Annotated in this window: 110 protein-coding genes (2 of these 110 cut by a window edge); 54 read left to right on the forward strand and 56 right to left on the reverse strand. The window is 55.7% G+C overall.

Annotated features, from left to right (window positions below):
• The 12 genes from PH7735_RS17100 to PH7735_RS17155 all read right to left on the reverse strand — a co-directional run.
• A protein-coding gene (locus PH7735_RS17100) for an ABC transporter ATP-binding protein (protein WP_058312645.1) crosses the window boundary here: on the reverse strand, positions 1 to 30 show its 5' end (the start). 1482 nt of this gene lie to the left of the window's left edge; only the first 30 of its 1512 coding nucleotides appear in the window; its start codon is at positions 28 to 30; its stop codon lies off the left edge, out of view.
• Positions 31 to 34: 4 nt separating this feature from the next.
• Positions 35 to 1138 (reverse strand): BMP family ABC transporter substrate-binding protein, encoded by a 1104-nt coding sequence (locus PH7735_RS17105; protein ID WP_058312646.1) that lies wholly within the window; start codon positions 1136 to 1138, stop codon positions 35 to 37.
• 25 nt (positions 1139 to 1163) lie between these two features.
• Positions 1164 to 2546 (reverse strand): amidohydrolase, encoded by a 1383-nt coding sequence (locus PH7735_RS17110; protein WP_058312647.1) that lies wholly within the window; start codon positions 2544 to 2546, stop codon positions 1164 to 1166.
• 1 nt (position 2547) lies between these two features.
• On the reverse strand, positions 2548 to 3207 hold the full coding sequence (locus PH7735_RS17115; RefSeq protein ID WP_058312648.1) for a glutathione S-transferase family protein: 660 nt from the start codon (positions 3205 to 3207) through the stop codon (positions 2548 to 2550).
• Entirely contained in the window at positions 3204 to 4049 is an 846-nt protein-coding gene (locus PH7735_RS17120) for an aromatic ring-hydroxylating oxygenase subunit alpha (RefSeq protein ID WP_058312649.1), read from the reverse strand. The genes PH7735_RS17115 and PH7735_RS17120 overlap by 4 nt, the downstream gene beginning before the upstream one ends.
• Complete coding sequence (locus PH7735_RS17125) at positions 4046 to 4696, reverse strand: Rieske 2Fe-2S domain-containing protein (RefSeq protein ID WP_058312650.1); 651 nt, start codon at positions 4694 to 4696, stop codon at positions 4046 to 4048. Before PH7735_RS17125 ends, PH7735_RS17120 begins: the two co-directional genes overlap by 4 nt.
• 221 nt (positions 4697 to 4917) lie before the next feature.
• Positions 4918 to 5184 carry a hypothetical protein gene (locus PH7735_RS17130; RefSeq protein ID WP_058312651.1) on the reverse strand — a complete coding sequence of 89 codons (267 nt, stop codon included), beginning with the start codon at positions 5182 to 5184 and terminating at the stop codon, positions 4918 to 4920.
• 120 nt (positions 5185 to 5304) lie between these two features.
• Positions 5305 to 6438: a cell envelope integrity protein TolA gene (gene tolA, locus PH7735_RS17135; RefSeq protein ID WP_058312652.1), complete on the reverse strand. Its 1134-nt coding sequence runs from the start codon at positions 6436 to 6438 to the stop codon at positions 5305 to 5307.
• Entirely contained in the window at positions 6435 to 6812 is a 378-nt protein-coding gene (locus tag PH7735_RS17140; RefSeq protein ID WP_058312653.1) for an ExbD/TolR family protein, read from the reverse strand. The genes tolA and PH7735_RS17140 overlap by 4 nt, the downstream gene beginning before the upstream one ends.
• A 4-nt stretch (positions 6813 to 6816) precedes the next feature.
• Entirely contained in the window at positions 6817 to 7182 is a 366-nt protein-coding gene (locus PH7735_RS17145) for an ExbD/TolR family protein (RefSeq protein ID WP_058312818.1), read from the reverse strand.
• Positions 7175 to 7828 carry a MotA/TolQ/ExbB proton channel family protein gene (locus PH7735_RS17150; RefSeq protein ID WP_058312654.1) on the reverse strand — a complete coding sequence of 218 codons (654 nt, stop codon included), beginning with the start codon at positions 7826 to 7828 and terminating at the stop codon, positions 7175 to 7177. Before PH7735_RS17150 ends, PH7735_RS17145 begins: the two co-directional genes overlap by 8 nt.
• The gene (locus PH7735_RS17155; protein WP_082645305.1) at positions 7825 to 8256 is read right to left on the reverse strand and encodes a hypothetical protein; all 432 of its coding nucleotides are present in this window, start codon (positions 8254 to 8256) and stop codon (positions 7825 to 7827) included. The genes PH7735_RS17150 and PH7735_RS17155 overlap by 4 nt, the downstream gene beginning before the upstream one ends.
• Positions 8257 to 8782: 526 nt before the next feature.
• Here PH7735_RS17155 and PH7735_RS17160 point away from each other — a divergent pair.
• Both PH7735_RS17160 and PH7735_RS17165 read left to right on the forward strand, forming a co-directional pair.
• Positions 8783 to 9847 (forward strand): CobW family GTP-binding protein, encoded by a 1065-nt coding sequence (locus PH7735_RS17160; RefSeq protein WP_058312656.1) that lies wholly within the window; start codon positions 8783 to 8785, stop codon positions 9845 to 9847.
• A gap of 2 nt (positions 9848 to 9849) precedes the next feature.
• Positions 9850 to 11061, forward strand: a complete 1212-nt coding sequence (locus tag PH7735_RS17165; protein WP_058312657.1) for a GTP-binding protein — start codon at positions 9850 to 9852, stop codon at positions 11059 to 11061.
• A gap of 138 nt (positions 11062 to 11199) precedes the next feature.
• On the opposite strand, the gene PH7735_RS17170 is transcribed toward PH7735_RS17165, so the two are convergent.
• Positions 11200 to 12996: an IlvD/Edd family dehydratase gene (locus PH7735_RS17170; protein ID WP_058312658.1), complete on the reverse strand. Its 1797-nt coding sequence runs from the start codon at positions 12994 to 12996 to the stop codon at positions 11200 to 11202.
• 361 nt (positions 12997 to 13357) lie between these two features.
• Here PH7735_RS17170 and PH7735_RS17175 point away from each other — a divergent pair, with 361 nt between their 5' ends.
• Complete coding sequence (locus PH7735_RS17175; protein WP_058312659.1) at positions 13358 to 14254, forward strand: NAD(P)-dependent oxidoreductase; 897 nt, start codon at positions 13358 to 13360, stop codon at positions 14252 to 14254.
• A 57-nt stretch (positions 14255 to 14311) separates the two neighbouring features.
• On the opposite strand, the gene pta is transcribed toward PH7735_RS17175, so the two are convergent.
• The 3 genes from pta to PH7735_RS17190 all read right to left on the reverse strand — a co-directional run bounded on the left by pta (position 14312) and on the right by PH7735_RS17190 (position 18882).
• A complete protein-coding gene (pta, locus tag PH7735_RS17180; RefSeq protein ID WP_058312660.1) occupies positions 14312 to 15328 on the reverse strand; it encodes a phosphate acetyltransferase in 1017 nt (338 codons plus the stop codon).
• A gap of 107 nt (positions 15329 to 15435) precedes the next feature.
• Positions 15436 to 17214: a sulfoacetaldehyde acetyltransferase gene (xsc, locus tag PH7735_RS17185; RefSeq protein ID WP_058312661.1), complete on the reverse strand. Its 1779-nt coding sequence runs from the start codon at positions 17212 to 17214 to the stop codon at positions 15436 to 15438.
• A gap of 36 nt (positions 17215 to 17250) precedes the next feature.
• Entirely contained in the window at positions 17251 to 18882 is a 1632-nt protein-coding gene (locus PH7735_RS17190) for a GMC family oxidoreductase (RefSeq protein ID WP_058312662.1), read from the reverse strand.
• A gap of 117 nt (positions 18883 to 18999) precedes the next feature.
• Here PH7735_RS17190 and PH7735_RS17195 point away from each other — a divergent pair, with 117 nt between their 5' ends.
• The 4 genes from PH7735_RS17195 (at position 19000) to PH7735_RS17210 (ending at position 23164) form a co-directional block, all read left to right on the forward strand.
• The gene (locus PH7735_RS17195; protein WP_058312663.1) at positions 19000 to 20232 is read left to right on the forward strand and encodes a TRAP transporter substrate-binding protein; all 1233 of its coding nucleotides are present in this window, start codon (positions 19000 to 19002) and stop codon (positions 20230 to 20232) included.
• Between the two features lie 102 nt (positions 20233 to 20334).
• Positions 20335 to 21003, forward strand: coding sequence for a TRAP transporter small permease (locus tag PH7735_RS17200; protein WP_058312664.1), 669 nt, complete (start codon positions 20335 to 20337; stop codon positions 21001 to 21003).
• A complete protein-coding gene (locus PH7735_RS17205) occupies positions 21003 to 22361 on the forward strand; it encodes a TRAP transporter large permease (RefSeq protein ID WP_058312665.1) in 1359 nt (452 codons plus the stop codon). Before PH7735_RS17200 ends, PH7735_RS17205 begins: the two co-directional genes overlap by 1 nt.
• 11 nt (positions 22362 to 22372) lie before the next feature.
• Entirely contained in the window at positions 22373 to 23164 is a 792-nt protein-coding gene (locus tag PH7735_RS17210; RefSeq protein WP_058312666.1) for an IclR family transcriptional regulator, read from the forward strand.
• A gap of 47 nt (positions 23165 to 23211) precedes the next feature.
• Here PH7735_RS17210 and eda (PH7735_RS17215) read toward each other — a convergent pair whose 3' ends face one another.
• From eda (PH7735_RS17215) to PH7735_RS17245, 7 genes are all read right to left on the reverse strand, one after another.
• Complete coding sequence (eda, locus tag PH7735_RS17215) at positions 23212 to 23856, reverse strand: bifunctional 4-hydroxy-2-oxoglutarate aldolase/2-dehydro-3-deoxy-phosphogluconate aldolase (RefSeq protein WP_058312667.1); 645 nt, start codon at positions 23854 to 23856, stop codon at positions 23212 to 23214.
• Between the two features lies 1 nt (position 23857).
• A complete protein-coding gene (locus tag PH7735_RS17220; RefSeq protein ID WP_058312668.1) occupies positions 23858 to 24799 on the reverse strand; it encodes a sugar kinase in 942 nt (313 codons plus the stop codon).
• A complete protein-coding gene (locus tag PH7735_RS17225) occupies positions 24796 to 25530 on the reverse strand; it encodes a FadR/GntR family transcriptional regulator (RefSeq protein ID WP_058312669.1) in 735 nt (244 codons plus the stop codon). Before PH7735_RS17225 ends, PH7735_RS17220 begins: the two co-directional genes overlap by 4 nt.
• A gap of 115 nt (positions 25531 to 25645) precedes the next feature.
• The gene (locus PH7735_RS17230) at positions 25646 to 26500 is read right to left on the reverse strand and encodes an amidohydrolase family protein (RefSeq protein WP_058312670.1); all 855 of its coding nucleotides are present in this window, start codon (positions 26498 to 26500) and stop codon (positions 25646 to 25648) included.
• A gap of 20 nt (positions 26501 to 26520) precedes the next feature.
• Entirely contained in the window at positions 26521 to 27657 is a 1137-nt protein-coding gene (locus tag PH7735_RS17235; protein WP_370737392.1) for a mandelate racemase/muconate lactonizing enzyme family protein, read from the reverse strand.
• Positions 27645 to 28550 (reverse strand): 5-dehydro-4-deoxyglucarate dehydratase, encoded by a 906-nt coding sequence (gene kdgD, locus PH7735_RS17240; protein ID WP_058312671.1) that lies wholly within the window; start codon positions 28548 to 28550, stop codon positions 27645 to 27647. The genes PH7735_RS17235 and kdgD overlap by 13 nt, the downstream gene beginning before the upstream one ends.
• 111 nt (positions 28551 to 28661) lie before the next feature.
• Positions 28662 to 29402 carry a FadR/GntR family transcriptional regulator gene (locus tag PH7735_RS17245; RefSeq protein ID WP_058312672.1) on the reverse strand — a complete coding sequence of 247 codons (741 nt, stop codon included), beginning with the start codon at positions 29400 to 29402 and terminating at the stop codon, positions 28662 to 28664.
• 167 nt (positions 29403 to 29569) lie between these two features.
• On the opposite strand from PH7735_RS17245, the gene PH7735_RS17250 reads away from it, so the two are divergent.
• The 6 genes from PH7735_RS17250 (at position 29570) to PH7735_RS17275 (ending at position 35084) form a co-directional block, all read left to right on the forward strand.
• Positions 29570 to 30364, forward strand: a complete 795-nt coding sequence (locus PH7735_RS17250) for an NAD-dependent epimerase/dehydratase family protein (RefSeq protein ID WP_058312673.1) — start codon at positions 29570 to 29572, stop codon at positions 30362 to 30364.
• Positions 30365 to 30664: 300 nt separating this feature from the next.
• A complete protein-coding gene (locus PH7735_RS17255; protein WP_058312674.1) occupies positions 30665 to 31660 on the forward strand; it encodes a TRAP transporter substrate-binding protein in 996 nt (331 codons plus the stop codon).
• A 73-nt stretch (positions 31661 to 31733) separates the two neighbouring features.
• Positions 31734 to 32264, forward strand: coding sequence for a TRAP transporter small permease (locus PH7735_RS17260; protein WP_233488345.1), 531 nt, complete (start codon positions 31734 to 31736; stop codon positions 32262 to 32264).
• A gap of 2 nt (positions 32265 to 32266) precedes the next feature.
• Positions 32267 to 33550: a TRAP transporter large permease gene (locus PH7735_RS17265; RefSeq protein ID WP_058312675.1), complete on the forward strand. Its 1284-nt coding sequence runs from the start codon at positions 32267 to 32269 to the stop codon at positions 33548 to 33550.
• 92 nt (positions 33551 to 33642) lie between these two features.
• Positions 33643 to 34365: a ribonuclease activity regulator RraA gene (locus PH7735_RS17270; RefSeq protein ID WP_058312676.1), complete on the forward strand. Its 723-nt coding sequence runs from the start codon at positions 33643 to 33645 to the stop codon at positions 34363 to 34365.
• Entirely contained in the window at positions 34341 to 35084 is a 744-nt protein-coding gene (locus PH7735_RS17275) for a FadR/GntR family transcriptional regulator (protein WP_058312677.1), read from the forward strand. Before PH7735_RS17270 ends, PH7735_RS17275 begins: the two co-directional genes overlap by 25 nt.
• 12 nt (positions 35085 to 35096) lie before the next feature.
• Here PH7735_RS17275 and PH7735_RS17280 read toward each other — a convergent pair whose 3' ends face one another.
• A complete protein-coding gene (locus tag PH7735_RS17280; protein WP_099272176.1) occupies positions 35097 to 35441 on the reverse strand; it encodes a cupin domain-containing protein in 345 nt (114 codons plus the stop codon).
• A gap of 468 nt (positions 35442 to 35909) precedes the next feature.
• On the opposite strand from PH7735_RS17280, the gene PH7735_RS17285 reads away from it, so the two are divergent.
• The 5 genes from PH7735_RS17285 (at position 35910) to PH7735_RS17310 (ending at position 41260) form a co-directional block, all read left to right on the forward strand.
• Entirely contained in the window at positions 35910 to 36656 is a 747-nt protein-coding gene (locus tag PH7735_RS17285) for an SDR family NAD(P)-dependent oxidoreductase (protein WP_058312679.1), read from the forward strand.
• 74 nt (positions 36657 to 36730) lie between these two features.
• Positions 36731 to 38227, forward strand: coding sequence for an aldehyde dehydrogenase (NADP(+)) (locus PH7735_RS17290; protein WP_058312821.1), 1497 nt, complete (start codon positions 36731 to 36733; stop codon positions 38225 to 38227).
• A gap of 92 nt (positions 38228 to 38319) precedes the next feature.
• A complete protein-coding gene (locus tag PH7735_RS17295) occupies positions 38320 to 38835 on the forward strand; it encodes a redoxin domain-containing protein (protein WP_058312680.1) in 516 nt (171 codons plus the stop codon).
• 472 nt (positions 38836 to 39307) lie between these two features.
• Positions 39308 to 40852: an aldehyde dehydrogenase gene (gene adh / locus PH7735_RS17305; RefSeq protein WP_058312682.1), complete on the forward strand. Its 1545-nt coding sequence runs from the start codon at positions 39308 to 39310 to the stop codon at positions 40850 to 40852.
• Positions 40853 to 40918: 66 nt separating this feature from the next.
• On the forward strand, positions 40919 to 41260 hold the full coding sequence (locus PH7735_RS17310; RefSeq protein WP_058312683.1) for a DUF779 domain-containing protein: 342 nt from the start codon (positions 40919 to 40921) through the stop codon (positions 41258 to 41260).
• Here the strand turns inward: PH7735_RS17310 and PH7735_RS17315 are convergent.
• The 4 genes from PH7735_RS17315 to PH7735_RS17330 form a co-directional block, all read right to left on the reverse strand.
• On the reverse strand, positions 41257 to 43458 hold the full coding sequence (locus tag PH7735_RS17315; RefSeq protein WP_058312684.1) for a hybrid sensor histidine kinase/response regulator: 2202 nt from the start codon (positions 43456 to 43458) through the stop codon (positions 41257 to 41259). The genes PH7735_RS17310 and PH7735_RS17315 overlap by 4 nt on opposite strands.
• A 3-nt stretch (positions 43459 to 43461) precedes the next feature.
• Positions 43462 to 44631 (reverse strand): FIST N-terminal domain-containing protein, encoded by a 1170-nt coding sequence (locus PH7735_RS17320; RefSeq protein ID WP_058312685.1) that lies wholly within the window; start codon positions 44629 to 44631, stop codon positions 43462 to 43464.
• Positions 44632 to 44663: 32 nt separating this feature from the next.
• Positions 44664 to 45362, reverse strand: a complete 699-nt coding sequence (locus PH7735_RS17325) for a response regulator (RefSeq protein ID WP_058312822.1) — start codon at positions 45360 to 45362, stop codon at positions 44664 to 44666.
• Between the two features lie 130 nt (positions 45363 to 45492).
• Positions 45493 to 47259 (reverse strand): PQQ-dependent methanol/ethanol family dehydrogenase, encoded by a 1767-nt coding sequence (locus PH7735_RS17330; RefSeq protein ID WP_058312686.1) that lies wholly within the window; start codon positions 47257 to 47259, stop codon positions 45493 to 45495.
• Positions 47260 to 47437: 178 nt separating this feature from the next.
• On the opposite strand from PH7735_RS17330, the gene PH7735_RS17335 reads away from it, so the two are divergent.
• Complete coding sequence (locus PH7735_RS17335) at positions 47438 to 47983, forward strand: hypothetical protein (RefSeq protein WP_058312687.1); 546 nt, start codon at positions 47438 to 47440, stop codon at positions 47981 to 47983.
• A gap of 16 nt (positions 47984 to 47999) precedes the next feature.
• On the opposite strand, the gene PH7735_RS17340 is transcribed toward PH7735_RS17335, so the two are convergent.
• The 7 genes from PH7735_RS17340 to PH7735_RS17370 form a co-directional block, all read right to left on the reverse strand.
• Positions 48000 to 48416: a c-type cytochrome gene (locus PH7735_RS17340; protein ID WP_058312688.1), complete on the reverse strand. Its 417-nt coding sequence runs from the start codon at positions 48414 to 48416 to the stop codon at positions 48000 to 48002.
• A 128-nt stretch (positions 48417 to 48544) separates the two neighbouring features.
• Positions 48545 to 49084, reverse strand: a complete 540-nt coding sequence (locus PH7735_RS17345) for a tetratricopeptide repeat protein (protein ID WP_058312689.1) — start codon at positions 49082 to 49084, stop codon at positions 48545 to 48547.
• 72 nt (positions 49085 to 49156) lie between these two features.
• Positions 49157 to 49948, reverse strand: a complete 792-nt coding sequence (locus PH7735_RS17350) for a lanthanide ABC transporter permease protein PedC (RefSeq protein ID WP_058312690.1) — start codon at positions 49946 to 49948, stop codon at positions 49157 to 49159.
• Complete coding sequence (locus PH7735_RS17355; protein ID WP_058312691.1) at positions 49945 to 50670, reverse strand: lanthanide ABC transporter ATP-binding protein PedB/LutE; 726 nt, start codon at positions 50668 to 50670, stop codon at positions 49945 to 49947. The genes PH7735_RS17350 and PH7735_RS17355 overlap by 4 nt, the downstream gene beginning before the upstream one ends.
• Positions 50667 to 51122, reverse strand: a complete 456-nt coding sequence (locus PH7735_RS17360) for a hypothetical protein (RefSeq protein ID WP_058312692.1) — start codon at positions 51120 to 51122, stop codon at positions 50667 to 50669. Before PH7735_RS17360 ends, PH7735_RS17355 begins: the two co-directional genes overlap by 4 nt.
• A gap of 38 nt (positions 51123 to 51160) precedes the next feature.
• Entirely contained in the window at positions 51161 to 52120 is a 960-nt protein-coding gene (locus PH7735_RS17365) for a YVTN family beta-propeller repeat protein (protein WP_058312693.1), read from the reverse strand.
• Between the two features lie 48 nt (positions 52121 to 52168).
• Positions 52169 to 53332, reverse strand: coding sequence for a lanthanide ABC transporter ABC transporter substrate-binding protein PedA1 (locus PH7735_RS17370; RefSeq protein ID WP_058312694.1), 1164 nt, complete (start codon positions 53330 to 53332; stop codon positions 52169 to 52171).
• 175 nt (positions 53333 to 53507) lie between these two features.
• Between PH7735_RS17370 and pedF the strand changes: the two genes are divergently transcribed.
• Positions 53508 to 54185, forward strand: a complete 678-nt coding sequence (pedF, locus tag PH7735_RS17375; protein ID WP_058312695.1) for a cytochrome c-550 PedF — start codon at positions 53508 to 53510, stop codon at positions 54183 to 54185.
• 19 nt (positions 54186 to 54204) lie between these two features.
• The gene (locus PH7735_RS17380; RefSeq protein ID WP_058312696.1) at positions 54205 to 55107 is read left to right on the forward strand and encodes a substrate-binding periplasmic protein; all 903 of its coding nucleotides are present in this window, start codon (positions 54205 to 54207) and stop codon (positions 55105 to 55107) included.
• A 124-nt stretch (positions 55108 to 55231) separates the two neighbouring features.
• Here PH7735_RS17380 and PH7735_RS17385 read toward each other — a convergent pair whose 3' ends face one another.
• The gene (locus PH7735_RS17385; RefSeq protein WP_058312697.1) at positions 55232 to 57319 is read right to left on the reverse strand and encodes a 4Fe-4S binding protein; all 2088 of its coding nucleotides are present in this window, start codon (positions 57317 to 57319) and stop codon (positions 55232 to 55234) included.
• A 136-nt stretch (positions 57320 to 57455) separates the two neighbouring features.
• Here PH7735_RS17385 and pqqA point away from each other — a divergent pair, with 136 nt between their 5' ends.
• From pqqA to PH7735_RS17430, 9 genes are all read left to right on the forward strand, one after another.
• Complete coding sequence (gene pqqA, locus PH7735_RS17390; RefSeq protein WP_058312698.1) at positions 57456 to 57563, forward strand: pyrroloquinoline quinone precursor peptide PqqA; 108 nt, start codon at positions 57456 to 57458, stop codon at positions 57561 to 57563.
• A 23-nt stretch (positions 57564 to 57586) separates the two neighbouring features.
• Complete coding sequence (gene pqqB, locus PH7735_RS17395; RefSeq protein ID WP_058312699.1) at positions 57587 to 58474, forward strand: pyrroloquinoline quinone biosynthesis protein PqqB; 888 nt, start codon at positions 57587 to 57589, stop codon at positions 58472 to 58474.
• A complete protein-coding gene (gene pqqC / locus PH7735_RS17400; protein WP_058312700.1) occupies positions 58471 to 59223 on the forward strand; it encodes a pyrroloquinoline-quinone synthase PqqC in 753 nt (250 codons plus the stop codon). Before pqqB ends, pqqC begins: the two co-directional genes overlap by 4 nt.
• A complete protein-coding gene (gene pqqD, locus PH7735_RS17405; RefSeq protein WP_058312701.1) occupies positions 59220 to 59516 on the forward strand; it encodes a pyrroloquinoline quinone biosynthesis peptide chaperone PqqD in 297 nt (98 codons plus the stop codon). Before pqqC ends, pqqD begins: the two co-directional genes overlap by 4 nt.
• Positions 59513 to 60598: a pyrroloquinoline quinone biosynthesis protein PqqE gene (gene pqqE / locus PH7735_RS17410; protein WP_058312702.1), complete on the forward strand. Its 1086-nt coding sequence runs from the start codon at positions 59513 to 59515 to the stop codon at positions 60596 to 60598. Before pqqD ends, pqqE begins: the two co-directional genes overlap by 4 nt.
• Before the next feature lie 414 nt (positions 60599 to 61012).
• Positions 61013 to 62044 carry a type 2 periplasmic-binding domain-containing protein gene (locus PH7735_RS17415; protein ID WP_058312703.1) on the forward strand — a complete coding sequence of 344 codons (1032 nt, stop codon included), beginning with the start codon at positions 61013 to 61015 and terminating at the stop codon, positions 62042 to 62044.
• Positions 62045 to 62106: 62 nt separating this feature from the next.
• On the forward strand, positions 62107 to 62730 hold the full coding sequence (locus tag PH7735_RS17420) for a TRAP transporter small permease subunit (protein ID WP_233488346.1): 624 nt from the start codon (positions 62107 to 62109) through the stop codon (positions 62728 to 62730).
• Positions 62727 to 64046 (forward strand): TRAP transporter large permease, encoded by a 1320-nt coding sequence (locus PH7735_RS17425; RefSeq protein ID WP_058312705.1) that lies wholly within the window; start codon positions 62727 to 62729, stop codon positions 64044 to 64046. The genes PH7735_RS17420 and PH7735_RS17425 overlap by 4 nt, the downstream gene beginning before the upstream one ends.
• 13 nt (positions 64047 to 64059) lie before the next feature.
• Entirely contained in the window at positions 64060 to 64557 is a 498-nt protein-coding gene (locus PH7735_RS17430; RefSeq protein WP_058312706.1) for a GlcG/HbpS family heme-binding protein, read from the forward strand.
• Here PH7735_RS17430 and PH7735_RS17435 read toward each other — a convergent pair.
• Entirely contained in the window at positions 64539 to 65180 is a 642-nt protein-coding gene (locus PH7735_RS17435) for a cupin domain-containing protein (RefSeq protein WP_058312707.1), read from the reverse strand. The genes PH7735_RS17430 and PH7735_RS17435 overlap by 19 nt on opposite strands.
• A gap of 70 nt (positions 65181 to 65250) precedes the next feature.
• On the opposite strand from PH7735_RS17435, the gene PH7735_RS17440 reads away from it, so the two are divergent.
• Entirely contained in the window at positions 65251 to 66672 is a 1422-nt protein-coding gene (locus PH7735_RS17440) for a hypothetical protein (protein WP_058312708.1), read from the forward strand.
• On the opposite strand, the gene speB is transcribed toward PH7735_RS17440, so the two are convergent.
• From speB to PH7735_RS17455, 3 genes are all read right to left on the reverse strand, one after another.
• Positions 66669 to 67616, reverse strand: a complete 948-nt coding sequence (gene speB, locus PH7735_RS17445; protein WP_058312709.1) for an agmatinase — start codon at positions 67614 to 67616, stop codon at positions 66669 to 66671. The two genes, PH7735_RS17440 and speB, sit on opposite strands and share 4 nt — an antisense overlap.
• A gap of 186 nt (positions 67617 to 67802) precedes the next feature.
• Complete coding sequence (locus PH7735_RS17450) at positions 67803 to 69278, reverse strand: NAD-dependent succinate-semialdehyde dehydrogenase (protein WP_058312710.1); 1476 nt, start codon at positions 69276 to 69278, stop codon at positions 67803 to 67805.
• Positions 69279 to 70556, reverse strand: coding sequence for a 4-aminobutyrate--2-oxoglutarate transaminase (locus PH7735_RS17455; protein ID WP_058312711.1), 1278 nt, complete (start codon positions 70554 to 70556; stop codon positions 69279 to 69281).
• A gap of 150 nt (positions 70557 to 70706) precedes the next feature.
• On the opposite strand from PH7735_RS17455, the gene PH7735_RS17460 reads away from it, so the two are divergent.
• A complete protein-coding gene (locus PH7735_RS17460) occupies positions 70707 to 71273 on the forward strand; it encodes a cupin domain-containing protein (protein WP_199535003.1) in 567 nt (188 codons plus the stop codon).
• 11 nt (positions 71274 to 71284) lie between these two features.
• On the opposite strand, the gene PH7735_RS17465 is transcribed toward PH7735_RS17460, so the two are convergent.
• The 3 genes from PH7735_RS17465 to PH7735_RS17475 all read right to left on the reverse strand — a co-directional run bounded on the left by PH7735_RS17465 (position 71285) and on the right by PH7735_RS17475 (position 75719).
• Positions 71285 to 72706, reverse strand: a complete 1422-nt coding sequence (locus tag PH7735_RS17465; protein ID WP_058312713.1) for a pyridoxal phosphate-dependent decarboxylase family protein — start codon at positions 72704 to 72706, stop codon at positions 71285 to 71287.
• A gap of 19 nt (positions 72707 to 72725) precedes the next feature.
• Positions 72726 to 73862: a DUF819 family protein gene (locus tag PH7735_RS17470; protein ID WP_058312714.1), complete on the reverse strand. Its 1137-nt coding sequence runs from the start codon at positions 73860 to 73862 to the stop codon at positions 72726 to 72728.
• Positions 73863 to 74048: 186 nt separating this feature from the next.
• Positions 74049 to 75719 carry an FAD-binding dehydrogenase gene (locus tag PH7735_RS17475; protein ID WP_058312715.1) on the reverse strand — a complete coding sequence of 557 codons (1671 nt, stop codon included), beginning with the start codon at positions 75717 to 75719 and terminating at the stop codon, positions 74049 to 74051.
• A 78-nt stretch (positions 75720 to 75797) separates the two neighbouring features.
• Here PH7735_RS17475 and PH7735_RS17480 point away from each other — a divergent pair, with 78 nt between their 5' ends.
• On the forward strand, positions 75798 to 76445 hold the full coding sequence (locus PH7735_RS17480; protein ID WP_058312716.1) for a TetR/AcrR family transcriptional regulator: 648 nt from the start codon (positions 75798 to 75800) through the stop codon (positions 76443 to 76445).
• Between the two features lie 47 nt (positions 76446 to 76492).
• Here PH7735_RS17480 and PH7735_RS17485 read toward each other — a convergent pair whose 3' ends face one another.
• A complete protein-coding gene (locus PH7735_RS17485) occupies positions 76493 to 77386 on the reverse strand; it encodes a LysR family transcriptional regulator (protein WP_058312717.1) in 894 nt (297 codons plus the stop codon).
• A 99-nt stretch (positions 77387 to 77485) separates the two neighbouring features.
• Here PH7735_RS17485 and PH7735_RS17490 point away from each other — a divergent pair, with 99 nt between their 5' ends.
• Genes PH7735_RS17490 through PH7735_RS17510 form a run of 5 tightly spaced genes read left to right on the forward strand, consistent with a single transcriptional unit; the run spans position 77486 to position 83176 of the window.
• Positions 77486 to 78931 carry an aldehyde dehydrogenase family protein gene (locus PH7735_RS17490; RefSeq protein ID WP_058312823.1) on the forward strand — a complete coding sequence of 482 codons (1446 nt, stop codon included), beginning with the start codon at positions 77486 to 77488 and terminating at the stop codon, positions 78929 to 78931.
• The gene (locus tag PH7735_RS17495) at positions 78931 to 79911 is read left to right on the forward strand and encodes a membrane dipeptidase (protein WP_058312718.1); all 981 of its coding nucleotides are present in this window, start codon (positions 78931 to 78933) and stop codon (positions 79909 to 79911) included. The genes PH7735_RS17490 and PH7735_RS17495 overlap by 1 nt, the downstream gene beginning before the upstream one ends.
• Complete coding sequence (locus PH7735_RS17500; RefSeq protein WP_058312719.1) at positions 79911 to 81578, forward strand: hypothetical protein; 1668 nt, start codon at positions 79911 to 79913, stop codon at positions 81576 to 81578. The genes PH7735_RS17495 and PH7735_RS17500 overlap by 1 nt, the downstream gene beginning before the upstream one ends.
• Entirely contained in the window at positions 81575 to 82147 is a 573-nt protein-coding gene (locus PH7735_RS17505; RefSeq protein ID WP_058312720.1) for a DUF3726 domain-containing protein, read from the forward strand. Before PH7735_RS17500 ends, PH7735_RS17505 begins: the two co-directional genes overlap by 4 nt.
• Positions 82148 to 82165: 18 nt before the next feature.
• The gene (locus PH7735_RS17510; protein WP_058312721.1) at positions 82166 to 83176 is read left to right on the forward strand and encodes an Ldh family oxidoreductase; all 1011 of its coding nucleotides are present in this window, start codon (positions 82166 to 82168) and stop codon (positions 83174 to 83176) included.
• A 78-nt stretch (positions 83177 to 83254) separates the two neighbouring features.
• Here the strand turns inward: PH7735_RS17510 and PH7735_RS17515 are convergent, their stop codons facing one another.
• Both PH7735_RS17515 and PH7735_RS17520 read right to left on the reverse strand, forming a co-directional pair.
• On the reverse strand, positions 83255 to 85225 hold the full coding sequence (locus PH7735_RS17515) for an elongation factor G (protein WP_058312722.1): 1971 nt from the start codon (positions 85223 to 85225) through the stop codon (positions 83255 to 83257).
• Between the two features lie 251 nt (positions 85226 to 85476).
• Positions 85477 to 86691, reverse strand: coding sequence for a LeuA family protein (locus PH7735_RS17520; RefSeq protein ID WP_058312723.1), 1215 nt, complete (start codon positions 86689 to 86691; stop codon positions 85477 to 85479).
• Positions 86692 to 87034: 343 nt separating this feature from the next.
• Between PH7735_RS17520 and PH7735_RS17525 the strand changes: the two genes are divergently transcribed.
• Positions 87035 to 87682, forward strand: coding sequence for a GntR family transcriptional regulator (locus PH7735_RS17525; protein ID WP_233488347.1), 648 nt, complete (start codon positions 87035 to 87037; stop codon positions 87680 to 87682).
• A gap of 38 nt (positions 87683 to 87720) precedes the next feature.
• Positions 87721 to 88515, forward strand: a complete 795-nt coding sequence (locus PH7735_RS17530; protein WP_058312725.1) for a glutathione S-transferase family protein — start codon at positions 87721 to 87723, stop codon at positions 88513 to 88515.
• A 7-nt stretch (positions 88516 to 88522) separates the two neighbouring features.
• On the opposite strand, the gene PH7735_RS17535 is transcribed toward PH7735_RS17530, so the two are convergent.
• Positions 88523 to 89794: a malonyl-CoA decarboxylase gene (locus PH7735_RS17535; protein WP_058312824.1), complete on the reverse strand. Its 1272-nt coding sequence runs from the start codon at positions 89792 to 89794 to the stop codon at positions 88523 to 88525.
• 13 nt (positions 89795 to 89807) lie between these two features.
• Positions 89808 to 90194 carry a YciI family protein gene (locus PH7735_RS17540; protein ID WP_058312726.1) on the reverse strand — a complete coding sequence of 129 codons (387 nt, stop codon included), beginning with the start codon at positions 90192 to 90194 and terminating at the stop codon, positions 89808 to 89810.
• 196 nt (positions 90195 to 90390) lie between these two features.
• On the opposite strand from PH7735_RS17540, the gene PH7735_RS17545 reads away from it, so the two are divergent.
• From PH7735_RS17545 to eda (PH7735_RS17605), 13 genes are all read left to right on the forward strand, one after another.
• Positions 90391 to 91056 carry a malonic semialdehyde reductase gene (locus PH7735_RS17545; RefSeq protein WP_082645300.1) on the forward strand — a complete coding sequence of 222 codons (666 nt, stop codon included), beginning with the start codon at positions 90391 to 90393 and terminating at the stop codon, positions 91054 to 91056.
• 7 nt (positions 91057 to 91063) lie between these two features.
• A complete protein-coding gene (locus PH7735_RS17550; protein WP_058312727.1) occupies positions 91064 to 91522 on the forward strand; it encodes an OsmC family protein in 459 nt (152 codons plus the stop codon).
• Between the two features lie 33 nt (positions 91523 to 91555).
• Positions 91556 to 92629: a C4-dicarboxylate TRAP transporter substrate-binding protein gene (locus PH7735_RS17555; RefSeq protein WP_058312728.1), complete on the forward strand. Its 1074-nt coding sequence runs from the start codon at positions 91556 to 91558 to the stop codon at positions 92627 to 92629.
• A gap of 62 nt (positions 92630 to 92691) precedes the next feature.
• Complete coding sequence (locus tag PH7735_RS17560; RefSeq protein WP_058312729.1) at positions 92692 to 93222, forward strand: TRAP transporter small permease subunit; 531 nt, start codon at positions 92692 to 92694, stop codon at positions 93220 to 93222.
• Complete coding sequence (locus tag PH7735_RS17565; protein ID WP_058312730.1) at positions 93219 to 94526, forward strand: TRAP transporter large permease; 1308 nt, start codon at positions 93219 to 93221, stop codon at positions 94524 to 94526. Before PH7735_RS17560 ends, PH7735_RS17565 begins: the two co-directional genes overlap by 4 nt.
• 9 nt (positions 94527 to 94535) lie before the next feature.
• Positions 94536 to 95402, forward strand: a complete 867-nt coding sequence (locus tag PH7735_RS17570) for a dioxygenase family protein (protein WP_058312731.1) — start codon at positions 94536 to 94538, stop codon at positions 95400 to 95402.
• Positions 95403 to 95671: 269 nt separating this feature from the next.
• On the forward strand, positions 95672 to 96814 hold the full coding sequence (locus PH7735_RS17575; protein ID WP_082645307.1) for an ROK family transcriptional regulator: 1143 nt from the start codon (positions 95672 to 95674) through the stop codon (positions 96812 to 96814).
• A 2-nt stretch (positions 96815 to 96816) separates the two neighbouring features.
• Entirely contained in the window at positions 96817 to 97743 is a 927-nt protein-coding gene (locus PH7735_RS17580; RefSeq protein WP_058312732.1) for a carbohydrate kinase family protein, read from the forward strand.
• A 108-nt stretch (positions 97744 to 97851) separates the two neighbouring features.
• Positions 97852 to 98883: a type I glyceraldehyde-3-phosphate dehydrogenase gene (gene gap, locus PH7735_RS17585; protein ID WP_058312733.1), complete on the forward strand. Its 1032-nt coding sequence runs from the start codon at positions 97852 to 97854 to the stop codon at positions 98881 to 98883.
• 3 nt (positions 98884 to 98886) lie between these two features.
• Positions 98887 to 100338 carry a glucose-6-phosphate dehydrogenase gene (gene zwf / locus PH7735_RS17590; RefSeq protein WP_058312734.1) on the forward strand — a complete coding sequence of 484 codons (1452 nt, stop codon included), beginning with the start codon at positions 98887 to 98889 and terminating at the stop codon, positions 100336 to 100338.
• Between the two features lie 2 nt (positions 100339 to 100340).
• The gene (pgl, locus tag PH7735_RS17595) at positions 100341 to 101039 is read left to right on the forward strand and encodes a 6-phosphogluconolactonase (RefSeq protein ID WP_058312735.1); all 699 of its coding nucleotides are present in this window, start codon (positions 100341 to 100343) and stop codon (positions 101037 to 101039) included.
• Positions 101036 to 102847: a phosphogluconate dehydratase gene (gene edd / locus PH7735_RS17600; protein WP_058312736.1), complete on the forward strand. Its 1812-nt coding sequence runs from the start codon at positions 101036 to 101038 to the stop codon at positions 102845 to 102847. Before pgl ends, edd begins: the two co-directional genes overlap by 4 nt.
• 3 nt (positions 102848 to 102850) lie before the next feature.
• On the forward strand, positions 102851 to 103492 hold the full coding sequence (gene eda / locus PH7735_RS17605; protein ID WP_058312737.1) for a bifunctional 4-hydroxy-2-oxoglutarate aldolase/2-dehydro-3-deoxy-phosphogluconate aldolase: 642 nt from the start codon (positions 102851 to 102853) through the stop codon (positions 103490 to 103492).
• Between the two features lie 107 nt (positions 103493 to 103599).
• On the opposite strand, the gene PH7735_RS17610 is transcribed toward eda (PH7735_RS17605), so the two are convergent.
• The 8 genes from PH7735_RS17610 to PH7735_RS17645 form a co-directional block, all read right to left on the reverse strand.
• The gene (locus PH7735_RS17610) at positions 103600 to 105072 is read right to left on the reverse strand and encodes a mannitol dehydrogenase family protein (protein WP_058312738.1); all 1473 of its coding nucleotides are present in this window, start codon (positions 105070 to 105072) and stop codon (positions 103600 to 103602) included.
• Complete coding sequence (locus PH7735_RS17615; RefSeq protein WP_058312739.1) at positions 105060 to 105833, reverse strand: L-iditol 2-dehydrogenase; 774 nt, start codon at positions 105831 to 105833, stop codon at positions 105060 to 105062. The genes PH7735_RS17610 and PH7735_RS17615 overlap by 13 nt, the downstream gene beginning before the upstream one ends.
• Complete coding sequence (locus PH7735_RS17620) at positions 105830 to 106834, reverse strand: ABC transporter ATP-binding protein (protein ID WP_058312740.1); 1005 nt, start codon at positions 106832 to 106834, stop codon at positions 105830 to 105832. Before PH7735_RS17620 ends, PH7735_RS17615 begins: the two co-directional genes overlap by 4 nt.
• A gap of 12 nt (positions 106835 to 106846) precedes the next feature.
• The gene (locus PH7735_RS17625; RefSeq protein WP_058312741.1) at positions 106847 to 107677 is read right to left on the reverse strand and encodes a carbohydrate ABC transporter permease; all 831 of its coding nucleotides are present in this window, start codon (positions 107675 to 107677) and stop codon (positions 106847 to 106849) included.
• Between the two features lie 10 nt (positions 107678 to 107687).
• Positions 107688 to 108554 (reverse strand): carbohydrate ABC transporter permease, encoded by an 867-nt coding sequence (locus tag PH7735_RS17630; RefSeq protein WP_058312742.1) that lies wholly within the window; start codon positions 108552 to 108554, stop codon positions 107688 to 107690.
• A 123-nt stretch (positions 108555 to 108677) separates the two neighbouring features.
• Positions 108678 to 109982, reverse strand: a complete 1305-nt coding sequence (locus PH7735_RS17635; RefSeq protein ID WP_058312743.1) for an ABC transporter substrate-binding protein — start codon at positions 109980 to 109982, stop codon at positions 108678 to 108680.
• A gap of 118 nt (positions 109983 to 110100) precedes the next feature.
• On the reverse strand, positions 110101 to 111132 hold the full coding sequence (locus PH7735_RS17640) for a LacI family DNA-binding transcriptional regulator (protein ID WP_058312744.1): 1032 nt from the start codon (positions 111130 to 111132) through the stop codon (positions 110101 to 110103).
• Between the two features lie 267 nt (positions 111133 to 111399).
• The gene (locus PH7735_RS17645) at positions 111400 to 112179 is read right to left on the reverse strand and encodes a hypothetical protein (protein WP_058312745.1); all 780 of its coding nucleotides are present in this window, start codon (positions 112177 to 112179) and stop codon (positions 111400 to 111402) included.
• A gap of 358 nt (positions 112180 to 112537) precedes the next feature.
• Here PH7735_RS17645 and PH7735_RS17650 point away from each other — a divergent pair, with 358 nt between their 5' ends.
• Positions 112538 to 113525: the 5' portion of a V-type ATP synthase subunit B gene (locus tag PH7735_RS17650; RefSeq protein ID WP_058312746.1), read on the forward strand. The gene runs 374 nt beyond the window's last position; the window shows 988 of its 1362 coding nt (coding positions 1-988); its start codon is at positions 112538 to 112540; its stop codon lies off the right edge, out of view.

Consider the following 113525-nt stretch of genomic DNA (forward strand, 5'->3'; position numbering starts at 1 on the left):
CCCGCGCAGTGACAGCAGAGGTGTTGTCATGGCATCAGCTCGGCAGCGGGGTGGTTACACCCTTCACATGCCAGTCCATGCCGACGATCTCGTCCTTGGTCATGGTCGCGCCTGCCGCCACGCCTTCGCTGCCGTCGGCCTTCATGATCGGCCCGGCAAAGGGCGAGAAGCTTCCGTCTGCGATGCCGGCTTCGGCTTCCTTGATCTTGGCCATTACCTCGGCGGGAATATCTGCGCTCCAGTCGACCACTTTGACCACGTCGTCCGCGACGCCGAGGAAGGCGTTGCCCCCTTCGAATGTGCCCGCGATATGTGCATCGACCGAGGCCTTGAAGAAGGGCGACCAGTCGGTTTCAACACAGCCCAGATAGGTTTTGGGCGCATAGGCCTTCATCGAGGAGTTGAGGTTGAACGAGTAGATGCCAAGCTCTTCGCACTGTGCGACCACTGATGGCGTGTCCTGTGCGTTCGAGAAGATCACGTCACAATCCTGTGCCGCCAGCGCCTTGGTCGCTTCCTGTGCTTTTGCGGGGTCAAACCAAGAGTTCAGCCAGACAACCGAGCATTCGATATCCGGGTTGATCGCCTGCGCACCCAGTACGAAAGCGTTGATCGACGTGATCAGTTCGGGGATGGCAAAGGCCGAGACCGAGCCGATCTTGCCGGTTTTCGACAGGGCAGCGGCGGCCATGCCCATCAGATAGGTGCCTTGCGAATACTGCGCCGCAAAGGGCGAGAAGTTTGGCGCAACCATGAAGCCCGAGGCGTGCAGGACGGTGACGTCAGGATTGCGGCGGGCGATCTGCATCGCGCCGTTCTGATATCCGAACGAACCCGCGACAAGGAACTTGGTACCATCTGCAACGGCCTTGTTCATGATGCGGTCTGCATCCGGACCTTCATAGATGTTTTCGATGATGGTGATCGACACGGCATCGCCATAGGCCTCTTTCACAGTGTCGAGACCAGCGGCCAGCGCATGACCCCAGCCCACATCGGCAACGGGTGACGGGATCACCAGCGTAATGGTCAGCGGATCGTCGGCAGTTGCAGCAGCAGCGCGTTGTCCGATAGCGGCGACAACACCGGCCACTGCGGCCCCGGTCATAAAGCTTCTGCGATCAAGTTTATTTGTCATTTGGTCTTTCCCCTTGTTGTTCCAGTCAGTTCCCGTCGAGCGTCGCGAGCGCCTTTTCAGCGCCTTCAAAAATCTCGGCCTCATCTACGCGGGTGAACACGCCGTTTTCCCAGACGATTTCACCGTTGATCATGGTCATGTCGGTATTGGTGCCGATGCCCACCTTCGGGATCAGGCTTATCGGATCGTGGCGCGTGCCCACGTATTCCATACGTCGCGAGTCAATCGCGAAAAGATCCGCCGCCATGCCCGGTGCAAGCCGCCCGATGTCTTTTCGCCCCAGAAGCGACGCACCACCTTTGGAGGCATAGTCCAGAAAGGCCGCCGGTTCGGGCACGGGATGCGCACGCGAGGCCGCCACGAGACATTGCAGCATGTAGCCGGAATGGATGCAGTGCATCAGGTTCGAGTTGTCGTTCGACGCCGCGCCATCCGCCCCAAGGCCGATGCGTACGCCAAGCGCCTGCATGGCGGGAATATCCGTGACCTCTTCGCCGACAAGGTAAACAGGTTCGGGGCAGTGGGACACGCCCGTGCCGCTGGCCGCCATCTTGCGCAACTCGTCATGGCTCAGCTCCCAACAATGGGCATAAAACGCACCCGGCCCTGCAAACCCGATGTCTTCACAGTAATCCACGGTGCGCAGGCCGGTGCGGGCCTCGATCACAGGGCTTTCGCCTTCGCCGACATGGGTGTGCATCATCACGCCCTTGTCACGTGCCAGAGCCACGGATTCGACAAAGGTTTCCTTGTAGCAGTTCACGGGCTGGCAAGGTGCGACCACCACCTGCCGCATGCTGAAAGGGGCCGGATCGTGATAGGCATCGATCAGGCGCTCGCAATCCGAGATGAATTCATCCGTGGTTTCCCGCATCGCGTCGGGGATGGTGGACCCTTCGGATTTGGGCAGGGTGTTACATCCGCGCCCCGCATGAAACCGCATACCCAAAAGTTCGGCCGCTTCGAACTGGCGATCCACCAGACCTTTGCCCGCATGTCTTGGGAAACAGTATTGGTGATCCATCGCTGTGGTGCAGCCATGTTTGATCAGTTCGGCCATGGCAGTGACAGAGGAATGATAGAAACACTCTTCGGTCAGGCGCGAAAAGATCGGATAAATCATGTCGAGCCATTCGATGACCGACAGTTTGGTCCAGTCCAGATCGGCGCGGTTGCGCACGAAGGTCTGGAAAAAATGATGGTGCGTGTTAACCAGACCGGGATAAACGAACCAGCCGCTGGCATCCCGAACGACAGTGTTTTCGGGCAGCCCGGTGGCATCCAGATCGGGGCCGATGGCCTTGATCTCTGTACCACTCGTCAACAGATCGACATCGCGCAAACAGGTCGCCCCGTTTCCGTCATCCACGACCACAGCCGCACAGTTTTTCAGAAGGATGCCAGACACCTTAGTGGTCCTCTTTTGATGATTGGGGGTCGGGTACCAGATCGTGCAACCGGTGAATGCCGGGCATTTCGATAAAGCCCGGCAGCGACCGTATTGCGCGCATCCAAAGCCGGATCGATGGATAGGGATCAAGTGTTATGCTGCCATCGGGGGCCAGCGCGACATAGGGGAAACAGGCGATATCGGCGATGGTCGGCTGCTCGCCCACCAAAAATGATTGCCCTGCAAGCCGTTGTTCGAAAAGGGCGGCTTCCAGCTCGCGCAAGGCGGCGATTCCTGCACCCTGAAGCGCATCCAGATCACCGTTACCATGCAGCATTTCGACCAGTCGGGCACCGCCCAGCGACGCAGTTAACCGATGTGAGAACGCCAGCCATTGCTGGACTTTGGCAGACATGTCCGGTGTCTCTCTGCCTTCCCATTCAGGCGCCGTGGTGGCCGCAAGATAGGCCAGCATGGCAGAGGATTCAGTCAGCACAAACGCACCGTCCTCAAGGATCGGGATCGCACCGGCGGGGTTGAGCGTCAGCAGCGCGTCGCCCTTGTGTTCCTGTCCGGGATGAAAATCGACCGACTGGAGGTCAAGCTTGGCCCCGATCAGCGAGGCCAGCAGGCGCACCTTGTAGCAACTTGGCGAGAGGATGTAGTCGTAGAGTTTCATTTTGCCACCAGCTGAGCGCCATAAGTGTAATTGTGCCGCTTGAGCCAGCGGCGATAGGCGACCGACGTCATGTCCGCACGGGTCGGCATCTCCATTCCCGGATCAAGCGGCAGGCGCGTCGGGATCTGGTTTTCGAGGATCGAACGGTCCTGCAAAAAGATCATCTGTTGGAAATGGATCAGTTCCGTCATCGTGTTGTCTTCGTCGTACAGCGCCATCCATGGCCAGACATCGCACAGGTCCTCGGTCAGAGGTTGTACAAAAAGGCAGATCACATCCCATTCACCCGGTCGGGGGGGGCATGTTTTGTACAAAACCGAACAAGTGGGCGCGGGCACGCGATACATGTATTCCGTCGTGATCCCGCCTTCCGCAGATTTCGCGGCCTGCGGTTGGAAGAATTTGACCTTGGTGGCCCAGACTTCGTCTTCCTCGTCCCTGATCTCGACTTTGTAATCTTCCACTTCGGTATGGGGTTCGGCCCCCAGAATATCCGTGTGAACAAAGGGAAAATGCGCGATATCCAGAAAGTTCTCGACCGCACGAAGAGGTGAGCATTTGACGCGCACAACGCCAACATCCACCAGCTTTCTGCTCGGCTGATCTGCTTCCGGAATAGTGAACAGGTCTGTCTGGGGCGCACCCAGTGAGGTCCAGACATGCCCGAAACGGATAATCACCGGCAGGGGTTCGTTGTCTGCATTCAAGACTTCGGGGGCGCCAACCGGCCCTGTCTTGACTGTTATCGGCTCACCCATGAGGCGCGTTTTTCGCCCGTCCGCAGACAGATCGCTGCACAGGCCAACGGGATACCAGGCGTCTTTCATGGCGGTGTCGGTCATGTTGTTTCCCCGTGATTGCAGATGCGCTCTGCTTTTTGACGCATCACCTCGGCCCATCGCGACGCCGAAACACATGCTTCGGGGGAGGTGTTTTCGGCCAGCAAGAGGATCACAAATACCTGTTCGCCGTCGAGGTCCGAGACCAGCAAACGGATGTCCGTTCCCGCGTGGTTCACCGCGAGACCACTATCGACGTCTGTTGCCTGAGTGGCTTCTCGGACAGATGTTTCATCAGCTGCAACAACCAGAGAGCGCAGCGGTTTGTACCCCTCAAAGAAAACGGGCTCTTCATCCGGCAATTCGTCGGCAACCCAGATGACGCCACCGCTTTCCTTGGCTTGGCGGGGATTACATTTGATCGCGGACGGAGGTGTCAGATTTGGATGCGCCGGAATATGGGTGCAGGATCCGTCATCTGCAAAACGCCAGCCGTGATAGATGCAAGACAGCGTCTCGCCTCTTACAAACCCGTGTGACAGGCGCATGCCACGGTGCGGGCAGCGATCGCCATTGGCGCTCAGATGTCCGGATTGTGTGCGCCAAACAGCGATAGGTCCCGAAGACAGCTTTGCGGGAATGACCGTACCGGGCGGGACATCGGATGACAGGGCGACAGGTGTCCAGGGCAGCGAAAGTGTGTGCGTCATTGATGTGGTTCCCTTGTCTTCAGCCGGACCGAACGGGCGCACTTCAAAGATTGAAATGGTGGTCTGCCGACGCGACAGACCAGTTCCCCTGTGGGGACCAGCAGAATGACTAGAGGTCAGAAAACGCGTGTTGGAAAACAGCAGTGGGCACAAATGAGGGCCCTTGTCACAGGACTGTCGAAAGCGGTGCTTACTATTTTGGCGGTGCGATTATTTAATAGTCAGAGAGAGGGCGCTTCGTGGGCGCGATCAATCGAATCGACCCACACATCCATCGGTCCAAGCAAGCAGCCAACTTCCAAAGCATCGATAAGTTCGGCCGGACCCTGCACTTCGAGTTCGATCCTTTCAGGGCTCACAAAAGTGTGTCGGGACAACAGGCCCAACCGACGAGCGTGCCGCTCGATCCACGGAATAAAGGACGGGCCAGCCAGCTGTCCTTGGATAACCAGCACCTGATTTTCGATTTGTGTGGGTTCTGTTCGCATAGGAAAATCCTAGGATCAAATCCGCCACCATGCCAGCAAGATTTGAGAAAGAACCGATTGGGGTGTGCCAGATGGGCCGCTTGAGTGGGGCAGGATAGGCTGGCTTGTGAAAGCGGCTGCTTATTGCGCGCGGTACGCAAATGACAGTTGGCGTCGCACACCGTTCGGCGGCTTCGGGAAGGGCGCGGCGCTTTGGATCTGGATGCGCGCGGCACGGTTTACGTCAGCACTGCCGGAACTGTCGATAACCTCGACCCAATTGAGCGACCCGTCCGGGTTTATTTCAAACAATACGCGCGCAAATCCGGGTGTTTTGACGTGGACAGGACGGGTGCGGTTGAGGTGGACAAGCACGCGCCCCGCATAATTAGTGGTGTCCGCATTGCCCGGGCCGCGGGAGTTGGCGGCCGAGCCGGACTGGATGCCAAAACCGCCAACTGTGGCGAGTGAGCCTTCGCGTTTGAAGGTTTCCAGCGGCGACTCAATACTTTGAGTCGGGTTGCGCAGGTTTTCAAACCCGTCGTCCAATCCGGGAAACAAAGGCTTGGGCGCGTCTTCTGCGCTGTCCTCAAGTGGCTCTTCCGGGGCGTTTTCGGGTGGGTCGACAGGATCGGGGTCTGCGATGGTTTCCGTTTCCGGCTCGGACAACGGCGTGACGGGCGCAATCGGCAACAGGGTTTCCGGCAGGGATGCGATAACGTCTTCAACCGGCTCTGTTGGTTCGGTCGGGACCGGCGGCGTGGGGGCTTGTGACAGCACGGGATCGACCGCTTCAACTGTGTCCGTTTCCACTCCCAAAGTTGGTGGTGTGTCATTCTGCGGAGGCACCGGTTCGGCGTCGTCGGGTTGGGCTGTCGGTTCCGTGATGTCCGGTTCGGGCACAAAATCACCGTCAGTCCCCGCAAGTGGAACCGGCTCTACGAGTTGTGCCGTGCCAGTGTCCGGTGCAAAGGACTCTTGCGGGTTTTCAGACGCGACAAGCACTTCGGTTTCGGGGACGGTTGCTTCGCTTGGCGGGGGCACGGGTTCAACAGGTTGTTCCTGTTCGGGTTCGGGGGCTTGTTCCGGCTCAACAGCTTCCTCGACGATCTCTGCGATGTCTTCAAACGCGTTGCCCAGAGCCACGGCATTTCCTGTCGTTTCTGGTGGTGGCGCGGTGCGGTCAACGCCGACAGCGATGCCAATCCCGAGAAGGTGCCCACCTATCGACAGAAGCAGTGCAATGAATGCAATCAAAAGCGAGCGACGTATCACTGTAGCGCCCGTTCCGTGACCAGAATGACCGAAGTAGCGCCCGCGCGCCGAAGGTCACCGGTGATTTCCATCAGGCGCGATGCTGGGACGTTGCGGTCCGGCACAATGCGGGTGGGACCAGAGCCATGGGTTGCAACATGCGTGTCTGCTGCGGTGAGTTGACCCCGAAAACTCAGGCTGCCGTCAGCATGCAGAACCAACGCGTCTGGTGGTTCTTTCCCTTCAAGGTCACTGGTTTGAACAAGCTTCAGGTCCGGATCAAGAGGCGGTGCGACGGTTCCGGCGATGAGGAAAAAGACCAGCATCAAGAAGACGACGTTGATCAATGGAATGGTCGAATCCCGCTTTTTGCGCGGTGGGGGCTGGCTGATCATTGCGTCACTCCAACACCAACACATCCAACCCGTCGCGGGCGCGAATGCGATGCAGAAGGTCAACAAGACGCTGGGCGGTGGTGTCCGCATCAAGGCTGACCAAAACCTGCCCGGCTTCGATGCTGCTGGCGAGGTCATCCAGCGTTGTCGGCTGGCCGTTCAGGGTCAGCCGCTCTGTTCCCAGCTGTACAAAGTACCGTTCGATGGCTGTGTCTACCGTACCGCTGCCTTTTTGCGTGTTACTAAGTTCGATTTCGCCAAACGTCGAGAACGTCGAGGTCAGCATAAAGAACAGAAGCAACAGGAAAATCACGTCGATCAACGGCGTGAGTGCCAAGGGGCGCCGGACAAAGGGGGCGAGGTTACGCATGATCCCCCGACGCATAGGTGGCGGACGGCAGTGTCGTGTCATGCGGCATCAGGACAGTGCGCAGCGCTTTGTCGGCAAAAACCCTTTCACGTGCTGTGCGGCTTTCTAGCCACGACAGCACCATCGAGGTCGGCATTGCCACGGCGAGCCCTACTGCGGTGGTCACCAACGCGACCCAGATACCGCCCGCGAGCAGGGATGGGTCAACGGATGAACCCGCAGACTGGAGGCTTTGAAAGGCTTCGATCATGCCGAGAACCGTTCCGAAGAGACCCAGAAGAGGCGCCAACTGTGCAATGGTGTCCAGCAAGCGAAAGCCGCGTTCGAGACGGGCCAGTGCCAAACCGGCCTCAGCATCCAAACGGTCGCTCAATGCCTGAGAGTTTGGCATCTCTATTGCGGTTTCAATAAACGGCGCCAGATAGCTTTGGCTTTTGATGAGACGCACCCGCGCTTCGTGCGCATCACCTGCGTCCCAAGCTGTGAGAGCCTTGGACAGCTCTCTGTGCCGCCCGACGCCAGAGGCCGCGAATTGCCAGAGCTTGTACAGGGTAACGGCCACCGTCAACACGGACATCACCAACAGAATGGCCACCACCGGCCCACCCAGAGCCACCACATCACGCAAACCATTCATTGTCATCATCCCAGTAGCTTTATGGTGATACGGCTGTTCAACATCAGTCCGTCGCTGCAAATGTCACTTTCTGCACCATTTGAGATACAGGTGTTTGTCCCGTTGATTAGGGTTTGGCCAATAGTCTCGCAGGTCATTCCGGGCACATCGAACTGACGCACCCGCGGGCGTCCTTCCGGCAGTTCGCGAAAATCAAACAGAGACAGGCGCACCACGCCGCCTGTGGCATCAAAAATCACGGTTTCGAACACAGCTCTGTCGATTGCCGCGCCCGTGCCGTTGTTGGCGACAAAGGTAAACCGGCAAGCACCCTCAACATTTTGAACCGCGTTGAGTTCGAGCGACAATCCGGGTTGAGAGGTTTCGGCGGATTGTGCTTGTGCAAATACCGGGGCGGCCAGCAAAGCGATTGCAAGAAGACGAGGGATGAGAGGCATGGCAATTCCAATAAGAAGAACAGGGCGGCCCATGATCGGCTGCATCTATCCGCTGAATTTCGATTTTTATAACTTAGACATAGATTGAGCGAAAGATAGAGCCACGTCTTCGTGACGTTTCATTACAAGACACTTTGCACATGTCAGATCTGCTGCACGGAGTGGCGCTGAAAAGTGCGAAAGACGGCTGAACGGGGTGTTCAAGGCGCTCAACCCCAAGACCTGAATGATTTCTCTGACTTCATGAGCAGCTATTTATCGGGAACCTCAGGGTATGTCGCAGCATGTGATTAGCCGGAGTTTCTTTGGAAGCCACTGCCGCGCGCGCCTTCTGCCAAGTCCCAACGCAGCCTAGCAAAGAGGCACGGGCCGGTCGGTTTTCTACGTAGGGAAGTGCAAAAAGAGAATTGCATAATGTTATAACATAACATATTTGAGCTTGGAATGAATTTGAGGACCCTGTGATGAACTCCGAGAACACCATGCGCGGGCTTTACGCGGGTTGCATAAATGGAAACCAACCAACATGACCGATACACGAATACCCGTCACTTTGCTCACGGGGTTCCTTGGGGCAGGGAAGACAACCTTGTTGAATGCCTTGCTTGCGGATGCCTCGTCGGGGCGTGTTGCGGTCATCGTCAACGAATTTGGCGAGGCCGGTCTGGATCATGATCTGATTGAAACCTCATCAGACAATGTCTCTTTGATGCAATCGGGATGTTTGTGCTGTACCGTGCGCGGGGAACTTGCCGATACAATGGCCGATCTGATCGCGCGGCGGGACGCTGGTGCATTCGACTTTGATCGTGTGGTTATTGAAACCACCGGGCTCGCCGATCCGGGGCCAATTTTGCAGACATTGCTGGTTGACCGGTATCTTGCCAGATCCACCCGAATGGATGGCGTTGTCACGGTTGCGGATACCGCCATTGGCGCTGCGACCTTGGATTCCCAGTTCGAAGCGGTATCACAGGTGGCGATGGCGGACCTTGTCATCATGAGCAAAGTTGATCTGGCCAGCCCTGAACAAATGGTGATGTTCGAAGAACGTATCAGGGGGCTGAACCCCAGCGTTCGCATTCTTCACGCAATCAAGGGTAAGGGCGTCACGGATAAGCTTTGGGGATTGAGCGGTTTACGGCAAGACGCCGTTCCGTCCGATGTGCTGGCTTGGACAACCGGCAAATCGACCCCGATCGATCCGTTGGCCAATCTGTCTGGCTTTGCGTCCCCAGCACCGGCGCCTGCCGCCTTTTCTCCGCATGACGCGCGCATCGGATCGGCATCGATCATTCTGGATGAGCCTTTAGCCGACGCGGTTTTTGATAACTGGCTCAACACGCTTGTTGCGCTGCGCGGGCCGGACATCCTGCGGGTGAAAGGCATTGTTTTCCTTGAAGGCATCGAAAAGCCGTTCGCATTTCACGGTGTCCAGAACATCTTTGATCCCCCTGTTCCGGTGCAGGATTGGCCCAGTGATGATCGCCGTTCGCGCATCGTGGTGATTGCCCGCGATCTGTCGCGCCCCGAATTACAACGCAGCTTTGACATGCTGCGTTCGTTAAACCCCTCTTACAATCAGGCATAGACATGAAAGATACACCCACCGAAGATCCCCGTTTGCCCGTCACCGTTTTGTCCGGCTTTCTTGGGGCAGGCAAAACGACACTGTTGAACCGTGTTCTGAACAACCGCGATGGCCGCCGCGTTGCGGTGATCGTCAATGACATGTCCGAAGTGAACATTGACGCAGATCTGGTCCGCGAAGGCACCGAGTTGTCGCGATCAGAAGAAAAACTGGTAGAGATGTCGAACGGGTGCATTTGTTGCACGCTGCGCGATGACTTGCTCAAGGAAGTGCGCCAGCTCTCTCAAGAAGGGCGGTTTGACTATCTGTTGATCGAATCCACGGGTATTTCCGAGCCTCTTCCGGTTGCGGCGACCTTTGATTTCCGTGACGAACAGGGGCAAAGCCTGTCAGATGTGGCGCGTCTGGATACGATGGTCACCGTCGTTGATGCCGTTAACCTGCTTCGCGACTTTTCATGTCACGACTTTTTGACGGACAGGGGAGAGTCGCTGGGGGACGAGGATGACCGCAGCCTTGTAAGCCTCCTGACCGAGCAGATCGAATTTGCCGATGTTGTGATCCTCAACAAGGTCACGGATGCAGGACCCGCACCGACCGCAAGCGCGCGCCAGATCATTCGCAGCCTGAACGGCGACGCAAAGATCATCGAAACGGATCATTCCGATGTTCCGGCAGAGTCCATTCTTGATACGGGGCTGTTTGATTTTGACACCGCGCACGAGCATCCGATGTGGGCGAAAGAGCTCTATGGCTTTGCCAATCACACGCCAGAGGACGAAGAATACGGGATCACGTCCTTTGTCTTTCATGCGCAAGCTCCGTTTCACCCGCAAAAGCTGTATGAGGTGCTGAACGGTGATTTGCCCGGTGTGATCCGTGCCAAGGGGCACTTCTGGCTAGCAACGCGGCCCGAATGGGCCGCGGAGTTCAGCCTTGCCGGATCGTTGTCTTCAGTCTCGCCATTGGGACTTTGGTGGGCGTCTTTGCCAGAAGAGCGTTTGCCCACCCACCCAGAGGCACAGGCAGAGATTGCGCGAAACTGGGTTGAGCCTTGGGGTGACAGACGGCAGGAGATGGTCTTTATCGGTGTCGGTTTAGAGCGCGAAGCGATCAGTGCCCGTCTGAATGACGCTCTTATGAAAGTGAGCGAGTTCAAACCCGATGAGTGGGTCGATTTGCCAGACCCGTTCCCCCTCTGGAAACGGCGCTGATCTATGTGACGGATTTGATCCCCAAATAGATGGCCCTTGGCCTATCGGCCGTCAGGGGCATCGTAATTCATCCGGTGCCAAGTGGTCTTGGGGTGTGCTGCCCCAAGACCGTTTCAAAATCTTCTTGAACAAAAGACCTTAGTGATTGTCGCGCGGAAGACTTTTGGCTGCGATATCGCGATAGTTGTCGGCATCACGCAATGTCATTCCCTCGTCAAAGGGTCGCACCATCTCGCGGAAATATTGCTGCCACGGAGATTGGTTCTCAGGCGACGGATATCCACCCTGAGCGACAAGAGCCTCGGCCCGTTGTCGAAGGTCTGCTTCACTCACCAACATGTTTGCAGTGCAGTCATTCAGGCTGATGCGGATCACATCCCCCGTTTTCAGCAGGGCCAGCCCGCCACCATCGGCAGCTTCGGGTGAGGCATTGAGGATGGAAGGCGAACCTGACGTCCCTGACTGGCGACCATCTCCGATACAAGGAAGCGCTTCGACACCGGCCTTGAGCAAATACTCAGGCGCGCGCATGTTCACCACTTCCGCCCCGCCGGGATATCCTTTTGGGCCCGCTCCGCGCATGACAAGGATACAGTTCTCGTCGATGTTTTCCGCCGGATCATCAATGCGATGGTGGTAATCTTCAGGGCCATCAAAGACGATAGCGCGCCCTTCAAACGCGTTCGGATCGTCGGGATTTGACAGATAGCGGCTGCGGAACTCCGTTCCAATCACACTGGTCTTCATAAGGGCGCTGTTAAACAGATTACCCTTGAGGTTGATGAAACCCGCCGCATCCAGCAACGGATCGGAAACCGGGCGAATGACATCCGTGTTTGTCGAGCGCACATGACCATAGTTTTCGCCCATGGTTTTGCCGTTAACACAGATGGCCTCTGGATGCGGCAAACGCCCGGCTGCGATCAATTCACCAACCACAGCGGGAACGCCGCCTGCACGGTGATAATCTTCGCCAAGGTATTCGCCAGCGGGTTGAAGGTTGACCAAGAGCGGCACCTGATGACCGATCTCCTGCCATGCATCATTGTCCAGAGGCACGGCAAGATGACGCGCGATGCCATTCAGGTGAATGGGGGCGTTGGTCGACCCGCCGATCGCAGAGTTGATCACGATCGCGTTCTCAAATGCCTTGCGGGTCATGATCTTTGCGGGGCGCAGGTCTTCCCAAACCATATCGACAGCACGTTTGCCAACTTCATAGCTGATCTGGCCACGTTCGCGGTACGGGGCGGGAATGGCGGCCGATCCGGGCATTTGCATTCCCAAAGCCTCGGCCAGTGAATTCATCGTGGTGGCTGTGCCCATCGTGTTGCAATAGCCGACCGAAGGTGCAGATGCTGCGGCAATCTCCATGAATTCATTGTCGTCAATGTCCCCCGCGGCCAATTGTTCGCGCGCTTTCCAGATCACTGTTCCAGAGCCGGCGCGTTTGCCATCGTGCCACCCATTCAGCATTGGACCGACAGACAGAGCCAGCGCAGGAATGCCAACAGTTGCAGCCGCCATCAAAAGGGCAGGCGTGGTTTTGTCACAACCGATGGTCAGGACGACCCCGTCAATGGGATAACCATAGAGCGCTTCGACCAGACCCAAATATGCCAGATTGCGATCCAGCATGGCCGTGGGACGTTTGCCGGTTTCCTGAATGGGATGCACCGGCACTTCGAGCGGTGTTCCACCTGCTGCGATGATGCCATCACGGACCCGCTTGGCCAATTCCAGATGGTGCCGGTTGCAGGGGGACAAATCGCTGCCGGTTTGTGCAATGGCGATGATGGGCTTGCCGGATTGAAGCTCCTCGCGAGTCAGCCCGTAATTCAGATAGCGCTCCAGATAAAGCGCGGTCATCTCTGGATTGTCGGGGTTCATGAACCATTTGCGGGAACGCAGGTCTTCGGGACGAATCTTGGTCATTTTGTCTCCAGCGCGGGGCTTTGGGGTGGACGGCTTCTGGGATTGATAATACCAATTTACGAGATTGATAATATCAAACTGTATCTGGCACCAGTGCGTTTGGATGAAAGTTTTGCAGACAAGGGGGGTGTTTCGATGACCCTGTTCGGAAACAAAGAACTCTCCCGGCCTGCTGTTACCGGATGGCGTTTGGGAATTACCAACCAAGGTCAGCCTGAATTGGCTGCTGCCTTGAGGAATACAGAGTTGTGTGACGCATTTGCCTGCTTAAACCCGCGACCTAAGGGGCAGAGAGCAAGCGCAACAGGTGCGTTGTGAAAATTGGAACAATTGAAAAGTAATATGCGGACGGGAGAGTGTAATGAGCAAACCTAATATCGGATTTATCGGGCTGGGCCTGATGGGGGCAGCGATGGTGAACCGCTTGCTGGACCAAGGGTACAGCGTCACCCTGATGGCAAACCGCTCACGACCAAATGTTGATGCGGTTGTGGCGCGTGGGGCGACCGAGGTTTCCACGGCCCGTGACGTGGCGGCGGCAAGCGATATTGTCATGCTGTGTATGGACACATCAGCAAGTGTCGAGGGGCGGATGCGCGGCCAGGATGGCGTGATCGCCGGATTGCAATCCAATGCCGTGGTCATTGATTTTGGCACGTCTTTGCCAGCCAGCACGCGCGCGCTCGGGGCCGAGGTCGCGCAGGCGGGAGGGGACTATCTTGATGCACCGCTGGGCCGGACGCCTGCACATGCGCTTGATGGGCTTTTGAACATCATGGCAGCCGGTGACAAAGCCGCCTTCGATAAAGTAAAACCTGTGCTTGAGGATCTAGGGGAAAACGTGTTTCACCTTGGTGCTCTGGGCGCTGGGCATACCATCAAGCTTATCAACAACTTCTTTGGGATGACTGTGGCCAATGCCATGGCCGAAGCCTTTGCCATGGCAGATGTGGCCGAGGTGGATCGCGCCAGCCTTTATAATGTGATGTCGGCGGGCCCGCTGCATTCGGGCATGATGGATTTCGTTAAGGCTTATGGCGTCGATGGGGACCCCAGCATGTTGGCCTTTGCCATCAAAAACGCTGCCAAAGATGTCGGCTATTATAGCCAAATGGCCAAAGATGCGGGCGTGGCCTCTCAGATCGCACCGGGACCTTTGGGTGCGATGACCGCTGCCGTAGCAGAGGGACATGGCGACGACATGGTCAGCCAGATGGTTGATTTCTACGCCGGCAAGTTCTCTGGTACCGCGACATAGTTCTGTGGGGGCCCTGTCATTCAGGGCCCTCCGCACCGGTCGGGCAGGGCCTGACCGCTAGGTCGTTTCGACAGACGCGGCCTCGGCTTGCGCTGCTGTCACGGCAATCATATGCACCACGTCTTCTGCCGTACACCCGCGAGAGAGATCGTTCGCTGGTTTATCAAGGCCTTGTAAAATAGGGCCAATCGCGGTCGCGCCTCCCACGCGTTGCGCAATTTTATAGGCGATGTTGCCGCTTTCGAGGTTCGGAAAAACAAAGATATTTGCTGCCCCGCCAAGAGGCGAGTCACTTGCCTTGGATGCGGCCACGTCAGGCACAAATGCGGCGTCGAATTGCAGCTCGCCATCAATCATGAGATCCGGTGCCGCTTTCTTTGCGATTTCTGTGGCGGTGACCACTTTGGAAACCGACACGTGTTCGGCACTGCCGCGTGTCGAGAACGACAGCATCGCAACACGTGGGGATTCCTCAAGAAGTGTTGAAAAGGACTCGGCTGAAGCAAGGGCAATCTGTGCCATCTCTTCGGCATTCGGGTCGACCACAAGGCCACTGTCAGCGAAAATATGCGCCCCTTTCGTTTGGTGGTGGGCCGCGCAAAACAGCATCAGGAAAAAGCTGGAAACCAATGTGGTCTCGGGTTTTGTGCCGATCACCTGAATGGCGGTGCGCACAATTTCCGCCGTTGTCGCCACCGCGCCGCCCACGGTGCCGTCTGCAAGGCCGTGTTTGACCAAAAGTGCCGCATAAACATGTGGTTGGGTCACAATGCGCAGGGCTTGTTCAAGCGTCACGCCTTTGTGTTTGCGCAGGGTGTAATACAACAGCGCCAGTTCGTCTTTGTGCGGAGAGTTGACCGGATCATGGATTTCGATGCCTTCATCCGGTTCGGCTTGCAGAAGTGAAAACTGCAACCGCACGGCCACTTCGTCACCCACCATTATGATGCGCGAAATCCCCAATTCGCGGGCTTTGATCGCCGCTGCAACGATACGCGAATCCGTGCCTTCGCTCAGCACGATGATCTTTTGCGATCGCGCTGCGTTTCGCAGCAGTGTTTCCAACGGTTTCATGATGTCTCTCCCCCTAAGCCCCCAGATACGTGTGGACGGTTCCTTTCAAGAGAACCGAACACAAAGACGGTGGGGTTCGGGTCTGGGGACCCGAACCCTGTCTGCGGCTATGCGCGGCGCTTTGAGCGCATATCCGCAGCACTTATGCCTGCCACGCTGACAGGTTTCTTCATGGCATCCCGACGGAAGGGTTCCCCAAGTTCCTGATTGAGAAGCACCTCGATAAATGTGGTGGTTCCGTCTTGCATCTGGGCTTTGATGGCCTTGTCCAGTGCATCGGTGAGGTCTTCCATCGTGCTGACGGCAACGCCTTCAACACCACAGGCCCGCGCGATGCCGGCATAGCTCACGTCTTGGGATAGTTCCGTGCCCACAAAGTTGTCGTCAAACCAGAGTGTGGTGTTCCGCTTTTCCGCGCCCCATTGGTAGTTGCGGAAAATAACCATCGTGATGGCGGGCCAATCGTCACGTTTTACCGAGACCATTTCGTTCATCGAAATGCCAAAAGCGCCGTCACCGGCGAACCCGACAACGGGTACGTCAGGGCATGCAATCTTGGCGCCGCAAATGGACGGGAAACCGTAACCACAAGGCCCAAACAGGCCAGGTGCAAGGTATTTCCGCCCCTGTTCAAAGGCCGGGTAGGCATTGCCTATGGCGCAGTTGTTGCCGATGTCCGAGGAAATGATGGCCTCCTTGGGCAGGGCGGACTGGATCGCGCGCCATGCTTTGCGGGGGCTCATTTTTTGCGGCTCGCGATCCCGCGCGCGCGCGTTCCACGTGGTGCCCGGATCATCATCTTCATGGTCCATCGAGGTCAGTTCCTGCGCCCATGTCGATTTGATTTGCGAAATCATCGCCTTGCGCTCGGCCCGATTGGTATCACCCGCTATTTCGCCTAGTTGTGCAAGGATACCATTGGCCACCTTTTTGGCATCGCCGACAATGCCGACCGAGACGGTCTTGGTTAGGCCAATCCGGTCCGGATTGATATCGACCTGAATGATCTTGGCATTTTCGGGCCAGTAGTCGATCCCATATCCCGGCAGGGTCGAGAAGGGGTTCAAGCGGGTGCCCAAAGCCAGAACAACATCCGCCTTGGCGATCAGCTCCATTCCGGCCTTTGAGCCGTTATACCCCAATGGTCCCGCAAAAAGAGGATGTGAACCGGGAAAAGCATCGTTGTGTTGATAGCCGACGCAAACCGGCGCATCGAGGCGCTCTGCCAAAGCCATTGAGTCTCGTATAGCATCCCCGAGAACCACACCTGCACCATTCAGAATGACCGGAAATCTGGCCTCGGACAAAAGCTTGGCAGCTTCGGCAACGGCCTTTTCCCCACCGGCGGGGCGTTCGAATTCGACGACGGCGGGCAGTTCAATATCGATCACCTGGGTCCAGTAATCACGGGGGATGTTGATCTGGGCGGGCGCGCTGGCGCGTTTGGCTTGCAGTATAACCCGGTTTAGCACCTCGGCCATTCGGGACGGATCGCGGACCTCTTCCTGATAGGCGACCATATCTTCCAGCAGGGCCATTTGTTCGACTTCCTGAAAGCCCCCCTGACCCATGGTTTTGTTTGCCGCCTGCGGTGTCACAATCAAAAGGGGCGTATGGTTCCAGTAGGCGGTTTTGATTGGTGTTACGAGGCTGGTGATGCCTGGGCCGTTTTGCGCGACCATCATGGACATATCGCCAGAGGCCCGCGTGAAACCGTCGGCCATCATGCCTGCGTTGCATTCATGGGCGCAGTCGAAAAACTTGATTCCGGCCGCCGGAAACAAGTCCGAAATAGGCATCATGGCAGAGCCAATAATGCCGAATGCGTGATCAATGCCATGCATTTGCAGAACTTTTACAAAGGCTTCTTCGGTCGTCATTTTCATTGTTAGCACTCCGTTTGGGGGCATTGAGAGTTTGAATTAGGGCGCGCTGATCGCGGTTTTGCGATCTTGCAAAATCATATCGCTGGCTTTTTCGCCGATCATGATGGTGGGGGCGTTTGTGTTGCCCGAAACCAAATCCGGCATGATGGACGCATCCGCCACCCGAAGGCCGCGCAGACCGTGCACGCGCAGACGGTCATCCACCACGGCCTGCGCGTCGTGACCCATTCTGCAGGTGCTTGTCGGGTGATAGATGGTCTGGCTGATGTCTCTGGCGCATTGTAGCAGTTCGTCATCTGACTGGGGATTGTTGTCAGGGACATGTTCGCGCACGATATAGGGGCGCAGGGCTTCGGTCTGTGTCATGGCACGCGCAAATTTGACGGCCCGAATGGCACAAAGCTGATCTGCGGTGGCTGACAGGTAGTTCGGCACAATCTTTGGATAGTCCCGTGCGTTTGGTGTTGATATGTGGATGTGTCCGCGGCTTTCCGGACGCAACTGGCACACAGAGGAGGTGATCCCCGAAAACGGATGCATCTCGATGCCGGGCTTGTCGGCGCTGAGGGGTTGAAAGTGGAATTGGATGTCGGGTGTTTCGAGCCCCTGCATCGATTTGGCAAAGATACAGACTTGACTGGCGCCAAGGCTCATTGGTCCTTTTCTGAACATCGCGTAATTCAGACCAATCCCCATGCGGGGCACAAAGTGGTTGATGGCGTCATTCAGGGTCTGCGTGTTGACCTCGTAGACAAGCCTGATCTGCAAATGATCCTGCAAGCATTCTCCGACGCCGGGAAGATTGTGCCTGACTTCCACCCCTGCCTTTTTGAGCACATCGCCCTGTCCGATCCCAGAAAGTTCCAGAATTTGCGGGGACCCGATGGCACCGGCGGACAGGATTACTTCTCCGCCGTCGTTAAGGTGGGCTTCTTGCGTTTTGCCCCTGCGTGAATAGCGGACGCCAACAATGCGGCTTGGGTCATTGGGATGGAAGATCAAGGATTCCGTGTGTGCGTGTGTGATCACTTCGAGATTGGGGCGTTTTTTGGCTGGTTTAAGGAAGGCGCGTGCACTTGAGCAGCGAAAACCACCGCGCGCAGTCTGGTGGAAATAACCGGCCCCTTCCTGATCGGCGCCGTTATAGTCTTCGGTTCTGGGAACTCCCATTTCTACAGCGGCATTGATGAAGGCTTCGGAGATATCACTTTTCGCCCGAATGAGCGAAACAGACAGCCCGCCATCCCCGCCGTGAAAGTCATCTTCACCGTTTTCATGAGACTCGGAACGTTTGAACAGGGGCAAAACATCGTCATAGCTCCACCCCTTGTTGCCGCGCTGGGCCCAGCGGTCATAGTCTTCTTTTTGGCCGCGGACATAGAGCAATCCATTGATCGAACTTGACCCGCCAAGCGTCTTTCCACGGGGCCAGTCAAGCGACCGCCCGTTTAGGCCGGGATCGGGCTCGGACTTGTAACACCAGTCCGTATTCGGGTTGTGCATTGTCTTGAAATACCCGACCGGCACATGAATCCACGGGTTCACATCCTGACCGCCAGCTTCGAGAAGAATCACCCGATTCGCTGGATCGGCGCTCAATCTGTTGGCAATCACGCAGCCGGCAGATCCTGCGCCAACTATCAGAAAATCGGCTGTTTTCGGTGACATATGCTTTTCCTCCGTGGCTCGTTTTCTGGGCGGCTGCACAATTCTCTTGCGTCATTCATCAATAAGTAACTATTAATGAGACCACAAGTCTCAATAAATTCGTTAGGGAGGAATGAAATGAGCGTATCCAATAATCTGAGTAAGATTTCGAGACGTGACCTTTTTAGGGTCGCCGGACGATTTGGCATGAGTTCAACGCTTCTGGCAGCGGGGGGCTTTGGAGGAGCAATGTCCCTGGCCAATCTCGCCAGTGCTGCGGAATCGACCTACGACAAGCGGTATTCAAAACCTGCTAAACACACGCTCAAGTTCGGCGCGGCCGGCTTTAATGCGCAAAACCTGTTGATCGAGCGCGCAGGCGCGCTGGAATTCGCACGAGATCTCGAAAGCCGCACAGATGGCGAGATCCGTATTGAATTCATCGGTAACAACCAAATCTGTGGCCAGACATCCTGTGTGGAAAAAACCCAGCAGGGGATCGTCGACATTTATGCGGCGTCTACGCAAAACTCGGCGGGCGGCGCACCTTATCTGAACGTGCTGGACTATGCCTATATGTTCCCCGGTCGCGCGTCTCAGTACCATTTCCTTTATAGCCCAGAGTCACAGCGCATCCTGCGCGAACCTCTTGAAAAGCGTCACGGTCTGAAATTCCTGTTTAGCCACTGTGAGCTGCGGGGCATCCAGCTGGGTTTGGGTTGGGAAGACAAGCCGACCGTGACAAAACTTGAGCAGTTGTTTGGCACCAAAAACCGTGTGACGGGCACACAGCTTGGCCGGATTGCGATGCAGGCTTTGAACCTGAACCCTGTGCCTGTGGCTTGGGAAGAAACTCTTGATGGTCTGAAGCAGGGGCTGATTGATGGTGCGGAAACATGGGCGTCTGCTGTGGCCTATGCGAACATGTCGCCAGTGGTCAGCCAGTCCGTGGACCTCAAATTCTTCTGCGGAACCGAGCACACATCCATGAGCGCCTCTGTGTTTGATAGCCTTGAAGGATATCTGCAAGATGCCGTGATGGAATCCGCCTATTGGGCACAAACCCATGTTCAGGCCGCAAACGAGGCGGCATTGGTCAAGACGGTTGGACATTCCGATCCACAGATGCCCGGCACCATCTTTGCAGAAAACAATGTGCGCAACGCGTTCCTTGCGGATGACCAGATCAAGATGGCCGAAGAGATGTGCTCACCCGAGTTCCAACCACAGCTTTGGGAAAAGTGGCGTGACCGTTTGAACGGCTGGGCCGGTGGCATCGACACCTATCAGGAAATCTATGACATCGCGCGTCAGGTCCCCAAGGACATGAAGCCCGAAAACGTAGAGCCACGCCGGTGGTGGAAGGCCTAAGGCCAACCAACAGAACTCGAGACTGGCGTGCCACGGTGCGCCGGTTTCACTTTTTGATCCGAAAGATTGGGAACACCCAACGGATACCCAAGGGAGGGGACAATGGCACTCTGGTCTGATGTAGGCACAATTTTCAGCGCCTTCGCGTCGCTAGACAGTTATGAAATACGCAATTCTCTGAAACCTGATGCAGCATGGGTTTTTGGAACAATGGCCACCGCCGTTTTGGGTCTTGTGATGATGTGGATTTACAAAGCCGTGCCGTGGCTGGATCGACATCTCGAGCGCTCGATCATGGTCTACAGCTATCTTGCGATTGCCTTCATCATTTTCTGGGGAGTGATTGACCGGTTTGTTTTCTCCAATCAGCAACCATGGTCCACGACGATCCCGCCGTTGCTGTTCATGATTATGGCGTGGTTTGGGGCGGCCTTTAATGTCCGGTTGCGCACACACCTTAGCTTTGCCGAATTTCGCACCGCGATGCCACGCACGGGCCAACTGGCCTGTCTCACACTTGATGCGGTGTTGTGGTTCATCTTTGCGGTGATTGTCGTTGTCACGACCACGCGGGCAGCCGCCCTGTCGGCTTCCAACTTCCAGATTGTGCTGGGCACAGACAATACCATGCAATGGTGGTTTTTGATCACCGTGCCCTTTTCCGCAATTCTGATGACCGCGCGGGTTTTCGAGAATTTTGCGGATGACATACGAAATTACCGAGATGGAAACCCGATGATCAAACAAGCTGTAATCGGGGGGGATCTGTGATGGCTGATGGTACTTGGGTCACATTGATTTCATTGGGGGTGACCTTCCTGTTCATGCTCGGGGTGCCCGTTCTTCTGGTGATCGCCTATTGGGTTATCGGGTGTTCGTTTGTCTTGGGATTGACCCTTGATAATATGGGGGCCGAGTTGATGAACGTCTTCAACAAAGGCTTTGCCCTGCTCGCGATGCCCTTGTTCATTCTGACCGGCGACTTGATCAACCAATCCGGAATTGCACGAAGGCTATCCGATTTTGCCTATGCCTGTCTGGGATGGTTACGAGGGGGGCTTGCCATGGCGGCCCTTGGTGCATGCGGGCTGTTTGCTGCGATCTCGGGATCGAATTCGGCCACGACGGCGACCATTGGATCGATGTTGCATCCGGAAATGGTCAAGGGCGGGTATGATGAACGCTTCTCCGCAGCGACCGCCGCTGCTGGTGGCACCGTGGGGATCATCATTCCCCCGTCGATCATCTTTATCGTTTACGGCTTTTTACTGAACCTGCCGATTTCCGAGCTGTTCGTGGCGGGCATCATTCCCGGTGCGCTGATGGTCATCGGCATGCAGGTGGCATGTTGGGTCATTTGCCGTATCAACGGCTGGGGTCATTTGATCCCGCTCGAACTGAACCGTGTTCTGAAAACGGCCTTTGGCGCTTGGCTGGGGTTCTTTGCTATCGGGTTGGTGCTCTGGGGCATTTACACAGGCAAATTTTCCCCCACCGAAGCGGCGGGTGTTACGGTCGGGTTCTGTGTCATTGCCGGATTGGTCAGCTATCCGTTGAATGCAATCCTGGGATCAAAGAAGGACAAACCGGTTTCCGAGAAAAGCTATCTCGAGATGTTTGTTGTCGAGGGCTTTACCATTCCACAGCTTCCCTCAATCGTGGTCCGCTCGGCCCAGATCAGTGGCATTCTTGCGCCGTTGATTGCGATTTCGGTCGTGATGCAACAGATCCTGTCGTTGCTCGGGGCGCAGCAAACCATCGGGGATTTCGTGACCTCCATGGGCGGCTATCATGCGGTTCTGTTCACATCGATGGTGATTGTTTTCTTCTCGGGTATGGTACTGGAAAGCTTGCCGGTTACGATCATTCTGGCACCGATCCTTGCGCCCATTGCGGCATCGGTCGGCATTGATCCGATCCACTTTTCGGTGATTTTCCTAGTGGGGGCCTCGATTGGCTTTATCACGCCACCTTATGGGTTGAACCTCTATGTCGCATCCGGCGTGACGGGTGTTCCATACTTCAGGTTGCTTCGCTATACCGTTCCCTATCTTGCAGCATTGATCTGCGTCTGGATATTGGTCTCTTTGGTTCCAGATTTGGCGTTGATCCTTCTGCCCAACAGATAGGTCAAGACGCAATGCCAAACGGCGCAACACATTCCACCAGCGGTCAACTGCCCACCAATCTTCGGCTGCTGGTGGTATTGGAAGAAGTTGCGCGCCTTGGCGTTGCGGTGCGGCCCGTTCAGTTGATCGAGGCGCTGGGCCTGCCCAAGCCGACGGTGCATCGCCTTTTGCAAACAGCCGAAGCAGAAGGTTTTCTGCAGCGCGATCTGGACGGGGCTTCTTATGGACCGGGGCCGCGTCTGCGCGCCTTGGCCGTAAACACAGTGTCTTCCGAGCATTTGCGCACGGCGCGCCTTGCGATCCTGAAAGGGGTTGCAGAAGAGATCGGTGAAACCTGCAATCTGGCCACGCCGGACCGCGAAGGCATGACCTATCTGGATCGGGTCGAGACCAAGTGGCCCCTGCGCATTCAACTGCCTGTCGGCACACAAGTGCCCTTTCACTGTACGGCAAGCGGAAAGATGTACTTGTCGAGCCTTCGAACCCCAACCCTTGTCGGGGTTCTGAACGCCAGCCCGCTTGAGCGGAAAACCGAGAAAACGATCACTTCGCCCGAACTTTTAAGGGAAGAGCTGCGTGAAACGCGCAAACGTGGATATTCGACCGACAACGAAGAGTTTATGACCGGAATGGCAGCGCTTGCAGTGCCAATTCTGGATCAGCAAAGCCGTTTGATGGCAACCTTGTCCGTGCATGCCCCCGTTCAGCGCCAGACTCTGGACCGCATTCTGGGGTTCCTTGAACCCTTGCAGATTGCCGCCGGAAAACTGTCGCAGCTGTATGGAAACGAAACAGGTGAATGACGTGAAGGCTTGCTGCGCTTCACGTCTTTAAGACCCTGTTTGATCCCTTAGCTCGAAAGCGTTTCACTAGCCTCTCTGGCAAGCGCTTCGATGTCTGCCCAACGCCCTTGTGAAACCAATGCCTCGGGCGCGACCCAGCTGCCGCCGGCACAAATGACGTTTGGCAGGCTGAGATAGCTTTTAGCGTTTGACAGGCTGACGCCGCCGGTGGGGCAAAAGCTGATCTGGGGCAGGGGGCCGCCAATCGCCTTGAGGGCAGGGGCGCCGCCCGAGGCTTCTGCAGGGAAAAACTTTTGTACGGTAAACCCGCGTTCCAGCAACCGCATGCTTTCGCTGGCCGATGCCGTGCCGGGGATCAGGGGCAGGTCTTCTTCCAGACAGGCCTCAATCAGGCTGTCGGTCGTGCCGGGGGACACACCAAAGGTTGCTCCGGCTGCTTTTGCGTTGCGCACATCCAGAGGCGTGACAAGTGTTCCGGCACCAACCGCACAGTCCTCTAGGGAAGACATGGCCCGAATGACGTCCAGGGCAGCAGGGGTGCGCAATGTCACCTCAAGCGCAGGCAAGCCTCCGGCGATCAGAGATTTTGCCAAAGGGATGGCTTGGGCGGCGTCTTGCACGACAAGGACGGGCATAATGGGGGCCAGGCGGCAGATGTCACCGGCCAGTTTGCTTGCTTCAGCAGGAGTCATTTTAGAGTATCTCACCTTTTTGCATCCGCGATTGGATGGCGTCGTAATGCGGGATGGAAGCAACGGCTCCGACGGTTTCAACAGAGAGAGAGGCCGCGGCACACGCAAACCGCGCGGCGTCCAGAGCATTCTTCGAGCGGGAAAACTCGGCAAGAAACGCGCCGTCGAACGTGTCGCCGGCACCGGTGGCGTCCGTCAGGTTTGCGGGGAAGGCATCGATCATGTGCTGGCCATGTTCTGTGGCAACAATGGCGCCTTTTTCCGCGAGGGTCAGAACAACCATTTCAACGCCGAAAGACAGGAAGCGTTTGCAAATTTGTTCAGGGTCGCTGAGGCCGAACAGGGCTTCGGAATCTTCTATGCTTGGAAAGACTACGTCGACCAAAGGCAAAATCTGTTCCATCGCGGCGACGGCCTGTTGTGCGGTCCAAAGGTTGAGGCGCAAGTTGGTATCAAACGCAACGCGGGCCCCTGCCTTGCGCGCCAATTCGGCAGCACGGATAGATGCCGCACAGGCGGTTTCCGAAATGGCCTGTGTGATGCCGCTGATATGAAGAACGCCGACACCATCAAACATGCGCTGGTCGAGGTCATCGGGGCCGATCTGGCTGGCGGCAGAGCCTGCACGGCGATACGAGAATTGGTGCCCGTTTGGTCCGTACTCAATAAAATAGAGACCGGTTGGCGCCGCTTCAGAGCGCTGGACACGCGACGCGTCAATGCCTTCATCCGAATAGAGTTGAAGGATGTGATCGCCAAAGCCATCCGTGCCAAGATGGGTGAGCATACCCGCCTTTGCTCCGGCTCTTGTCGCGGCGACAGCCGTGTTTGAAACGTCTCCGCCAATGCCCGGGCGAATGTTGTCTTTTTCGATCCAGGAGAACTCGAACATAGGTTCACCAAAACAGAGAATGTCCAGCGCATGTGGGCGTGTAGATGTCATGGTGTTGGTCCTGTCGTCGTTTCCGTTTCGTTTCGGGTCAGCGCATCACTGGCGGAAGAGAAATGCGCCTCCATCGCGGCTGCAGCCCCCCGTGCGTCGCCATTTGCGATCGCGCGTTGAATGATCCGGTGGTCTTCTACAATGCGGTTTTGTTCGCGCTCGGAAGATTGCGCCAAACGGCCCACGGTGATGGAATGCTTCATGATTTCGCGAAGGGGTTTCACGATATAGACGTAAAGCGGGTTGTCTGTTGCCTCGGCAATGCAGAGGTGGAACCGATAGTCCAGTTCCGCAAAGGCATCGGGGTCACCAACCGCCTGTTCCATAAGTTCACACAATGAAAGAAGCTGCGCGACCTGTGCGTCAGAGCGGTTTTTGGCCGCGAGTGCTGCGGTGCTTGTCTCAACGCCGCGGCGGACTTCGAGCACCTTGTTGACCGAAAACTGTGACGTGGCCAACCCGTGGCTAAAGGTGTTTTCAAGCACATCGGGGTTCATCGCGATGACTTGTGCCTTTCGGCCATTCGACAGCTTGATGTGCCCTGCGCCCGCGAGGTGCGCCAAGGCCCCCCTGATGACAACACGGCTCACACCCGCCCGTGCGCAAAGGTCTGCCTCGGACGGAAGGTCGTCACCAGGGCGCAGGCCCGTGTCTGCAATCATTGCAGAAATGCTGTCCGCGACCCTCGCATACAGCGGACGCCGGTCCAGATTTTCGAATTCATCCGTCATATCGATCCATCAAGTGGCAGCACGGTGACTGTGCCAGATTTTTTTAAACCTATGGACCTATAATACAGGTTTGGTCCAGACGGCAAGTCTGATTTTCTGGGGCGTGTGGGCGCGATCAGCTAAAGCCGTAGAGCTGGGCGGGGGTGTCGACGAAGATTTTTTGGATATTTGCGCGGGATCCGGCCCAATCCATTGCGAGGTCGAGGAGATGGACATCGTCTGGATAGGTCTCGCGTGAATTCGACATGTTATGTGGCCAGTTGGTGCCCCAAATAATGCGGTCCGGTGCATGCTGGATCAAAGCTTTGGACAGGGCGGCAAGATCGTCAAATCCCGGGTGTCCGATCTTTGAGGTCTCGTAGCATCCCGCCAGTTTCACAAAGCAATTTCCACGATCCACAAGCCGCAACAGGGCGGCAAACTCTGCGCTGTCAGTCGTGACCGGCTCAAGAAATTTACCGGTATGGTCGATGACATAGTCGCCTTTTATGCTTTCCAGTTTTGCCATCTGCGCAAGGATATCGCGGCCGTCGAACTGTACGATCAGGGACCATCCAAAGGGATACACGCGGGCATTGACCTCGAGCATTTCATCCAGCCCCACGGCCCCTTGCAGAATGTTCATGATCCGCGCACCGCGCACGCCTTTGGCGGTCATCTGGTGCAGGTCTTCATCACTTATGTCAGCACTGACCGCGACCACACCGCGCGCCGCAGGTCCGAAATGGTCAAGCCCTTCCAGCAGGCATCTGTTGTCTTTCTGATAGGCGTTGCCCTGAACAATCACGACGCGTTCAAGACCAAGCCATTTCTGCACCTGTTCATAGTGCGAAATGAGCGCATCCGCCGGCGCCGTGGGCCCGTTGGGTTGATCGCTGTACCTGGAGCTGTCGAACAGATGGATATGACAATCCGCGGCAAGAGGCGGCAGTGCAGAGACCGGTGCGCGGCCTGTGAGTGTCCTGAACATCAAGGGTCTCCGATCCTGGATCAGACGCAGTAACGTTGAAGGGCGTCGCGGTTGATGGATATTCCGAGGCCGGGCCCGGTGGGAACCGAGACCATACCGCTTTCGTGTTCGATTGGCGTCTGGATAATTTCCTGACGGAACGGGTTGTAGGTCCGATCAAACTCGAGACGGGGCGAGCGTTGTTCATGGCTGGGTGGGGCAGGCGGCAGGATGGCGTGGAAATGAAGACCGGCGGCAAGGGCAACGGCCGTTCCCCAGACATGTGGCACAAGCCTTACGTGGTGAATGTCCGCAAGCGTGATGATTTTACGGGCTTCGCTGAGCCCTCCGGCACCACAGACATCCGGTTGCAGGATCTGCACTGTGTCTTGTTGCAGGGCCTCATCAATCGCCCAACGGCCGTGCCATGTTTCGCCAGCGGCCACCGGAATGGGCTGTTCTTGGCGCACTTGCTGATAGGCGCGCAGGGCTTCGGGCACGACGGGTTCTTCAAACCAGTGAATGTTGTATTTCGCGGCTTGGCGACCGACGGTTATGGCATCTATCGCATCATAGCCGTGATTGGCATCAATCATCAGCTCAACGTCTTCGCCAATGGCCTCTCTGACGGCCGCGATGGTGGCAAGATCACTTTCCACACCATAGCCGATTTTGATTTTAACCGCCTTGAACCCTTCTGCCACATATTGTGCCATCTCTTTGGCGCAGGCTGTGGCGTGATCGCCGCCTTCGGGGCGAAAGCCCCCAGTGGCATAGGCGGGAATGCTTGTCCGCCATGCACCACCCATAAGCTGGTGAATGGGGGCGTCAAAGTGGTGGCCGGCAATGTCCCAAAGCGCGATATCGATACCGCTTAGCGCCGTATGAATGACGCCGCGCTGCCCCTGATCGCGAAACTGGTTGTAGATATCCAGCCAGATGGGTTCGATTTCCAAGGGGGATCGGCCCAGCAGCTGTGGCGTCATCGCCCGAACCACGGCTGCGTTGATATCTGCTGGCCCCAGACATTCACCCCATCCCGTCAGGCCCGTATCGGTTTCAATTTCAACAAGCAGGTGCCTGCGGGCCCGAAATGTCGAAAAGGACGACTGGAACGGGCGTTCCAGATCATGGTGCAATATATGGGTGCGGACACTGGTAATCTTCACCAGGTGCATCCCTTGATGATGGCTGCAAGCGCTGCAATCTCGTCTTCGGTCAGGTTGGTAAGTGGGGGCCTGACGGGGCCAGAGGGGCGACCAGCCGCCGCAAGCCCGCCTTTGATGGCGGAAACGGCATAGCCCGGCACGCGGTCGCGTATCTCCAGAAACGGATAGTAGAACTCGTCCAGCAATGTGTTGAGCGTTGCATGATCCTTGGCGCGCATCGCGTCATAGAAGGAAAGGGCAAGTTCAGGCACGAAATTGAACACGGCCGAGGAATAGGTCGTCACGCCAATGGCATCGTAAGCTTCGGCAAAAACCTCGTGTGTGGGCATGCCGCCAACATAGGTGAGACGGTCTCCGCATTTCGAGACGATTTTACGAACAAGGTTGATGTCGCCGGTGCCATCCTTGAAGCCAATCAGGTTCGGGCAGGCCTCGGCGAGGCGCGCCACGCTGTCTGCATTCGCGACAGAGTTCGCGCGATTATAGATGATGACACCGATACTGACCGAGTCACACACCGCTTTGATGTGTTCGAAAAGGCCCTGCTGGCTTGCGCCGATCAGATAGTGTGGCAGCAGAAGAATGCCGTCGGCACCAGCCGATTCCACGTCACGTGCGATGTCGATCGCCATTTTCGTGCCGTATCCGCACCCCGAAATAATGGGTGTGTCACCCGCGGCGTCTTTGGCCGCCTGAACAACTTCGCGGATTTCTTGAGGTGTCAGTGAAAACAACTCGCCCGTGCCGCCAGCCGCAAAAAGGGCCGCCGCATCATATTGAGAGAGCCAGCTGACGTGTTCCTGATAGGCCTTTGTGTCGAATTCAAGCGCACTGTCGAAATGCGTTACCGGAAAGGAGAGTAGTCCAGAGCCGACTTTTTCTTTTAGATCTTGAGGGGTCATGCGCGTCTTTCCAAAGGTCGATACAAAAAGGGTGGGATCGGTGGCGTTGTCCCCAATGTATCCGCAATCACTCACCTTCTGTCAATATTTGTATGATGAATTCTGTGGCGGCTAGGAAAGCTGGGCCAACCGCGCAAGAACACGATAGCGTTCAGCTCCATTTGCAAGGTGGGCACGCATTGCCTGACCTGCGGCATCGCGGTCCCGTCTGATGATGGCATCCACGATTTCCCGATGCTCTTGCAGAATTTGAAGTTCGACTTCCGGGTCGGTTTGAAGGTTTGCCTTCTTGCGAAGTTCCGAGCGCGGGATGGTGTCGCGGCCGAGCAGATGAAGAAAGTCCACGAACTTTTGGTTGTTGGTGGCTTCTGCGATGGCAACATGCAACGCAAAGTCTTCGGACTCAGATATCTCGCCCGAGATCACGCGTTGTTTGAATTTCTGGTGGCAATCCAAAATTTTCGCTTCCTGAGCAGGAGAACAACGCAAAGCTGCAAATTCGGAAGCGCCTATTTCTACGGAAGATCGCAACTCAAGAGTTTCGATGACGCCCGCAATTGTTTGCGGGTTCTGGCTCAGAAAAGTCAGTGTTTCGTCTGTTTGCTTGGGCTCTAGGACAAACACACCGGAACCCTGTCGGGACACCAGCAAACCGTCCTGTTTAAGGCCGGATATGGCTTCGCGAATAACGGTTCTACTCACGCCGAACTCTTGCGTGAGTTTCTGTTCGGTCGGAAGTTTGGACCCCGGTGTCATATCGCCCTCAAGGATGCGCGCCTTTAATTGGGTCGCCACATATTGGGACAGGTTCAGGCCGGATTCTTTTGCCTGCTTGCGGGAGGTGCTTGCCATTGAGTGTCTTTCCGGTGCGTGTGTGTTCACTTTGCACCGGATGGCCAAGAGGGGGCAATCGTGAAAGTGGATTAGAAGAATAAATAGTCAAATTTGTATGACAAAATTGACAGGGCTCTTGCGGGCGTGTCATCAATCCGGTGAATGTAATAAAATTGGAGCAACATATGACACGTGTTTTGCTGACAGGCGCGGGTGGTAATCTGGGAAAAGTCCTTAGGGCGTCACTTGCCGGAGAATTTGACATGATCCGGCTGTCCGATGTTGCCGACATGGACCCTGCAGGCCCCAGAGAGGAGGTCGTGCAGTGTGATCTGGGTGATGCCGAGGCCGTTCTTGATCTTGTCGAAGGCTGTGATGCCATCCTACATTTTGGTGGGATGTCGGTCGAAAACACGTTTGAGACAATCCTGAACGCGAACATCCGCGGCGTCTATAATATCTACGAGGCTGCGCGAAAACACAAAGTGGGACGCGTTGTATTTGCCAGTTCGAACCACGCAATCGGATTTCACGAGCGTGAAACACGCCTTGATGCTACGGCGGAAATGAGGCCTGACAGCATGTACGGGGTGTCCAAGGGGTTTGGGGAACTGGTCGCGCGGTACTATTTTGACAAATACGGCATCGAGACGGCCTCAATTCGTATCGGATCGAGTTTTGAAAAACCCCGTAACCGCCGCATGATGGCCACCTGGCTGAGCTTTCGTGATCTTTCGGACTTGGTGAAATGCGTTCTTCGGACGGATCGGGTTGGCTATGCGGTTGTCTATGGTGCCTCTGATAATGACGAGACGTGGTGGGATAATACATTAACCGGTTATCTCGGGTGGCATCCTAAAGACAGCTCGGCACAGTTTGCTGATGACCCGGTCCTGACGTCCGAGGTGAATGACCCCAACGATCCTGCCGTGAAATTTCAGGGCGGCGCTTTTGCTTCGGCTGGTCATTTCGAGGACTAGATCAAGTCTTCGGAAAACAGCCGAATCCCGCTGGGCGTGGGTCTCTCAATTCTGAATATTTTCAATAACAAGTTCACAACTTCATTGGTGTGAACTTGTTTTTCGTTGCGCACATTTAACAAATCGAGATTAAGTGGACAAATTGGATTTTGCCGTAAAAATATGGATTTACCTCATAATTTACTGGGGTAATCGTCCATTCAGGTTTGTGAATTTTTGCAAATAATAAAAAAATAGTTGTAAAAATTTGTAACTCGTGTGAATTGTTTCGTGACAAATTGTCCATAGGAGGAGACGACAATGACGTTTAGCAACCTTATCGGTCGCGGAGCATTCGCACTTGCAGCCGCAGCAACCATGGCCATTGCGCCAATGGGCGCCGAAGCCAAAGACTGGCGCGGTTGGAACATTCACGTAGAAGACTATCCCGTGTCACACGGCATGGAAGCTTTTATGGCTGAAGTTGAAGAAAAAACCGGCGGAGAAATCAAAGGTAAAGTATTCCACGCTGGCGTTCTGGGATCTCAGCCCGACGCAATTGAGCAGTTGCGCCTTGGCGCTCTGGACTTTGCTGTATTTAGCCTTGGGCCTATGGGTCAGGCTGTTCCGGCCACCAACGTGGTTTCGCTGCCTTTCATCTTCAAAAGCATTCCACAGATGTATGAACTGATGGACGGTGCTGGTGGTGCTGCTCTTGGTGAGGCTCTGGAAGAAAAGGGCATCGTTGCTCTTGGTTACTATGATGCGGGCGCACGTTCTTTCTATAACTCGATCCAGCCTATCAACACCCCAGCGGACGTTGAAGGCATGAAGATCCGGGTTATGAACAATGACCTGTTCGTTGACATGGTGAACAACCTCGGCGGCAACGGTACACCAATGGCCTTTGCCGAAGTGTATCAGTCGATCAAGAACAACACCGTTGACGGTGCGGAAAACAACCCGCCATCGTATGAATCAACAAGCCACTTTGAAGTTGCTCAGTTCTATTCGCTGACACAGCACCTGATCATTCCAGAATGTCTGTGCATGAGCAAAAAAGCGTTTGATGCTCTGACACCAGAGCAGCAGGAAATCGTTAAAACAGCCGGCAAAAACTCGACCGATCTTCAGCGCAAGCTGTGGGGCGAGCGTGAAGCTGCTTCGATGGAAATCATCAAGGCTGGTGGCGTTCAAGTCAACGAAATCGCTGACAAATCTGCGTTCCAAGCCGCAATGGGCCCTGTCTATGACGGCTACCTGGCTGCAAACTCAGACATGACCGATCTCGTTAACCTGTTCCGCAACGCTGATTAATCTGCATTGCTAAATCAAAGTATGCCCCGGCGATAGCTGGGGCATACGACACCGGATTTGGAGGAAACAATCCGTGGAAGATGCACCCCGTTGGATGAAGCAAACTGAAAGAGTGCTGGATGGGTTGAGTTTCCTATGCATGCTGATCGCTTCAATCGCTCTTGTTGTTCTGATCGTTACATTTGGTTGGTTGGTTTTCGGGCGCTACGTCCTCAACTCTACACCGACCTGGGTTGAGCAACTCGCATTGTTGCTGATCTGCTATATCACTTACCTTGGCGCAGCAGTGGGTATCCACGACAACACCCACCTTGGCGTTACGATTTTCCGGGACATGATGCCGGCCAAAATCAACAGCTTTCTGCGTCTGCTTATCGATATCATTCTCGCCGCGTTCGGCCTGATCATGATGATCGCAAGTATTGATCTGGTTGTCTTTGGCTGGAGCACACTTCTCCCGATGCTGAGCATCCCCGAGGGCGTTCGTTCCCTGTCGGCGGCGCTGTGTGGTGGACTTGTGTTTATCTTTGCCGGCACCCGTGTCGCATTTCGAATAGCCTGCCACGTGCACGGCAAAACCTACGTTGAAAGAGGCTTGATCTAACTATGGGCTTGGCAATTCTTCTTGGAATCTTCGCGGTTGGAGTGGTGCTTGGCATCCCTGTCGCCTTCGCAATGGGGATCGCAGCATTGACGGCCTTTTGGTACGAAGGCTTCCCCTTGCTTCTAACCTTTCAAAGATCGGTTTCCGGTATTTCGGTCTTTTCACTTCTCGCCATTCCGTTCTTCATCTTTGCCGGTGAACTGATGCTTCACGGTGGTATTGCGATGCGCCTTGTGCGGTTTGCACAGACCCTCGTGGGACATGTTCGTGGCGGTCTGGCGACTGTAAACATCTTCTCGAGCATGCTGTTCGGGGGCATCTCTGGCTCGGCGATTGCTGACATCTCGGCGCTTGGATCAATCCAGATCCCGATGATGAAAGAGCGCGGATATCACCCGGACTATGCCGTGAACGTCACTGTGACGTCATCGATTGCCGGTATCGTTATTCCGCCCAGCCACAACATGATTATCTTCGCGGTTGCAGCAGGTGGAGGGATTTCGATCTCGAAGCTGTTCCTTGCGGGCGTCGTTCCGGGCATTCTAATGTGTGTTTGCTTGGCTGTGGCTGCCTATATCATTGCGATTAAACGCGAATACCCTGCCGAAGCCTTCCCTGGCTGGAAAGCTGTTTGGGTCTCGTCGTTGCATGCTGTTCCCGGCCTGATCACAGCGATCATCATCGTTGGCGGTGTATTGTCCGGCGTCTTCACAGTGACAGAATCCGGTGCATTCGGCGCGATTTACGCCTTGTTGCTGACGTTCTTTGTCTATCGCAGTCTGGATTGGGAAGGTTTCAAAACATCTGTTGTGTCGTCTGTACGGACAACGGCCATGGTCATGGTGCTAATCGGATTTGCAAGCTCGTTTGCCTATCTTCTTGCGCTGTATCAGGTTCCGGACAAGCTGAGCAGCTTTATGCTTGGTATCTCGAGCGAGAAGATCTTTGTTCTTCTGATGATCAACGTCATGTTGTTGGTTCTTGGAATGATCATGGACATGGCGGCGCTGATTTTGATCTGCACCCCAATCTTCCTGCCCATCGTCAAAGACCTCGGGATGGACCCAACACAGTTTGGCATCATGCTGCTGGTCAACCTTGGTCTCGGTCTGTGCACACCTCCGGTTGGTACATGTCTGTTCGTTGGCTGTGCTGTAGGGCGCGTCAAGATTGAGGAAACGCTGAAAACGATCTGGCCATTCTACCTCGCAATCTTGGCGGCTTTGATCCTGATCACATATGTGCCCGCCGTTTCGTTGTACTTGCCGTCACTACTGATCGACTAGGGGTGGCATCTCTCGCGACCCGAAAATGAAGTGTCGAAGTTGGCAGGTTTCGCCTTCTGGCTTCGACAACCAAAAACAAAAAATGGAAGGTAATGACCTTGCGAACCCTAGCTCCCGAGATTCATGAAAAGCTGATGAATGTCAGCACTGCAACACTTACGACGGCTTTGTTTCGTCGCGGTTTCCGCAATATTTTCATCCAGGGCCCGCTGCGGATGAATCCTGGCCCCAATATGGTCGGTCCCGCCTATACTCTGCGCTATATCCCGGCGCGTGAAGATCTTGATGGTTTGGAGTCCTTTGCGGATCGCGAAAACCCGCAACGTAAAGGTGTCGAAGAGTGTCCCGCAGGCGCGATCTTTGTGATCGACTCGCGTCAGGATGCGACAGCCGCGTCCGCAGGGTGCATTTTGGTGACGCGCCTTCAGGCACTGGGGTGTAACGGCATCGTCACCGACGGCGGCTTTCGCGATACTCCGGAAATCTCTGCGTTGGACATGCCTGCCTATCACTCACGGCCCAGTGCGCCGACCAATTTGACCAAACACCATGCTGTTGCGATCAATGACCCCATCGCATGTGGGGGAGTTTCTGTATTTCCCGGCGATATTTTGGTAGGAGACAACGAGGGAGTGGTTTGCATACCACTTCATCTGGTGGCAGAAGTTGCAGTAGAAGCAGAAGAGATGACAGTCTTTGAAGATTTCGTGTTGGAGATGGTGCAGAAAGGGGCGTCTACATTTGGCCTCTACCCACCAACCGACCCTGAAACGATGGACAGGTTTGAGGCATGGCGGAAGCAAAACAAAAGGTAAAAACCTCTTCGAAAGAGGCGGCCCCAGCTGGAAAGCTGGGGCGCGACCGGACACTTTCAGACCGGGTTTACGAGAAAATACTCTCGATGATCGTGAGAGGAGAGACGCCTGTCGGCGCCAAGCTTCCCACCGAACATGCGCTGAGTGAGCAGTTGGAAGTCTCTCGCCCTGTCTTGCGTCAGGCCCTGAAGCAACTTCGCGAAGATGGCGTGATTGTTTCTCGACAAGGGTCCGGATCTTTTGTGCAGCGGCGTCCCGAAGGGGCGGTTCTGGATTTTGCGCCGGTCGGGTCGATTGCCGATATCCAGAGAACCTTTGAATTTCGTGCAGCGGTAGAAGGTGAAGCGGCGTATCTGGCGGCGGAAAGACGCACGGATGCAGATCTGGCAAAGCTACGCGCGGTGCTGGACGAGTTGGATCGCTGTATCCAAGAGGGCGAACTCGGTGTTGATGCGGATGAAACGTTTCACGAGGTGATTTGCACAGCCTCGGGCAATCAATATTTCACTGCCGCGCGGACATCCATGAAGGCCAATATCCTGACAGGGTTGAATTTGACGCGGAACCTGTCACTGACCAAGCCACAAGAGCGTTTGGAACTGGTTCAAAGAGAGCACTATCAAATCTTTGAAGCGATCAAGAACCGCAATCAGGAAGAAGCGCGGGCCGCTATGCGGGCCCACGTCGAAAATGCGCGTAAACGGGTGTTTGAAGGGTAACCTTCGCAACCGTCATGTGGTGGGGAGACCGTGGGCTTCCATGAAGTCATCCCGTCTTGGTGTGAACGCGTCAAACAGAACGCCCTCTTCAAGACAGACGCAGGAATGCACAACATTCGTAGGGATGATCATCGCGTCACCGGGGGCAAGTGTCTTTGTGACGCCATCCACAGTGAATTCAAACAGACCGGTGGACACATAGGTTGTCTGCACATGCGGGTGGGAATGCGGCAGTCCTTCGCCGCCTTTTGCAAAGCGAAATGCGACCATCATCAGACCTTCGTCCTGACAAAGAATACGACGTTCGGCACCGGGGCCCGACACCATCCAGGCTTCGGGTGAATCAGAATTTATCATCATGGCGGGGGGAAACCTTTTGTTCGTGGGTCAAATTTCAATTGTAAGTATTTGTCATTTTTGATTTGCCATGTCAACAAATTTGGAACCCGCGCAACGGGTCTTGCTTTTCGGAAGTCGCAATTGCGGTTTAGATGCCAGATGGTCAGAAAACCCTTTTTATTTATGGAAAAAGAGACCTGACCTGCAGGGCGAAATCTACTCTGGAAAAGATTCTGTAAGCGCATCAAGGCATTGCACTGTCTCGGCGCATGCGGGGGTCACGGCAATCCTTATTTGTAAAAATTTGTATTGTTATGGTGGTGAAATTCAGATACGCCTTGTCACCAAGTGCCCCTAGGGGCCGGGTGAGCGTCTGACGTTAAGGACAAAAGACATCCGGCCAATTCGGGGCCTGCTGGGAGGCGATCAGACACTGCGAATACTCAGAGCTGAGCGCCCGTAAATAACAATGTGTTGGAGATGATGATGGACCTCAAAGGGAAAACGGCGATTGTAACCGGCGGCGGACGCGATATCGGTCGGGCATGCGTGATGGAGCTGGCTGCGCGCGGCGCAAATGTTGTGATCAACTATTTTGCAAGTTCCGAAGGTGCAGACAGTGCTGTCGCGGAAATCACGGCAGCTGGCGGTCAGGCGATTGCGCTTCAGGGTGACATGACCAAAGAAGCAGAAGTCAAAGCCCTGGTTGCAAAGACGGTCGAGACTTTCGGTCAGGTCGACACTCTTATTCACGTGACAGGCGGCATTATTGCACGCGTTCCTGTGTCCGAGATGACTTTGGACCATTGGCAGGCGGTGATGGACGTCAACCTGACATCCTTTGTATTGGCGGTACGCGAATGCCTGCCACATATGCCAGAAGGGTCTTCTATTGTTGGTCTTGCCTCTCAAGCAGGACGTGATGGCGGTGGACCGGGTGCTGCAGCCTATGGCGCATCCAAAGGCGCACTGATGACGTTGACACGTGGCTTGGCCAAAGAACTGGGCCCCAAAATTCGCGTCAACTCCCTGTGCCCCGGCATGATCGACACGGATTTCCACAACATCTTTACGAAACCCGAAGTGCGCACGCATGTTGCCAACGTCACGCCGCTTAAGCGCGAAGGCACATCCGAAGACGTTGCCAAGCTGGCTGTCTTCCTTGCATCTGATGATGCTGCGTTCCTCACTGGAACGAACGTCGACATTAACGGCGGCATGCTGTTCTCGTAAACACAACACAGTCTGCCCGTGCCTTGGAAAAAGGCTGCGGGCAGAGTGTTTTCTTTTATATGTGGGGATCCAAAATGGAATTGACCGGTAAACACCTGATTGCAGGCTCTTGGGTAGGTTCAGAACGCAGCTTTTCGTCCGATCCGGCAAAAGGGGACGCACGGGTGTTTTCTGTCGGGTCTCCTGAATTGGTTGATCAGGCTGTGCAGGCCGCGGAAGAGGCCTTTTGGTTTTTTAGCGCCACATCCGAGCAAGAGCGCGCAGATTTTCTGAACACGATTGCAGATGAAATCGAAGCACGCGCAGATGGTATCACCCAGATCGGGTGCGAGGAGACCGGTTTGCCCGAAGCCCGTCTTCAGGGGGAACGTGGCCGCACAATCGGTCAGTTGCGTATGTTTGCGTCGCATATCCTTGATGGCGCGTACCTCAACCGCCGTCATGACGACGCTCTGCCTGATCGTGCGCCTTTGCCACGTTCGGATCTACAGCTGGCACAGCGCCCCATTGGTCCGGTTGTCGTGTTTGGCGCATCGAACTTTCCACTCGCGTTCTCGACCGCTGGGGGCGATACGGCCTCTGCTTTGGCAGCCGGGTGTCCCGTTGTAGTACGCGGGCATGCCGCGCATCCCGGAACGGGCGAAATCATCGCTCAGGCGATTGATGCGGCCGTGTCTCGCTGTAAATTGCACCCCGGCGTGTTTTCCTTTCTTCAAGGGGATGGCTTTGAAGTCGGGCAGGCGCTTGTTCAGCACCCGCTGGTCAAGGCCGTCGGATTTACCGGTTCGTTGCGCGGGGGGCGTGCGCTGTATGATTTGTGTGCCCAGCGTCCTGAACCCATTCCTTTCTTTGGCGAGCTTGGATCGATCAACCCTGTCTTCCTGATGCCCGAGGCTCTGGCCGCGCGCGGTGCCGCGATCGGCACAGCATGGGCGGCGTCTTTGACCATGGGTGCAGGGCAGTTCTGTACCAACCCCGGTGTCGTGTTCGTGGTTGATGGCCCCCAAGCGGATGCCTTTCAGGCCGCCGCACAAGAGGCTCTGAGCGCGCAAGGTGCCCAGACCATGCTGACCAAGGGCATCGCATCTGCCTATACCGGTGGACGTACCGCGATTGCACAAACCGATGGTGTCGAAACGCTTGTCAGCACGCCAGAGGCGGATGAACGCTCTGCCATGCCGAGCGTATTTGTCACCAGCGGGGAAAACTGGCTGGCCAACGAAACTCTGGCCGAAGAAGTGTTTGGCCCCTTGGGCATTATCGTCCGTTTCGTAGATATGGACGCGATGACCGAAGCTGCAAAACGGCTTGATGGGCAATTGACCTGCACGGTCCATTGCGATGCCGACGATCGTGCCGCAACCAGATTGTTGCTTCCCATTCTGGAACGCAAGGCCGGCCGCATCCTCGCAAACGGGTTTCCGACGGGCGTAGAGGTCTGCGATGCGATGGTGCACGGTGGGCCATACCCTGCTTCGACCAACTTTGGTGCGACATCCGTGGGCACTATGGCCATTCAACGCTGGCTGCGGATGGTCTGCTATCAGGACATGCAGGACATTTTGTCCTGAGATGCAATGAGCGGGATCGGGGGCGAGCCACGCCCCTTGATCGCCGTTTTATGAACCGTTTTTGTTAGTCGAGACAAATCGAGGAGACAACCATGCAAAATTCCAAACCGCGTGTTGGCGCGCCTGTTGACGAAACCAGCTTTCCATCGGTCTCGGGAGAAACCGTGACTATCGGTCAGGCCAAAGACCGCTGGACCATGCTTTTTGTGTATCGTGGGCGTCATTGTCCGCGCTGCAAACGGTTCCTGAACAAACTGAATGCTGTTTTGGCGGACTGGACAGAGGTGATGGACGTCGTTGTTGTGTCTTCTGACACAAAGGAAAAAGCTTTGGCTGACAAAGCCGAATTCAATTGGGATTTCGAGCTTTGCTATGGTCTCACCGAAGCCCAGATGCGGTCTTTGGGGCTCTATGTTTCGGACCCGCTTTCAGAAGCGGAAACAACCGACCGATTTGCCGAGCCTGGTGCCTTTGGATTGCGTCCGGATGGCACTCTGATGCTTGTCGATATTTCTAACGGCCCTGCGGCGCGTCCCGATCTGGAAGAGCTGCTGGATGGTATGAAATTCAACATCACGAATGACCGTCCCGTCCGCGGACTGGCCTGATTATCCACGCCTAAAACAATAGGGTTAGCGATGCCTGTCTGGGTGATTGCTAACTCTTAAAAACGACCCGCGCAAAACGCCCAGTAATATTCATGATGGGGCATGGCGATCCAGAGAGTGCCTTTGGGATCGGCGCAATACGTCAACTTATCAATCGCTTGTCGTTTTTCCCCGTGCCACAACTTGCGAAGGTAAGTTTGGCGTTTTCGACAAGTGCCAAGAAATCCGGCGATGTGGCCTGTCGTTTGGGCGCAATTTTGCGAGCGGAGTCTGACGTCCTTGCCAGCAGAGCCGGATATCGATTCTGCAACAGGTTCAGCATCCTACCAACGTCGCACAGACCAAGGTCCAATACCCGCAATTTGGCTGCCTTTCTATGTTGAGCGCAGCACCGGACCAGGTGCCTAACAGAAGGATTAGGTCCATGGGATTCGCTGCATTTCTTGGAACTCTATTAAAGGGGAGGAATGACATGAACATTCAAAATACAATACAGGTTAGCGCCGCATTGGACACAACGCATCTGGGCGTCGAGTTTCCATTCAAAGCGCGTTATGGCAACTTTATCAACGGCGCTTTCGTAGAGCCGAAGTCAGGTCAGTATTTCGAAAACACCACACCAATTACAGGTGAAGTTATTTGCGAAATCGCGCGGTCGAACGCCGAGGACGTTGATGCAGCGCTGGACGCGGCCCATGCGGCATTCCCGGCCTGGGGGAAGACATCGACAACCGTGCGTTCCAACATGTTGCTGAAAATCGCCGACATCATGGAAGCGAACACTCAAAAACTGGCTGCCGCCGAGACTTTGGACAACGGCAAGCCAATTCGTGAATCGATCGCGGCCGATCTGGCGCTTTGTGTTGATCACTGGCGTTATTTTGCGGGCTGCATCCGCGCCGAGGAAGGTGGCATTTCCGAAATCGACGGTGACACCTATGCCTATCACATCCCCGAGCCCCTGGGTGTTGTGGGTCAGATTATCCCATGGAACTTCCCGCTGTTGATGGCTGTCTGGAAGCTGGCGCCTGCACTTGCTGCTGGTAACTGTGTTGTCATGAAGCCTGCCGAGCAGACTCCGGCCTCTATTCTGGTGCTGATGGAACTGATCGCGGACGTGCTGCCTGCCGGTGTTCTGAACATCGTCAACGGTTTCGGCCTCGAAGCAGGCAAGCCGCTGGCATCGTCTAACCGCATTGCCAAGATCGCGTTCACCGGTGAAACCACCACAGGCCGTTTGATCATGCAGTATGCGTCGCAAAACCTGATCCCGGTAACGCTGGAACTGGGTGGCAAGTCGCCAAACATCTTCTTTGAAGACGTAATGAGCCTTGATGATGAATACTTCGACAAGTGTCTCGAAGGTTTCACCATGTTTGCTCTGAACCAAGGCGAGGTTTGCACCTGCCCAAGCCGTGCCCTGATCCAAGAGTCGATCTATGACGACTTCATGGCCCGCGCGATCGAACGTGTAAAAGCGGTCAAGCAAGGCAACCCGCTGTCGATGGACACCATGATCGGTGCACAAGCATCGACCGAGCAGAAAGAGAAGATCGCGTCCTATCTGCAGCTGGGCAAAGACGAAGGCGCCGAGTTGCTGACCGGTGGTAACGTGTCGAACCTGTCGGGTCTTGAGGGTGGCAACTATATCGAGCCAACCGTGTTCAAGGGCCACAACAAGATGCGCATCTTCCAGGAAGAAATCTTTGGGCCTGTCCTTTCTGTGACAACCTTCAAGGACGAAGCAGAAGCGCTCGAGATTGCCAACGACACCCTTTATGGGCTGGGCGCTGGTGTCTGGACACGTGACACAAACCGCGCGTTCCGCTTTGGTCGTGAAATTCAGGCGGGCCGTGTCTGGACCAACTGCTATCATGCGTACCCTGCGCACGCCGCATTTGGTGGATACAAGCAATCGGGCATCGGTCGTGAAAACCACAAGATGATGCTGGATCACTATCGCCAGACCAAAAACCTGCTGGTGTCTTACAGCCCCAACGCTCTGGGCTTCTTCTAAGAAAGTCCAACCTCCGACCGGCCCCATTTCTCCCGTGGGGCCGGTTCCTCAATATAGGGACCTGTTATGACCGATAAGATGAAAGTAACCGCAACCGAGGCCGCTCTAGAGTTGATATCAGAGCTTAAAGGGCGATTTGGCGAGCATCTGTTGTTTCACCAATCCGGCGGTTGTTGCGACGGTTCTGCCCCGATGTGCTTTCAAAAGGGCGACTACATTGTTGGTGACAGTGATGTTCTGGTCGGCGAGATCGGCGGCGTTCCGTTTTACATGAATGCGGATCAATACGAACGCTGGGTCCATACGGATCTGGTGATTGATGCGATCTCGGGAATTGGCGGTATGTTTTCTTTGGAAAACGGCAGCGGCAAACGGTTCCTGACCCGCTCTGATGTCTGTATCCGCTAGGCGGGCATCACCTTTTCCATGAACCCTCTGAGTGTGTCGGGATTGATGGGTTTGTGGAACAAGGTCACGCCAAGAGTGTCGCAAACACCCTGTAAATCAGGCGAGCGATTGGCCGTGATCAAACATGCCGGTATTTGCCCATACGCCCCGCGCAGATCGGCAATGGCATCTGTGCCAAAGGCCCCGTCATCAAGCTGGTAATCGGCGACGATAACATCGGGGGCGATGTCCACCTCGTGCAAGACATTTTCGGCTTCTGATTGGCTGGCACAGGGCAAGACATCCAACCCCCAGTTTTCCAACGTGATCGTCATTGCAGAGCGCAGGCTTGCATCATTCTCGATCAGAACAGCAATGCGATGTTCAAAGGACAAACCTTTGGAGGTGGGGATCTCTGACGGGACATATCGCAGGTCAGCAAGGCTTTTGGGCAATTCTACAGTGAAACATGTACCCGTCCCCGGCGTGGATCTGAGTTGCAAAGGATGTTTCAGCAGTCGGCATGCGCGATCCACAATGGCCAAACCCAGCCCCATGCCTTCTGACGGGCTGGCGGTGGCATTCAGCCTGTGAAACTCGTCGAAAACCTTTTCCTGCTGGTCTTCGGGAATGCCGGGTCCCGTGTCCCAGATTTCAACGCGCACAGATGATTTACCCTGCCTGACCCCAATCAGAACCTTGCCACGATCCGTATACCGGATTGCGTTCGAGGCGAGGTTTTGTAAAATCCGGCGCAGATACGCCGCATCGCTTTGCACAATTGCGTCGCAACAGACCATGCGGAATTCGAGGCCTTTGCTCATCGCAAGAGGTTTGAGTTCATCGTTCAGCTGATTAAGCAGGTCTTTGAGGTGAATGGCGGAAATATCAACTGCCGCGAGGCCGGAATCCAGTTTGGAGATATCCAACAGAGCCCCAAGGATACGTTCCACGCTGACAAGCGCATTACTGGCCTTGGACAAACGGCTTTGCCATTCGGTGTTATCCAGTTCTTCTTCCAGAGACGCGACAAACAGTTTGGCAGCCGACAAGGGTTGCAAAAGGTCATGGCTGGCCGCGGCCACAAAGCGTGACTTCGAAGCATTGGCGCGCTCTGCTTCGGACAGGGCATCTTCCAGTTCCAGCGTGCGCTCAGCAACACGTTGTTCCAGAGTTTCGTTGACCTGGCTGATGGCACGAACTGCGGCCCGTTCTGCCGAAACATCCGTAAAGCTGATCACGAACCCGCGGTCAGGCATCTGCTGGGCAAAAACCGCGAGTGTCCGTTCGCGACCGATGCCGATTTCAAAGGACAGCGGGGCGCGCTTTGCTTTGCTGGCAATCCATGCCTCGACATCGCTAAGCCCTGTTTTACCGTGAAAGTGAACGTCTTCGCGGATCAAACTGTAGAGCGTGTTGAAATAGGTGCCCAATTGCTGCTTGTTTGCCTGGATCGACAAAAGTTCACCAGCGCGCCGGTTCCCCCCGACCAATCTGTTCTGGGCATCGAAGATGAAAACACCTTGGTTGAGGTGTTCCAGAGTGGCCTTGATCAGGCGACTTTGATCATCAAGAAGACGGTCGCGTTCCTGCCGTTCGAGCCGCATCATATCCGTGATATCGGTCTGGATAATGACCGTGCCCCCATCCGGCGTGCGGTGTTCGCTGACTTGCAGCCACCTGCTTCCGGCCATGCGTGCGTTGAACACCGCATGGTTGTCCTTGTGGCGGGAAATCCGATAGGCTTCCCACCCTTCCGAGGTTTCGCCTTCTGGCAGGGAAAGATACGGGCTTGTCGCGACAAGATGCACATACTCTTCAAACCGCAAACCCGGTTTGAACAGGTGATAGATGTCCAGCATATGCTTGCCAAAACGGCTGTTGCACATGACAAGTTCATCTTTGGCGTTGAACAGGGCAAACCCTTCCTGCACCGTTTCGATCGCATTGGCGAGGTTGGCACGGGCCGCTTCTGTTTCTGCGTTCGCATTTGCGAGCCGCGCATTGGATTCGTTCAGCAGATCAAGGGCATGTTCCAGCTCTTTGGTTCGACCGCGCACTTCTTCCTCGAGCATGACCGCGCGCTGGAACTGGGCATAGGCCGCGCCGGATGCCTCTGAACTTTGCTCGACACGCCGCATGAGCGTTTCAGTGATCTTGAGAAGTTTCTCGTTCTGACGTTCAAGCGTGTCTTTGGGATCGATAAGCTCATAAGCCATGTGTCAGGATACACTCGGAGGATAGATTGCAACGCCGGTCAGGGTCTGGTTCACGTGCATTGAGTTGATTTGTTCACCGTAAGTGGAAAACCCCAACACACGGTTCTTGGCCAGAATATCGGAAATCTCTCGGGTTTGCTGTTTTTGCTGGGCTTCCAGACGCCGCAAAATGCAATCACAGGCGAGAACGATATCGGGTGTTTGAGGCGATGACATTTCGTCAATTTCACGGGTCAGATGCGTCACCATGTTTTCGGCTTCTGCAAGGGTCAGTACGACGCCCTCATCAATGGCCGAGAAAAACACAAGGTCGCCATTGTCTGCAACTTGCTGGATCGCACGCACATGGTGCTGGTCGCCGATCTGGACAACAACGGGATGGGCGGCAAACGTAAACGCGGTGAGTTGCTCGGGGTCTTTGCCCAAGACACGCGCATATTCGCGCGCTGCGGGTTCTGCGTTGATCTCGTGAACAATACGGCGGGCAGGGTCGGCGCCTGTCACGACCATGCGTGTTTCGGTGGGGATCAGATGATCTGTTTTGAACACCTTGATCGGGCAAAGGGTGCGCACCTGGATCAAAACCGCCGCATTGGAATGGGCCTTGCCCCCGTGTAGGACAAAAGTCTTGCCAAAGTCCGTGCCGTCTCCCGCGGAGCCGCCAAAAAACGGAACGGGTCCCAAGCCGACAGACAATTGCGACGTCAGCTGGTCTTCTTTTGTCGACAGGCCGTCAATCAGCAAAAAGGTGAAATCGGACTCCCAGTCTGGCGTTTCTCTGGCCATATGATTGCGATTGCTGATCATCTTCTCGATCAGGGCATGGGGATCAAAAGCGTTGAGGTCTTCCACGAGAATGGTGCGGGTGTGGAAATACTCTTGCGGAAATCCGATGGCAACGATTTTGCCTTCAGTATAGCCGGTCTCAGCCAGCTCGCCCGCCGTGGTGCATCCCACAACCTGAGCCGGAGCAAAGGTTTTCTGGGCCTCATCAATCAGCCTTGAAACATCTGTCTGCGGGGAAAGGAACAAAACGACAAGGGACAGGTCGCCCGGATGCAGCGCCTCGGCCAAACGCGCGACGGCGTCTTCTGCCTGACAGTCGACAAAACCCGACCGGACAACCTGATCGGTTGCTGGCATATCTCCGGACAGACCACGCAAATGGTCCATCTCTTTCTCCTCCCTAAGTAACGTCCGCCAGATTAGACAGGGGGCGTCGTGTCGTGCAAGACATTTGCAAAGCTGGTCTGCTTTGCAATCAGAACCGCCTGTGTGCGGCTTTGCACCCCGAGTTTCCTCATGATGGCCGTTACATGTGCTTTGACTGTTGTTTCCGCGATGGACAGATCAAATGCGATCTGCTTGTTCAGTTTACCCTCGCAGATAAGCTGAAGAATGCGGGCTTGTTGGTTGGTAAGAGACGCCAGTCGTTTGACTGCGTCATCCTTGTCGGCGGTATCGACTTCCTCCAAAAGTTGATATCCGTCAGGGATAAACGTCTCTCCTGCTTGTAATTTATCAATTGCTTTGTGGAACACATCACGCTGGCTGTGCTTGGGAATAAAGCCCGCTGCCCCTGCGTGGATCACCGAGCTGATGATCCGGTTTTCCGCCATGGATGACACAACGACGATCGGGGCCGTCGTTGCGTTGCGCAACCGCACAAGCCCATCCAGCCCCTTGACGTCAGGCAGGTTCAGATCAAGCACGACCAGATCGACCTGGGCCCCTTGGTTCAACAAATCCAGCGCACTTTGAAGTGTTGGAGACGTATGCATGCTGTTGATGGACGAAACAGCCTGAAGTGTCATCGAAAGCGCATCACAAAACAAAGGGTGATCGTCAACGATCAATGCCGCATGAAATTGCCGGATGTCTGGCGTTTCGGAAGTTAGGGGCATTCGACGTCCACTCTGTTTATTCACGATCAGCATAGCAAAGCCGTCTGTTCCAGAGCTATACGCCTAAAGTCGTAGAACGACAAACGCGCGCCCAAGGGGGCGCGCGTCCAGTCGTAAAATCCGTTTTGGATTACTTGGCCATGGCCAGTTCTTTTGGAAGTTTGAATGTCCAAACCAAACCACCTTGGTTCAGGTAGTTGACCTTTTTGGCCACTTCACCACCCCAAAGAGGAACCGCGCCGCCCCAGCCGGAAACGATCGTGACATACTGGTCACCATCCTGTTCCCAGGTCACGGGCTGACCAACGATGCCGGAACCGGTCTGGAACGACCAAAGCACTTCACCGGTTTCGTCATCAAAGGCGATGAATTTGCCTTCCGGAGTACCTGTGAACACAAGGCCGCCAGCGGTCGTCATCACGCCGCCCCACAAGGGAGCATCGTTTTTGAATTCCCACTTGATTTCGCCAGTGTCAGGATCGATCGCTTTCAGGCTTCCGATGTGGTCTTCATAGTTCGGCTTGATCGTAAAGCCGGCACCCAGATACGCCGCACCCTTTTTATAGGTGATCGGCTCGTTCCAGATGTCCATGCCCCATTCGTTCGAAGGCACATAGAAGTTGCCGGTGTTCTGGCTAAACGCCATTGGCATCCAGTTTTTGCCACCAAGGAAGGACGGCGAAGCAAAGATGATCTCGCCTTTCTTGCCGTCTGCCGCAGCGGCCGGATTGCCCGGACGGTTGGCTTCGTTGAAGATCGGGCGGCCCGTGTCGTCAATGCCGTCTGCCCAGCTGATGTCTTTCACAAAAGGCGCGGCCGAAACGAATTTGCCATCTTCACGGTTCAGAACATAGAAGAAGCCGTTACGGTCTGCTGTTGCATAACGCTTGTTACCGTCACGGTCGGTATAGGCCACAACTTCGTTCACACCATCATAGTCCCAGCCTTCGCGAGGCGTGGTCTGGAAGTGCCATTTGATTTCGCCCGTTTTGGGGTCGATACCTATCCGGCTGGCGGCATAGAGGTTGTCGCCCTTGTTGCCCTCAACAGGTGTACCCGCGTTGCGCAGGTGGCTGTTCCAGGGGGCAGGGTTGCCTGCACCAAACACCAGCGTATCGGTGTCGGCATCATATGAGCCGCCAAGCCAGGTTGCGCCGCCGCCGGTCTTCCACATATCGCCAGGCCAGGTCGCGTTCAGCTCACCGGTCATTGTGGATTCTTTACCGTTGAGCGTGCCCATGTGACCTTCGATCACCGGACGGGTCCAGACCAGTTCGCCGGTTTCGGCATCGCGGGCTTGCACTTCACCAATAATGCCGAATTCACCACCCGAGTTGCCGGTGACAACCAAACCGTCCACAATCAGAGGGGCGGCAGTATAGGAATAGCCAGCTTTGTAGTCGGCAATCTTCTTGCGCCATTTGACGTCACCGGTTTTCAGGTCCAGCGCAACAATGCGGGCGTCCAGTGTGCCGAAATAGAAGTTGTCGCCATAGATGGCGCCACCACGGTTGATCACGTCACAGCAAGGCAGGATGCCTTCCGGAAGGCGGGCATCGTACTGCCACAGTTCGTCGCCGGTCATAACATCAATCGCGTAAACGCGGCTGTAGGATCCGGTGATATACATCACACCGTCATAGATCAGCGGCTGGGTTTCCTGCCCACGCTGTTTTTCACCGCCAAGCGAAAACGCCCATGCGGGTTGCAGTTTGCTGACGTTCTCTTTGTTCAGGATATCGAGAGGGCTGTAGCGCTGAAGGTGGCGCCCCATCCCGTTGGTGACCACCTGTGTGGTGATGCTCTGATCGTTCTTCAGTTCGTCTTCGGTCACGCCTGCAAAGCTGCTGCTTGCTACCATGACACCTGCGACGACCGCTGTAATAAAGCGATTCATGTGGGCTCCTCCCATCTGTCACTGTTCCATTGGCCAGAGCCCGTTCACGCGGGAACCTAGCCACGCACATTATTGGAAAGACGGACTTGAAGCGGTATTGCACAATGGTCGTAGGGGCGTGTTTTGGTGAATTCGATAGAATTATCTTTGAAACGCGCAACGAACAGGGGGGCAAGCCATGACACTGTTTTGCACATTGGCAGCGGCTTTGGGGCTGATGACGGCACCTTTGATGGCCCAAGAGGGCTTGTCGGGAACCAAGACCATTTACCTGCTAGAGAAAGACGCCAAACGTCATGAAATCGGACAGGTGGATTTTGCAGATGACGGAACGTATGCGGTGCGCCTTCACGAGCATTTGTTCGAAGATCATTTCCTGTCGATGAGACCTTTCAAGTGTCTGGAGGGCAATGAAAAACAGTGGTGCTATGTGCCATACCCCTATGCCAATAACCGGCGCATAGATTCCGCGGATCTGACCGATCTGGAGTATGATCTTCTGTTCCTGTGGAGGGGGGCGTCCGACTATGGCATCAACATGTGGAATGGCGTCTATTACAGCCTGTCGTTTGAGGAAAACCATCTGATCGGCACCCTGAACGAAGTTGACATGAATGTGTTGTCTGCCCCGCCAGAAGATGGCGAGATGCGTCCGATCAAAAGTCGGGATTTGCATGAAGCAGACCCCGACAGCCATTGGCTGCCGGGGGTGATCATCGAATAATTTTCGAAGCGCGGGCTTAGTCTGAAATGGTCGACCCGTCACGAGTCGTGATTGATTCCAGATAGGCCAGAATGAAATCTTGAACCGTGCTGTCCTTGATCCCGACGTGGCGCATTTTGGTGCCTGGCATAAAGCCCGCGTTGTCTTCCATCCACGCGCGCAAAGCGGCGGTTGTCCAGACGATGCCCGAGGCCTCTAGAGCGACGGAATAGTCATAGTCCGGATAGCTTCCGGCCGCGCGACCGACAATGTTTTCCAATGGGGGACCATAGCTTTCGTGGTCGGACCCTGTCGCATGACAGCGACGGCATTCCGAGCCAAAAAGTGTCGCGCCTGCGTCGACCTTTACCTTTTCAAATGTTGCCTCGCTGGCCAATGCCGGTGCGGTCAATGCACCAAGGGCAAGGCAAATAGCTGGGATGATTTGTTTCATAATATCCTCCGGGGTTATGCTGCCCCAAGTGTAGGAGGATGTGATGTCAAATTCATTGAAATAATAAGCGAAATCAATAAGTTCGACCTATACTTTGGTCGTAGGTTTCCCTTGATATGAGGGGTCACCTAGAACAAAGGTGCATATTTCCAATTGTCGGCGTCTGGCGTGACTTCGTCCGGGTCGTAATCCGCTCGCTTCAGACGTTGGGCAATTTTCAAGCCCTCGGCGGCGGCTTCATCGACAAGTTCACGGCCCAATTCTTCGTTTTGGGCCACGCCATGTCCGCGGATCAGATCAAGTCCATAGTTGAATTTTCCCACCGGATCGCCCGCCTCGGCTGCACGCCGGTCCCAGTTTGCCGCGGCATCGGGGTTGTAGCCTCCTCCAAGACCGTTGTTGTCCAGCTGGCTCATCCATGTCATCGCGCCGGTGTATCCGTCATTGGCACAGGTCTCGAACAATTTCCGCGCCATCTCGTGGCGGCCACTTTTGGTAATGAAATACCCCGAAGCACAGGTGGTCATATCTGTCTGCCCGCGTTGGATGTTTTCCATCACTTTGCCAAGAGTCATTTCTTCGGGGTTGAGTGTTCCATGATCATCCTCGCCGAACACCAGAGTTGGCGCAAAGGCAAGCAATGTACAAAAGGTGAGCGGCTTGAGCATGTCGGGTCCTCCGTTTCGCGAATTTAACAAAAAAAACGCAGACGATCACCGGTGTTATGGTCGTAGGAAAGGTCAGCCTTTGCGCCGTATCATGCCGCGCGCCGGATCATATCCCCAAAGGGCAATCGCCAATAAAATCAGGGCCGCGCCACAGGTCCAGAGCAGTGCCGACATGTTGAATTGCCCATAAAGGGCGAACCGGATCAGTTCGACCGCATGTGTAAAGGGGTTCGCGGCACAAATGTCATGTAACAGTTCCGAACTCTCGGCCATTTTCCACAAGGGGTACAAAGCCGAAGACAGGAAAAACATCGGGAAAATGACAAAGTTCATAACTCCCGCAAAGTTCTCTAGCTGTTTGATAAATGATGACAAAGCCAACCCCAGGGCGCCCAACATCAGACCGGCAATCAACAAGGCTGGCAGCACGCTCAAATACCCAGCGGCTTCAAAACGAATGCCATACAGGGCCGTAATCCCCAAAAACGTATAGACCTGCAGGATCGAGATAGAGGTACTGGCGAGAAGCCTGCAAAACAAAAGCCACCATCGGGGCAGGGGGCTGGTCAGCAAAAGACGCATCGACCCCATTTCGCGGTCATACACAAGAGACAGCGAGCTTTGCATCCCGTTGAACAAAAGGATCATGCCGCACAGGCCCGGCACAATATATGTCTCGTAAGTTGTGTAGGTCTCGTATGGGGGAGTGATGGACAGCCCCAGCGCGGCCCGAAAACCGGCAGCAAACACAACCAGCCACAAAAGCGGGCGTATCAGGGCGGCGATAAAACGGCTGCGCTGTCCGACAAAGCGTCTTGCTTCGCGCGCGACAATCGCAATCAGGACCACCACAAACGGCTTCATGCCACCGTGCTTTCTTCGGTTAGTGACAAAAAGTGATCGGCCAACGGCTGTGTGCCTCGTAGCGCCTGCGCTGTGCCGTCTTCCAGCAAACGCCCCTGATGAAGGATCAGCAATTGATCGGTGTCCTGAATTTCATCCGTCAAATGCGTTGCCCACAGCACGGTGAGCCCTTCGGATTGAGAAAGCGCATGAATGTGATCTGTAATGGATTTGCGGGTCGCGGCATCCAGACCGACAGTGGGCTCATCAAGAAGCAGAACGCTGGGTGTGTGGATCAGGCTTCGCGCAATCTCGAGCCTGCGCCGGTGCCCGCCGTTCAGATCGCGCACCGTTTCTTTTTGGCGTTCTCGCATATTCAGCCGATCCAACGCGGCCTCAATACGTGTATTCGCGTCACGCCCCGAAAACCCATGAAGGGCCGCAAAATAAGTGAGGTTGCGGTGTACGGTCAGATCAAGATCAAGCGTGGGCTGCTGAAACACCACCCCCATCTGCTTCAAGGCTTTTCGCGGTGCTTGGGACAGGTCATGTCCCGCGATTTCAATTGTTCCATCGCGGGATGTGAACAGACGCGTCAAAAGGGCGAAAAGGGTTGATTTACCTGCACCGTTTGGCCCGAGGAGGGCGCAAAAAGATCCTTGGGGAATGTGAAACGACACCTCCCGAAGGGCCTGTTTGCGGCCATAGGCAAAGCTTAGTTGATCAACCCTTAGTCCGCTCACTGAATCGTAATCTCGAGTCTTTGTGTTTCTCCCGTCGATCCGGGAACCTTCAGATAGTATTGCCCCGGCTTCAAGGCGACGAACCCTATTTCCATTTCGCCGGCTTCGTCAAATTCAACGCTGTCGAGGCCAAGTGGGCGTATCTCAAGCCCTTCTATCACGATTTCGTCGATCCAGATCGCGCGAAAAAATTCCGGTCCGATCAGGGCCAGTTCCTGACTGCCATCCGCCTGAATTTCGAATTCATAGTATGTGCCGGATTTGAGCGTCCAGGGCGCATCGGCCAAAGGCATCCCCGCAGACAGCGAGATCGGCGGCAAGTCTTCTTTGTTCGATGCAGACAGAATGCCGGCCAGACCGAAATTTGGTGCGTCATCATCATCATCGTCGGCTTGCGCCATCAGCGGAAGCGCGAGGCTAAAAGCGGCGGCAAGGGTGACAAGTTTGAACATGGAAAACTCCTGAGATGGTATTTGAATTGGAAACGAAGTCACGGGCGAAGGGCGGCGCCCCATGGGAACCGGCCCACCTTGATCGATTTGATCGCTTCGCGTTTGGCGACATCGATCACAGTGACATCACCGGACACGCCGTTGGTGGTGAAAAGCAGGGACTTGTCGGGGGAAAAGGCCATGTGCCAGACACGGCGCCCAACAAGGATATAGTCTTCGACCTCAAGCGTTTCAGCATTGACGGCAGCGACATGGTTCGAGGGGCCCAGTGCCACAAAAGCGGTCTTTTCATCATCGGTGAATTCAAATCCGACGGGTTGAACGCGATCGGGATGCACGCCTTTGACCTTAAAGCTGATTTTGCCTTTTTCGGCCTGTGAGGCTGTATCGAATACCGAAATCGTGCCGCCAATTTCAGAACTGACCCACAACTCGGACCCACCTGCCGTGAATTCTGCGTGGCGGGGGCGAGAGTCGACAAGTGTATTTGCAAACAGTTCGCGGGTTTCCGTGTCGATCCAATGGGCCATATTCGTCGTTTCCGACGTCGTGATTGCAATCTTGCCGTCGGGAGAAACGGCCATGCCTTCTGGTTCGATGCCGACGTTGATCTGGGCGATCACGGACCGCGTTTCTGTATCAACGACTGTTGTTACGGCATCATCTTCGTTGGCAATGTAAAGATGGCGGTCATTGGGATGCAGCACAAATTGTTCGGGGTCCTCGCCCGAAGGCAATTCATGCAAGATGTTGCCCGTCACTGGATCCATCACCTGAACCGTGTCGCTGTCCGACGCACAGATATAGACCTTGGAGAAATCCTTGGAAAAGGTAATGCCGCGCGGGCGTTCGCCGGTTTCAATGGTGCGGATGACCTCAAGTGTGGCGATGTCGATGACACTGACCGTGTCGTCCTTTTCGTTGGTAACCCATATCTCTGCCGAGATCGCCGGTGAGGCGAAAGCCAGCGCTGTCACAAAGGGGATCAGGCGTTGCATAGGTGTCTCCGTCGAAAGTCTGGTGCCAAAAGGGCGTGAATTGGGGGGTTAATCGAATGCGGTGCAGCTGCTTTCAGGTGCATCCAGCCCCAGCGTGTCGAGTTCATTTCTTTGATGCAGATACCCTTCCATCGGGGCCTGCGCGGCAAGGGCGCGGTCCGTCACCAACGGGATGGGCTGGCGCAATTGTCCGTTCCAGTCGCGATAGCTCAGCGGGCGTCCCTTGAATCCGGCAAGTTCGAAGTTTTCGGACAGAATATAGGCGCGTAGAACCTCGGGATCGTTGGAACCGGTGCGTGTCACCGCTTCACCGATCGTGCGCACGGCGGCCCAGGCGGCATAGTCCTGCGGGCGCATCGACCGCTGGGCCAGATCATTGAAACGCGATTGCAATTGTGCAGCGCCCCATTGTTCGACCACGGGGGCCCAGGCCACTGGCACCAACCCTTCCGAGCCTGCAACCGGCCGCGGCAGCCATGTGTTATAAGCGATATAGCGGCCGAAATCGCCAATCTCGTCAGCGATCAAAAGAAGATCGTGTTTGCCCAGCTCTTGCGTGAAAAGCGGGACTTCCTGAGCCGCGTTGCGACGCATGTCTGCGTCAAAGGCCCATGTTTTTTCGGCAGACATCGACATGCCGAACTTTGCCGCGCTCTTCTTGAGGGCCTCGGCAAACGCAATATCCGTGTTATGCGTTCCGGCGATCAAGGCCAGTTTGTCCCAGCGTTTCGCGCGTGCGAACTGCATCAGGGCATCGCTTCGCATGAGATCCGAGGGGAGCGTGTGCAAAACATTGCTGCGACAGGCGTCATCCCGCAATGCCATGTCCGAACTTGATGTGTTGAACAACAGAGCAGGCTGTGCGCTGTCCAGATCAGCAATGCGAAGGACGTCTGCCGCAGGTGCATTCAGGATTACAAACGAAGACGTCGCCAAAGCCTCCTCTGCCGCGCCAACCAGATCACCGCCAATTGGAACTTTGATGGTTTCCATTTGGTATTTGTGACCCATGAACGTGCCCGTCGTCAGGTTGTCTTTCAGGGCCAGCATCGCGCCGGCCTGTCCAAGATCAGACGGTCGGGTATCGAGATTCGAAAGTGTCGGCGGGTGTTCGATTTCCTGTTCGAGATACACCATCGGCACGGCGATTTCCGCCAAAGCAAAGGTGGCGTTCAGTGCCAGACAGGCGATGGCTAACGGAAGGTGTCGCACGTGTCCTCCCACGGTTGTGCAATCGGTTTTAGCAAGCCTAAGGCCGGATAAACCGGACACGCCATAGGACCAAGGTCGTATGGAAATTGTGGCGATCTCAAACTTAAGTCTCGTATCAACGGATAGCCGAGGTTGGATAGTGTTTGTTCCAGCATACGACGAACGGGAGGAACCTATGTTCAGAATACCTATGGCCGCTTTGGGCCTGATTGTGTCGACCTCGATTGCGCATTCACATGGGGATGTTGCCCCTCAACCGATGAATACAGACGCGTTGCCGGATGTTGGTGAAGAGTGGTTGATTGAAAACCCTTATCGCGCTGAAAGCGATGAGGTCTGGAAAGCGGCCATCGAGATCGGAGACAGCGGATACAACCAAAACTGCGCGCGCTGTCATGGCTTGGGCGGTGTCTCGGGCGGCCTCGCACCAGACCTGCGGTATCTGGAAGCCGAAGAATACGGTGACGAATGGTATGTCGAACGCTTTCAGGTCGGATACACCCAGAATGGCATCACAAAAATGCCAGCCTTTGGCGAGTTGCTTGGTCAAAAGGCCGCTTGGGCAATCCGCACATATCTCGAAACGCGCCCAGATGACGGTGAACTGGACGAAGCAACACCACGCCTGTTGCAAATCCGTGATGAATTGGATGCTATGGCAGACGGAGCAAGCGGCGATGCCGTGGCCCTTCAGGCCGAGCTGGAAACAATTGCCAATGGCGTAGAAACCGGTTCCGGCGCACCTATCGCAGATAGCGTGGCCTTCCGTGCCGCCTATCTGATTTCCGGGTCGGAACCAAATTTCTCGGCTGCGGCAGAAGCGTTGACCGTTGGCCTTTCGGCTGCACACTAGAACACAAAGATTGGGGCACATGATTTCACGTCGTACTGGACTTCTTCTCTCCCTGATGGCAAGCTGCGCTTTCTCGCAAGCGGCAAACGCCCGGTGCGAGGATTATGTGCCCCAAGCAAAACCCCAGAATGCCTCTCGTGATCGTGTGGGGCAGGACCTTGATACCATTCAGGAGCGGGGTTTCATCACATTCGCCGCTTATGAAGATTTTCCGCCCTGGTCCTTTGAAGAGGGCGGCAAGGCGCGCGGCGTCGACATCGAGATCGGCCGCATCATTGCACAGGATTTGGGGGTCGAGGCCCGCTTTAACCTTGTCGCGCCCGGCGAAGATTTGCAGACAGACCTGCGTAATTGGATCTGGAAAGGCCCCATCGTAGGCGGCCGCGTTGCAAATGTCATGTTGCATGTCCCTTATGACAGCAACTTTGCATGCCGCGTCGAACAGGTTGTGTTTAACGGCCAGTATCACGTTGAAGAAATCGCCATTGCCTATCGTGAAGATGCCTATCCGGAAGACCCGCCGGTTCCGGCCTATTTCCGGTTTGACACTGTTGCCGTCGAAAATGATTCAATCGCCGACTTTTACCTGTCGTCTTTTCCCGGCGGGCAGCTTGGACACAATGTGCGGCGCTTCCCGTCGATGACAGACGCCATGCAGGCTCTTTCAGAGGCCGAGACGATGGCAGCGATGGGGCCTTTGGCGCAACTCGAGGCGGACCTGCAGGACGGGTTGGCGGTACACACGCCCCCCTTGCCCGGGTTTGCGGTTGGCAGCTGGACAGCGGGCGTCGCGGTGCACTTTGCCTATCGGCCTTTGGCCTATGCCGTGGATGATGCGATCTATGCTGCCATTCAGGACGGGCGCATTGAGGCGATCTTTGCAGACTACGGTTTGACCTATCGTCCACCAGAGTTGCGTTAACTCTTCATAAACTATGAATAGTTCCGACATCAGAGAGCGTGCGCCATTGGCGTGCGCTCAAATTCTTGGGTGTTTTGCTTGTTCCCTGCCGACCAGAGCGGCGGGGCGCCGTGATCTGAAGGGATTACTCTGCCGCTTCTTGGGGGCGCTTCTGCGATCTACGGTTGGCGATGATCAGAGGCACACAGCGGGTCTGGTCGTTGTGAATGCTCACACAATCAAGGCATCCGAAACATTCCGAGTACTGGATTTCTCCGGTTTTGCGGATCGCACCATAGCTGCATTTCACTTTGCACAACTGGCACGGTGATCCGCATTCTTCGCGCCGTTCAATCCATTTGCGCCCGCGTAGTAATCCGCCGATCGCCATCATGGCCCCCAAGGGGCAGACATACCGGCAGAACCCTTTGAACAGAACCATCCCAGACAAAAGCCAGATCGCGGCGTAGGCAACATAAAACCATTCGCGCTGGAACAGGGTTGTGATTGCGGTTTTGAAAGGTTCGACCTCGGCGGCTTTGTCGACGTTGTCGGGCGCAACAAAAACGGTTGCAACCAGTCCGAGCAACAACAGGTATTTGAGCGCCTTGAAGCGGGCATCCCAGAGCGGGGACAAATCGTATTGGGGCAAACGCAGCTTCCGGCCAAGATGATGTGCGAACTCTTGCAGGGCCCCAAAGGGGCACAGCCATCCACAGAAATACCCGCGCCCCCAAAGAACAAACCCCAAGATCGTGAAGCCCCAGATCACGAGCGAAAACGGATCATAGACAAGGAAAGCAAACGATCCGCCCTCGTAAAGCGTGCGAATGACCCCCAGCACGGTAACAATTGACAGCTGTCCCTGACCCCACCACCCGATAAAGACGGTCACAAAGGCGAGGATCGCCAGCCGCAACGGGGTGAATGCGGGGACATTGGCCAGCGGATTCTGGGCGAAAAGCAACACGCCGGTCAGCACAGTCAGAAAGAGCGTCAGGACAATCAAATCCCCTTGGCGCCCGCGCACCGCTTCAAGCCAGGCCGGAACAGGTTTCACGACACCGGGACGTTCAAAGAAGCGTTCATCAGTGCTGTGCTTTACTGTCAGGGTTCGGGTTTCGGTTTCCGGCTGGAACATGCCGTGTTCACGGATGGCCGCAACATTCAGGATCCATTCACGCGCGGGATCAAACCCAAGACGTCTGTCGGTGCGCAGGATCATCATGGCTCCGTCCTGAATCGCGTCTGGCAAATCGGGGGACAGATCGACCAACAGGTCGCTGTCTCTTAGAGCAACGGGAAACCCATCCTGCTCGGCAGACAGCCAGTCCGGCGCCGTATTGCGCACAAAGTCGGGGCTGACCAACCCGTGACGGGCGGTGTCCACCACCAGAATGGGTTCGTCTTCCGGCGAAATGGATAAGAATTCCTGTAGTTCGGTAAAACCGTCGTCAGACAAAACGGCGCGTGCGATTGCGGGCGGGCCCAGATCAACAACCCAAAGATCAAGATAACGCCCTTCGGGATCATCCTTGGCCTCGGGGTCATCGTCTTCCCAAAGCGTTCCGGCAAAAGCCTGATCGATCTCTGCATTGGTCACCGTTTTGCGTGTTACCAACCCTTGGGTCACCAAATCGTCCCAAGTGAGAGCCTCTTCATAGTCGCGCTTGGGGTGCGCCGGAGGTTGCGTCGAGATTCCCTGCATCTTCTCGCGGGCCACGGCAAGCGCGGCACCCATGACGGATTCGTGGGCGATCCGCACCGAGGCCGTGGCTTTGGTCACCCCGTCAAGATACACCAGCGACCCGCCAGAGCCGCCATCGCCATAAGGGGTTCCAACCACGATCGACGACGAGATCGACAGGCCGGGGTATTGCTCGAAAAACTTGTGGAAGGGGGCCTCTCCAAGCCCGGAAACAAAGATGGGTTCGTTGTGTTCCAGAAGACGAACGTCCAGAAAATTGCCTTCCAAATCAAGAACGACCAACACGTTGATTGCAGCGCCCGAAAAACCAGGCAGGGGGGCAAGGGGTTCGGTTTCAAAGACATATCCCGCCTCTGCGCCACCCGAGTTCAACAAGGAATAGACCCCGTTGTCATTCACGGGATCCCCAAGCGAAAAGGGGGGCATGATCAAAGTGGCGAGTGTATCGCGCTCAAGCGGAGATGCCTGCGCGATTGCGGCAGACATCAACAGCAGACTGGTCAGGATAATATGAATAACGCGCATGGCGAGAGGCTAGGTCTTTCACAGACTTGGGCCTATGCGACTATGGTCGCAAATGCGACCTACGACTAAAGGCCAATACTGTCGCGAAGGTTCGATTGCTAGTGTTTTCGGATCAACCAGCCAATGGAGGACGAAAATGGCCTGGACTGCACCCAAACTCAAAGAAGTAAACTGTGGCATGGAAATCAACATGTATGCGCCGTCGGAAGACGAAGGCCGCGACTACGAACGCGATCTGTTTTGATCGACGCAGGTTAAGGCACGGCCATGCGATTTTTGGTTCTTGGGGCTGCGGCTGGTGGTGGACTTCCGCAATGGAATTGCGGCTGTCCGAATTGCTGCGATGCCCGCAGTGGCAAGATTGAGTCTGCGACCCAATCATCGTTGGCCGTGACACTTGATGGTAAAGACTGGGCGGTTCTGAACGCATCGCCCGATATCAGGGGACAGCTGCAAAACTGTCCGCAGATGCATCCGCGCAGCTTGCGCGACACCCCCTTGGCCTCGGTCTTGATCACCAACGGGGATATTGACCACATCGCGGGGCTTTTGTCTCTGCGAGAGCAAACCCCGTTTGATCTGTTTGCGACGTCCGAAATTCTAGAAGTGCTGGCGCAAAACCGCGTCTTCGATGCGGTCTCGGCCGAAAAGGTCACACGTCGCCCGCTTCAGATCGGCAAGTCGTTTGATCTTTTGACAGGCCTTCAGGCACAGGTGTTTCCGGTTCCGGGCAAAGTTCCTTTGTTTATGGAAGGCGCAGAGGTGAAGACCGACCTTGTCGGGGAACAGACTGTGGGCGTCCGTCTGAGCGATGGGAGCAAAGTGGCATACTATATTCCCGGATGCGCCGAGGTGACCGACGATCTTTTGGTCATCTTGCAAGATGCCGATCAGGTCTTTTTTGACGGCACCCTTTGGCAAGACGACGAGATGATCCAATCAGGCACCGGCGTGAAAACCGGGCGGCGCATGGGCCATGTTTCGATGAGCGGCGATGACGGCTCGATCGCGCGCCTGCAACATCTTGGTGCCGGAAAAACCTTTATACACATCAATAACACAAACCCGGTCTGGCAGCCGGACGGCCCAGAACGGGCAATAGTATACAACAGCGGCTGGACGGTCGCGTCTGACGGGATGGAGATCGCGATATGAACGCCCACAGCCGGAATGCGACAGCGTCGCAAGATCTTGAAGCCCGGCTGATGGCCATCGGGGCCGAGCGATATCACGACAAACATCCGTTTCATCACAAGTTGCACTCGGGGCAGTGTACTCCCGATCAGGTCAGGGCATGGGTGATCAACCGCTGGGCCTATCAGGCGGCGATCCCGATGAAAGATGCCGCGTTCCTGTCGCGCTGTAGCGACCCGCAAATGCGCCGCGAATGGCGATCACGCATTGAAGATCATGATGGTGACATCGATGCAGGTGGGGGCATCCGGCGCTGGTTGAAACTGGCCGAGGCGGTGGGGCTGGACCCTGACTACGTTGCGTCGGGGCGCGGTGTTTTGCCCGCCACGCAATTCGCTGTAGATGCCTATATCCGATACGTGCGTGACATGCCGCTGCTCGAGGCGGTGGCCTCGTCATTGACCGAATTGTTTGCGCCATCCATTCATGAGCGTCGCATTGAAGGCATGTTGCAACACTATGATTTTGCGAATGCCGAAAGCATGTCCTATTTCAAGAAACGGCTGACCGAGGCCCCGAAAGACGTAAAATTCGGGTTGGCTTGGGTTCTGGATCATGCCGACACCCCGGAAAAGCAGGATGCGGCGTGCGGGGCGCTGATTTTCAAAACCAATGTTCTTTGGGCGCAACTGGATGCGCTTTGGGGGGCTTATGTCGAACCGGGGCGCATTCCGCCCGGTGCCTGGCAACCCGGCGAGGGCATGGCGTGAGCCTTGCCCTTCAGCAAGAGGACCGGCCATTCCTGCCACGCGGCGTAAGAGTGGTCGAAGATCGCGTGCGAGGCGGCAAAGTTTTGCTGGGGCCGGAAAAGGCCGTGGCTCTTGATCCCATCGGCGAAGCAATCCTGTCCCGCATTGACGGTGCCACAAGTTTTGGCGCGCTGGTCCAAGATCTGGCATCCACTTATGCCGCGCCGGAAACCCAGATTTCGCAGGATGTGCAGCGCTTTCTGGCAGGGTTGCGCGCGCGGATGTTTATTGCCGTGAAGGGCCCGAAGACATGAATGTTCCTGCGCCAATCGCGATGCTTGCCGAATTGACACATCGATGCCCTTTGGCTTGCCCCTATTGTTCAAATCCGACTGATCTTCTTGCGAAAGAAAACGAATTGGACACCGACACATGGTTGCGTGTGTTCAAACAGGCGGCAGACATGGGCGTGCTTCAGCTTCATCTGTCCGGTGGAGAACCCGCATCACGGCACGACATTGTTGACCTGATGCAAGGGGCCCATGACGATGGACTTTATACGAACCTGATCACCAGCGGCATTGGCCTGACACCGCGGCGTCTGGATGCGCTTGAGGCGGCAGGGATGGACCACATCCAATTGTCGATGCAAGGCACAACGGCGGACCTTGCCGATTGGGTCGGGGGCTATAAAGGCGGGTTTGATCGCAAGATGAAAGTGGCCGGTGACATTGCCGAACGGGGCATCCCGCTGACGCTGAATGCCGTGATGCATCGCCACAATCTGGATGATCTCGAACGCACGATTGAAATGGCTGTTGAACTGGGCGCCCGACGTCTTGAGGTGGCCTGCGTGCAATTTCATGGCTGGGCCTCGCAGAACCGGTCGCAATTGCTGCCAAGCCGCGAACAAACCGAAAGTGCCAAACGCATCGTCGCCGAAGCAGAGAAACGCCTGCGCGGTGTCATGGCCTTTGATTTTGTGCCCCCCGATTATTATGCCGACTACCCCAAGGCCTGCATGGGTGGTTGGGGCTCTGCCGGGTTGAATGTGACACCCGATGGAACGGTTTTGCCATGTCATGCGGCCCAGACCATTCCGACATTGAGCTTTGAAAATGTTAAGGACAAATCCCTGTCTGACATCTGGTACAAAAGCGAAGCTTTCAATGCTTATCGGGGGACAGACTGGTTACCTGATCCGTGTCAGACCTGTGACCGCAAAGAGATCGATTTCGGCGGGTGCCGGTGTCAGGCGCTGGCCATTGCCGGCGATGCCAATGCAACCGATCCTGTTTGCAAGCTGGCCCCGGGGCACAAACATCTGGTAGACGCCTTGGCCGAGGCACAATCTGCACAAACACCGATGATCTGGCGCAGTTTGGGACAGCGATAAGAGGTTTTGCGTTTGGGCGCCCTGCGTGTTGTCCAAGGGCAAACTCACGATTTCTCCACGAGAATCCCGAGTGGCGCAGCGCAGATCAAGCGGTGAGGCTGTTCGTCATCGATAGCCTGTATGACACGCGCCAAACCTAAAGATTCAAAGCGTAAGTTGTCTCAATGGGTTCCGCAGAGCCGTTGAACGCCCTCTCGAAATTTTAACGTATTGAAAGCGAATGGATAAATTCGACTAGCTTAGCGCGCTTGGCGCAATGCTGGCTGTCTTCCCTATGCCTGCAGGAAATGTAAGCGGCCACCCCTGAACGAAATATATAGACACAAGGGGAAAAATGTCGATAAAATCGATTTTTATAACAATTGGGTGAAAAAGTATCGAATTAATTCGAGCCCCACCCACAGGGAGGAACCAATGAAACGACGCTCAACATTAATAAATACGCTTCTTGCGGCATCTATGCTGGCCGGTACGGCGGCGACGGCTGCCGAAATCGAAGGCCCCAAGGTATTCTGGAAGATTTCCATGTGGGGGAACCCTCGTGCGCTATCTGCAGGTATGGAAGAAATGGCCAAGAATGCAGCCGAAGCGACAGGCGGCAATTTCCAGATCAAAATCTTTTACGGCGGCCAGTTGTCTGGTGCGCGTGAAAACCTTGATGGCTTGAAGCTGAACGCTTTTGAGGGCGCCGCGATTTGCAATTTCTATCACCCCGGCAAAAATCCGGCCTGGATGGTGTTCTCGCTGCCTTTCCTGCCTCTGGGCGATCCCGCTGTAGACCGTCATGTGCGCTCTAAACTGTTTGAGCACCCTGCATTGATTGCGGATATGGAGCGTTGGAACGCCATTCCATATGTGTCTGGACTTTTGCCGCAATACGAAATCCTTGGGAAAGGCAAAGCGCCAAATGATCTGAGCGATTGGGCAGGCATGCGCGTGCGTGCAGGCGGTGGCCTTGGGTCGGCTCTGGAAAAACTGGGGGCAGTGAAACAGACCTTGCCCGCAGGTGAAACCTCAACCGCCTTCCAGCGTGGTGCCTTGGATGCTGCGGCCTTCCCGTTCACTTATGCCCATGTGTCGTTCAAGATCAGTGATGAGGCCGATTGGTATACAACAAACCTGACCCCCGGCACGTCCGAGTGTGGTTGGCTGTTTAACAAGACCGCCTATGAAGCGTTGCCACCGCAGTATCAGGAATTCCTGATGAGCCAGCGCGAAACCATTATGGAAACAACGCAGGCAGCCTATGCCGAACAGGACAAAAAGAACCTGCCGGTGTTTCAGGAAACAATGGCGCAGGTCACCTATTCTGACGAGCAGCTTGCAGAATTCCGTGAAGTGGCAGGCAAGCCGGTCTGGGATGAATGGATCGCGGCAAACAGCGACAAGTTCGACGCCCAAGGTCTTTTTGACGCTGTCTGGTCCTACGCCGAAGAAGCCAAGTAAGGCAGACAAACCAAATGACTGGCCCCGATTGGGGCCGGTCTCTGCAAACGACGGAATATGTTGTGCAAGATACCTCCCATCCGAAATCATTGTTGTCCCGATTTGATCGCATGCTGATGCCGTTCGAAGATGTGGCCAATTTCCTTGCGGCCACTGCGATCTTTATGCTGATGGTTCTGGGCGTCCTGCAGATCGGGCTGCGCTCTATCTTTAACGCGCCCATCACGGGCTATATCGATCTGGTCGAACTTTCGATGGCGAGCATGGCCTTTTTGGGCGCGGCGTATTGCCAAAGGCTAGGCGCGCACATTCGGATGGAGCTGCTGGTGGGGCGCCTTCACGGGCGCACGCTTTGGGCGGCTGAAATTTTTGGAACACTGGTCGCGCTGTTCATCATCGGTGTGTTGATCTGGTACAGCAGCGGGCACTTCTATCGTTCCTTCACATTGGGCGATACGACGATTGATGCAGAGTTTCCTGTTTGGCCTTCCAAACTTCTGGTTCCCATCGCGTTTTCCCTCTGGTTTCTGAGATTGCTCGCACAGCTGTGGGGGGCGATCCGGCTTTTCCTTGATCCGTCTCTGGCACCTGTCGCCGTGGTGACCGCCAAAGCCGTGGCCGAACAGGCTCAGGATGAAATTCACGAAGTAATGGGCGATGACGCCGCATCGGAGAACAAGCAATGATCTTTGGTATCGGCTTTTCCGACCCGTTTCTGGTTGGCATTATCGCACTCGTTTTGCTGCTGGCGCTGACGTTCGCCGGCGTGCGGGTTGTCTTTTCAGCCTCGGTTGTGGGGTTGATCGGCCTTGTCGAGCTTTTGGGCTGGGGACCGGCGGCGGGTATCGTCGGCACCATTCCGCATGCCAAATCCTCGACCTACGCGTTGAGCGTTCTGCCGATGTTTATTTTCATCGGATTTCTGGCGTTTCACGCTGGCATGACGCAGCAACTCTTTGATGCCGCGCGTAAATGGTTTGGGTGGGTGCCGGGCGGTCTTGCGGTGGCAACCGTCTTTGCGACCGCTGGTTTCGCCGCCGTTTCGGGTGCATCCACAGCGACCTCTGCCGTCTTCTCGCGCGTCGCAATTCCCGAGATGCTCAAATACGGCTATGACAAGAAACTGGCCGCAGGGGTTGTTGCTGCCGGTGGGACGCTCGCCACCTTGATCCCGCCCTCGGCCATCATTGTGATCTACGCCATCATCGTCGAAGAATCTGTTGGCAAGCTGTTGCTGGCAGGGTTCCTGCCCGGTGCCGTATCCGCCTTGATTTACGCGGGCATCATTATTGTCTGGGCGATGATCCGTCCGCACGAAGCGCCGTCTGTCTCAGGCTATACATGGAAGGACCGGATTCAATCCCTTCCAGGTGTGTCCCCCATTTTCATCGTGATCGTTATCATCATCTCGGCGATCTATGGCGGGTGGGCGACCCCAACCGAGGCAGGCGCGCTGGGCGCGGCTGTTGTGTTTGTCGTGGCACTTTTGCGCGGGGCATCGTTCAAGGCGATCAGCGGATCATTGATGGAGTCTGCAAAGCTGACGGTGATGATATTCTCATTGATCTGGGGCGTGTTGATCTTTGTCCGCTTCCTTGGGTTTTCCGGCCTTCCCGAAGCCTTTACGGCGTGGATCCTCGAGCTTGATATGCCGCCGATGGTTATCATGATCTGTATCTTGCTTGCCTATGCGGTGCTCGGCATGTTCATGGATGCGATCGGGATGCTGCTTTTGACACTTCCTGTCGTTTATCCGGCGGTAATCGCATTGGGATTTGATTCAATCTGGTTTGGCATCATCGTGGTCAAAATGGCCGAAGTGTGCCTGATCACCCCTCCAATCGGTCTGAACTGTTTTGTTGTGAATGGCGTGCGTCCGGATATCTCGTTGGGGCAAGTGTTTCGCGGGATCGCCCTGTTCTTTATCGCGGATGTAATTACCATTGCCGTCTTGCTCGCCTTCCCAGAGATTGTGACTTGGCTGCCTAATCTTCTTTCTTGAACCAGAGGTCCCCATGCGTCTTCAAACCAGTCTGTCCCTGCATCACGCCTCTGTTATCGTGGATGAAGCGTTGCGGTTGGGGCGCGAAGAAAACCTGTTGCCGCTGACCGTTGTTGTCTTGGATGCTGGCGGGAAACTGATTGCGGTCAAAAGCGAAGATGGCTCTGGGATCATCCGGTTCGACGTGGCCTTTGGCAAGGCGTGGGGGGCGCTGGGTATGGGAATTTCCAGCCGTCTGATCCGGGATCGCCTTGCCAGCAGACCAACCTTTCAGGCGGCGCTGGCCACGGCTTCGGACGGTCGCTTGATACCGGTTCCGGGGGGCGTGCTGGTGCGCGACGAACAAGCGTTCACCATTGGCGCCGTCGGGATCAGTGGAGATACATCCGACAAAGACGAATACTGCGCGATCGAAGCAATCCGCCACGCGGGCCTGTTTTCCGAGCCGGAAGAGCCTGCAGAAGGCTGGCGCGAGTCATCGCTGTCCGGCACTTATCCCGGCGAGAGATAGGCCAGTTCGTCAATATGGCGTTGTGTGACCTGTTTGCGCGGCAGCTGTGCTTCGGCTTCGTCCAGAATGCGTATTGTCGGCTGCCCCACATAAGCGGCGGGCAATACCATGAACCGCACAAAGCTGGTTTGTGAATGGGTTGTGCTGGCCTCTGCGCGCACTGGTGAATTGGCCGCCTCGAACCATGCGCTTCCTACCTTAGCGGTGTCTTGGTGGGTGTCTGCGATAACGCGCAGTTCGCCGTTCACAAGAAACCGGATGCCATCCCCCGGATGCACATGCCGATAGGCCGCCGCACCAGTGGGAAAGGTCACCTGATCCAAGCGCAGCAGGCAGGCCGCATTTTCGGGTTGGGCCGGCAAGGCAATTTTTGACGCCAGCAACGCCCCGTCCACGGGCGCATCGCGCGTGATGTCGAACCGTATCCAATCCGTTGCTTTTGGGCCGGAAAATGAAATCTGCTCCTCGTTCTTAAGAAGAATTCCCTCATTGCGTCGGGCATGCCGTTGACCGACACTGGCCTCGCCTTTGGAAAACCAAAAACCGCTAAACAACGCATCACAGTGATGTTGCGATCCCGCAGCGTTATGACCTTTGGTCACTGACATAAACAAATCTGACATTTGGGCCTCGAAAAAACCTACTTATCTATCTACTGTATTAAAAAATCGACAAATCTGAAAGGTCCAGAACGTGTCGGAGTCAATTTCATTTTCTGCGTTACCCAGACGCACCAGATGGCTGGCGCTGGCTCTGTTTGTCTTGATGATCGCCGAGATCTTTCGTTTGGTTTTTGCCTCGTCCGAAGCATTTGAAAGCCTCTTAACTGCTGTACTGTGGTTTGCGCGCGGGTGGTTTGTCTTTGTTTGTATTCTGGGGCTGCCGGTATGTTCGGTGCGCGAAAAATCGTTGATGGGGCTGGCGGCTGTTCTGACGATTGCCTTGGTGCGGCACCCGAATGCTGATGAAATTATCGGGTCTGCCCTCGGGCTTGCCGCATTTATCGGTGTTTTCATTGCCGTCTTAACCAGCATGAAAGAAGCCGCTGCCAGATCACGGGCGATTGTGGATGTTGGCATCTATCTGACAACCCAGCCTGCGCAAAAGCGGTTTTTATCCGTCGCCTTGGGAACCCATGTCTTGGGAGCTTTTTTGAACTTTGGCGCGCCCGGCCTGATGGCGCCTCTGGTGCAAAAAGGCGCGCAACATTCCATTTCGGAACCGGTGAAAGTGACAGAGCAACGCCAGATGTCGGCGCTGATCAGAGGGTTTTCGTGGATTTTGTTGTGGGCACCCACCACCTTGACCCAAGCTGTCCTGCTCGGGCTTTTCGTCGAGGTGGATTATGCGTTTCTTGTGTGCTTGGGGCTGTGTACCGCAGCGGTAATGATCTTGCTGGGTCTTTTGATGGACCGCCACGATTGGGGGCGTCCCGTTGCACGACCAGAGCGCATTATGCCCGAGCGCCCATCGCAAGCGATCAGAGTGGTCAGTTTGATTTGCACAGGACTGTTTGCGGCCACCTATGCGCTCAAGTTTGCCGCTGGTTTCACGGTGGCAGAATCACTGGTCATCACAGCCCCGAGTGCAACCGTGCTTTGGCTGCTGGCGCAGCAAAAGACCAAACCCTTTAAGGAAGGGATGCAAACCACAGTGGGTATTCTGACGGGCGCCGCCCCCTCTTTGCTGCGCAGTGCGATTGCGCTGGGTCTGTCGGGGTATATCGGGCGCGTGAGTATTTATCTGTTACCGGTCGAAGACATTGCTGCGTGGATCGAGACCGCGTCTTTCTCGCCCTTTGTGTTTTATTGCGCCGTGCCCGTCATTATTACGATTGGCGGTCAGATTGCGCTTAGCCCGATTATCTTTGTGGTGTTCCTCGGGGGGCTTTTGTCCGAACTGCCCGGGCTTGACGTTGACCCCACGCTCGCCGTGTTTTCGCTGAGTTTCGGATGGGCGCTCAGCATGGCGGCCTCTCCGAATGCAACGGCGACTTTGGTCATTTCCGCAGTCAGCAATATTCCCCCAACGACCCTCACCTGGAAGTGGAACGGGCGATATGCGATTTTGTGCTATGGGGTTTTTGTGGCGTTGGTCTTTGCCCTGACCCGCTAGCTGCGTGCCTTGACGCCCGGCAACACGCACAGCATTTCGAACAGAATATTTGCTGCAAGGTTTGCGGTCGCGCCGGTCTGGTCATAGGGCGGCGACACCTCGACAAGATCACAGCCGACGATGTTCAATCCGGCCAAGCCACGGATCAATTCGATCCCTTGGTGTGACGTCAAACCGCCCGGTTCAGTTGTGCCTGTGCCGGGGGCATAGGCAGGGTCGAAGCTGTCGATGTCGAAGGTCACATAGACGGGGCCGTTACCCATCTGTTCGCGCACTTCCTTCATCAAGGGGGCGAGAGACTTGTACCAGATTTCTTCGGCCTGCACGACGCGCCAGCCTTGTTCGCGGGGCCAGTCGAAATCGCCAGCCTCGTACCCTGTGGCGCGCAAACCGATCTGGCAAACGCGGGCCGGATCAAGAAGCATGTCTTCATGGCTGCGGCGGAAGGGCGTGCCGTGGGCGATTTTTTCGCCAAACATCAGGTCGTTGATATCCGCATGCGCGTCGACGTGGATCAAGCCCACGGGGCCGTGTTTCTTGGCAATCGCCTTGAGAACTGGATAGCTGAGGGTGTGATCCCCGCCCAACGTCAGAGGAATGACGTCATGCTGCAAAATCTCGTCATATGCGTCTTCGATAATTTTGACAGACTGTTTGAGGTCAAAGGTATCAATCGCGATATCCCCGATATCCGCGATCTGAAGAGAATCAAACGGCGACACCTTGGTCCACATATTATAAGGGCGGATCATCGCACTTTCGGCGCGGATCTGCCGTGGTCCGAAACGTGTTCCTGACCGGTGGGATGTCCCGATATCCATCGGAATCCCGACAAAGCACGCATCCAGCCCCTCGGGTGACGTCTGATAGGGCAGGCGCATCATCGTGGGCAGCCCGCCAAAGCGTGGCATTTCGTTTCCACCAAGGGGTTGATTAAAAGCCATGTTGTGTCTCCGCCAAAAGGGATGCTGTGCCCGAATATCTGTACCCAAATCCCGACAAAGTGCCAGAGGTTTAGCGCACGGCAAGTCCGCTATCGCCTGTGCTGTTTGGGGCTTTGTCAGAATGACATGCAAAAGGGCGGCTGTTGTATAGACAGCCGCCCCTTAAAAATCTCTACGCAAACTGGGTTAGTTGATTTCGCCCATGCACAGGTATTTCATCTCGAGGAAGTCTTCGGTTCCGTATTTGGATCCTTCACGGCCAAGACCCGACTGTTTGATACCGCCGAAAGGGGCGACCTCGGTCGAGATGAGGCCTGTGTTGATGCCGACCATGCCGGATTCCAGAGCCTCTGCCACACGCCAGACACGTGAAAGATCACGGCTATAGAAATACGAGGCCAAACCGAACTCGCTGTCATTTGCCATTGCAACAACGTCGGCTTCATCTTCGAACTTGAACAGGGGGGCAACCGGACCAAAGGTTTCTTCCTTGGCAACCTTCATCTTGCGGGTCACACCGGTCAGAACCGTTGGCTGAAAGAAGGTTCCCCCGAGGTTCGAACGCGTGCCGCCCTCGACAATTGTGGCGCCTTTTTCAACAGCATCAGCGATGTGGTCTTCGACTTTGGCCACGGCGGCCTCGTTGATCAGAGGGCCGGTTGTGATGCCATCGGCAAACCCGTCGCCGATGCTCAGGCTGGCGACCTTGGCTTTGAGCTTGGCTGCAAATTCATCATACACGCCGGCCTGCACATAGATGCGGTTGGCGCAAACGCAGGTCTGGCCGTTGTTGCGATATTTGGCGATCATCGCGCCTTCGACGGCGGCATCGATATCGGCGTCGTCAAACACGAGGAACGGCGCGTTGCCGCCCAGTTCCAGCGACATTTTCTTGATCGTATCGGAACACTGGCTCATCAGGATTTTGCCAACGCGGGTTGATCCGGTGAAGGTGATCTTGGCGACCTTTTCATTTGCGCAAAGCTCTTGGCCGATCCCGGCAGAATCCGACGACGGGATCACATTGAGGACCCCGGCGGGGATGCCTGCGCGTTCGCCAAGCACCGCCATGGCCAGTGCCGACAACGGGGTCAGTTCGGCGGGGCGCGCCACAAAAGTACACCCGACAGCAAGGGCAGGCGCCACTTTGCGTGCGATCATCGCGTTGGGGAAATTCCATGGCGTGATCGATCCGACAACGCCGATGGGCTGTTTCAGAACAACGATGCGCTTGTCACGCTGGTGTCCGGGGATGACGTCGCCGTAGACGCGTTTGGCTTCTTCCGCGAACCATTCGATGAACGACGCCCCATAGATGATCTCGCCACGGGCTTCGGCCCAGGGTTTGCCCATCTCAGCGGTCAAAATCGTGGCCAGATCATCGGCGTTCTCAACCATGAGATCGAACCATTTGCGCAAAACGCCTGCGCGCTCTTTGCCGGTCCAAGAGGCCCAGTCGGCCTTGGCTGCATAGGCGGCATCAATCGCGGCTGATGTGTCTTCGACCGAGAGGTCGGACACATTGGCGATAAGATCACCCGTAGCAGGGTTATAGACGGGAAAGGTTGCATCCTTTTCGATCCACACGCCATTCACATAGGCGCGTGTTTCGAGAAGCGAGTCATCTTTCAGCGAGAGTTTTGTCACTTGAGTATCCAGCATTTAGTGGCCTTTCACGGCGTCGATGGACGCTTCCAGGATGTCCATAGCTTCGGTAAAAATGTCGTCCTGCACGGTTAGGGGGGCAAGGAAACGGATCACATTGCCATAGACACCGCAGGTCAGCAGAACCAGGCCGCGCGACAAGGCTTCGGCGCGGACGGCATTTGCCATTTCGGGGTTGGGGGCACTGCCATCAGCAGTGTTGAGTTCGGCGGCAATCATGAAACCGGGGCCGCGAATGTCGACGATTTCTGGGGTGCGTTCGCGGATGGATTCCAGACGTTGCTTCAGGCGCGAGCCGAGTTCGTTCGCGCGGTTGCACAGGTCTTCTTCCTCGATCACGTCAAGAACGGCGTTGGCTGCCGCGATCCCAAGAGGGTTGCCGCCATAGGTGCCACCCAACCCGCCGGGGGCGGCTGCGTCCATGATGTCGGCGCGGCCGGTCACCGCCGCGAGGGGGAGGCCACCGGCCAGACCTTTGGCCATGGTCGTGATATCGGCACAAACGTCATAGCCGTCCATGGCGAACAGGTTTCCGGTACGGGCAAAGCCGGTCTGAACCTCATCCGCGACCATGATGATGCCATGTTCATCACACAGGGCACGCAGGCCGCGCATCAACTCGGCCGGTGCAGGATAAAATCCGCCTTCACCCTGCACAGGTTCGATGATGATGGCCGCAACCCGCTCGGGGTCGAGATCGGATTTGAACAGTTTGGTGATCGCGCCCAGTGCATCCTCGGTCGAGGTGCCGTGCAGATCAATCGGGAAGGGCACGTGATAGACATCAGGCATCATCGCGCCAAAACCTTTTTTATATGGCGCAACCTTGCCCGTCAGGGTCATGCCCATAAAGGTACGGCCATGAAAGGCACCGCCAAAGGCAATCACGGCGGGGCGGTTCGTTGCGGCGCGCGCGATTTTCACGGCATTCTCAACGGCTTCCGCACCTGTGGTGACAAAAATGGTTTTCTTTTCAAAGTCGCCGGGCACTTTTTCGTTCAGGCGCTCGGCCAGACGAATATAGTTCGCGTATGGCATCACCTGATGGCAGGTATGGGTAAAGCTGGCGGCTTGTTTCTGGACCGCGTCCAGAATTTTCGGGTGGCAATGTCCGGTGTTTACAACGGCAATACCCGCCGCAAAATCAATATAGCGATTGCCTTCGACGTCCCAGACTTCCGAGTTCAGGGCGCGTTCGGCATACACTTGGGTCTGCATTCCGACACCGCGCGCAACGGCGGTGTCGCGTCGATTGGAGAGTTCTGCGTTAGACATGGTGTGTCCTTTCCAAGAGGCGGACTCACCGAGCCCGATTGTGATCGGGTGACTGTACATCGTTTGATAATGCCCAATAAGTCTATTTCTTGTTTACGGTAATGCATTGAAATATAAGGTATCGGAATTGCAGTGTTGAAAGTAATGAACATGCCAAACATTGATCAGGATGCCTTGGAGGTGGGGCTAAGGCTGCGCGCCTTGCGGGAAGGGGCCGGGTTGTCACAACGGGCCCTGGCCAAACAGGCGGGGGTCACCAACTCTACCATTTCTTTGATTGAGGCTGGTAAAGTGAACCCGTCTGTCGGCGCCCTGAAGCGAATTCTCGAGGGCATTCCTATCGGGTTATCTGACTTTTTCGCCTATGAACCGGATGGTGAGAAAACGGTATTTTATGCCGCCGAGGATTTGACCGAGATCGGCAAGGGCAGCTTGTCCCTGAAACAGGTGGGCGCGAACCTCTATGGCCGCGCGATGATGATCCTGTTGGAAACCTATGATCTTGGGGCCGATACGGGGCGTGTCATGTACGGCCATGACGCCGAAGAAGGCGGGATCGTGGTGTCCGGTCGCGTAGAGGTGACGGTGGGCGAGGAACGCAAAGTGCTCGGGGTGGGGGACGCCTACTATTTTGATAGTCGAACGCCCCATCGTTTTCGGCAGGTTGGTCCTGAAAAATGTGTCGTGGTCAGCGCCTGCACGCCGCCGACATTCTAAGGTGTTGCGGCCTAGCTGCGCCGTGATTTCCAACGCACATAGCGCGCCATGCCTCTTTCCAAGAGAGAGGGCTTCGCACTGTCGTCAAGATCCAGATGGCCACCGCCGGCCCGATACATCTCGGCAAAAATGTCGAGAACACGGGTTTTGACCATGCCCCGCAGGGGCACATGGGCCATCATGCCATAGGTTGCCGCGCTGCCTGAATTCGCGAGGTCCGGGTTTGACCGGACAGAGGCCACAGCAGTTTTCAGATCATTGACATAGGTTTCTGCAACCTCGTTGTGTTTGGCCGTGACCATGGCGTGAATGCCATCGGGGTTTTGAACCCTGTTAACATTCCATCCCTGTGCCTCCAGTTGATCCGCGACTGCAAAGATATTGAGCTTGGGATCAGACGAGCCGTAAGACAGAAGAGGCCCTTGCGGATTTCCCAACAAACGCAGGCCATCGGTGTCGTTGATACCTGCTTTCAACGTCTCAACCGCCGCCGTTGTCTGTGCGGCAAGCTCACGGTACCCGTCGATCCCCATTTTCTGAAGCACGGCCCAAGCCGCCGCATAGGCCCCGCCGGGACGCGTCCCCAAAAGGGCAGGAGAAGCAAAGACCCCACCGGGCCAGTCCTGATACACAAACATCTGGTGTTTTAACGTATCAAGATCACGATACAGGATCGTCGACGCGCCTTTGGCGGTATAGCCGTATTTATGCAGGTCGGCAGAAATCGAGGTAACACCCGGCACGCGGAAATCCCACTCGGGCAGGGGGATGCCGTTCATTTCCATAAACGGCAGGATGAAGGCCCCAACGCATGCGTCCACATGCATGGGAACGCCTTTTTCGCTAGCGATCTGGCCCATTTCTGCAATCGGATCAATCGTTCCATGCGGGTATTCCGGAGCGGACCCAAGGATCATCACCGTATTGCGATTGATCATGCTTTTGAGCTTTTTGATATCGGTGCCAAAATCCTTGGTCATGGGAAGCAGTCTAGCTTTGACACCAAAATATCCGGCGGCCTTGAACCATGCCACATGCGCGGTCGCGGGAATAATCATATTGGGGGTCTTCACGCGACGTTTGGCGCGCGCCATATCGCGATAGGTTTTGACCGCCATCAGGCAGCTTTCTGTTCCTCCTGCCGTGACAACACCACAGGTGTCAGGCCCGCCGTTCAACAACCCCGCAACAGTCGAAATAATCTCGGTTTCCATGCGTTTCAGGCTTTTGAAAGCCGCCGGATTCAAACCGTTCGCAGAGGAATACTGCTGATAGGCCGCTGCGGTGAAATCTTCGTGGGCCTGATCAAGGTGATAAACAAGACTCCAGACGCGGCCATGTTTGTAATCAGGGTCGTCTTCAGAAAACTGCTTGAGGTCGTCCAGAATTTCGTCTTCCGGGCGGCCTTGTTCCGGCAGGCGCATGTGATCCATGTTCTAATCCTTTTCCTGTTCAAATGGCCGCAAGCATCAGTGCAATCGTGATGCCAAGGTAGTTGCCGATCGCGAAGCCCAAAATGCCGGTTGTCATGCCCGAGATAAGTATCGCGGGATTGCCAAGGCTGCGCGCGACCATCGGCACAAAGGCAGGCGACATCAATGCCGCCACAGAGGTGATGAGGAAAGTATCCCCGTCGATCTTTGCCAGCCGACAGGCCAGCGAATGAAGGGTGAGGCTACCAAAGGTTGCCAGCACGATAAAAATCAGAACCGAAAGATCCATATCTTTCAAGGCCGTCAAATCCATGGCCGCCGCGACACAAAAGGAAAACGCATAGATCAGATACATTCCGATGGGTGTTGCGTACCGGTTGTCGCGCACTTGCGGGATCAGCGATGCCGCAAGACCGAAGGTCGTCAACAAAACGATCACCATGATGTCGGGGCTGGCGAAGGAAAAAATAGGTGCCAGCGCAACCGCCAACCCCACGCTAACCGCGGCACACAGCAACCCAATCAAAGATCCCGCGATCATGTTTTTTCGCGTTTTTTCTGCGTCAGTGTTGTCTTCAATGTCCTGAGATATCATCGCCTCCTTCGGAAAGGGCGTCAAAAAGGTTGATACCAATCGCGGGGCTGTCGTCAGGACAAACAAAAGATAGACAGCGCCCACAACGGTATCGACTGTGGCAAACAGCAGGTAACGCTCGTCAGGGATTGAAAGGGCGAGCTTGATAGCGCCCAGGTTCGCAATGCCTCCGGTGTACATGCCCACGGCCATGCCGGCCAATTGTTCGGGCTGGTCCACTCCGCGCGATGAAAACACGATGAACAGGGCCGTTGCTACGGCCACAACTGCGATCACCGCAAATAGCATCGACACCATTGCCCGTCCCGCGACACGCCCCCAGGACCGAATGTCGACAGAGAACAGCAGCAATGGCAACGCAAGGGCCAGGCTGACTTCGGTCGCGGTTGTTCGCGGGGCCGTGGCGCTTTCGGGAAGCAACCCTGACAAACCAAGGGCCAGCCCGCCGATATAGCACAACACGATGGGACCAAGGCGCTGGGCCAGTGGAACAAATCGGGCAGCCCACAGGATCAACGCGGGGGCCGCGAGAAACGCCACAATAAAACCGACCTCTGTCATGCACCCACTCCTGTTTCGCGCATTATGAAGCGGATTGATCACCGTTCAAGCCGGACGCAAGGTCAGGAGAACACCGCAATGGCGCCTCCTGCACGCTCGTTTCAGGTCCAAGCCCGCAATTGCGTGACGGCAAACAGCAGAGACGTTGAATAAACGATCGGCTGTTTCGCGCCCTGATGTGATGCCTTACTTTACATCGCCTGCCGCGGCGCGCCCTGCCTGACGTCCCGAGAAAATGCACCCGCCGAGGAATGTTCCCTCCAGTGCGCGATAGCCATGATATCCACCTCCGCCAAAGCCTGACACTTCACCAGCAGCATAAAGTCCGGGCATCACTTGGGCACCGCGCCCTTCTTCGTGACGGAAGCAGCGCCCCCCCAGATCGGTTTCCAGCCCGCCCAGAGTTTTGCGCGTGAGAATATTCAACCGAACGCCAATCAGCGGGCCATGTTTCGGGTCGAGTATTTTGTGCGGCTTGGCAGTGCGGATCAGTTTGTCACCTAGGTAATTACGGAAGGTGCGTATCCCCATAATCTGCTGATCTTTGGTGAATTTGTTGTCGAGTTGACGGTCCCTGTCTTCGATCTGGCGCTGAACCTGTTCGACGTCCAGCAAATCGGTTCCGGCAACCCCGTTCATTTTGGCAATCAACTCGGGCAGGGTGTCCGCCACAACAAAGTCTTCGCCATGTTCCTTGAAGGCTTCGACCGGGCCTGTCGCCTTTGGACCAAAGGCGCGTCCGGCAACCATTTTCCAGTTTTTGCCCGTCAGATCAGGGTTCTGTTCCGATCCGGAGAGGGCGAATTCTTTCTTGATGATGCTCTGTGTGGTGATGAACCATGTATAGTCATAGCCCGTTTTCATAATGGCTTCGAGCGATCCAAGACTGTCATATCCGGGGTAATTCGGTTCGACCATGCGCTTGCCGGTGGCGTCAAACCACATCGACGACGGGCCGGGCAAAATACGAATGGCATGATCCGGCCAGATTGGATCCCAGTTGCGCACGCCTTCTACATAGTGCCACATCCGGTCCTTGTTGATGGTGTTGGCACCGGCACCTTCGCTGATCCCGATCATGCGGCCATCAACATGTGCGGGTACGCCTTTGATCATTGCGCTGGGTGGTTTGCCCAGTCTTTCGGGCCAACTTTGTCGCACAAGATCAAGGTTCCCGCCGATGCCACCGGAACAGACAATCACGGCAGGGGCGCGCATTTCGAAATCCCCCACGACATCGCGGTTGGTGGGTTTGCCACGATCCGCGTTATCCTCGGCAAGGATTGATCCCTTTACACCAACGCAAGCGCCCGCTTCGATGATCAGGTCATCCACCTGATGGCGGAATTTGAAGGTGATCTTTCCTTCGTCTGCCATGGCGCGTGCCCTGTTTTCAAACACTTCGACAGTGCCCGGACCGGTCCCCCAAGTGATGTGAAACCGTGGGACTGAGTTTCCGTGAGATGACGCATCAATCCCGCCGCGCTCTGCCCAGCCGACGACGGGGAAAATGCGGTGTCCCATGCTGCGCAACCACTCTCGTTTTTCCCCCGCTGCAAATTCGACATAGGCCCGCGCCCATTTTTGTGGCCAGTGGTCTTCGTCACGGTCAAAGCCAGCGGCCCCGCGCCAGTCAGCCCATGCAAGGTCAAAACTGTCCTTGATGCCAAACCGGCGCTGTTCCGGTGTGTCGACCATAAACAGCCCACCTAGGGACCAGAATGCCTGACCGCCCAGATTGGCCTCGGACTCTTGTTCAAGGATCACAACCTTAAGACCGGCCTCGGCGGCTTCGGTTGCCGCAACAAGACCTGCCAAACCACCGCCAACAACGATGGCGTCTGTCTGAGTGCCCATGTATTCCTCCCTTTCACAGGTTTCGCGACGAACCTGTTTTCGATACAATGTTGTATCCAGTTGTGAACGAGGACCCTGATGAGTCAAGAAGAACCACGCGTCATCCCGCCAGCGACGCCAAAACCACGTCAACGGCGCCCGAAGCGCGAAGAGGTGCGAGACCGGCTCATCGAGGGGGCGATGCACGCCTTTGCACTCAAGGGATTTGGCGGTGCCTCTATTGATTTTATCTGCGCGCAGGCGGGGTTTTCACGCGGGGCCTTCTATTCAAACTTTGATGACAAAGAGGCCTTGTTCTTCGCTATGTATGATCAGCGGATTGATCGCCTTTATACCCGCCTCGGGCGGATCGCAGAGGTGGTTCAGGCCTCTGATCAACCTTGGCAAACTATTGCGGACCATCTGCGGGCTCCTGACCCGGACGAGTTGCAGTGGGACATTCTGAACAAAGAGTTCATCTTGCATGCCCTTCGCAATGAGGCGGCACAACAAAGGCTTCGGGCGTCGCGACAAGGCAGCAAAGAACGTCTGTCCGAAATATTGATCAGCCTTGAGGCAAAATTGGCCGATCACCCTGAACAGCTTGATCAGCTTTGCCGTTTCATCATTGCCCTGCATGAAGGAGAGTTGACGCAGCTTGGTCTTGATCCGGCCCTGACCGCGCAGACGTCTCTGCTGGCGCGATTTGTGCCGCTCGTGATGTCGGGCATGGTAGAGGCACTCTGATCCGTATCCCCGTGCCATCAGCGACCAAGGTTAACGCGTGATTGGTCTTAGGGGTGTTTTTGAAATGCCGCCCATCGGTCCTGTGCCGTGATATAGGTGCGCACATCGTTCACGACCTCGGCAAGATGGGTTTGCTGGCGCACATATAGATAAACCTGTCGCACATCCGGCAGATCGACAATCGGTTGAAAGCACAGATCATTGGGCGCAAAGGCCATCACGGACTTTGGCAGGACAGTGACCCACCTTCCGGAATACACCGTGGCCAAAAGGGAATGGGTGTTGTGCAACAGGGTGGGCACCGAGGCCATGCGGTCTTGGAAGGCCGGGGTTTCAATCTGATCACACAGTGAATTGCGCACGAAACGTGTAGAGAACACATCATCAAGCCGCAGGTGGTCACCTTTTTCCAAAAGAGGGTGATTGGCTGCACAGACAAGGCCGAACTGATCCTGAAACAGGGGCGTGGCTTCTGTTTCTTTCAAGGTGAAATAGCGTGATGCAATACCGATGTCGGCCCACCCCTGAACCAACGCGTCGATGACCTGTTGGGTATTTGAATCCCGCAACTCAAGTCGCAATTCAGGATAGGTCGTTGATAAAAAATCCACCACGGGCGGGTATACGAACGCAGCAACAGAAGGCACCGACGCCATACGCAGCAACCCTTGCGGGGCTTTGGCCGAGTCCGTGATGGCCTGAATTGTGCTGTCAAACTGGCTCAGCTGCTTTGAGCCAAGCGCAAAGACCTGTTCCCCCAAAGTGGTCAGCCGGTTTTTGCGTTCGCTCTCAAACAGGTTGCTGCCTAGGTGTTGCTCAAGCTGCTTTAGGGTCATGGACACCGCAGATTGCGTGCGTCCGAGTTGATCCGCAGCATCCGAAAGGTTTCCGGCCTTGGCGACCGCACAAAAGCAACGCAGCATTTCGATCTTGATGGACAAGCTTCAATTTTCCTGAAATTGGGTTAAGCAGTTTGAATTTGACTGATGTGGCTCTGGTTGTCCACCATAGAGACAACCCTTCTGACATCGAGAATCCCTGTGACTTATAAAAACCTGATTGCTGGCGAATGGCTGGCTGGCGAAACCGAAATCGAAAACCGCAACCCTTCGGACACAAGTGATCTGATCGGCCTGTACGCGCAGGCCACGCCGGATCAGCTTGAGGCCACGTTGGATCAGGCGCGCATCGCGCAACGTGAATGGGCGGCTTACGGGCTTGAGCGCAAGCAAAACGTTCTGAACGCGATTGGCAACGAGTTGATGGCGCGGGCCGAAGAGCTTGGGAGGCTGTTGTCGCGCGAAGAAGGCAAACCTTTGGCAGAAGGCAAAGGCGAGGTCTTCCGCGCCGGTCAGTTCTTTACCTACTATGCCGCTGAATGCCTGCGCCAGATTGGTGAAAACGCAGACAGTGTGCGCGACGGGATAGAAGTTGATGTGCGTCGCGAGCCGATTGGAACGGTTGCGATTATCAGCCCGTGGAATTTTCCGACTGCGACCGCCTCGTGGAAAATTGCGCCGGCGCTTTGCTATGGCAATGCCGTGGTGTGGAAACCTGCGAATATCACACCTGCGTCCGCGGTTGCGCTGAGCGAAATCATCGCCCGTCAGGATATTCCGAAAGGTTTGTTCAGCCTCGTTATGGGGGCAGGGGGCACGATTGGCCAGCGTCTGGTCGAAAGCCCCAAGATTGCTGCGGTGTCCTTCACGGGGTCGGTTCCCGTGGGCAAAGGGATTGCGACGGCGGCCATTCAAAACCTGACCAAAGTGCAGATGGAGATGGGCTCTAAAAACGCGTTGGCTGTTATGGATGACGCGGATCTGGACCTTGCGGTTTCACTTGCCCTCGGAGGGGCCTTTGGTGGAACGGGCCAGAAATGCACCGCCTCGTCGCGTCTGGTTGTGCACGAAGCGATCCATGATGCCTTTGTCGAGAAACTGGTTGCGGGAACGCAGGCCATGAAGGTCGGGCACGCGCTTGAGGCAGGCACCCAGATGGGGCCGGTAGTAAACCAGCAACAGCTTGACGAAAACCTTGCCTATGTCGCGCTGGGCCAATCCGAAGGTGCAGAGCTGGCCTGTGGCGGCGCGCGTCTCGACATGCCGACAAACGGTTTTTACATGTCCCCGGGCGTGTTTCTGAATTCCACCAATGACATGCGGATCAACCGAGAAGAGATGTTCGCGCCGCTGACGTCGGTGATCAAGGTCGGAAGCTATGACGAGGCGTTGACCGTGGTGAACGACACCAATTTCGGGCTGACCTCGGGCATTGTGACACGCAGCCTTGCGCGGGCCACACATTTCCGCCGCAATGCGCGCACCGGCGTTGTGACGATCAATCTGCCAACTGCGGGAACCGATTATCACGTGCCCTTTGGTGGATGCGGAGACAGCTCTTACGGATCACGCGAACAGGGCAAAGCCGCGGCTGAATTCTACACTTCTGTGAAAACGGCCTATATCTCGGCAGGGAGCCCTGATTGATGCGTATAGACGGCCTGCAATATGCCAATTGGTCGGAAAAGATCTTTCGGCAAATGCGAGAGGGAGACGTGGATGCCGTTCACGTCACCATTTCGTATCATGAGAATTTTCGCGAAACGGTACTCAATTTCGAGCGTTGGAACCGTTGGTTCGAACAGTACCCGGATCTGATCATGAAAGGGCAGTGGGCCAGCGATATCGACAAAGCCAAACAAACGGGCCGCACAGCGATCTTTTTCGGGTTCCAGAATCCGTCTCCGATTGAGGATGATATCGGTCTTGTCGAAATCCTGCACACGCTGGGTGCACGTTTCATGCAACTGACCTATAACAACCAGTCCCTTCTGGCGACGGGGTGTTACGAAGCCGAAGACAGTGGCATCACCCGCATGGGGCGTGAAGTCATCAAGGAAATGAACCGGGTCGGGTTGGTCGTGGATATGAGCCACTCTGCCGACCGTTCAACCATCGAAGCTGCGGATCTGTCACAGCGTCCAATTGCCATCACTCACGCCAATCCATACGATTGGAGCCCTGCTTTGCGGAACAAAAAGGATGATGTCATCCGCGCCGTTACGCAAAACGGGGGCATGTTGGGCTTTTCTGTGTATCCGCATCACCTGAAAGACAAATCAGCGTGCACGCTTCAAAGCTTTTGCGAAATGGTTGCACGAACGGCGGACAAATTCGGGGTCGAACATTTGGGGATCGGCACCGACCTTTGTCAGGACCAACCCGACAGTGTGGTCGAATGGATGCGCGTGGGGCGCTGGACCAAAGAAATCGACTATGGCGAAGGATCGGCCAGCAATCCGGGGTTCCCGCCGATGCCCAACTGGTTTCAGGACAACCGTGACTTTGGCAACATCGAACGCGGCCTGCGTGAGGTTGGCATGAATGCGACTGAGGTGGCAGGTGTCATGGGGGGCAACTGGTATCGGTTTTTCTCTGAAAACTTCGTGCCCAAAGGAACGGTGTGATGGCAAATCGGCGTCCGGCAGAAACGGTGATGCACCTGTCACGGCTTGGATCGCTGCATCAGTGCCGCCTCAGCTTTATGAGGCAGCTGACACGGCGGATGGCGCGGGAGCACTGGACGTTTTCGCGGGGCGTCTTTGACATCAACGACGCTGGCGTCGGGCACGCGGTTTATACCGCTCAAGGACCCGATCATGCCTATTCCCTTGTTGCGTTTTCGCATGATCTGCCGCCGGAAATGCGGTCGGATCGCGTGATTGCCACCGCCTGGGACGCTACTTTTACCTTGTTTGACGGTGTCCCGACCGAAGACGACATCGCGCGTCTTGAAAAAAATATCCCCCTTCAGGAAGCAGGCCGTGTCACCCAGTCTGAATTGTCTGTGTCGCGGGCCAACCGGTCGGTGCGTCTGTGGGATCATTTTGTCGAAAGGCTTTCGCAGGGACATCAGCCTGATATCGAAAAGGTCGAGGCGGTCGGCTATCTCATGCGCACAACTGCGGTTTACGGATCGGGTAAACTGGGCGCCGCTGATCGCGAAATCATCGCCAACCGTCCCGAGATGCATGCCCCTTTTCAGGCCGAGATGCTTTCGGTTTTCCTGACACGATGGTTCGTGCGCGATCTGGTCAATCATATGGCCAAAGCCCGCGGAGGTGAGAAGGCTGTTCCACTGACGTCTGATATCGCTGGCCGTTTGGGGATCGGAAATTCCACAGGGCTGGGAATGGCCCCTTACATCATCAATCATCCGGTTCTTTTTAACAACTGGATGGCTGCGCGAGAAGAAGCGATTGCGCGCGTGCGCAGTGTGGCCAAGGCGGATGATGACAAGATTGCCGAGTTCAAATCCGTTTTGGCACGGTCGCTAAAATCCATTGAACGGTGGACCTCGGAACACCCCATCCAAATCGATAAACTGGCGGCGCTGTCTCAGGATATGGATCACCTGCAAAGCCATCTATCCAACACAGATTTGTCTGACCCCACGCCATGGGGTTCACTGATGGTCTGGGCGGCAGGGGCACTTTCAGAGGAAGGCCAAGAGCTTTTGGCGTCCTTGATCCTCGAACCTTATGGAGAGTTGGTGGACGATCTGGGAGCCACCATGGCGGATGAAACACCGGATGCGTTCATCATTGATGGCACCATGCCGGTTGGGAACGTCAGGGCGTTGATTGAAGACACCTTTGGGTGGGCTTTGTCGCTGGATTGGTCCGAGGAACAGAACTGTGCTGGGGCCTGGTACGTGTCCGAGGAAAAGCTTGAACCGCGCCTTGGCAACCGGTTTGAAGAGCCGATCGCGGACTTTGAGCAACCTCTGGCACCCGCACGGGACGCAGCCGCGGCGCATCACGATCTGTCGCAGTGGGCATCCGAAGCCGAGGTCTCGACGTTTTTGGCCAAACACCCCGAGCATCGCCATACAATCAGGCGGGCCCAGATTTCAAACCGTGTGCCGTATAGTGAAATTCGCTCAAACACGATTGCTGCGGATATGCTGCCTATCGATATGCTGCGCGCCAAGCTGTCGTTTTTCGGTGCCACGCATTTTGATCCCAGATCAGACCGATGGGTGCGCATCTGCATGTATTCGGGGGCGCCTTACCCGTCTGAGCTAACCTCGGCCAACGCAGATATGTGGGTTTATCCCGAGGTGACGGCATGAGCTTTTCCCTGAACGAAGTTGAAGCCATGGCCAAACGCGCAGCGCGGGGTGCGGGACATACCTGGGGGCAGGCGGAAGAGGCGTCAAAGGCGACGCGCTGGTTGTGTGCCCAAGGTGTTGATGGTGTTTCGGTATTGGCCGAGGTCTTGAAACACGGGCCTTCCCAAGGTTGCCCTCTTGGTCTGGGCGTGGCCCTTTCTGATGAGGCAGCGGCCCTTGTTGAAGGACCAAAACAGCTTGGACGCGTGCGCCAGCCCGAAATGGTGCTTCCATTCGCGGCGATGGCAGCGCGCCAGCTGGGTAAAGTGGTCCAACTGTCATGTGACACCGCCAAAGCAACCACAGACGGTTGCGCGCTGTTGGTGACGGGGACCTTGCCCGACGACGTTGAAAACCTGACGATATCCGTTGTGACGGCAGACCTGCACGGCGCAACCCATGCCACTCGTGCGATCCCTTCGACAGAAGCCTGGTCGTTCTTAAGTGAATTGGCCCATCTCACCTATGCGCCCGCAACAGAAGAAAGCCGCCGTCTTGGTGCGGGTGCCGGGCTTTCTGACAATGATTGAACAAGACCGGAGCCCCCAATGATCGAAATGCAAACACTGACGCTGTCCGAGATCGAAGATCTGTCTCTGCGCGCCCTGATGGCTGCTGGAACGTCGGAAGCCAATGCGCGGCCTTTGGCCGTTGCGACTGCCGCAACCGAGGCCGATGGCGTCGCCAGTCATGGATTGGCTTATATCCCGATCTATTGCGAACATGTGCAATGCGGCAAGGTTGACGGTCAGGCCACGCCTGTTGTGGCCACACCGCGCCCCGGTGTGGTGACCGTTGATGCGGCAAGCGGTTTTGCGCATGCCGCCATCGAAGCCGGATTTGAAAAACTGATTCCGATGGCGCGCGAACAAGGAATTGCCGCGCTGGCCATCACCAACAGCTATAACTGTGGCGTTCTTGGGTATCATACATATCGGCTGGCCCAATCAGGGATGCTGGGCCTTGGATTTACCAATGCACCTGCATCGATCGCACCATCCGGAGGCGCCAAGCCTGTTGTCGGCACCAACCCGTTTTCTGTTGCTGCACCGGGCGCAGATGGCCAGCCCGCATTGCTGATTGATCAATCTGCCAGCACGATTGCCAAGTCCGAAGTGATGAAACATGCCCGCGAAGGAACTCCAATTCCTGTGGGCTGGGCGCTGGACGCCGAAGGGAACCCGACCACCGATCCGGCTTTGGGGCTGAAAGGGTCGATGGCGCCATCCGGCGGATACAAAGGCGTGGGGATTGCTCTTTTGACCGAGATTATGGCCGCAGCCATGACAGGTGCCACATTGGGTATCAATGCTTCGCCGTTTTCGGGAACCGCAGGTGGCCCGCCCCGCACGGGACAGTTCTTTATGGCCATCGATCCGGGTGTGACGTCAGGCGGAGATTTCGCTACGCGCATGGCAGATTTGGTTGGTGCGATTCACGATCAGGACGGTGCCCGCCTTCCCGGCGACGGGCGACGAGGCAAGCGTTTGGCAGCGCGCGACAATGGTGTTGCCGTCAACGTGGCGACACTGGACCGGATCAAGACCTTTTTGGACTAAGCGCAGGTTTGCAGCCACTCAGGCCTGTCTCTTTTGCGGACAAGGGGCGAAGCTTGCCAGCTTCGCCCGTTTTTCTTTTCAGGCTTGTTGAAGGTGGTCGAATTCAGAGGCTATCGTTCCGACCCCAAGGCTCACAGACCTCAACTCGGTGACGATATCGGACATTTCGGCAAGTGGGATCATGGCTTGAACCTCGTCCCAACCGGACCAACCTTGTTTTGTATCAAACCCCAAAAGCTGCCCGCGCCGACCAGAGACTATTCGCTGGACTTTGGGGGTGAACTCGGACGGAACGCCAAAGGTCACCTTGTGAATAGGCTCAAGCCGGATGGGTTTGCACTGGGGCAGGGCGTCGGTCATCGCTTTGATGGCAGTTTTCTGAAAGGCCATTTCCGAACTGTCGACATTGTGGTGTTTGCCATCAACCAAGGTAACGGCCACATCCACGATCGGGTGCCCGTTGGGACCCGTTTCCAGAAAGGCGCGCACGCCCTTTTCTACGGCAGGGATATACTGTTTCGGTACGGCCCCGCCGACGATCCGGTCATCAAAAACAAACCCGTCCCCGCGCGGCAGAGGTTTGATTTCGATTTCCACATCTGCAAATTCGCCGTGCCCACCGGATTGCTTTTTGTGGCGGGCTTTCTGGCGGGTGCTATTGGTGATGGTATCCTTAAAGGCAACCGCCGGCGTGGTCTGGGACAGTGTCAAACCGGCATCCGCTTCAAGGTGTTTCAGGGCAATTTGCAATTGCACTGCGCCCTGTCCTGACAGGATCAATTCACCGGTTTCCTGACTGTGCCGGGCCATGATTGAGGGGTCCGTCTCGCACAAACGGCTGAGGGCACCAGACAGCCTGACCTCGTCTGCGTGATGTTCCGTTTGCAGGGCCACACCAAAAACCGGCTCTGGCGCCTTAGGCCAATAGGCGTCGATTGCCGCGCCATTTGTGAGCAAATCTCCGGTTTGAACCGTGTTCATACGACCCAGCGAGACGATCTGGCCAAGCGATGCCGTGCCGGTCAGATCAGATTTGCCCCCGAGATGTGTTCGCATGTTCGCGATGCGCATGTCATTCAGCGTGTCCCCGTCAGAAATGTCATCGGCCCAGATTCGGGCAAAAGACATCTTTCCGGCTTTTCCGGCGAATGCACTTTTAAACACCTGTGCCACCTGACCTGAGTCAGGCAGCCCCAAACGCGATCTCGTTTGTGCTACATCGGGTGCATCATGGCGCAGCGCTTTCATCAGGCGGGTAATGCCGTTTTCGTTTTCCGCAGATCCAAAAAAGACCGGCACGACCAGATCGTCTCGCAAATCCTGTACCAGATTGGCATAAACCTCACTTGTCGATGGAACCACATCCTCTAGAAGCTCGGTCATCAATGCGTCATCAAAATCGGCAAGCGTTTCCAGCATCGTATTGCGCGCCTCGTCTTCAGCCTCGGCAAGATCAACAGGAAGTTCGATCAGTTCCGATTTTTTGTGAGGCTCCCAGTGCCAGGCGCGTTCACTGACAAGGTCGACCATACCGGTCAACTGGCCTTGGGCATCGCGAATTGGAATTTCCCGCAGCACAAGCGGGCGGGCCGAGACGGTCTGGATCGCTTCAAACGTGGCACGGACCGAGGCCTCTTCGTGGTCCATTTTGTTGATATAGATAAAGTGCGGAATGCTCTGGTCATCCAGAAACCGCAGCAAAGGCGACAGGGTCACGACACGCTCTGGCTTTGGATCACAGACAACGACAACGATGTCAGCCACCATCATCGCACATTGTGCGTCATAAATTAGTTCAACCGATCCGGGGCAATCCAGCAGGGTCCAAGGCTCATCCAGATACGCGAACGAGGCGACATTCATGTCTGTCGACATGGCGCGCGCGCGGGCTTCGGGGGATGTATCCCCCACGCTGGTGCCGTTTTTGACCGAACCGCGCCGTGGGATGGCACCTGCGGTGAACAGGATATCCTCGAACAGGGTGGTTTTACCGCTGGAATACGGGCCCACAATGGCCGCAACCTTGGTGCCTGAAGTTTGTTTTGTCATGATAGTCCTCCGTCAAGCCGATACGCAAAAGCGATGACCGGCCACAGGAATCTTGCGAAACCGTGTGGTCTGTGCCGGAAGACTCTTGAAAGAGGTGCGCTTCGTCTATGATGTGGGTCAAGACAAACGAAAAGCGCGGGCATGTCACCCGCGCTTTTGCACAATCCAGTTGTCTTGAAATTTTCGCCTTCGAGAGGTTAACCCCAAACTAATAACCCCTCGAAGACTAAGCCATGTGAGTGGCGTGTGGATTAGGCGAGGGCCCGTACTTCGTTTACGATTGCGGTGAATTCTGCATCGGTCAGGATATCGCGCTTGTCGATGCCCTTCTGTTTCACCCGTGACAGAATTTCGGTGCCTTGGTCGTCGCTGACTTCGCCAAGACCAAGTTCGCCCAGCTTGTAAACGATCGAGGCTTTTCCGCTTTTCTTGCCCAGAACAACTTCGCCTGTACGACCGGTGAGGGCAGGGTGCGTGCCGAACATGACAAGAGGGTCATGCATCACGTACTGAATACCGATGCCGGATTCACGAATGAAGTTGCCATGCCCGAGAACCGGTTTGTTGCGTGCAATCGGGATATTCGACAATTCCGAAATCAGGTTTGCCAGTTCGGGAATTTTGTCGAGTTTGTAGTGGGTGTCATAGCCATACAGCAGATGAAGCCCCAGCATCAGTTCTTCCAATGCTGCGTTGCCTGTCCGCTCGCCAAGACCGTTCGCACAGCTGTGCACCACTTCGGCGCCTGCCGTAACGGCGGCCAGTTCGGTTGCAACTCCCATGCCAAAGTCATTGTGTGTGTGGATCTCGATGGGCAGCCCGGTCATGCCTTTGACCCAGCCAACCATATATTTGATGGCCTCTGGCGTAGCACAGCCCATTGTATCCACGATCCCGATGGAATCCGGAGGCGACTCGTTCATGATGCCTTTGCAGAGGTTCTCGAGATCATCGCGACGTGCACGTGTGGTGTCGTACGGGAAGAACACCGCATACAAGCCCTGTTCGCGGGCATAGTTGATCACGTCCTTGCTCTTTTTGAACACGTCCTGCCACGTCCACCCAAACTGTGTGACCAGTTTTGGATAACCGATAGGCACTTCGATGATGACGCCGTCCGCACCGCATTCCAGCGCCATGTCGATGTCTTGTTTCATGGCCCGCGCAAAGGTGAAGATCTTGGACTTGAGGCCAAGTTTCGAGATTTCCTTGATGGCTTCGGCATCCATGGGGGACACTGCGGGCATGCCCGCTTCGATCCGGTCCACACCCAGTTCATCCATTTTGGTGGCAATGCGGATTTTGTCATCGATTGAGAAAACCACACCAGGTGTCTGTTCCCCGTCGCGCAATGTCGCGTCATGGATTTGCACCTTGGGCGGCAACAACAGAGATTCACGGACTTCGGGTTGGAAATTGTAGGGGCTGACCCACCACTTGCCATCTTCAAAATAATTTTCGCGCATTCGGCTTCACCTGACTCATGTGTCGTTCTTGATGGCTTCATTTTTATCCTTCATTTGTCACTCAAACAATAAAAAAACGAGATTTTGTAAAAATATCGATATTGAAGGTGGTGGCGTTTCACCTCATCGTGATTTGGGGAAAACCGGTGTAAAAGTGCGACTGTGATGCTAAGTGTATGTAAGTAATTGGGAAAATTTGGGTGGGTGAGCGTGCAAAGCATGTGCGGTTCCGTCACGCGGCAAAAGAAATTTCACCTTCCCCAATTGTGACTTGCGCTGAAATATCGATATAATTTGCGGACTAGTCCATTTTTGGCTAATTTAAGGTATGAACAAAACGGTAATGCCCACTCAAACGAACCAATCCTCCACACAGCGTACCTATCTGACGCTCAGGAACGAAATCATCACCGGCAAGCTGGCACCGGGCGAGCGTCTCAAGGTAGAGACGCTCAAAGAGAACTATGGCACCGGAGCCTCGCCCATTCGCGAAGCGCTGAGCCTTTTGACCTCGGATCAGCTTGTGGAACGTCTTGACCAGCGCGGGTTTCGTGTTGCGGAAACAAGCCGTCACCAGTTTCAGGAAATTCTGAACCTGCGCTGCACCTTGGAAGATATGGCCCTGCGCAACAGCGTGGCGAATGGCGGGCGCGAATGGGAAGAGAACCTCGTTCTGGTGCATCACTATCTCAGCCGCACAGATCGCACTGACATCGAACTGTTTGAAGAGCGGCACAAGAGCTTTCACATGGCATTGTTAGAAGCCTGCGGGTCTCCGATTTTGCTACGGTTTTGTGGCCAGCTTTATGATTTGAACGTCCGTTACCGTTTTCTTGCCGGACGCTCGAAATCGTACAGCAGACGAGACGTCGAATCAGAGCATCTTGCGATTCTGGACGCCGCAGTCAGCCGTGATGTTGAACAATCTTCCCTGCTTTTGATGGACCATTATCGCAGCACCGGCGCCTTTCTTGCAGAGTTGATCGACTAGCAGGCCTCATATCACCGGCTTTGGCAAAGGACGGACGCATGATCACGTTGTACCACGGCAAAACAAGTGTGTGTTCGGCCAAAGTACGCCTTGGATTGGCCGAACGCGGGGTGGGCTGGCAAGGCCGGATCGTGAACCTTGCCGGTGGTGAGCAAAACGAAGACTGGTATCTGGCATTGAACCCCAAAGCAGTTGTGCCCGCGTTGGTGCACGATGGGGTCACTTTGCTCGAATCGAATGTGATCCTTGAATACGTTGATGGGCTGGGAGACGGGCCGCCGTTAATGTCGACCGACCTTCTGGATCAGGCCCGCGCGCGCCTGTGGCTGGCTGATTGTCTGGATATTCATGCGGCGGTGAACACGCTTACCTATGTTGTATCCAAGCGGCGTCAGATCCTTGCCAAGAAAACACCTGACCAGATCGCAGCATCGATCGCGCGGATGGCCAATCCGGCGAATGCTTCAAAGCGACGGGATATTCTGGACCAAGGGATCGCATCCCCGCATGTGGATACTGCGCTTTTTACACTGCGTTTGACCTTTGGCCGGATGCAGCAGGCGTTGATCCAAGGCCCATGGCTTTTGGGGCAGAAATACAGTCTCGCAGATACGGCAGTTCTGGCTTTTGTGGATCGCCTAGACAGGCTTGGACTGGATCAACTGTGGTCACATGACCATCCGGCTGTTGCAGATTGGCTTTTGACATCAAGACAACGGCCCAGTTATAACACCGCGATTGAATCCTTTGCAGGGGCGCCTGAGCTTGAAAGGCAAAACAGTTTGAGTGCCGGGCACTGGGGCCTGCTGGCCCCCGCCATCGGCAGGGGCTGATCCCACATTATTTTGCGCTGAACTCGCTGCTGTCGCTGAGTTTTGCGGCTTGTTTGGCCAGAGACTTTACCGAACTCGCCGCGGCGACTTCGTTCTTTTTGGCAAACTGTTCTACGTTCTGTGCAATCTTGGACAGGTCATACAGATAGTTCACCATGGTGCCACCCGATTGGGCGATCCCCTTGGCAGACGTGTCAGCGTCGGCATGCACCATGTGAATCTGTGCGCCATTGGCCAGATGAAAGCGCGCAACCGGATCAAGCGGCTTACCGTCTGGCTTTTTCGCGTCCAAAAGGTAATGCGCCGCCAGTGGTTTGAGTTTGTCTGGCTGTGGGCGCGTGTCGGTCGTGCCTTGTGCATCAAGCCATCTGGTAAAACCGGGGATCGGGGACAGTGTTACAAATTTCTTCAGGTTTGGCAGGTCGCGCGACAGGTCATGCACAACCTGTTTGATCAGGGAGTTGCCAAAAGAAATGCCGGCCAGCCCTGCCTGACAGTTTGAAATCGAATAGAAAACGGCGGTGTTCGCCTCATCCTCTGACAGGAAGCTCCGGTCTTCGGACAAAACCGTCTGGATCGACCCCGGAATGCCTTTGGTCAATGCAACTTCGACAAAGATAAGAGGGTCATCCGGCATGGAGGGGTGGAAAAAGGCGTAACACCGCCGGTCTTCGGGTTGCAGGCGGCGGCGCAAATCGCTCCAGTTGTGGATTTCGTGCACGGCCTCATAGGCAATGATACGTTCCAAGATCGACGCGGGCGTGTCCCAGGTGATTTGGCGAAGCACAAGAAAGCCGCGATTGAACCAGCTTCTGAGAAGGTGGACCAGATCGTGATCCGTGCGCCCCAAATTTGGGGCGTCTTTCACGAACCCCAAAAGATTCGCACGCATCCGAACCAGTTCCGCAGTGGCTCCGGGTGCCTGATTAAGGCGCCGGAACAGGTCTTGTCGGCGGGGTTCGGTCACTTTTGACAGCTGGCGGAAGTTCTGTGTGCTGGGATCATCGCGGTATTCTTGCGCAGAGGTCGCCACCGCATCTGCGTCGATATCAAGATCTTCGTTCAGGAACGCATAGAAGGTCGCGCGGTCTTCTGTCGACAGGTCCCGGAATTGAGTCAGGATGTCCGCAGCCAGTTGCACGCCCGAAGTTTCTGATTCTTCCGCGAGAAGCTTGAGGCACAACTCCGAGAGACCTTCGCCCGAATCGCCCTTGCGATAAAATGGACGACGGTCGAGCAGGGTTGTCAGAAGATCGCCAAGAGCACTGGTGTTAGACATATTGATCCCCAATTCAGGATAGAATCGCGCGCCCGGTGGACAGGCCCACATTGATAGATAGGCTGCCTTCGTTCACCAACCACTTGCGCAGGGTGAAACTTCGGGCCCCTGCGCTGTGCATAGGGTCGTTTTCAGCAAGCGAACGCGCCTCATCCATCGATTTTGCGCGGAAAATGATAAGGCCGGCACCGACCATATCCTCTCCGGTTGGGTCAGAAAGAGGCCCTGCGAGCACCAAAATGCCACGTTCTTCGAGGTCGCGTTGATATCCAAGGTGGTCTGGCAAGGTCTCTTTTACCGCTTCTGGCGCACCGGAAGGGGTTGATTCTACGACGTAAAGTTCGAGTGCCAGAGCACCGCGCCCACGCGCTGTTTCTTTATATTCGTTCCAAGCAACCATGTGATCGTCTCCATTTCTGCGCTTATTATGAAAATATCGATTTTATTTGACAAGGTAAAATATCATCGTCAAAATATTAGAAACATCAGGGCACATGCCCGTTGCGACCAAAGTGCTGTGCGAATGTGTGTCAGTCACGAGGTTATTCGGGGTGTTCTGAAACGGGGATCTCTTTGGAACAGGAAATTAAAGAGACATGACAGCACTGACTGGTGAAGCTCTGGAAAAGGCGCGCGCTCAGGCGCAAGAAGACGTTAGAGCACTGCGCGCACGTCAAAGCACGCTTGATAATGATTCGATTGATGTCATCCTTTCGGATGCGCGGTCCCACTATGCATGGCAGGACAAGCCTGTTTCGACAGAGTTGCTGCATCGTCTGTATGAAATTACGGCCCTGGGTCCGACGAGCATGAACACCTGCCCGGCCCGGTTTGTGTTCGTGACCTCGGATGAGGGCAAGCAGCGTTTGGCCAAGTCTTTGAAAGAAAAGAACATCGACAAGATGATGGCCGCGCCGGTCACAGCGATTATCGCTCATGATCTGGAATTCTGGAAGGAGCTGCCGTTCTTGTTCCCGCACGAAGACCGCCGTCCTCACTTTGAAGGCAAGCCAGAGCATTCCGAAGTTACGGCCTTTCGCAACGGGACGTTGCAGGGGGCCTATTTCATGATTGCAGCGCGGGCCCTTGGTTTGGATGTGGGCGCTATGAGCGGTTTTTCCAACCAGATTGTGGACGAAGAATTTTTTGCAGGTACTTCGCTGAAATCGAATTTTCTGTGTAATCTTGGTTATGCGGACGAAAGCGCACTGTTTCAGAAACTGCCGCGTTTTCCGTTCGACAAAGCCTGCTCGTTTGCGTGAGGACGTCATGGCCGGAATAAAAATGAAAACCACCGTAAAGCTTCGCGCGCATGCGGAATGCCAGTCGCATTCGCGTGCCGACATCCAGATCCGCGATCTGAGCTTTGCGATTGATGAGCCGGTCGAAAGGGGCGGGTCCAATCTGGGGCCGACACCTACGGATACCGCGATTGCGGCATTGATCGGGTGCACCAATGTCATCGGCCACAAATGTGCCAAAGCATTGGGTGTGGAAATCGGTCATCTTAGCATTGATGCTGTGTGCGATTTCGATCGCCGTGGTGTTACGCTGCAAGAAGAGATTGAGGTGCCTTTCAGCGCAATCACGCTGAATGTTGTTTCGGATGGCGTCGCCCAACAGGAGGAGTTGGACCGCGTTGCAGAGGAAACGGAAAAATACTGCCCGCTATCAAAGCTGTTCAAGGCTGCGGGAACCAAAGTGGAGGTTCACTGGAGCAAACTTTGAACCTCAACATAACATCCATCCAGGGAGGAAATGATGGCTGTATTTTCAAAAGGTTTGGCGCTGAGCGCCCTGTTGGCGGGCCTGACAGCCGCGCCGGCGTTCGCAACGGAAACGATCAAGGCCGTTGTCATTGACGGGTATCCGGCGCGTGCACTGTGGGTAAAGGAATTCTCGAACTTCTTTATCCCAGAGGTCGACAAAAAGCTTGCCGAGACCGGCAACTTCAAAATGGACTGGCAAGAAAGCTATGGCGGTTCGATTGTAAAACCCAAAGGTGTGCTTGAGGGCGTCAAATTGGGTCTGGGCGATATCGGTATCGTCACAACGATCTTCCACTCTTCAAAACTGCCCAGCCAGGCGATCTCGGCTGTGACTCCATTTGTGGCCGCAGACTCGGTCGCTGTTGCCAAGGCCGTGGATGAGATCGCTAAAGAATTCCCGACCATGCAAAAGGAATTCGCAAAGCAAAATCAGGTCTATCTGGCGACCGGTGTTGTGTTGGACACCTATCAGGTCTTCTCAAAAGACCCGATCACATCAAGCAAGGACATCGAAGGCAGCAAGGTTGCCGGCGCGGGCATGAACCTGCGGTATCTGGAAGGCATCAATGGTGCTGCCGGGGTACGTGGCGGTCTGACCGATTTCTACAACATGCTTGATACGGGTCTGGTCGACAAAGCCATGCTGTGGCCAGAAGCCGCCAAGACGTTCAAAATCGCAGAGGTCGCGCCACACATGCTAGCTGTGGATCTTGGTGCCGTGAATTCCAAGACAATTACTGTGAATGCCGACTACTGGAAGAGTTTGCCTGACGAAGTCAAAACAGCTCTTCAGGACGTGGCACTGATGTATCGTGACCACGTGGCTGGTATCGCCATGGAGCGTGCTGCCGCAAGCCGTGACGCCTATGTTGCTGCTGGTGGAACGATCACCGAAGCTTCGGCTGAAGATCGTGCTGCCTGGGCCGCTGCCATGCCGAACATCGCCATGGAATGGTCTGCAAACCTTGATGGTAAAGGCGAGCCTGGCACAGACATGCTCAAAGCCTATTTGGCGAAGCTCGAAGCAGCCGGTTACACCGGTGTGCGTGACTGGACTGCTGAATAAGCGCCTACTCTAAAATCGGAAAGGGCTGGAACTTGGTAGTATCTGCCTTCAGAAAATTAGTTATGGGCCTTTCCAAAGCCACAAACAGCGTAGCCATAGGCGCAAATGCCGCCGGTACGTTGGTCGTGCTTGGGCTCGTCGGGATCGTAAACTTTGATGTTGTGGCGCGGGGTGTGTTCAATGCACCGTTCCTCGGTGCGGTCGAAGTCGTGCAATTCTCGATGGTGCTGATTGTGTTCTTGCAGTTGCCCGACGTGGTTCGGGTCAACCGCTTGACACGGTCGGATGGCTTTCTGGTTGTGATCGGGGTGAAATATCCCCGCTTTGCAGCCTCTCTGCGACACGTCATCGACAGCATCTCAGCCGTTTTCATGGCCTTGATCTCAATCGCGATCTGGCCGGAATTCGTCGAAATGTTAGAAACCAGAGATTACTTCGGCGTACCGGGTGTGTTCACAGCACCGTGGTGGCCCATCAAGCTGGTGATTTTCCTGAGTGCGACTTTGTGCACTCTGATCTTTCTGCTCAAAGTTGTTCGGCCTGCTGACAAGCCGGAACTGGTGCGGGTTCCTGAACATGAGGACAAAACATGAGTCCCGTTGAAATTGGCATGGCGTCAGTCGCTGCCATCGTCTTCCTGATCTATATGGGGGTTTATATCCCTGTCGCGCTCGGGGTCGTTTCCTTTGTGTCTATCTGGTTGATGCGCGACAACTTCGATCTGGCAATGAACTTGCTGAAGATTGCGGTCGGCGACAGCGTGATGGAATACACTTTTGCCACGGTGCCGTTGTTCACCTTTATGGGGCTCGTGGTCTCAAAGGCCGGATTAGGCAGCGATATTTACGATGTCATGAGCTCGGGCTTTCGCCGCGTAAAAGGCGGAATTGGCATGGCCACAGTTGGCGCCAATGCCGTGTTTGCTGCGGTAACGGGATCGTCGATCGCATCGGCATCGGTCTTCTCGAAGGTCTCGGTCCCGCAAATGCTGCGCTACGACTATAATCCGCGCTTTGCTGTTGGCGTTGTGGCCGGGTCTTCGGTTCTTGGGATGATCATTCCCCCGTCGGCGATGCTTATCATCTATAGCTTTGTGGCCGAGCAATCGGTGGGCGAGATGTTCCTCGCGGGTATTGTGCCGGGGCTGATGCTGGCCGTGGCCTATGTGGCCGCGATCTGGTTCATGGGGCGGTTTTTCCCAAAGTTTGTCGGCGGTCGCCCTGCGTCCGACTATGAATTCCTGCCTTGGTCCGAAATTGCGTCAAAGACGTTGCCGACACTTGGTCTGATTTTTGTGGTGCTTGGCGGCATCTACACAGGTTGGCTGACACCCGTCGAAGCAGGTGCCACCGGATCGCTTGTGGCGCTGCTGATCGCGCTTGCGCGTCGCACGATGACCCTCAAAACCTTTTGGGAGGCGCTGCTTGAAACGGGCCATATCACCGCGTCGATCCTGTTCCTGATCACGGCCGCGTCGATCTATAGCCGCATGCTGGGTCTTGCCGGATTGCCAAATGAACTTGGGGATCTGCTGGCTGGCAGCAATGCAAGCTTCTTTATGATCATGGTGATCTACGTTGTGATGATGCTGTTCCTTGGAACCTTGCTGGACACAGCCTCAATCATCCTGATTGTTGTACCGCTGTTCCTGCCACTCGTTGAACCAATGGGGCTGAGCCTTGTGTGGTTTGGTATCATCACGGTTGTTGGCGCGGAAATCGGCCTTTTGACACCACCTCTCGGCATATCCTGCTTTGTGATCAAGGCAACACTCAACGACGACCGTATTTCCCTCAAGGATGTCTTCCTCGGAGCACTTCCCTTTGCCGGGGTGATGCTTGTCGTCCTTATCCTGCTGATCCGTTTCCCGGCTCTCAGCCTCGCGATTCTGAACTAGGAGGCGCAGATGCGCACAGTTACCAAAGATAATATCACCGATGTTTTCGCAGCATACTTTGCAGAAGACACAGACCCTCGGACCCGCGAAGTCCTGATCGCCATGACCCGCCATATTCATGACTTTGCCCGCGAGGTGAACCTCACCCATGACGAATGGCGCAAGGGGCTCGAGTTCCTTGAGTGGGCCGGCAAGATCACCACACCCGAGCGCAACGAGTTTGTTTTGCTTTCGGATGTGTTGGGCATGTCGTCTTTGGTGGATATGCAGCATTCGGTCGAAGGCGCGACCAGCTCGTCAGTGCTTGGGCCATTCCACGTTTCAAACCCGCCGGTGTTGAATATCGGTGGCGATATGAAGCGGGACTTTGAGGGTGAGGTTCTTCTGGTCGAAGGCACAATCCGCGATCTGAACGGAAACCCGATCCCCGGCGCAAAGCTGGACATCTGGCAGACAGCGCCCAACGGCATGTATTCCAGCCAGGATCCGGATCAGGATATCCATTCGTTCCACGGTCTTATGACGGCGGATGAAAACGGTCGCTATGCGTTCACCACGGTGCGCCCCGTGAGCTATACCGTGCCGGATGATGGTCCTGTTGGCGAAATCCTGCGTGCGGCAGGGCGTCATCCGTGGCGGCCATCGCATTTGCACTACATCGCATCCGCAGATGGGTTCCGCAGCTTGGTTACCGAGGTGTTTCCGGACGATGACCCGTACCTTGACGAGGATACAGTGTTCGGTGTGCGTGATGACCTTGTCATGACCTATGTCGCCCAACCGGCTGGTAGTTTCCCGGAAGGGTTCGAGCTTTCCGGCAAGGTCGACGACGCGTATTCTCGTGTGGATTTCGATCTTATCCTTGCACCGGCCTGAGCCTTATTAGAGGGCGTTGGTGTCCGAACATCGCGCCCAGAATGAAACTGGAAATCCGCGCCACAGATTGTGGTGCGGATTTTTTCTGTCCTTAGTCAATTAATAAATCATATTTATTTATTAATTGACTCGGGTCCTGTTTTCACTCAAATTGCCCGCAACGAAAGTACCGATTGGGAGGAATCGCTGTGGCTGACGCGTTGCAACATTTGGACGAGACGGGCGTTTCCCCTGTCTCGGCCAGTGCGCGCGGATCAAACCAGAGCGGTATGCGGGCCTATAATGAAAGGCTTGTCCTCACACTGATCCGTCAGCGGGGGGCTTTGCCCAAGGCAGAGATCGCGCGGATGACGGGCCTTTCTGCCCAGACCGTTTCCGTCATCATGCGCGCACTCGAGGCGGATGGCTTTTTGGCTAAAGGAACGCCCGTTCGCGGCAAGGTGGGCCAACCCTCTGTTCCGATGGGGCTGAAAGCGGATGGAGCCTTTTTCTTTGGTCTGAAAATTGGACGCCGCAGTCTGGAGTTGATCCTGACCGATTTTGAGGGCGCGGTGATCAAACGCGCCCAAAGGATGCACAAGTATCCCAGCCCGAAAAACGTCCTGTCCTTTGTGAACCAATCCGTTGCGGAGATGCTGCTAGCTTTGCCGGAAGAGCATCGTACCCGCGTTGCCGGTCTTGGGATTGCGACGCCATTCCGGCTTTGGGAGTGGGCGAAATCGCTTCAGGTTGCCTCGTCCGAAATGGAGGCATGGCGCGACCACGATATCGCATCCGTGCTTTCCAAATTTTGGGACTTTCCAGTTTTCCTTCAGAATGATGCGACTGCGGCTTGTGGCGCTGAACTTGTTTTTGGCGTTCAGGACAAGCCCAAGGATTTTCTATATTTCTATATTGGGTTCTTTGTCGGCGGCGGCCTTGTTCTAGAGGGCAATCTTTATCCGGGACGCACAGGAAATGCCGCGGCCTTGGGTTCGATGCCGATGCGGGGAAAAGCACAGGGGCGACAACTGGTTGATGTGGCCTCTCTCTGTGTTCTAGAGCAAAACATGATCGCCGATGGCGGCGATGCAGACGGTCTTTGGCTGTCTTGTGAAAACTGGGATGTGCCTTCCGCGATTTTGGAAGACTGGCTTTGCGCTGCGGCAACGGGGCTGGCCGATGCCATTCAAAGCGCGACCTGCCTGATTGATGTGGAGTGTGTGCTGCTGGATGGCTGGCTGCCCTCTGACCTGCGTGCGGATCTGGTGCGTCGGGTCGAGGCGCAAGTGCATGCCGAAACTGTTGCCGGGATCGAAGCCCCAGTGGTTCGCGAAGGCACCATTGGGCCGGATGCACGTGCCCTGGGCGCGGCGAGCCTTCCTTTGTCCGAGCGGTTCCTTGTGGACCGGAATGCGTTTTTGAAAGGGTGAACATGATTTTGTGTTGCGGAGAAGCCTTGATCGATATGATCCCGACACCGACCGAAACCGGAAGCGACGGCTTTGTGCCGCATTCGGGTGGTGCGATCTTCAACACGGCCATCGCGTTGGGACGGCTTGGCGTCCAGACCGGCATGTTGACCGGTCTGTCCACAGATATGTTTGGGCAGCAATTGACGGATGCGTTGAAATCAAGCCACGTTGACACGTCTTTGGTCGTGACCACAGAACGCCCGACCACGCTTGCCTTTGTGCGTCTTTTGAACGGGCATGCCACCTATAGCTTCTTTGATGAAAACACTGCTGGACGGATGCTGCAGTTTGGCGATATGCCCCAGCTGCCCGACGAGGTTTCGGCGCTTTATTTCGGCGGGATCAGCCTTGCCTGCGAGCCCGGTGCCGAGGCCTATGCGTCACTGCTCGAGCGCGAGGGCGATCGGCGTGTCGTGATGCTTGATCCCAACATCCGCCCCGGTTTCATCAAGGACATTGAGCGCTATCGTGCGCGGCTGGATCGCATGATTGCGAAATCAGATATCGTCAAAGTCTCGGATGAAGATTTGAACTGGATCCTGCCGTCTCCGCTCTCGTTGAGCGAAAAGGTGGACTGTCTTCTTGAAAAGGGGCCTTCGGTTCTGATCCTGACACGTGGCGGCGAAGGGGCCGTGGGCGTATTGGCCGATGGCACCGAGGTACGCGTTGCGGCCAGCCGCGTCGAGATCACAGACACAGTGGGGGCGGGTGACACCTTTAACGCGGGAGTGCTCGCCAAACTGTCCGAATTGGGACTGCTTCGAAAGTCAGAACTCAGCGTGTTGTCCGCCGAGGCACTTGAAGCAGCTCTCAAGCATGGCGCAAAGGTTGCTGCCGTGACCGTATCGCGGGCGGGGGCAAATCCCCCTTGGGCCGGAGAGCTTTAATCGTCACATGAATGTCACTGAGTGGGTGCATTCCTAGATAAAACATGTTAGCGCTAACAATCTGCAAGGCTCCGCAAGTTTCCGGATGCCGCAGCTGGAGGAAAGAAAATGACTGTAAAGATTGGTATCAACGGGTTTGGCCGGATCGGCCGAGGTGTATTGCGCGCGCTGATCGAACAGAACACACAAGACATTGACGTCGTCGCGATCAACGATTTGTCATCCGCCGAGACACTGGCACACCTGTTGAAATACGACAGCGTGCACGGGCGCCTGAAGGCTCCGGTCTCGATTGAAGGGGACATGCTGATTGTGGGGCGTCACCGCATCCACCTGACGGCTTTGCGCGACCCACAGGACCTGCCGTGGGATAACGTCGACATCGCGTATGAATGCACGGGCCTGTTCACGACACGCGAAAAAGCGGCGCTGCATCTGCAAAACGGATCGGATCGCGTGCTGATTTCGGCCCCCGGGACAGACGTGGATCGCACCGTTGTGTATGGCGTGAACCACTTTGAGCTGACTTCGGACGATGTGATTGTCTCGAACGCGTCCTGCACGACAAACTGTCTGGCGCCCGTTGCCAAGGTGCTGGATCAGGCCTTTGGCATCCGCACCGGATATATGACCACAATCCATTCATTTACGGGCGATCAACCAAGCCACGACAGCAGCCACAAGGACCTGTACCGCGCCCGCGCTGCGTCATTGTCGATGGTGCCAACCTCGACGGGGGCTGCGCGCGCGATCTCTCTGGTGTTGCCCCAGTTGGCAGGCAAACTGGAAGGCTCTGCTGTGCGCGTGCCGACCCCCAACGTATCGCTGGTTGATCTGACTTTTGTGCCGGTGACCCCCGCAACGCGAGACGAGGTGAACGAGGCCATCCGCACCGCAGCCCAAGGCGATCTGGCAGGCATCCTGTCGTATGAGGATGACCCATTGGTGTCGGTTGATTTCAACCACGATCCGCATTCGTCCTGTTTTGCGGCCGCCCAGACATCTGTGACCGCAGACGGGCTGATCCGGATTGTCAGCTGGTATGACAACGAATGGGGCTTTTCCAACAGAATGATCGACACAGGGCGTCACATTGGCGCTATGCTACACTCTTCTGACACCCTGAAACTAGCGAGCTAAGCCATGGTATCCCGCGTCATCCCCGTTGACCCTTTTGATCTGGTTGTGTTCGGTGCAACTGGCGACCTTGCGAAACGCAAAATCCTGCCCGGTTTGTTCCATCGCTTCACCGTGGGGCAGATGCCCGAAGACGCACGGGTGATCGGGGCGGCCCGATCCGACATGGACAACACGGCGTTTCAGGCGCTGGTGCGCCAGAGCCTTCTCGAGTTTGTGCCCAACGCCGACGACCTGACCGCTGAACTGGACCTGTTTTTGTCAAAGCTCAGCTATGTCTGTGTGGATGCAAAAGGCACAAAGGGATGGGATAATCTGGTTTCCGAGCTGCGCCCTGACACCATTCGGGCCTTTTATCTGTCGGTAACGCCTTCCTTGTTCGGCGCGATTGCGGCGAATATGAATGCGCATGGCATTGCCACCAAGGACAGCCGGATTGTTGTCGAAAAACCCTTTGGACATGATTTGGCATCGGCCAAGGCTTTGAACTCGGAACTGCGGCGAAACTTCGAAGAAAGCCAGATTTACCGCATCGACCACTATCTGGGAAAAGAGACTGTACAAAACCTGATGGCGTTGCGATTTGCCAATTCCCTGTGGGAGCCGTTGTGGAACTCGACCCATATCGACCACGTGCAAATCACGGTGGCGGAAAGTCTCGGGGTTGAGGGGCGCGGCGAGTATTATGACAAATCCGGCGCGATGCGCGATATGGTTCAGAACCACCTGATGCAATTGCTGTGCCTTACCGCGATGGAACCTCCCTCGAGGTTGACCCCGAACGCTGTACGCGACGAAAAGGTCAAGGTGATCGAGGCGCTGGAACCTGTTGAACAGTCGGATATCGTGCGCGGCCAGTATCGTGGCCGCGATGGTGAAGGCAGCTATCGCGATCATGCGGGTGACCCCGAGAGTTTGACAGAAAGCTTCGTTGCCATGAAGGTCAAGGTTGGCAACTGGCGCTGGTCGGGCACCCCGTTCTATCTGCGCACCGGCAAGAAACTGCGGGCGCGCACCTCCGAGATCGCGGTGGTGTTCCGCGATCCGCCCCATATGATTTTCCCCGCTCTCGAAGGGCGGCGCGGGAACGCGCTGATCATTCGGCTCCAGCCGGACGAAGGCATCACCTTGCGCACCACTATCAAAGAACCCGGCCCCGGCGGGATGCGTCTTGCCGAAGTCTCGCTGGACATGACCTTTGCCGAAGCGCTTGGGGCGGATGCAGAAGCACAGGATGCCTATGAGCGTTTGATCATGGACGTGATCCGCGGGGATCAGACCCTTTTCATGCGCGGTGACGAGGTAGAGGCCGCATGGGCCTGGGCCGACCCGATTATTTCAGGTTGGGAAGAAAGCAGGCTGGCCCCCGCGCGCTATGACCCCGGAAGCTCTGGTCCCGAGGATGCCTTGATGCTGATGCATCGCGAAGGCCGACGGTGGCGCGAGATCGAGGTATAGAGATGCACACGATTGTTGAGTATCCATCGTCACAACATCAGGCCGAAGGACTGGCGGATGAGGTGGCGGCACAATTGGCCCAGTCTCTTGCTGACAAAGGACGCGCGACGCTGGCTGTTCCCGGTGGCACAACCCCCGGCGCGTTTCTGACTGCCTTGTCAAAGGCAGAGATCGATTGGGCGCATGTCTCTGTTTTGCTGACCGACGAACGGTTCGTTGCAGAGCAAGACGCGCGTTCGAATATGCGTCTTCTTCGAGAAACCTTGGCGCGCAATGCAGCCAGTGCGGCGACCTTTGTGTCGCTCTATGCACCCGCCGAATTTCCGGAATCCGTGCTAGGAGACATTGCGCAAGCGGTCGAAGCCGTGCTGCCCATAGATGTCGGTGTTCTGGGCATGGGGGCAGACATGCACATTGCCAGCTTGTTTCCCCAAGGGGACCGTTTGAGCGAGGCTCTGGCAAGTGACTGTGCATCCGTTCTTTTGCCTATGCGGGCCAAAGGCGCGATTGAGCCGCGCCTGACGCTGACCGCACCCGTGCTGGGGGCAGCCAAGCACCTGCATCTGTTGATCCGCGGGGCCGAAAAAGTCGAGGCGATTTCCCGCGCCACAGCCGAGCACTCTATTGAGAACGCCCCAGTCAAACTGTTGCTGGAGCGTCCAAACCTTACAATTCATATTGCCGATGGAGAACTGACATGACTGTTCTGAATGACACCGTCAGACAGGTGACGGATCGCATTGTCGCCCGCAGCGCTGACACCCGCTCGGTTTATCTGGAACGTATGGCCGCCGCACGGCGCAAGGGCCCGTCGCGCGCGCATCTATCGTGCAGCGGACAGGCCCATGCCTATGCCGCGTCCGGCCCGGACAAAGACGCCCTGGCAGAAGGTACCGCCGGAAACCTTGGTATCGTCACGACCTATAATGACATGTTGTCGGCGCACCAACCGTTTGAATATTATCCAAATCTTATCCGGCAGGCCGCACGCGATATCGGCGGCACGGCACAGGTGGCCGGAGGTGTCCCTGCGATGTGTGACGGGGTCACCCAAGGTGAATCAGGCATGGAGTTGTCGCTGTTTTCCCGAGACGTCATTGCGTTGGCTGCGTCTGTTGCGCTGAGCCACAATACCTTTGATGCGGCGGTATTTTTGGGTGTTTGCGACAAGATCGTTCCCGGCCTTGTGATTGCCGCCCAGTCCTTTGGGCATTTGCCAGCGGTTTTCCTGCCTGCGGGGCCAATGGTCAGTGGCCTTGCCAATGATGACAAAGCCAAGGTGCGCCAGAAATTTGCGGCCGGAGAGGTCGGGCGGGATGCCTTGATGAAGGCCGAAATGGCGGCCTATCATGGTCCGGGCACCTGCACTTTCTATGGCACGGCCAACACCAACCAGATGTTGATGGAGTTCATGGGGCTTCACCTTCCGGGATCGTCTTTCGTACCGCCGAACACAGAGTTGCGGGATGCCTTGACAGGAGAGGGCGCCAAGCGCGCGTTGTCTCTCAGTGCATTGGGAGACAACTATACGCCCGTCTGTGATATTCTGGACGAGCGGGCCTTTGTGAACGGGATTGTCGGGCTGAATGCGACGGGCGGGTCCACGAACCTGCTTATCCATCTGGTTGCAATGGCACGGGCTGGCGGGATCATTCTGGACTGGCAGGATTTTTCGGATCTGTCCGATGCCGTGCCTCTCATGGCACGCGTGTACCCCAATGGTCTGGCCGACGTGAACCATTTCCATGCCGCAGGGGGACTTGGATATATGATTGGCGACCTGCTGAACGAAGGTCTGCTGCACGACGATACATGGACTGTCGCGGGGCAGGGGCTTGGGCACTATACCAAAGATCCTGTTTTTGCTGATGAGACCTTGATCTGGAAAGAGGGCGCTGGCCACAGCTTGAACGACAAAATCTTGCGCCCCTTTGCCGATCCATTCCAAGCGACGGGGGGCCTTAAACGTCTGACCGGAACCTTGGGAACGGCCGTTATGAAGGTGTCTGCGGTTGCCCCGGAACATCGCGTTGTTGAGGCGCCTGTGCGGGTGTTTGCCGATCAGCAAGACGTCAAAACCGCATTCAAAGCCGGAGAGCTTACAGGCGATTTGGTGGTTGTGGTGCGGTTTCAAGGGCCAAAAGCCAACGGCATGCCAGAGTTGCACAGCCTGACGCCTCTTTTGTCGATCTTGCAAGGGCGCGGTCAAAAAGTTGCCTTGGTGACGGATGGCCGGATGTCCGGCGCGTCTGGCAAGGTGCCTGCTGCCATTCATGTCTGCCCAGAAGCCGTTGATGGTGGTGCCATTGCCCGTTTGCAGGATGGAGATATCCTGCGGGTTGATGCTGTGGCAGGGACGCTGGATATCTTGACGCCAGACGTGGACGCCCGTCCGGCAGCCACGGCTGACTTGTCGCAAAACCAGTTCGGCACAGGGCGCGAGCTTTTTTCAACGTTTCGCAATGCGGTTGGTCCGGCGACCGATGGCGCAAGCATTTTTGGAGGCTAACCCATGACCCTTTCTCCCCAAACCGCCAGCCAGATGACCCGCGACCTTTGCCGTTTGGCACCGATTGTGCCCGTGCTTGTGGTTGATGACGTTGCAACGGCCCGCCCCTTGGCCGAGGCGCTTGTCGCAGGCGGTTTGCCTGCTTTGGAAGTGACCTTGCGCACCCCTGCAGCATTGGACGCCATCCGCGAAATGTCCCAAGTGACAGGCGGGCACGTCGGAGCAGGTACGCTTGTCACACCTGCTGACGTGCGTGCGGCTAAAGCGGCGGGCGCAACATTCGGGGTGTCTCCCGGGGCAACTCCGGCGTTGCTGCAGGCCTGTGCAGACGAAGACCTGCCCCTTTTGCCGGGTGCAGCAACCGCAACAGAAGCGATGAAACTGTTGGAATACGGGTTTGATATGCTCAAATTCTTCCCTGCCGAGGCGGCGGGGGGCGCGCCTGCTCTCAAATCGATCGGGGGGCCTTTGCCGCAGATCACGTTTTGCCCAACGGGCGGGGTGAACCCGCAAAACGCCCCAAGCTATCTGGCGCTTGAAAATGTGCTTTGTGCCGGGGGAAGTTGGGTTGCCCCACAAAAGATGGTGGCCGCAGAAGACTGGGCCGGAATCGAAGCTCTGGCTAAAGCTGCGGCTGCGCTCTGAGTTTTGAAGTGTCCCAAGGCCAAAGCCGTGCGTTTTAGAATGCGCCCATGGCTTTTGCCTTGGTTGGATGTATTTCACACAGTTGAAAAGCGCCTATCTGGCCGATGTTAGTCGGCCAGATAGGTCTTAATCGTTACTTCGGTTCCTTGATCCCAAATCAGGCGGAGCCAGCGGCAAAACGCGTCCGAAAATTCAAGCGAATACGCCAGATCGCCATAGATGCGGGTCTGCGCCAGCCATGCAGCAGGCGAGTCCTGTGCGACCCGTGCCGTTTTCTGAAGATCCTCCCAAAAGGGATCATTGGGCTCGATTTGTGTCCCGTCTTCACGCGTTCCGGCACACATGCGTGCCCAAAGAGCCTCGACAAGGGCAAGACCGCTCACAGACCTTTGCGCCTCTAGCTGATCACGCAAAATGGGCAACAGGAACCCCGTATGACGCGATGATCCATCAAAGGCGACCCGACGCGTGGTGTCCACGATACGCGGGTTGGAAAACCGGCTGTCGATCAGTGCGACATAAGCCTGAGGCGTCATGCCGGGCACCGCGGATACGGTTGGCGCAATTTCTTCGGTCTGGACCTTCGCGAACAAGGCCGAAATCAAGGGATGGGCCATACAGTCCGAGATCGTCACGATCCCAAGCAACTCTCCTGCGTTTGCAAGAACTTGGTGCCCTGCGTTCAGGATGCGGATTTTCATGGTTTCGTAGGAATGCACATCCTCCGAGAACGTCGCACCGGCCTGATCCCAATCAGGACGCCCCGCACAGAAGTTGTCTTCAATCACCCATTGGCGGAAAGGTTCGTGAGTGACGGGTGCCGCGTCTTTCAGGCCAAAATTGCGGGCCAGTGACAACTCATTCGGCCCTGTTGCTGGCGCGATACAATCCACCATCGAATTGGGAAATGTCATATGGGTTTCGATCCAGCCTGCAAGGTCGGGATCGGAAAGGCGGGCAAGAGACACAACGGTCTGCATGAGGATCGCCCCGTTGCCCTGAAGGTTATCGCAGCTCAATCCGGTAAACGGACCGTGACCCGCGTCCCGGCGCAGTTTCAGCGCGGCGATCATCGCACCGAACGCCGTCCGAGGGGTCTCGGGGTGGGCTGCGTCGTGCTGGATGTCGGGATGCGCTGCATCGAAGCCTTTTGTGGCGGGATCAATGTAATATCCGCCCTCGGTCACGGTCAGCGAAACAATCCGGATGGACGGATCTGCCATTGCCGCGATCAGGGATGCGTTGGTTTCCTCAATGGGAAGATAGCCGATCATAGAGCCGATGACCTCGGCGGCGCTGCGCTCGGGGTCGAGTTCGATCAGGGTTGTCAGGCAATCCTGCGCCAAAAGCCGTTCGCGCATATCGGCATCAAAGGGGCGCACACCTGCACCCAGAATGGCCCAGTCATGCGCTTTGCCTTCCTGCATAAGCCGATGCAGATACCACGCCTGATGCGCACGATGAAAATTGCCGACACCGATATGGACAATGCCGGGGCGCAGGCCCGAACGGTCATAGTGCGGGCGATCAATGCGCAGCTGATCCAAAGAGGCATTTTTCAGGGGAATTAGCTCATCCATTGACCACCATCCACGTTATAGCATTGGGAAACGATGTAGTTGGCCTCGTCACTTGCGAGGAAAACCGCCATTCCGGTCAGATCCTCTGGCGAGGCCATCCGACCAAAAGGAACCGCAGCTCCAACTTCTTGTTTTTTCTGGCCAGGGGCCTTGTTTTCATATTTGGCAAAAAACGCATCTACGCCGTCCCAGTGGGCGCCATCGACCACGCCGGGTGCAATAGCATTGACGTTTATTTTATGCTTGATCAGGTCCAGACCCGCCGATTGCGTCAGGCTGATCACTGCGGCTTTGGTGGCGCAGTACACCGCAACCAAAGGCTCGCCGCGTCTTCCTGCTTGGCTGGCCATATTGATGATCTTGCCACCGGCACCCCGTTCGATCATGTGCCGCGCGACGGCCTGCATGGTGAACAACGTGCCCGCGACATTGATCTCGACCGTCCGGTCATAATCTTCGCGTGTGATTTCCACGGTGGGCGCGGCCGTAAAAACCGCGGCATTGTTGATCAAGATGTCGATGTGCCCAAAGGTTTCGATGGTTTTCGCAACAGCGGAGTCGATGCTGTTCTGATCTGTGACGTCGAGCTGCACCGCAACACTGTTGGAACCCAGTTCGCCCGCTGCCTGCTGGGCTCCGCTGAAATCGATATCAGCCAGAGCAACCTGCGCACCTTCGCGCAGATAGGCCTCGGCAAAGGCGCGCCCGATCCCTCGGGCGGCGCCAGTTATCAATGCCGTTTTGCCAGCCAGGCGCATCAAGCGATCCTCAAGCCTTCGGCGTCAAACCTGTGGATCATGTCGGCCCGCGGTGACAGCCGGATACGGTCACCGTGACGGAAGTTCACTTCGCCATCAGCACGCACCGTGATCGTATCTGCCAATCCGGTTTCGTGGATATGGAAGAACGTGTCGGACCCAAGGTGTTCGGAAACACTGACCACACCGGACCAGGGGCCTTCGTCTGCTGAAACAGTGATGTGCTCGGGACGGATGCCGATGGTGTGGGCGTCGTACTTTGCCGCCTCGGGGCCTTCGATGAAGTTCATCTTGGGCGAGCCGATAAAGCCGGCCACGAATTTGTTGCGAGGCGTGTGGTAGAGATCGAGAGGAGAGCCCACCTGTTCGATCAATCCGGCTTGCAGCACGACGATCTTGTCGGCCATTGTCATGGCTTCGACCTGATCGTGAGTCACATAGATCATTGTGGTTTTGAGACGCTCGTGAAGTTCCGAGATTTCCAACCGCATGCCAACGCGCAAAGCCGCATCAAGGTTCGACAGGGGTTCATCGAACAAAAAGGCCGAAGGTTCGCGAACAATGGCACGTCCGATTGCAACCCGCTGGCGTTGACCACCAGACAGTTGCCCGGGACGACGATCCAGATAGTCTGTCAAATTGAGGGCCTGTGCGGCGGCATCAATCCTGCGTTTCTGCTCGTCTTCGGGCAGTTTCGCCATTTTCATCGGAAAGGCGATGTTCTTGCGCACCGACATGTGAGGATAAAGCGCGTAGGATTGGAACACCATCGCCAGACCGCGTTTGGCGGGCGGGGTCATGGTGGCATCGTTGCCATCAATTGCGATATGGCCCGAAGTTACATCTTCAAGTCCGGCAATCAGACGCAGAAGTGTAGACTTGCCGCATCCCGAGGGACCAACAAAGACGCAGAATTCGCCGTCTTCGATGGTCAGGTCAAGTGGTGGGATGACCTCGACAGCGCCGAAGCTTTTTGTCACTTGGTTAAGTTGAATTTGTCCCATTGATCAGGTCCTTTACTTAACAGCGCCGAAAGTCAGGCCGCTTACGAGTTGTTTCTGGCTGAACCAGCCAAGGATGAGGATCGGCGCAATCGCCATTGTCGATGCCGCACTAAGTTTCGCGTAGAAGAGACCTTCTGGACTGGAGTAGCTCGCAATGAATGCCGTGAGGGGCGCAGCTTTGGCTGCAGTCAGGTTGAGCGTCCAGAAAGCTTCGTTCCACGCCAGAATGACGTTCAAAAGAACCGTCGAGGCGATGCCGGGGATAGCCATCGGTGTCAGCACATAGAGAACTTCTTCCCGCAGGCTGGCGCCGTCCATCCGTGCCGCTTCAAGAATTTCGCCAGGGATTTCCTTGAAGTAGGTGTAAAGCATCCAGACGATGATCGGCAGGTTGATGAGCATCAACACAACCACCAGACCAATCTTGCTGTCGAGAAGTCCCATTTTGATAAAGATCAGATAGATGGGATACAGAACGCCAACAGCAGGCAGCATCTTGGTCGACAGCATCCACAGAAGGATGTCTTTGGTGCGTTTGGATGGCACAAAGGCCATGGACCATGCGGCGGGGATGGCAATGATGATGCCAAGAAGAGTAGAGCCGCCTGCGATAATGATCGAGTTCCACAGGAACCTCATATAGTCCGACCGTTCCAGAACAACCGTGTAGTTCTCCAGGGTCCAGTCAAAGGCCAGAAACACCGGAGGATCTGAAATCGCCTGTGCTTCGGTTTTGAAGCTGGTGAGAATGGTCCACAGGATCGGAAAGAAGATCAGCAGGCCAACAGACCACGCGGCGGCAGTGTTGATGATTTTGCGTTTTTGGGTAACTGAGCGAGCCATGATATCCTCCTCACGCGTCCAGGTTCTTGCCGACCATGCGCATCAGGAAGATGGCAACGATGTTGGCGAGAATGATTGCATAGACACCACCGGCAGATCCGAGGCCGACGTTTTGGCTTTCCAGAACGCGCTGGTAGATCAGATAAGTCAGGGTGCGGGTGCCGAAACTGCCTTGGGTGGTGACAAAGATCTCTGCGAAGATCGACAGCAGAAAGATCGTTTGGATCAACACCACAACGGTGATGGCACGTCCAAGGTGGGGCAATGTGATATAGCCGAACTGGGCGAGTTTCGGGGCGCCGTCCATTTCAGAGGCTTCAAGTTGTTCACTGTCCAACGACTGGATCGCGGTCAACAGGATCAGGGTTGCAAAGGGCAGCCACTGCCAGGACACGATCATGACAATCGAGCTGAGTGAGGCTTCGCTGAGCCAGGCCACGGGTTCGGCCCCGAAAAACTTCCACAGATGGGCGAACAGGCCGTTCACCGGATCCATGAACATGTTCTTCCAAACCAGAGCGGACACGGTCGGCATGACAAAGAAGGGTGCAATGACCAGAATGCGAACGATGCCTTGGCCCCACATGGGTTGATTAAGAAGAATGGCCAGAAACACACCAAGAACAACGGTGATGACCAGAACGCCACCGACGATGGTCAGCGTGGTCAGGACGGAAGGCCAGAATGCGCTGGAAGTTACAAAACGAATGTAGTTGTCAAAACCGACCCAACCGAGGTCTCCACCGCGCAGAGGGAGGTATTTCTTAAATGAAAACAATAGGGTCATGATGAGGGGGACGAGCATCCAGCCCAGGAGAAGGATCACCGCCGGGGCCATCATTAGTCGCGCCGCTGATCGGGAATGTTGCGTTGCCATGAGGCACCTCCGCTGTTGACTGCCTACAGGCTGCCTGATTCAGGGTAACAATGTCTCGAAATTTGTTGCCCGAGGAGCGGAGAGAGGGGAAGGAGGGGCCCCTCGGGCTGTGGGATGGTGCCGTTAGTAGCCGGCAGCTTCCATTTCTTCAGAGGTCAGCATCTGGGCTTTGTCCAGCGCTTGCTCAACTGTCTGTTGTCCGGCCAGAGCGGCAGAGATTTCCTGACCCACTTGGGTCGCGATACCTGCGAATTCCGGGATGGCAACAAACTGAACACCAGTATACGGAACCGGCTTGACCGAAGGAGCGGTCGGATCGGCTGCGTTGATCGAACCCAGTGTCATAGCTGCGAACGGTACTTTGGCGTATTCTGCATTCTCGTAAAGCGATGTACGTGTGCCCGGAGGTACGTTTGCCCAACCTTCTTTCGAAGCAACCAGTGCGGTGTACTCTTTCGAAGTGGCCCAAGCGACGAACTTTTTCGCTGCATCTGTCGCGTCAGAGCCGGCTGGGATGCCCAGCGACCAAGCCCAGAGCCAGTTGCCGCGTTTGCCCATGCCGTTGTCTGGTGCCAGCGCAAAGCCAACTTGGTCAGCAACAGTCGAGTCTTTCGGGTTGGTCACGAACGACGCAGCCACGGTGGCGTCAATCCACATGCCGCACTTGCCTTGTTGGAACAAAGACAGGTTTTCGTTAAATCCGTTGGTGGACGCACCGGGAGGACCATAGTTGTTCATCAGGTCCATGTAGTAGTTGACGGTGGCGGTCCATTCGGCGCCATTCAACTCGGGCTTCCAGTTTTCGTCAAACCAGCGTGCGCCGAACGAGTTCGACATCGCGGTCAGGAAGGCCATGTTTTCGCCCCAGCCTGCTTTACCACGCAGACAGATACCGTAGACTTCACCTTCTTTGTCGGTCATGGCGGCGGCAGCTGCCTTGATCTCGTCCCATGTTGGCGCTTCGGGCATTTCCATGCCAGCAGCAGCCATCAGGTCTTTACGATACATGACCATCGAGCTTTCGCCGTAGAACGGTGCAGCATAAAGTTCGCCATCAACGGTCAGACCACCGCGGATCGCTGGCAGAAGATCGTCTGCATCCCATGCGTCGGGCAGATCGTTCAGCGATACCAGCCAGCCCTGCTTGCCCCAGATTGGAACTTCGTAGGTGCCGATGGTCATAACGTCGAACTGACCGCCTTTGGCGGCGATGTCCTGAGTCACGCGTTGACGCAGAACGTTTTCTTCAAGCGTAACCCATTCAAGTTTGATGTCGGGGTTTTGCGCTGTGAAATCGTCTGTCAGACCCTGCATACGGATCATGTCACCGTTATTCACGGTTGCGATAGTCACTGTGGTTTCAGAATAGCTGGCGCCCGCTAAGAGCGCGAATGCCGAGGCGGCGTATAAAGTTTTCTTCAGCGACATCGGTTCCTCCCTGTCAGTCTACTGGTCGTGCCTAAAAAGGTAGCGATTTATGTGTCGCGAAGTCAAATAAAAATTTACGCGCGTAAACTTATTTGAATTTTGGATGTAAATCAGAGTGTTATGCAGAGTCCCGCATGACCAACTTGCCGTCAAAGAGCGATTCTTTGCGTGTTGCAGGCTTCGAATCCGATTCGATTATCCCGAAAAGGGTACTGACCGCGCGGTCCGCGATGGCCGCATAATCCTGTGAAATGGTGGTCAGCGGGGGGCATGTGAACTTGGAAAACGGGTGGTCATCATGCCCTGCGATGCGCATTGAGGCATCCGGTTCAAGCCCGACCTTGATGTCATTCTTATAAGCGGCTGCCAGCATTCCAATGGCCAGACGATCATTGCTGCACAAAACCGTATTGGTGGGAAAGGCATTGTCGATCAAAAGCTGGCCCCCCTCGGAGCTGCCGATTTCTTCAAAATCCCAACCTTCACCCTCGGCCTGGAATACATGGGCCTCGTGGCCTTGGCGCGCCATGCTTTCAAAATAGGCCTGTCGACGTTTGTTGGCGTTCGGGTTGGATGGGGATTTCATTTCGAAGAAACACGGCGGCTGTCCGCTGCGACAGAGGTATTCAACCATCAGATCGACGCTTTGGAAGTTGTCGGTCCCAACAAAGGCCTCGCCCGTGTCTTCAATATTGGCGTCAAACAGAACCAAAGGCACTTCTGTGCTGAACTTGGTGATGGCGCCCTTGTCTGATGCCCGCCCAAGCGGGGCCAGCAATACACCAGCGGGTTTGAGCGCGCGCAGCGCTTCGAGGTTGTCGTTTTCCTGATCGGGGTTGCCGTGAGAGCTGAGCAGGATCGGGCTGTATCCGGCTTCGATACACTTTACCTCAACAGCCCGGCCAATCTCGGTAAAGAAGGGGTCGGCAAGATATGGAACGACGATGCCAATGTTGCGCGTCGTCCGCCGGTTCTGGTTCATGGCATAGAAATTGGGACGATAATCATAATGCAGCAAGGCGTCTTCAACGCGCTGGCGGGTCGATTTGCGAACGCTTTCCGGATCGTTGAAGTACTTGGACAGGGTCGGTCGAGAGATGCCGCTGACCGCGGCGAATTCTTCCATGTTCCGAATTTTTTTCTGAGACATGTTTCCCCCCGTCAAACATTCTCGCGACGCGCGCAAATATTACTTAACATAATTATTTTGGAGGACAGGCGTCAAGCCCGCACCTTTTGGGGGCAAGGTGTTGTATTTTGAAGGAATATTGAGGTTATTTTACTGGAGGGTCAATTGACGGGGACCACAGTCATGCCAAAAGGCGATGTAAATTTACCCGCCGGACCGGTTTCTCAAAACCAGTCTCGTACCACGCGAACAAGAGCGTTTCGTGTGTTTTCCTAGAGGGTGTCGTGCCTAGAAGTTAAAACTGACACCTGCCATGAGGCCTTCCATTTCGACGTCATACTGGAAACTGCCGTCTTCACGATCGACCGACAGCCAGCGATATCCGATTATGCCAGAGGTGGTTGGAGTGAATTGATATCCAAGAGCGCCAAACAGGTCGAAACTGCTGTCAGATCCGACGCCAAATCCGCCTGCATAGGCCCAGCCGACAAGGTAAAGATCCCCGGAAAGCTCGGTTCTGCCGCGCACGCCAATCATAGGGTCAACCCAGGTGTTCTTGCTTCGCGCGGATGCTGCGGGACTTGTTCCGGCGCTAAAGTTAAGGCCGGCGTCAACGCTCCAATACCGCGCGCCGATGCTGCCCCAGACTTCTGATGTGGAAGAGGTTTTCAGAAGATATTCAGCGTTCAGGCTGTAAATCTTGTTGGTAATCGCGACATCGACGGACGAATACGCCGGTCCCGGTGTCGGGCCGGAGTTGCCCAGCTTGAAATACTGCAAATCGCCGGAAAACCCGAAGCGCCCGTTATTTGCGTGCCCCACAACCATCGCGGCAAAATCAAGGTTGTCCCAGATATCCCCGAAGCTGGCATCCACATCAGCGGGCGGAAGAGCAGGCGAAGTGGCGACCGTGCCGGAAAGGCCCGTTCCCCAGAAGTAAGGCGCGATCTTGTAACTCCAGTCTCCACCCGCGCTTTGGGCAAGAGCTGACGTGCTCATCAGAAGCGGCAAAACGAGTGCGCCAACATAAAGCGATGGCCGCAGTAGCTGATTTGGTTCTGGTGTCATTTGGAGCTCTCCTAGGCGCAAGCGGTTGCTGTTATGGAATCTCTTCCTATCGACCTTACAACCAGTTGGTGCATTTCTGCAAAACTATTGGGAAATATAGCGAATTTCATCACGGTTTTGGGAACAATGCGAAACAGCGATGCGTTTTGTTCACGGAATTCTCCTTTTCGAATGCATGTTTAGAGTAAAGCTAGGGCGTTTCATGTGAATTTCATCTTAACATCCCTGATTTGGCAGATGGTCGCGCCGATCTCTCTTGTGTAACCGCAGCGCAACGTTAGACTCGGGGTTGAGACCTTTTCGACTCGCTTCTGCGCGCGAAGGCGCAGGACCAATTCTGTGGTGACAGGGACCTGCCATGTCGCAAACTTTGTTAAGATATACCCGTGTTCTCGAAATCGTCGGCGATACCCTCAAGGTACGGGTGCCGCCGGGAGAAGACAGCGCCGTTGCCGTCCGGTTTGGCGACCTTGCCGTGATCTCGGCTGTGGACGGTTCAAAATCGCTCGCTCAGATCATTTTCATTGATCATGACGTGGTCACGCTTCAGGTCTATTCCGGCACCAAAGGCATTTCGACCGAAGCAACGGCAACCTTTCTGGGGCACCCCATGCAGGTGCCTTATTCCGGTAATATCCTCGGGCGCGTATTTAACGGTGCGGGTGAAACCATCGACGGTGGCCCTGACCTTGCCGCCGAGCCCCGCGTGAGCATTGGCGGCCCGTCAGTGAACCCTATTGAGCGGTCGGTTCCAAGCCGTATGATCCGCACGGATGTGCCGATGATAGACGTTTTCAACACGCTGGTAGAGAGCCAGAAAATCCCGATCTTTTCGGTCTCGGGCGAGCCTTTCAACGCGTTCTTGTCCCGTATCGCCATTCAGGCCGATGCTGACATCGTGGTCTTTGGCGGCCTTGGGTTGATTTTTGACGACTTCTATACTTTCCGAAAAGCGTTTGAAGATGCAGGCGTGTTTTCGCGCACCGTGATGTTTGTCAATCAGGCGATGGATCCATTGGTCGAGCGGCTTCTTGTGCCGGATATGGTGCTTGCCGTTGCCGAAAAATTCGCAGTGGAAGAGGGCAAGCGCGTACTGGTCGCGATGACGGACATGACGGCCTATGCCGATGCGATGAAAGAGGTGGGGATCAGTCAGGAACGCGTGCCATCGAACCGCGGGTATATGGGCGATCTTTATTCCCAACTTGCGCGACGGTACGAAAAGGCGTGTGACTTTGCCAAGGGCGGATCTGTGACCATTTTGGCGGTGACAACGATGCCCGGTAACGATGTCACCCATCCCGTGCCTGACAACACCGGATACATCACCGAAGGCCAGTTCTATC

This window comes from Shimia thalassica (assembly GCF_001458215.1).
GTDB classification, from domain to species: Bacteria; Pseudomonadota; Alphaproteobacteria; order Rhodobacterales; family Rhodobacteraceae; genus Shimia; species Shimia thalassica.

What these genes read in the sequence shown, in the direction of transcription:
- PH7735_RS17550 (WP_058312727.1), top strand. Translation starts at nt 91,064, where the DNA reads ATGGCCGGAATAAAAATGAAAACCACCGTAAAGCTTCGCGCGCATGCG.
- pedF (WP_058312695.1), top strand. Translation starts at nt 53,508, where the DNA reads ATGTTCAGAATACCTATGGCCGCTTTGGGCCTGATTGTGTCGACCTCG.
- PH7735_RS17175 (WP_058312659.1), top strand. Translation starts at nt 13,358, where the DNA reads ATGAGCAAACCTAATATCGGATTTATCGGGCTGGGCCTGATGGGGGCA.
- PH7735_RS17205 (WP_058312665.1), top strand. Translation starts at nt 21,003, where the DNA reads ATGGCTGATGGTACTTGGGTCACATTGATTTCATTGGGGGTGACCTTC.
- PH7735_RS17190 (WP_058312662.1), bottom strand. Translation starts at nt 18,882, where the DNA reads ATGTCACCGAAAACAGCCGATTTTCTGATAGTTGGCGCAGGATCTGCC.
- PH7735_RS17150 (WP_058312654.1), bottom strand. Translation starts at nt 7,828, where the DNA reads ATGATGACAATGAATGGTTTGCGTGATGTGGTGGCTCTGGGTGGGCCG.
- PH7735_RS17200 (WP_058312664.1), top strand. Translation starts at nt 20,335, where the DNA reads ATGGCACTCTGGTCTGATGTAGGCACAATTTTCAGCGCCTTCGCGTCG.
- PH7735_RS17350 (WP_058312690.1), bottom strand. Translation starts at nt 49,948, where the DNA reads ATGAAGCCGTTTGTGGTGGTCCTGATTGCGATTGTCGCGCGCGAAGCA.
- PH7735_RS17380 (WP_058312696.1), top strand. Translation starts at nt 54,205, where the DNA reads ATGATTTCACGTCGTACTGGACTTCTTCTCTCCCTGATGGCAAGCTGC.
- kdgD (WP_058312671.1), bottom strand. Translation starts at nt 28,550, where the DNA reads ATGACCCCTCAAGATCTAAAAGAAAAAGTCGGCTCTGGACTACTCTCC.
- PH7735_RS17630 (WP_058312742.1), bottom strand. Translation starts at nt 108,554, where the DNA reads ATGGCAACGCAACATTCCCGATCAGCGGCGCGACTAATGATGGCCCCG.
- PH7735_RS17170 (WP_058312658.1), bottom strand. Translation starts at nt 12,996, where the DNA reads ATGACCAAGATTCGTCCCGAAGACCTGCGTTCCCGCAAATGGTTCATG.
- PH7735_RS17125 (WP_058312650.1), bottom strand. Translation starts at nt 4,696, where the DNA reads ATGACGCACACACTTTCGCTGCCCTGGACACCTGTCGCCCTGTCATCC.
- PH7735_RS17645 (WP_058312745.1), bottom strand. Translation starts at nt 112,179, where the DNA reads ATGACACCAGAACCAAATCAGCTACTGCGGCCATCGCTTTATGTTGGC.
- pqqC (WP_058312700.1), top strand. Translation starts at nt 58,471, where the DNA reads ATGAACGCCCACAGCCGGAATGCGACAGCGTCGCAAGATCTTGAAGCC.
- PH7735_RS17225 (WP_058312669.1), bottom strand. Translation starts at nt 25,530, where the DNA reads ATGACGGATGAATTCGAAAATCTGGACCGGCGTCCGCTGTATGCGAGG.
- PH7735_RS17515 (WP_058312722.1), bottom strand. Translation starts at nt 85,225, where the DNA reads ATGACAAAACAAACTTCAGGCACCAAGGTTGCGGCCATTGTGGGCCCG.
- PH7735_RS17530 (WP_058312725.1), top strand. Translation starts at nt 87,721, where the DNA reads ATGATCACGTTGTACCACGGCAAAACAAGTGTGTGTTCGGCCAAAGTA.
- eda (WP_058312737.1), top strand. Translation starts at nt 102,851, where the DNA reads ATGACCCTTTCTCCCCAAACCGCCAGCCAGATGACCCGCGACCTTTGC.
- PH7735_RS17455 (WP_058312711.1), bottom strand. Translation starts at nt 70,556, where the DNA reads ATGTCTAACGCAGAACTCTCCAATCGACGCGACACCGCCGTTGCGCGC.
- xsc (WP_058312661.1), bottom strand. Translation starts at nt 17,214, where the DNA reads ATGAAAATGACGACCGAAGAAGCCTTTGTAAAAGTTCTGCAAATGCAT.
- PH7735_RS17450 (WP_058312710.1), bottom strand. Translation starts at nt 69,278, where the DNA reads ATGCTGGATACTCAAGTGACAAAACTCTCGCTGAAAGATGACTCGCTT.
- PH7735_RS17165 (WP_058312657.1), top strand. Translation starts at nt 9,850, where the DNA reads ATGAAAGATACACCCACCGAAGATCCCCGTTTGCCCGTCACCGTTTTG.
- pqqE (WP_058312702.1), top strand. Translation starts at nt 59,513, where the DNA reads ATGAATGTTCCTGCGCCAATCGCGATGCTTGCCGAATTGACACATCGA.
- PH7735_RS17330 (WP_058312686.1), bottom strand. Translation starts at nt 47,259, where the DNA reads ATGAATCGCTTTATTACAGCGGTCGTCGCAGGTGTCATGGTAGCAAGC.
- PH7735_RS17425 (WP_058312705.1), top strand. Translation starts at nt 62,727, where the DNA reads ATGATCTTTGGTATCGGCTTTTCCGACCCGTTTCTGGTTGGCATTATC.
- PH7735_RS17545 (WP_082645300.1), top strand. Translation starts at nt 90,391, where the DNA reads ATGACAGCACTGACTGGTGAAGCTCTGGAAAAGGCGCGCGCTCAGGCG.
- PH7735_RS17275 (WP_058312677.1), top strand. Translation starts at nt 34,341, where the DNA reads ATGGCGGAAGCAAAACAAAAGGTAAAAACCTCTTCGAAAGAGGCGGCC.
- PH7735_RS17495 (WP_058312718.1), top strand. Translation starts at nt 78,931, where the DNA reads ATGCGTATAGACGGCCTGCAATATGCCAATTGGTCGGAAAAGATCTTT.
- PH7735_RS17285 (WP_058312679.1), top strand. Translation starts at nt 35,910, where the DNA reads ATGGACCTCAAAGGGAAAACGGCGATTGTAACCGGCGGCGGACGCGAT.
- PH7735_RS17360 (WP_058312692.1), bottom strand. Translation starts at nt 51,122, where the DNA reads ATGTTCAAACTTGTCACCCTTGCCGCCGCTTTTAGCCTCGCGCTTCCG.
- PH7735_RS17510 (WP_058312721.1), top strand. Translation starts at nt 82,166, where the DNA reads ATGATCGAAATGCAAACACTGACGCTGTCCGAGATCGAAGATCTGTCT.
- PH7735_RS17475 (WP_058312715.1), bottom strand. Translation starts at nt 75,719, where the DNA reads ATGGGCACTCAGACAGACGCCATCGTTGTTGGCGGTGGTTTGGCAGGT.
- PH7735_RS17365 (WP_058312693.1), bottom strand. Translation starts at nt 52,120, where the DNA reads ATGCAACGCCTGATCCCCTTTGTGACAGCGCTGGCTTTCGCCTCACCG.
- PH7735_RS17570 (WP_058312731.1), top strand. Translation starts at nt 94,536, where the DNA reads ATGCGCACAGTTACCAAAGATAATATCACCGATGTTTTCGCAGCATAC.
- pqqA (WP_058312698.1), top strand. Translation starts at nt 57,456, where the DNA reads ATGGCCTGGACTGCACCCAAACTCAAAGAAGTAAACTGTGGCATGGAA.
- PH7735_RS17280 (WP_099272176.1), bottom strand. Translation starts at nt 35,441, where the DNA reads ATGATAAATTCTGATTCACCCGAAGCCTGGATGGTGTCGGGCCCCGGT.
- PH7735_RS17525 (WP_233488347.1), top strand. Translation starts at nt 87,035, where the DNA reads ATGCCCACTCAAACGAACCAATCCTCCACACAGCGTACCTATCTGACG.
- pqqB (WP_058312699.1), top strand. Translation starts at nt 57,587, where the DNA reads ATGCGATTTTTGGTTCTTGGGGCTGCGGCTGGTGGTGGACTTCCGCAA.
- PH7735_RS17315 (WP_058312684.1), bottom strand. Translation starts at nt 43,458, where the DNA reads ATGGCTTATGAGCTTATCGATCCCAAAGACACGCTTGAACGTCAGAAC.
- PH7735_RS17340 (WP_058312688.1), bottom strand. Translation starts at nt 48,416, where the DNA reads ATGAAACAAATCATCCCAGCTATTTGCCTTGCCCTTGGTGCATTGACC.
- PH7735_RS17320 (WP_058312685.1), bottom strand. Translation starts at nt 44,631, where the DNA reads ATGGACCATTTGCGTGGTCTGTCCGGAGATATGCCAGCAACCGATCAG.
- PH7735_RS17540 (WP_058312726.1), bottom strand. Translation starts at nt 90,194, where the DNA reads ATGGTTGCTTGGAACGAATATAAAGAAACAGCGCGTGGGCGCGGTGCT.
- PH7735_RS17520 (WP_058312723.1), bottom strand. Translation starts at nt 86,691, where the DNA reads ATGCGCGAAAATTATTTTGAAGATGGCAAGTGGTGGGTCAGCCCCTAC.
- PH7735_RS17270 (WP_058312676.1), top strand. Translation starts at nt 33,643, where the DNA reads ATGACCTTGCGAACCCTAGCTCCCGAGATTCATGAAAAGCTGATGAAT.
- PH7735_RS17120 (WP_058312649.1), bottom strand. Translation starts at nt 4,049, where the DNA reads ATGACCGACACCGCCATGAAAGACGCCTGGTATCCCGTTGGCCTGTGC.
- PH7735_RS17470 (WP_058312714.1), bottom strand. Translation starts at nt 73,862, where the DNA reads ATGACAGAGGTCGGTTTTATTGTGGCGTTTCTCGCGGCCCCCGCGTTG.
- PH7735_RS17465 (WP_058312713.1), bottom strand. Translation starts at nt 72,706, where the DNA reads ATGGATCACATGCGCCTGCCGGAACAAGGCCGCCCGGAAGACGAAATT.
- adh (WP_058312682.1), top strand. Translation starts at nt 39,308, where the DNA reads ATGAACATTCAAAATACAATACAGGTTAGCGCCGCATTGGACACAACG.
- PH7735_RS17195 (WP_058312663.1), top strand. Translation starts at nt 19,000, where the DNA reads ATGAGCGTATCCAATAATCTGAGTAAGATTTCGAGACGTGACCTTTTT.
- PH7735_RS17435 (WP_058312707.1), bottom strand. Translation starts at nt 65,180, where the DNA reads ATGTCAGATTTGTTTATGTCAGTGACCAAAGGTCATAACGCTGCGGGA.
- PH7735_RS17505 (WP_058312720.1), top strand. Translation starts at nt 81,575, where the DNA reads ATGAGCTTTTCCCTGAACGAAGTTGAAGCCATGGCCAAACGCGCAGCG.
- PH7735_RS17625 (WP_058312741.1), bottom strand. Translation starts at nt 107,677, where the DNA reads ATGGCTCGCTCAGTTACCCAAAAACGCAAAATCATCAACACTGCCGCC.
- pgl (WP_058312735.1), top strand. Translation starts at nt 100,341, where the DNA reads ATGCACACGATTGTTGAGTATCCATCGTCACAACATCAGGCCGAAGGA.
- PH7735_RS17560 (WP_058312729.1), top strand. Translation starts at nt 92,692, where the DNA reads ATGGGCCTTTCCAAAGCCACAAACAGCGTAGCCATAGGCGCAAATGCC.
- PH7735_RS17250 (WP_058312673.1), top strand. Translation starts at nt 29,570, where the DNA reads ATGACACGTGTTTTGCTGACAGGCGCGGGTGGTAATCTGGGAAAAGTC.
- PH7735_RS17575 (WP_082645307.1), top strand. Translation starts at nt 95,672, where the DNA reads ATGCGGGCCTATAATGAAAGGCTTGTCCTCACACTGATCCGTCAGCGG.
- PH7735_RS17580 (WP_058312732.1), top strand. Translation starts at nt 96,817, where the DNA reads ATGATTTTGTGTTGCGGAGAAGCCTTGATCGATATGATCCCGACACCG.
- zwf (WP_058312734.1), top strand. Translation starts at nt 98,887, where the DNA reads ATGGTATCCCGCGTCATCCCCGTTGACCCTTTTGATCTGGTTGTGTTC.
- PH7735_RS17640 (WP_058312744.1), bottom strand. Translation starts at nt 111,132, where the DNA reads ATGTCTCAGAAAAAAATTCGGAACATGGAAGAATTCGCCGCGGTCAGC.
- PH7735_RS17555 (WP_058312728.1), top strand. Translation starts at nt 91,556, where the DNA reads ATGGCTGTATTTTCAAAAGGTTTGGCGCTGAGCGCCCTGTTGGCGGGC.
- PH7735_RS17265 (WP_058312675.1), top strand. Translation starts at nt 32,267, where the DNA reads ATGGGCTTGGCAATTCTTCTTGGAATCTTCGCGGTTGGAGTGGTGCTT.
- PH7735_RS17130 (WP_058312651.1), bottom strand. Translation starts at nt 5,184, where the DNA reads ATGCGAACAGAACCCACACAAATCGAAAATCAGGTGCTGGTTATCCAA.
- PH7735_RS17310 (WP_058312683.1), top strand. Translation starts at nt 40,919, where the DNA reads ATGACCGATAAGATGAAAGTAACCGCAACCGAGGCCGCTCTAGAGTTG.
- PH7735_RS17295 (WP_058312680.1), top strand. Translation starts at nt 38,320, where the DNA reads ATGCAAAATTCCAAACCGCGTGTTGGCGCGCCTGTTGACGAAACCAGC.
- PH7735_RS17115 (WP_058312648.1), bottom strand. Translation starts at nt 3,207, where the DNA reads ATGAAACTCTACGACTACATCCTCTCGCCAAGTTGCTACAAGGTGCGC.
- PH7735_RS17230 (WP_058312670.1), bottom strand. Translation starts at nt 26,500, where the DNA reads ATGTTCAGGACACTCACAGGCCGCGCACCGGTCTCTGCACTGCCGCCT.
- PH7735_RS17635 (WP_058312743.1), bottom strand. Translation starts at nt 109,982, where the DNA reads ATGTCGCTGAAGAAAACTTTATACGCCGCCTCGGCATTCGCGCTCTTA.
- PH7735_RS17325 (WP_058312822.1), bottom strand. Translation starts at nt 45,362, where the DNA reads ATGCCCCTAACTTCCGAAACGCCAGACATCCGGCAATTTCATGCGGCA.
- PH7735_RS17105 (WP_058312646.1), bottom strand. Translation starts at nt 1,138, where the DNA reads ATGACAAATAAACTTGATCGCAGAAGCTTTATGACCGGGGCCGCAGTG.
- PH7735_RS17385 (WP_058312697.1), bottom strand. Translation starts at nt 57,319, where the DNA reads ATGCGCGTTATTCATATTATCCTGACCAGTCTGCTGTTGATGTCTGCC.
- PH7735_RS17535 (WP_058312824.1), bottom strand. Translation starts at nt 89,794, where the DNA reads ATGTCTAACACCAGTGCTCTTGGCGATCTTCTGACAACCCTGCTCGAC.
- PH7735_RS17160 (WP_058312656.1), top strand. Translation starts at nt 8,783, where the DNA reads ATGACCGATACACGAATACCCGTCACTTTGCTCACGGGGTTCCTTGGG.
- PH7735_RS17255 (WP_058312674.1), top strand. Translation starts at nt 30,665, where the DNA reads ATGACGTTTAGCAACCTTATCGGTCGCGGAGCATTCGCACTTGCAGCC.
- PH7735_RS17235 (WP_370737392.1), bottom strand. Translation starts at nt 27,657, where the DNA reads ATGCACCTGGTGAAGATTACCAGTGTCCGCACCCATATATTGCACCAT.
- speB (WP_058312709.1), bottom strand. Translation starts at nt 67,616, where the DNA reads ATGGCTTTTAATCAACCCCTTGGTGGAAACGAAATGCCACGCTTTGGC.
- PH7735_RS17430 (WP_058312706.1), top strand. Translation starts at nt 64,060, where the DNA reads ATGCGTCTTCAAACCAGTCTGTCCCTGCATCACGCCTCTGTTATCGTG.
- PH7735_RS17220 (WP_058312668.1), bottom strand. Translation starts at nt 24,799, where the DNA reads ATGACATCTACACGCCCACATGCGCTGGACATTCTCTGTTTTGGTGAA.
- PH7735_RS17140 (WP_058312653.1), bottom strand. Translation starts at nt 6,812, where the DNA reads ATGATCAGCCAGCCCCCACCGCGCAAAAAGCGGGATTCGACCATTCCA.
- PH7735_RS17565 (WP_058312730.1), top strand. Translation starts at nt 93,219, where the DNA reads ATGAGTCCCGTTGAAATTGGCATGGCGTCAGTCGCTGCCATCGTCTTC.
- PH7735_RS17290 (WP_058312821.1), top strand. Translation starts at nt 36,731, where the DNA reads ATGGAATTGACCGGTAAACACCTGATTGCAGGCTCTTGGGTAGGTTCA.
- PH7735_RS17610 (WP_058312738.1), bottom strand. Translation starts at nt 105,072, where the DNA reads ATGGATGAGCTAATTCCCCTGAAAAATGCCTCTTTGGATCAGCTGCGC.
- PH7735_RS17145 (WP_058312818.1), bottom strand. Translation starts at nt 7,182, where the DNA reads ATGCGTAACCTCGCCCCCTTTGTCCGGCGCCCCTTGGCACTCACGCCG.
- PH7735_RS17345 (WP_058312689.1), bottom strand. Translation starts at nt 49,084, where the DNA reads ATGCTCAAGCCGCTCACCTTTTGTACATTGCTTGCCTTTGCGCCAACT.
- PH7735_RS17415 (WP_058312703.1), top strand. Translation starts at nt 61,013, where the DNA reads ATGAAACGACGCTCAACATTAATAAATACGCTTCTTGCGGCATCTATG.
- pta (WP_058312660.1), bottom strand. Translation starts at nt 15,328, where the DNA reads ATGAAACCGTTGGAAACACTGCTGCGAAACGCAGCGCGATCGCAAAAG.
- PH7735_RS17500 (WP_058312719.1), top strand. Translation starts at nt 79,911, where the DNA reads ATGGCAAATCGGCGTCCGGCAGAAACGGTGATGCACCTGTCACGGCTT.
- PH7735_RS17245 (WP_058312672.1), bottom strand. Translation starts at nt 29,402, where the DNA reads ATGGCAAGCACCTCCCGCAAGCAGGCAAAAGAATCCGGCCTGAACCTG.
- gap (WP_058312733.1), top strand. Translation starts at nt 97,852, where the DNA reads ATGACTGTAAAGATTGGTATCAACGGGTTTGGCCGGATCGGCCGAGGT.
- PH7735_RS17155 (WP_082645305.1), bottom strand. Translation starts at nt 8,256, where the DNA reads ATGCCTCTCATCCCTCGTCTTCTTGCAATCGCTTTGCTGGCCGCCCCG.
- eda (WP_058312667.1), bottom strand. Translation starts at nt 23,856, where the DNA reads ATGACTCCTGCTGAAGCAAGCAAACTGGCCGGTGACATCTGCCGCCTG.
- edd (WP_058312736.1), top strand. Translation starts at nt 101,036, where the DNA reads ATGACTGTTCTGAATGACACCGTCAGACAGGTGACGGATCGCATTGTC.
- PH7735_RS17210 (WP_058312666.1), top strand. Translation starts at nt 22,373, where the DNA reads ATGCCAAACGGCGCAACACATTCCACCAGCGGTCAACTGCCCACCAAT.
- PH7735_RS17480 (WP_058312716.1), top strand. Translation starts at nt 75,798, where the DNA reads ATGAGTCAAGAAGAACCACGCGTCATCCCGCCAGCGACGCCAAAACCA.
- PH7735_RS17620 (WP_058312740.1), bottom strand. Translation starts at nt 106,834, where the DNA reads ATGGGACAAATTCAACTTAACCAAGTGACAAAAAGCTTCGGCGCTGTC.
- PH7735_RS17460 (WP_199535003.1), top strand. Translation starts at nt 70,707, where the DNA reads ATGCCAAACATTGATCAGGATGCCTTGGAGGTGGGGCTAAGGCTGCGC.
- PH7735_RS17335 (WP_058312687.1), top strand. Translation starts at nt 47,438, where the DNA reads ATGACACTGTTTTGCACATTGGCAGCGGCTTTGGGGCTGATGACGGCA.